Origin of the sequence: Acinetobacter sp. P1(2023), assembly GCF_028367635.1 — a bacterium.
GTDB lineage: Bacteria > Pseudomonadota > Gammaproteobacteria > Pseudomonadales > Moraxellaceae > Acinetobacter > Acinetobacter pittii_E.
The window spans coordinates 402940-518282 of sequence record NZ_JAQNDD010000001.1; the positions used below are offsets into that span (position 1 = coordinate 402940).

The following is a 115343-nucleotide window of genomic DNA, read 5'->3' on the forward strand; positions in this document are numbered from 1 at the left end:
AATCATCATGCTGCTTGTTCATCCTTTTGAATTTCTACAAAGCGAGCAAGCGCACGTTCAAAGCGTTTTAGACCTTCATCAATATCAGCAAATGGAATAATTAAAGATGGCGTAAAACGGATAACATTTGGGCCAGCAATCAAACTCAATAAACCTTCTTCGCCCGCAAGATTATTAATATCTTTTGCTTTACCAGCAAATTCGGCTTTTAAAGCACAGCCAATCAGCAAGCCTTCACCACGAATCATTTCAAAAATTTCATATTTTTCATTTAATTTATTTAAAGCGTTTTTATAGTAGTCATGACGCTCTTTAACACCCTCAAGTACTTCAGGCGTATTAATAAATTCAAATACTGCACCCGCGACCGCACTTGCCAACGGGTTACCACCATAAGTCGTGCCATGTGTACCTACTGAAAAATGTGGGGCAAACTTATCGGTTGTTAACATTGCACCGACTGGAAAACCGCCGCCCAATGCTTTTGCAGTGGTTAACACATCTGGAATAACACCAGAGTTCATGTAGGCATAAAGTGCACCGGTACGGCCAACACCTGTTTGTACTTCATCAAAAATCAGTAAAGCACCGAACTCATCACACAGCGCGCGTAAACCTTTTAAAAATTCAATGTCAGCAGGAATAACGCCGCCTTCACCTTGGATTGGCTCAACAATAACAGCACATGTTTGCTCATTGATCACTGCTTTTGCAGCTTCTAAATCATTAAAGGCAACATGGTTGATACCATTTGGAAGTGGTGCAAAGTCTTGTGAATATTTAGGTTGACCACCCGCTGAAACGGTAAATAAGGTACGACCGTGGAACGCATTATTAAATGCAACGATGCCGCTTTTACCCTCAACACCACTGTCTAAACCAACTTTACGAGCTAGTTTTAGTGCTGCTTCATTGGCTTCTGCACCTGAGTTACAGAAGAATACTTTATCTGCAAATGTATTTTCGGTGAGTTGTTTTGCAAGACGTAGAACAGGTTCATTGGTATAACCGTTACCAACGTGCCAAAGTTTTGTTGCTTGTTCTGTTAAAGCATTTACTGCCACTGGATGCGCATGACCTAATGCGTTTACTGCAATCCCGCCTGCAAAATCGATATATTCTTTATTTTCTTGATCCCAAATACGTGAACCCTCACCACGTACCGGAATGAAATTTGCCGGTGCAAAAACTGGAACCATCCACTCATTAAAATTATTTCTAGAAACTGTAAAATTATTCATCTTATCTAATCCATTAAATTGAATTATTGGGCTTAACTGATGTCCCTATTATTCAAAATCAAATTGATTCAAAAAATTTGTATTTTAGTAAATAATGAATTATTTTTTACCAATTTGATAATTGACAATTACAATATGGATAACATTGATCAAATTATTTTAGGTTTACTTAAAGATAACGCACGGATGTCCGTTACCGAGTTAGCCGAAAAAGTTCACGTTTCACGCGCAACGGTTAAGAAGAGAATCGAATATTTAGAGTCCTCGGGCATCATTACCGGATATACGGTACGGTTTAAACCCAATGCAGAACGCAACGTTATCCGTGCATGGATGAGTATTATGGTTGAAGGTACTAAAGCACAGTCTGTGATTAAAGAATTACGCCTCGAAAGTGCGGTGGAATGTCTGCATAAAACCAATGGCAAATGGGACATTCTGGTCGAGCTACGTTCTGACACCTTAGAAAACTTCGACAAAGTTCTAGAAAGAATTAGAAATATTTCAGGTATTTATAACAGTGAAACCAGTATTCTGCTTGCGAGTCATAAGACCTAATCATTTACTTTAATTTCAAATCATAAAAACGAAATTGATGAGCTAAGCATATGGTTTAGTTCATCAAGTGGCTTTTGATTAGAAAAATTCTGCTCTTGCCTTTTCTCAAAACTATTGAACTATGATGACAATCAACATCTCCTAAAAATTCTCAATAAATTTTTAATTTTTTTTAAATAATCAAATCAAAAACTTAAAATCTAATCTGATTTAAATTCCAACTTTTTTCATCCACTCCCCTTATCAAAGCATTTGACAGAAAATTTAAAACATAATACATATAGTATTATATGTTATATGTTAAAACCTAAGGACAAGGTATAAAAAATGGCTAAAACTCAACTACAACACTTTATTAACGGCGAATATGTTGCTAGCAAAGGATCTGATTACTTCGATTTGGTAAGTCCCGTGACTGGTGAAGTTTATGCACAATCACCGAATGCAACTGAGGCAGAAGTTGATGCAGCTTATGCTGCTGCAAAAGAAGCATTTAAAATTTGGGGACGCACTACACCTTCGACTCGTCAAAAAGCATTATTAAATTTGGCAGATGCTATTGAAGCAAATGCAGAACGTTTAATTGAGGCGCAAAGTCGTAATACAGGTCAGTTAAAACACTTAATTGCATCTGAAGAAGTGGGTGCCTCAGCAGATCAGGTTCGTTTCTTTGCAGGCGCTGCCCGCTTACTCAATGGCACAGCTTCAGGTGAATATTTAGAAGGTTTAACCTCTTCTATTCGCCGTGAACCTGTTGGAGTGGTGGGCCAAGTTACGCCTTGGAACTATCCACTCATGATGGCTGTTTGGAAAATTGCACCAGCTTTGGCTGCAGGTAACACAGTGGTACTTAAGCCAAGCGATACGACGCCTGAAAGTACACTTTTACTTGCAGAAATTGCTGCGCCATTTTTCCCTAAAGGCGCATTTAACGTAGTATTAGGTCAGGCTCAAGTGGGTTCAAAAGTTGTATCACATAAAACCCCTGCTCTTGTTTCTATTACAGGTTCGGTTCGTGCTGGATTACAAGTTGCAGCTTCTGCCGCAGCAAATTTAGCGAAAGCTCATCTTGAGCTTGGTGGTAAAGCGCCTGTGGTCGTTTTTGAAGATGCTGATCTTGATAAAGCAGTTGAAATGATTGCTTTAACGGGCTATTTCAACGCAGGGCAAGACTGTACTGCAGCAACACGTGTGATTGTGGCTGAATCTGTTCATGATGAATTTTTAGCTAAGCTCGTTGAAGCTGCAAAAAATACCCGTTTCGGTGAACCTGATGATCAAGATGCACTTTATGGTCCGCTTAACAATGCCAATCAATTAAAAAATGTTAAAGCCTTCATTGACAACTTACCTGCTCACGCCAAAGTTGAAACAGGCGGTAAACAAGCAGACCGTCCAGGCTTTTATTTTGAACCCACTGTTATTAGTGGCTTAAAACAACACGATGAAGCCATTCAAAATGAAATTTTCGGACCAGTCATTACTGTTCAGAAATTTACAGATGAAAATGATGCGATTGAAAAAGCCAACGACGTTGAATATGGCCTAGCTTCAAGTGTTTGGACCACAGATCATGCCCGTGCAACTCGTCTGTCTCGTGAACTCGATTTCGGTACAGTTTGGATTAACACTCATATTCCTTTAACCGCAGAAATGCCACACGGTGGTTTCAAAAAATCAGGTTATGGTAAAGATTTATCTGGCTACGGTTTTGAAGAATATACCCGTATTAAACATGTGATGAGTTCAAACGAATAATAACAATGAACTTTGAAAGGAGATCAAAATGAATAAACAAGAAATGAAAGACTTGGTGACTAAAGCCCATCACGAGCTATTTAATTTGCACGACACCACTGCTCTGGACCGTTATTTTTCTGAAGACTTTATAGAGCACTCACCACTGGTTGCAAATGGTCTTTCAGGCCTTCGCCAACTGGTAGAAGACTGCCCCGACATGCAACATGAAGCTGTACGTGTATTGGCAGACGGTGACTTGGTCGCAATTCATGGCCGCTTTCAAGGTCTAGATGAAAACCCTTTAGTCGGTTTTGATATTTATCGAGTGAAAAACGGCAAAATTGTTGAACACTGGGATGGACTTGTGGCAGAAGCTGCACCGAATGTAAGTGGTAGAACGCAGTTAGATGGACCAACTGAAATCGTCACTCATCATGATGCAGAGAAAAATCGTGAGATTGTGACCTCTTTCTTTAAAAAGTCATTAATTGATGGCAATTATGAAGCTTTTAAAGAATACACCCACGACGATCAGTTCATTCAACACAGCCCAGATATTGGCGATGGTGTTAAAGCAGTAATTGATTTTTTGAACAATATCCGTAATGAAGGACAAGGTTTGGTATACTCCAAAACGCATCGCTCCATTGCTGATGGTCAATTTGTCTTGACACATTCTGAAGGAAGTATTGCCGGAAATCGACATGCCTATTTTGAATTATGGCGTGTAGATAATGGCAAAATTGTTGAACTTTGGGATGCAATACCAGCTGTGCCTGAAGATGAACAGGCAGTCCATCAATATGGCGTGTTTTAATCATTTATCCGTTTCATTAAGCTAAGTCTCTGACTTAGCTTTTAGAGAATTCGCCATGTCAGCATATACGATAATTTTTGCACCTATCGCTCAGGCAACTCGATCGGAACAAGTTGTAGAACGCTTGGAAAATGCAATTATCTCTGGATTGCTCAAAAGCAATGAACAGCTTCCTAACGAGGCGGATCTAGCCCGCTTAATGGGAGTGTCACCTATTACAGTACGTGAAGCGTTAAATACTTTACGCGTAAAAGGTCTGATTGATACACGACGCGGGCGAAACGGCGGAAGCTTTGTTTGTGAGTTACCTTCCGATTTACTCTTAAACAAACACCCTCTTCGCCAAGCGTCCAATGAGTATCTAGCTGATTTAGGCGAGTTTCATAGTGCAATTTTAAGCCATGGTGCATATTTGGCAGCACAAAGAACCACTGAATATGAACTAGGCAAAATCAAAGAACTTATTGATCAATTTGAACAGGCCGTTGAAGCAGACACACGTGCCCAACTTGATTTACGTTGCTTGTTAACACTCACCTCTTTTGCTCAATCAGCTCGACTGGCAAATCAAGAGTTAACCATACAAGCCGAATGGGCACCACTCATTGCTGTGCTTTACCAAGATGATCAGTTTCATCAATCGGTCGTCGCTCAATACCACCAACTTTTATCATCTTTTGTTCAAGGCAATGAAGATGATGCTGTTATTCAGGCACGAAAAATTATTTCGATGCTAACAGACCAAATGCTTCGATATAAGTTATCTATCGAATAAAAACAATAAAGTAGAGCGCTTATAAAGTATCAAGTGAGAAATACGGAATTTTAGGAGTTATAGGAATGACCCAACATTTAGATATAGAAGAGCTTCAAAATTTGTTAAAGACGGTGGTTGAGGAAACAACAGCCATTACAGAAAAGCTGGCGACCAAAGCAAGTAAAATTCTCTCAAAACATGAACCTGAAAAAACGAAAGACGTTAAGCTTTCAGGTTCAGAGCGTTCAGCTTTGCAAAAAGAAATTAAAAAAGCCTTACAGGAAAGCCATTACAGTCAAGGTATCGGCTTTGCAAGTTATAGCCCTGCAACGCAAGAAGAACAAGATTATTGGACACTCGAATGGTGGTATAAAAAAGAAGATCAATTGCAACAAGCTAAGCTTGAAAACTATCAGAATGCTCAGCGCTTTTTAGATTTTCGCTCTTTTGAATGGTTCCATAAACCTGCTCAAAATAAGAGTCCGTGCATTCATGGGCCTTATGTTGACTACATTTGCAATGGCGCATACACCATCACCCTTGCCCATCCGGTCATGATTCGTGATCAATTTATCGGCGTAATTGCTACCGATATTTTAGTTTCCGCACTCGAAAAAATTCTTATGCCGAAGCTTAAAAACATAAAACAAAAAGCAATTGTGATTAACGACTCTTCTCGAGTGATTACTTCAAATGACATCACAATCAGAACAGGCACATTATTTAAAGGCCAAAGCCCTGAGCAGGTTTTGTCACGGCCGTGTCAATCTTTTCAACTGGTCGTGATCTAGAGTGAAGTCAAAAAGTATAAATATTTGACTTTGCTTTAGGGCATTACCAAGGTAAAACAGCCACCCACTTTTGTACAAACTTTCTTCAAATAGACGTGTTTATTCAGGTCTAGGGGAAGTTTTGGCTCAAAAATAGCATCGCTTTTCCGGATGAAAAGCAAAACAACGAATTTGAGGTTGAAATGACATGGAAAATAAAACGTCTTCCTTAAAAAAACTGTCTCTTTGGCAAGTCACCATTATTGGTATTGCCTATATGACTCCTATGACGGTGTTCGATACTTTCGGTATTGTCTCTGGAATTACCAATGGACACGTACCACTGGCCTATTTACTTGCACTTGGTGCCATGCTACTCACCGCTTGGAGCTATGCAAGATTCAGTAAAAATTCAGAAAAATCAGGCTCGGCATACAGTTATACAGCTGAAAGTTTAGGGCCAAAAAGCGGTTTTTTTGTGGGTTGGTGTTCCTTACTCGACTATTTATTACTGCCCCTCATTAATGTTTTACTTGCTGCAATTTATCTCACAGCACTAATTCCAAGTCTGCCTTACTGGTTTTGGGTCCTTGTATCGGCGGGCCTAGTCACTTTAGTGAATTGTTTCCGCATTCGGTTACTCGCCAATTTGAGTCTATTGTTTGTATTTGCACCCATCATCCTCATGGTCATTTTTGTTTATTTGGTGATTAAGGGTATTGGCTCTACTCAAGGTTATGAGCATGTGCTTACTTTGGCTCCACTCTGGCATGAGCACCAATCTATACTACCGCTCGTTGCAGGTGCCTCAGTTTTGTGCTTTTCATTTCTAGGTTTTGATGCGGTTACTACGCTTTCAAATGAAACCAAACAACCTACCAAAAATATCCCCCGTGCGGTCATGTTAACGACTCTCGCTGGCGGACTTATTTTTTTCACAGCCGCTTGGTTTATTCAGCTTTATTTTCCAAATAATCTACGCTTTCAACATCCATCAGAAGCGCTGCCTGAAATTGTGCTTTACGTCGGTGGCGCTTTTTTCCAATCCGTATTCTTATGCGGACAAATTATGAACACTGTCGCCTCTGGTCTCGCTTCTCATGCCAGTGCGTCACGTTTACTGTATATAATGGGCACCGATAATATTTTTCCTAAAAAGTATTTTGGGACAATTCACATCTCCTTAGGTACACCGTTTTTTTCGGTTTTATTTGTTGGTCTTATTTCGATGTCCGCGGTTTTTCTAGACTTAGCCCAAGTCGTCAGTCTGATTAGCTTTGGTGCGCTAGTCGCTTTTACAGCCGTAAATTTCTCAGTTTTTATGAAGTTTTATATTAAAGATAAACAGCGCTTAGGGTTTAAAAATAAATTTCTAAACCTCTTTCTACCGCTTATCTCTGTGATCAGCATTATTTGCCTCTGGCTTAATCTTGACTCATCTTCACTGATTTTTGGATGTTTCTGGTTAGCTTTAGGTATTCTCCTATTTATCTATAAAACGATTAAAAAACAAAGCATTGCTATTAGTAACGCTTATTAATTTTTAAGGAACTTTTGTCATGAAAATTATTTCTAAACCTCAACTTTTAAAAGACGTGGAATATAAACCAAGTAAATCTCTACAAGTGGGCAAAGAGTGGAGCTGGTTAAATCCAAAACATGCAAAATTTGACGCAACCACTGTAGAAGGCACATCGGTAGATAATCCAGCGAACTACTATGAAAGCTCACTTTCTGATTGGCATACCTTTGACAGTTTAAAAGCTGATATTGAATGCGATGTGGTGGTTATTGGCGGTGGTTTATTAGGTTCATCTACGGCCTTACATTTAGCTGAACAAGGTGTAGAGACTGTTTTATTAGAAAAAAACTGTGTAGGTAGCGCAGCTTCTGGTCGAAATGGTGGACAACTCACCCCTGGTTTAGCTCGTTGGGAAGCCCAAGAAATGGCCGATCGCTTAAGCTACGAAGATGCCAAAAAACTCTGGCATTTTACCTCTACGGAAGCCATGCAACTCATCGATGACATCTCGGAAAAATACCAACTCAACTTTGACCGTAAATACGGTCACATTACTGCTGCTGTTCATGAAGGACATTTGGTTGGTTTAACACAAGGCGCCGATGCACGAAAATATTTAGGTGAAGACCATACCCGCATTGTGGGTAAACACGAACTTATGGACTTTCTTAAGTCTGATTATTACACAGGTGGTTTAATTGATGAGTTGGGTGGACAAATCCATCCTTTAGCTTTAAACCGCGGTTTAATTTATGGCTTTTGCAAAAATGGCGGTACTGTTTATGAACAAACAGAAGTCCTTTCAATAGAAGAAAAATCAGATGGTATTTATGTTCAAACAGCAAATGCTGTTGTAAAAGCTAAAAAGTCTGTGGTTTTGGCCGTACATCATGCTTCATTTAAACTTTTGTCAGAGCAAAACAATACCACTATCCCTTTCTATACTTATGTTGCAACGACTGCCCCGCTAGAGCTTGATACAAAAGAGCTTTTGCCATTTGGGCATCCAGTTTACGACACCCAGTTCCAGATTGATTACTACCGTCCCGTGTTTAATAACCGCTTATTATTTGGAGGCCAAGGCACAGGAACATGCTGGGGTCCAGAGAAAACTTTAAATTATCTAGAGCATCGCATTCATAGCGTGTTCCCGCAAATTAAAAATCTAGAAATGGATTTTGTCTGGAGTGGCACAACCGATTTAACCGTAAATGGTGCTGTCGACAGTCGTAAGTTTGGCAATAAATTTCCAATTTATGCTGTTCATGGCTGGAGTGGTCACGGCGTTGCACAGACTGTACGTATTGGTAAAGCCATTGCGAATGACTTTGTTGGGCAATCTAACGATTTTGAAATGCTATCTAAAATTGATCATCAAAATATTATGTTTGGTCGTACCCTTGCACCCGTTGTTATTCCGCTCGCAAAAAGTATGTATGGCATCGGTGCAATGATTAATCCGGGCAAAATGGTATCTTTCTAATTTATAAGATAACCAATTTTCAAAAAGGGATTCGTATAGTTTGTACGGATCCCTTTTATTTAGCTGAGTAAAATCCTTTTCAAACTAGGTTATCCCTAACCAATCTATTACAATAGCGCCAGCTTTTTTATTCAGCGCATATATTTTGAGCAATTCATCTTCCCAATTAAAACGCGGACTTAAAAATCGCCATATCCAGTTAATTGCCATGGGTGGTGCTGTCGGGACAGGTTTATTTTTAGGCTCTGCACAAGTCATCCAGTCTGCTGGTCCTTCTATTATTTTAGGTTATGCCATTGTCGGTTTGGTCGCATTTCTAATTATGCGCCAAATGGGTGAAATGATCGTAGAAGAACCTGTGGTTGGTTCCTTTAGTTACTTTGCACAAAAATATTGGGGCAAGTTCCCTGGTTTTTTATCGGGCTGGAACTATTGGGTGGTTTATATTTTGGTCGCGATGACCGAGCTGACAGCCGTTGCTAAATATGTGCATTACTGGTGGCCCCACATTCCTGCTTGGATATCAGCCTTATTTTTCTTTGTTTTAGTCACGTGTTTAAACTTAGGCAATGTTAAGTTTTATGGTGAATCTGAGTTTTGGTTAGCCATTATTAAAGTTGCAGCAGTCATTGCCATGATCGTGTTTGGCTTATATTTATTGTTCACCGCAGGTAATGATTCTATCGCTAGCTTTGCAAACCTATGGCAGCATGGCGGATTTTTCCCGCATGGGTTCTCGGGCCTATTTTATATGCTCGCCTTTTTAATGTTTGCCTTTGGCGGTATTGAACTGATCGGGATGACTGCAGCTGAAGCCGAAAATCCTGAAAAAAGCATTCCACAAGCCATTAATCAAGTCATCTTTCGAATCTTAGTTTTCTATGTGGCTTCGCTTGCCATCATTATGTCGCTCATTCCTTGGAATCAGCTTGATCTCGGTGGTTTAGATAAAAGCCCATTTGTGATGATTTTTAGCCAGCTTGGTATTGGCTGGGCAGCGCATTTGCTCAACTTTATTATTTTGACGGCTGCACTATCAGTGTATAACAGCGGTATGTACGCAAACAGCCGTATGTTATATGGCCTAGCAGTACAAGGTCACGCATCCAAAATTTTTACAAAAGTCAGCAAACAAGGGGTTCCAACACCTGCTGTTATCTTTTCTTCTATTCTGATTTTTGGTTGTGTATTACTGAACTATTTTATCCCAGAACAAGCTTTAAGCTATCTCATGTACATGGCTGTAGCTGCACTGGTTTTAAACTGGGCAATTATTAGCTTTACTCATTTAAAGTTTAAACACGCCATGAAGCTTGAAAATAAAGTTGCCAAATTCCCCGCTCTATTTTCACCTTTAAGTAACTATATCGTTTTGATTTTTATTGGCATGATTTTATACATCATGTGGACTCAAGGCTTTGAAAAATCGGTGATTTTAATTCCAATCTGGATTACCTTCATGTTTGGATTATATAAATTTTTAAGTTGGAAAAAATCAATCTAATCTTTAAAGAAGGCTTATTCAAACTGAATAAGCCTTTTATCATTTTACAGCTCATTACCCTAAATAACTTCAGAAAATTTACTAAAAAATCCCTTCACATTCTATTCATCATTATTGAAATGTTCTTTGATAGACACACTGATATGTCAGCCTTAGTCATTCTAAACATTAGTATTTAATGAGATAATTATTAAAGTACAAGTGTTTACATGATCTATAAATATTTGTGTCAATGTTCAGCTAAAATCAAAGCAGACCAGTTATCGTTGCAATCACTCAACAGGCAAAAGATACTCCATCGTAAGACAAGTTCTTTACCCACTTAAATGATTTAGCACCGTACTGTGTCTCTCAATGATGAAAGACAGGAAATTTTATGGAAAAAGCTCTGCAATGTCCTAAGTGTGGTTCTACAGAAATCGAAGCACGTGACCATGACAAATTACTTAGAACAACTGGCGGTGTTTTACTGACAGCTGCTGGCACAACAGCAGGTACGGTAGGTGGTGCAGCAACTGGCGCGACTGTTGGAGCAGCTATTGGTACTGTGGCTGGCCCTTTAGGTGTGATTGTTGGTGGAACTGTAGGGACTTTTGTTGGTGCCATTAGTGCAGGAATTACTGGTGGTGTCGTTGGTAATATTTTTGGTAAAAAAGCAGGCGTGATGATCGATAAAAATATTTTTCAAGACTATCGCTGTTTGAAATGTAAGTATCGTTTTAAGCAAAAGAAGTAAAACGAATTAAGCAGGAGAACTAGTTGCTCTAGCTCTCCTGTCTAACCAAAAAATTTAATAAACCATCTGGAATAATAATTTTTTATATAGCGCTCCATATAATTAATATATGAAGCAGCCTATTGTTAATAAAGTAACACTTTAGCTAAGACTTTAATTTACTTAGCTACTACTCCATCTTGTTGATACTTTGGTGAACGTGGACCATATAACAACCCCATACCTGGATTATAATTATTCGGGGTAAAAAGTTGAGTATTTACCATACTCGCTAATGGATAAGCGCGATCAGTTAAGCTGCCAGCAATCTGTTCCACTAAAGCACCAACGACCATTCCGATTAAACCCGCATTACCATCATTACTTGCTTGAACAAGTTTTTTCTCACCTGTCCAAATCACATCTCCAGTTTTTAAATCAACAAGCTTTGCATCAGCACTTACTGTCGCGACACTTTGAATTACTTGGTATTTAGAACCATATTCTTTAATTCGAATATATAAAGCTGCATCTGCACCAAAAATCTCTTGTAATTTCTGAGGTGCAATAGACTGAGCATCACTGCCATTAGTTACACCATTCTCTTTAAACATATTGTCTACGACAGAGATGGGGAAAACGTAATAACCAGCTTCTGCAACAGGTGCCACTACAGTAGGCCAATAACTATAAGTCGCTTTTACATCAGGCGAATCATTGACTGGCGGTAATACCAAAATCGATTTTGGCATATGAGCTTTATAAGCCGTAATATCTTTATTAGGCGGTGGAGTAACAGCACATCCCGTAAATGCAAGGCTAGAAATAACCAAACCAGCAATTAGAAATTTCTTCATCATGATTTTGTATACCCACCATTAGCATTCATTTTTTGCAATAAACGATCCATTAAAACTGTAGATTCCGGATATACTTGTCGTTCAAGTTGGAAATACTCGATTGCTTTTTGAGAGTTATTTTCTTGCAAATACAATAATCCTAAATGAGCATATAAACCTGGTGGAACAGCTAAGCCCTTACCTTTAGTTTTTTCAATTTCAGCTTCTAATTTTGTGATTTGCGTACTAGGTGTCGCTTTCTCAGGTGCGCTATACATCAAATAAGTTTGATGAGTATAAGTTCCCCAATTATATAAAGGTTGAGGACCAGCGGCACAACCAACCAATCCCATAGCAAGAAAACTGCTTAAAAGAATTTTTTTCATTTAACACATATCCAAAATTATTGAACTGACCAACGGTTATTTTGAATATCTGCCACAAGATTATTAACTGCTTCACGAACAGCTAAATCTAGTACCTTGCCATTTAAAGTAGAATCATAAGAAGCTGTAGAACCAAAACCTAATACTTCACGAGCACCTAATGCATATTCACCCGCACCTTGTACTGAATGCACAACTTCTGATGTTTTTACATCAACAATATTTAAATTAACTTTTGCATAAGCAACTTGCTGTTTACCGCGACCTAAAATACCAAATAATTGCTGATCACCGACTTCTTTACGACCAAACTCAGATACGTCACCAGTAATAACATAACGAGCGCCTTTAATAGATTGGTTTGTATTGCTATAACCAACTTCTTGTTTAATCTCAGATAAGTTGTCGCGATTTAAAACTGTAAAATAACCAGTTTGCTGTAAATGTGTCTCAAGAATAGTTTTCGCCTGTCCGCCTAGACGGTCTACATTATCAGAGAAAACACCTCTCATATAACTAGAGCGATTATCAAATTTACCAATCGAAACTGGAGCTTTTACTCCCGTATATTTAATTTGTGATGTAGCTACAGTTACTTGTGGGCTTTGTATTGTTCTTGAAGTTTCAGTAGTTGAACAAGCAATTAAACTGAAAGAACTCAAAGTAGTAATGATTAATATTTTTTTCATATTTACTCTATAATGATTAAAAAATATAAAGAATACATATTATATACAAAAAGACTATCAATTAATCTAACAATTTAACCATCGAGTAAAAAAATACTCCAACAACTTCTCCCTTTCCCCTACCTTATTTGGGTCTAAAAGCTGGATAAGTGCCCCATCAATCATAAATAAAATGATATTGGCATCAGGTTTTAAGGCACGACTTTCTAGACTAAATATCAGATCAAAAAGCTCTCGTAGCAGCCATTTTCTATAGTCAATCGCCATTTGATAGGCTCTCGGATAAAGCAGTTTTATTTCAAAAATGGCTTTAAATAGCAAAAAGTAAAAGCTATTTAAATCGACATGTAAAAGAAAAATTTCTTTGAGTTTATCGTGGGAATTTGGGTAGCGATGAGAATAAATAATTGCCAGCACTTCTTCTTTTAGCCGACTTTTTTGAAAGGCTATACATCTTTCAATGAGTCGCTCTTTGGACTGAAAATAGTTATAAAAAGTCGCTTTTTGAATTTTGCATTTTTTGATAAGAAGGTTTACCCCTGTATTGTGAAATCCGTAAAGATTAAATAGCTGAATTGAAGTACAAATAACTTGTAATTTTTTGGCAGATATTTCTGAATGAGGCATATTTTACCGTTTTAAAATAAGTTCTTGTTGTAAGTGAGATACTTTTTTGGGAGAAAAAAGGCATAGCAAAGCCGTAAAGACTGTGCTTGGCACATCTCAAGTTTTATTGTTGCTAATTTTTAGTCGTGACGATTTAAAGCCTGAAAACCATTAGGTGTTCAAACCGCTTTAACGTTTAAGTTGTGTCGATATAGACTTTGGCAAAGGCTGCCAAGAAATAATGAATGTGCAAAGCCAACTCCTTTTTATTGGGAGTTCTGCCAAGTCATTAAAATTATGGTGGCAGAACGAAAGGGGGTTCGCAGACTGGAAACAAAGGAACCAGCACACCCGAGGGTGTCCCCCTTCCGCCCTACCGTAGAGAAAAAGGGGGCGAACGAGTTCCCGACACACAAAATAAGAATTTTGCATATCGACTTTGTTTTCACGGTCTGCGACAACCGACTGGCAATGTGGCCAGCAGGCAAAGAATAGTGCTCTACCCTTTTACAGTCAAGCACACAAAATGACATTTGCTTTAAATTAGATCATTAAAAAGTAAGGATAAATAATGAATGAGTTATTGTTAAAATGGGGTTTATAAAGGGAAATCATTAGAGTTGAAACCAAGGTTTTTTTGGCTTAGCTCCAGTATATGCTGGGCTAACTTTAATTGGCCCCTGACCTTTTTCACATTCTTGCACACCCCACTCACTCGGGCGAAAACGCGCATTAGCTCCATCGGGTTCAGGTTTACCAAATTCTTTTGCAATATCATAATGAATGACTGGAATTTCAAATAACACGACGTCCCCACGAGAACAAGCGATAGTAGGATGCTTTGTGTCGTAAACCCATTTACCGTAACCATTTTCCTCATTAGGGTCAAAGCGCATAACTGGACCTATTTGCTGATCCCACGCCAATTCCATTCGAGGAGGCTCCATCGCGGTTACCCACATTCCTGCGACTTTTACAGGATGAGGGAAACGTACAGCCTGTAATCCCCGTAAACTAAAGGGTACTTGTGGCTCACCGTTGTCAAAAGCATCATAACGACTGATTAAGCTTCCTTTAGGAATCAACAGTTCTCCGTATTGCGCATCTTGAGATAAAATGAAATGACTACGACTTTCTTTATAATGCTCTTCAAGTGCAAACTCATACCCTACCGATGCAGTCATATAAAATAGATAACCTGCCCACAGATCACATATCAATGCCAACAGCGTAATGAATAAGATCTTTCGAGAAAAAAACCTTACAGGATTTTGAGCCTTATTTCGCCAAAAGAGAATTACTTTCACCAACAAGCCTAGTGTTAGAACAACACCAATTAATGGAGTAATAAACAATAGAAAAATTGCGAAAAAAGAGAATGGCTGTACTGGTATCATAATTTTTAAATCTTTAACTTCATATTTTTCTAAGGCGGACCGCTAAGAAAATTATATATATGTATATTAAAAAATAGGCATTGCTATTTAGTACTTACATACAAAATAAGAATAGTTACTTCCATTTTTACTTATGATTTTTTAAAAATATACATCTTTTCTCAATTTAATATGATTAGCCTGATATAAAGTATAAAAATTAAACGAATCCCATAACGCTAATCTAAATAAAAAAGCTAAGCCCCATCACCAAGGCTTAGCTTTTAAAATAACTTTTAAATTAAAAAAATTACTTATTTAATGTCTGTGAATTCAGAAACAGGTTTGTTCACTTCAACTTTAGTGCCACCGAATTTTTCGCTCACAAATTTTTGAACTTTAGGTAAGTGGTAAAGCTCACCAAGTTTCGTATAGATTGGGTCATTTTTATTTGCTTCAGCAACACCCAATAGGTTCACATAAAGCTTAGTAGACTGATCAATAGGCTCACGGAAGATTGCATCTTTCATTACATTTAAGCCACCTTCAAGCGCCAATGTATTACCAAGTACAATCGCATCTACATCATTTTTAACACGAACTGCCGTAGTCATTTGAATTGGTTTTAATTTCAAATTCTTAGGGTTTTCAGCGATGTCGTTCGTAGTTCCTTTTACAGGGTCAAAGTTCGGTTTAAGTTTAATCAGTTTAGCAGACTGTAATAATGTTAAAGCACGCGCTTCGTTGGCAGTATCGTTTGGAATAGCAATGGTCGCGCCTTGTGGGAATTCTTCAACAGATTTAACTTTATTTGCATAAATACCCATTGGTTCTAAGTAAGTTGTCGCAACAGCCGCAACTTTAGCAGTATTTGAAGAATTATAAGCTGCCAAATAGTTGAATGACTGGAACGCATTTACGTCTTGTTCGCCACTTGCTACAGATGTATTAAGCACAACGTAGTCAGTCAAGTTAGTCACTTCAAGTTTAATGCCCGCTTGAGCAGTTTCAGGAAGCGTTGCAACGTATTTCCATACGTCAGTATCTGAACCTGTTGAAACCAATTTAATTGTGCGTACTGATTCAGTTTTGTCTTTAGCTGGAGCTGTATTTTCAGTTTGTGCAGGTTGTTTGTTACATGCAGACAGTGTTAGTACAGATGCGCTGAACAGGACACTAAATAATTTTTTCATAGATATATCCTAAACTAGGAAATGCCTACTCTACAAAAGAGTGAGACATTACCAACCATTGGGTCAAATGCAATTTTTGGGTGGAAATAATATCCAGATATAGGGTTTAGAAGACTGAATTCAGCATTATTCCTTCCTTGAACTTACTCGCTGAACGATAGAATTATGTTTTGAATCAGTTTCTAAATATGGCCTCATCATATATCAATAAATGAATATTCTACAAATAACTTGTTTGATTCTGATATATAGGCTTGTTATTGCTAAGATATTGAAAACATAAAACATATTATATAAAGATAGTAATTTTGATTAAAATATACACTCGATTGATTTATATGAAATTTTCGGCATTTATTAGCAATATTTAAGCTAAATAGCATTGTAATTTTTATTTTAGGCATAAAAAAAGCCCCTGTTTTCACAGGGGCTTTTCGAATTTGGCGGAAGCGGTGTCCGTCAAATTAAAATAACAAAACACTGAAAAATAATGATAAAAAAATAAATATTAAGTTTTTTACTACTATTTTTACTACATCAAAACTCTACTAACTCATTTGCTCAATTCTTGTTCTTTCTAAACCAATACGAATATTCTGTACCATTATATTCTAGTCGGTAATGATTACAATAAATGTAGTTGTGGAATGATATCTGAAACTGTGAGAACCGAATATTCCACCTACATTTTATTTTACTAATTTTTAAGAGAAATATTAAATTTTTATGATTTTTGATATGCTTAACTTTGCAAGCTTCTCCCATTCAACTTTAAAAATTTGAAAAAGTATGGAATTAAAAAGTAAAATAGAATCACATCTAGCACAGCATAGTCCGTTTGAGACTATCAGTGAGTTCACTCAAAAAAAGTATCGTGATAAAGATACGGTAGAAGCATTTGTCCAATTACATAATGAAGGTAAATTAGACCTAATCGGAATATTTTCAAAAATAAAAAATGATAAATCAATTGATTTTTTTACGGTTCGATATTTATTTTCAGATGCTTTACCACACCTTAAAGATAGAAATATTCCAAGGTTATTAAATACTATCGAAATAATAATTATTGAAGCAGGTGATGATATAGCTTCACACTACCCATTAGAAGATTTTGAAAAATTATTAAATACAGATTTAGAGTTTAGCTGTCAAATAATTGAACATTTAAAAACCAATCAATACACTACTCGATTTCTTACAAAAGCCCTAATCTCTATTTCAAAGAAAGATTTAAAATTAACACTTGATAAAGCCGAAGAAATTATATCATTAGAAAACGAAAATCTTAGTGCAGATGTAATGTTAGCACTGGGTCAAATAAATTACTCATCAAATATATCACTTTTGGAAAGAAGCATCGAAATTATTTGTTCAACTTCCTATCAATCATCTAACGAAATACTAATTTCATCAATCTTACATTCACTAATTCAGATTTCAACAAATCATCTCAGTTCTTACGATATCATCCAACGTAACATATCTAGTATTATTAATCTTACCAATCACAGTATAAGAACTGTGCATGTATGCATGGTTCAACTTTTTTATCATATTGAAAAACTACCTAGAATTATAAAAGCATTGCTACTAGAGACTATACCTTTTATAGAATCATCTTCAACTGGAACGATTAAATATTTAGATATGCTATTACCAAAACTATTTAAGGAGAACTGCAATCAAGCTCTTACTTTATTAGAGAATTTTCTTACTCATACGGAATATAAAACTAGCCTCGATAATTTCAATACTTTTACTTCATACTTATTTAAAAATGAAAATCAAGATAAGCTTTCATTAATTTTTACACGATGGTTTCTTTCAAGAAAGATATCACTTAATTATTTTGCATCTGAGTTACTAAATAATCATGAGTTAGAAGCTCAATTTGATACAACTCAATTAATTAATCAATTTTCTCAAGATCACTTTTTTTTAGCAAAAAAAGCATGTGGTTGGTGCTTTATGAATCCAACTACTGCAATTTCATTAATATTTTCTGTTTTTAAAGTCTGTCCTGATAATCAGAATGAAAAAATAGCTGAAATAGTTTTTAATCCTCTTTGTATTAGCTATCCAAGTAAAGTGACTGAATATTTAAATAAATATAAAGAACTGTTGTCTACTGAGAAGCTACTATGTGTAGAGAAAATTTTAGAAAAACTGGAAAAATACCATCAAGGGCTTAAAGCTTCATATAGCTTGAAAGAGCTAAGGATAAGTCCATCAGAACATTTTGAGTACAGAAGACATCACCAACAAAGCATGAACAAAGCCTATGCTGAAGCAAGAAAAAAATCATTCTTTGCTGGTCTTTTTACGGAAAATACACTTCTATATGGTAAAAGCACAGCTTTCATAATTCAGACCTCAGAAGGAAGTCAAAGACAAACTATGCCATTACAGTCTTTTAGTCAAAAAATTGATTTTCCGTCTATGGAAATTTTGGATTCAACCTCACTACATCATTGTTTATTAAGTTTTAAAGTCGAAGGTTATTCAAAATGAAATTAATTATTAAAGACTATCTGGCTAGTTTAAAAGAAAGAAATGAATTAGATGTACTTTTACCTACCTTATTATCACAAATGGGTTTAACCATTCTTTCTGAACCAAGCATAGGAAATCGTCAATTTGGTGTTGATATCTCTGCTGTTGGATCAATCAATGGTGAACCTGAGAAAATCTATTTATTTTCAATTAAGGCAGGGAATTTAGGTCGTTCTGATTGGAATAGTGGTAATCCTCAAGATTTGAGACCATCTTTAGATGAAATCCTTGATGTCTATATCCCGACACATCTGCCTACTCAATACAAAGAATATCCTATTGTAATTTGCCTTACTTTTGGTGGTGATTTAAAACAAGAACTAGAAATTAATTTAAGCCAATATACACAAGCTAAGGAAAATGATCAGATTAAATTTGAAGTATGGAATGGTGATAGAATAGCTGGACTTTTAGAAAAATATTTGATTAATGAGCAATTATTTTTACAAGATGACTTAAAATCCCTATTAAGAAAGTCATTGGCAATGGTTGACCAACCTGAAGTTTCTTTCAAAAATTTTTCTTTACTAATTCACAAACTTTTTGAAAATATTGAAAGTAGCAGTATAAAAAATCAACTAACAACAATACGCCAAAGCTATCTAGCATTAGGAATTCTTAACTCTTGGTGTAACTCTGAAGATAACATAGAAAGTGCATATTTATCTGCTGAAAGGTTAATCCTTTATAGTTGGGAAATTGTGAAATTAAATATCTCAAAAAGATCAGCAGATGCAAAAAAAATTAAAGATATATTTAAATCATTAATTTTACTATACCTTTCAATTTCAGAATCTTACTACAATAAGATATTACCTCACCTGAACTCTTTACATGCTATTTCAAATGCAGTTAGAGGAAATTGTGATGTAGATATAAATTTGAAATTATTTGATATCATCGGAAGAATTTCTCTTTTTGGAATTTGGTTAGAATGGTGTTTTACTAGAATGAATGCGCACTCTCCCTCTGATAAAATATTAAATGATTCTTTTAAAACTTATAGTGAAATTTGTGATTCAATCAAGAAGTTAATTATAAATAACCCATTACTATTCCACCCATTCAAAGATGAACAAGCAATAGATATAGGACTGACCTCATACTACTTACTACAACAAGATGGTAATGATGGTGACCTATCTGGTTGGTTATCAAGAATAACACAAACTATAAATGGAGCTTTTGCCCACAATTGGAAATATCCAACTAATATTCATGATTATTTAGAATTAGTCCTTCATCCTGAAGATGATAGTGATAATTACAGGCAGAGTGTTACTAAAGGTTCTATACTTTATCCACTATTAGCTTTTTTTGCATTTGTCTTTAAAAATGATGAAATGAATGTAACAATTAAGGGAATAGTAGAAAAATATATTCCTAAATGTACTTCACAAATCTGGCATCCTGATGCAGATTCAGAAACACATTTTTATAAGAATTCTGATACTCATGGATTATGTCTTACGGGCATCACTTATGAAAATATTGACTCTGCCTTTAACCAAATTAAGGCTAATTGCAAAATAGATAAAGATATCACTGAACTATCTGCAATCAAATATGAACATTTCCCAATCATTCTTACCGCATGCCGTCATTATAGATTACCGATTCCTTATCATTTCTTTTTTCAGACATTAGGAATAGATATTTTTGCTGATATACAAGAAGATACTTTCCAAAAGGAAGGATAAAAATATTAGATACTCTAAAATTTGCCTTTATGTTTGTTTAAATGAAATATGCTAATTCTAGATAGGCACTTCGTATTAACATTCATTGAATGCTTGTCATATTTACTGATTGATTTATTGAACTATAAAACTATTACTTCCTTGCTTAACCTCTGGCATTGAATGACTTAACCAATGCAAGTGTCGAGCCAGTATGTTCCGAATCTATGCCATCTAAGTCTCTCTCAGCTAAGAATGACGTAAACTCTTCAAATGTTGTAGGTTCTGTCATGGGTCACCTGATGAAGGATGTTTAGTGTCCATTGGGACACCTAAAAGAACTCTTTCAGGGCTATGTAACTGCTCCATTAGTTTAAGATATTCATTAAATTCAAGTGATATGCCTTCACCACTCAAATAAAATCTAGCGTCACTACAATAAGTTTCATACAAGTAAAGCTCGGACATTAAATCCAAGAACAAAAAGAGTCTTACACAATTTTCTCTAGTAGCAAATTGTGAATCACAAGGCGTTTAATACTTTTTCATCATTAAAGATATCAAAGGCATCACTACTTCCCCACCTCGAATGATCACAATAACATCGTGGTCAACACATGGACTTATTATATTTGATAAGGCATCCACATTGCTCAAGCCGACGAGTTTCTCATCAAAATTGAACTCATCATGATATTTATTGAGATAGTTATAAAAGTCCTTTTGCACATCAACTTTACTTGCTAATGAATAAATCACAGCGACTGAAATGCTTGTATTTTTCCATCTTCTTCATTAATACGTAAAGCTTTAATAATGAAGATAAAGATACCACTTTATTCACAGAAATAATCAGAAAAAATAAGATTAAGCAATTAATGATTTCACAGATTCACTCCCTCTAAGTAGAGTACTGACATGCCTAGCGATAGACAATGCCGATGTCAAACCAGGAGAATCTATACCGAAAAGGTTAATTAACCCCTGTACACCATGTATTTTTTCATCATCTATTTGAAAATCATTCATATTTCCCAATTTAGGTCGAATTCCTGCATATGCTGGATATAGCGAGCCATCTGGCAAACTAGGCCAATATCTTCTAATTTGTGAATAAAATGAATCTATTCTAGTACTATCTACATCATAATTTTCATCTAATACCCATTCGACATCAGGCCCAAATCTACAAGTTCCCGCCATATCAAATGTCAAATGTACTCCTAATCCTGAACTCTCAGGAACTGGATAAATTAAATGTGAAAAATTGGATAAACCTTTATAGGCGAAATAATTACCTTTACCATAAAATAATTTAGGAATAAATTGAGATGGAAAGCCAACTAAAGATTTTGCGACCTTGGTTGCGTTGAGACCTGCAGCATTAATTAAATGATTGGCAATAATAATCTCATTCTCACAGCCCTTAATATGCAACTGAAATCCATTAGATAAAATTTCTGCTGATATTAACGGAGACTTAAATACGAATACAGCCCCTGCCTTCTCTGCATCCCATTTAAAGGATTGCATTAAAGCATGGCTATTTACAATACCTGTTCTCGGCGATAATAACGCAGCATGACAAAATACTTCAGGTTCAATATGATTTACTCGTTCAGCTGAAAGCCAATGTAAATTTTCAACACCACATTGTTCTGCATTTTGTTTAATCCTTTCTAATGCTGTAGTTTGCTTTTCATCAGTCGCAACAATAAGCTTGCCACATTGTCTATAAGGAATGTTATTGGTTGAACAATATGCATATATTTCTGTACTCCCTTCTAAGCAAAATTTTGCTTTTAATGAATTAGGCGGATAGTAAAGACCAGCATGTATAACCTCACTATTGCGAGAACTGATTCCCTCACCAAAATTATTAGCGGATTCCAGTACAACGACTTCATGCCCTTTAAGCGCAAGTTCTCGCGCAATTGCCAGACCAATAATACCAGCGCCTATGACAACGTAATCAATTCTCTGCATAGTGAGTCCTTTCACAAATTTTAGTTAAAGTTAGTCTAGACTGCGATTAGAGCCATGGAGCAATTTTGACATCAGTCATATTGGGTGTTTCATGTAAACACACAATATGGGGATCTTCATTCCATCGTAGAAATCTTTGTGTTACTAAGGGATCATGTCCTGGAATGATATGATCTGGACCATCCGACAACTCCTCAATCGTTTGATATGCTTCAAGTGTTTTTGACAAATTATCAAGAATTGGAAATGGGCTGCGTAACCGAATATTCGCCCATAAATGTGCGGAATCTGATGCAAGAACAATCCATCCACGTTTAGTTAAAACACGGACTACCTGACTACCCGGTGTATGTCCCCCTACTGGATAAATCTGAATATTGGGAAATAGCTCAGCAATACCAGAATGTAAGCAAAGCCGTCCTTTATACAAATGCTTGATGGCAGTTAAGACATCATCTACTTCGTAAGTTTTATTAATCGCGTGATGGGCCATATCAGGACCTGTACAGAATTTTAATTCTTCCGCTTGTAAATGTACTCTTGCATTAGGAAATAACGGTAAGTTACCTGCATGATCCCAATGTAAATGAGTGATGATGACATCTGTAACATCTTCAGGATTAATACCCATTAAATGTAAAGATTCCTGCGGATGTCTAAACATTTCGCGATTTCGTTTAGATGCTGTCTCTGGTTGGAAACAAGTATCAACCACCACAACAAAATCATCTTTTTTTATAACCCAAAAACAGTAATCTAAGGGCATTGAAGCATTTGGGTCACCACAACAGGCATCATACATAAAGCTTTCACGTACAGTACGATTCCCATTTGCCCCAACACGTAAGGCATATACTTCATATATATTGGTTTTGTCTTTTGATTCTATATTCATTTGTGACATATTTATATCTCTTTATGACTTGAGTAACCGTCAAAATTAAACTTGATTTCATCGAGTACATTTAAAGCTGAAGCAAACTTTTTTAGGCCACTATAATCACGCATAATTACACTATTTTCTGAATTACGACGTGTATCAGCTATAATGAGATCTACATCTGGGATATTGAAATACTGAAGAATAACTTTCCACATTGAATAATCCTGAGCAATATATGCATTTAAGGCCTCAGGTAACATAGATATGAAAAATGATTTATGTTCTTCTGGCATATTTCCATACATTTTTTTTACGATCTCGGCTATCGTTTTACTATGGGCATATTCATCCCGATTATGTAATTCAGCAACTTGCCGATTTTGTGGTTGAATATCTTGATTATCTGCCAATATATCTAGATAAGCATTAACACTTATTTCAGCAACTACTGCAAAAGCTATTGCCGCTAAATCTTTTTGCCACTGATGAGAAAGTGAGTCTTGCAGTTTTTTGAGTGATAAATAGGTAACGGATTCTGGTAAATCAATGTCATAATTTATCTCTCTTTGATTTTTTGTCCTATTAACCGCTTCTAAATGCATTAATGTGTGATAATGCTCGTCAATAAGGACATGTTGTAATGCCTCACGGCATAAAAAATCATCTTTAGCCAAGTATCTATCAGCAATAATTGAAAGAGCAGGATTAACAACTTTTTCTTCAGCCGTAATAGTTCTTAGATTGTAGCCAATCCATCCCCATGTAATAACTTTACTCTTAACTTCATCAGATAAGCTTGAAAATTTTGGATGGTTTATGAATGGAACCATCTCTAATGGATAATCAGGTCGATCTGCTTCATATACAGTATCAACTTGGAACTTATTAATTGAGCATACGGTGGCTCGTTTAGGCCAGTTTCGATTCAAACTACTTACTAACTGATAATTTATATTAATGAGGTTTTCCATTAGTTAGCCTCCAGAACTTCATTACTGCTACAACTTAACCAGTATCTTGTTAAATGTCTGGATGTATCTGTATAACGAACTCGAGCATGCATTAGTCGTTGATTATCCCAAATTAAAATGCTTTTCTCAGGGATCAAAATTGAGATTGAGTTATCATTAAAGAAAGTTTCCCCTAATTTTGCTATGCGTCTTAAACATGCTTCATCATCTGTTTTCGGGATTACTGTAGTAGTACAATCTGAAGGATTAACATCGCCATAATAAAATTGATTGTAACTAAATCTAAAAATAGGCTTTTTTTCAACATTACTTATAATACAAGTACTATGTTCTAACTTCCCTGAATATCCCGGTTGCGCTGTAGCACTAAAAGAAATAGATTTTTCACACGCTATCTTTTTTAGCTCTTCATCTAATGAATTATAAAATTCAAAACCATCAGCTAGTTGCGTCTGTCCACCCCCACATTTGGCTTGAACATGACAATGAAGTGCTAAAAAACGAGGTGGTGGGTCATATACTGGGGCTTCTGTATGAGGACCTATACCATTCTTACTCTGCGAATATGGTAAATTATCAAAACCAGGCCTATACTGAACTTCAAAAGTTTTTTTGCCATTAAATTGTAAAAGTGTTTGCCCAAAACCAGATAAAGCACGTTCTGGGTCATCTTTTACAAACTCTGGGGACAAAATAACCCATCCCTGTTTTTCAAGAAGTAATTTATAACCATCCAAATCAAGCGTTTTTTCTGTTTCGATTAACGTATCAGTCATTTTTATTTTCCATATTTTGTGTCAATGATTGATAAGAAAGAAGCATGTCCTGACATATCTTATCTGGGGTAAATTCATAGTTACTAATACTGCGGACTGGCGTAATTTCAGCTGCTGTACCTGTTAAAAAGCATTCTTCAAATTTATCCAACTCTTCAGGTAAAATAACGCGTTCTACAACGTCATATCCTTTCGATTGCGCAAGTGCAATAATAGTTTGTCTTGTAATACCATTCAGAAAACAGTCAGGAATAGGTGTATGTAAGGTATTGCCTTGCGTAAAAAATATGTTAGCACTTGTTGCTTCAGCAACTTGTCCCCGCCAATCCAACATTAACGCATCATGAAACCCGTTGTTCTCAGCTTGGTGCTTTGATAGCGTAGCAATCATATAGTGACCCGAGGATTTTGCTTCAAAGGGGCTACTTGAAGGCGGTGGTCTGCGCCAATCTGCAATAGTTAATTTTATGCCCTTACTTGCTGAAGAATCAAAATACTTCCCCCAATGCCAGCAGGCGATTGCCATATGTATCTTACTATTTCTAGCGGATGTAGACATTTGTTCGGGACCTCGCCATACAACAGGTCTAACATATCCATCTACTAATCCATTTTTTAGGAGTAACTCCTTCGTCGCTGCTTCAATTTCAGCAATAGAAAATGGGATTTTAAAATCCATTATTGCAGCAGAGCGATAAAGTCTTTCAGTATGTTCACGTAGTTTAAAAACTTTTCCAGAATAGGCTCGCTGACCTTCATATACACAACTACCATAATGCAGTCCGTGGGTAAGAACATGAATTTTGGCGTCTTTCCAGTCCACGAACTGGCCATCTAACCAGATAAATCCATCTCTACAGTCGAAAGGGATTAATTTATTTTCGCTCATAGTGGAGACTCGCTAATTGATAGTGACTCAGATGGCATATCTATTCCTAGTTTTTGTCCTTCTTTCAGAAGTTCGTTAAATTCTTCTTCATTTAAAGGAATACCTTCTTTCAATCTTTTTATGCGCGAAACCTCTTGTAAATCGCCAGCAACAAAGATTTGTTGACCAGATCGAGCAGGACTGTTTTTCACAACTTTCATTAACTCACTTACAGCATTCTGAAATTGATCTAGATCTGTAAATGCTGAAATATCAATTGCTATTAAAAAATGACCAATGTTTCTTCCGTTGACAAAGCTACCCGTGTCAAAATGTTCGAGCTCATGATCTAGCGGCATTGTTGATAACAAACAACTTAATATTTGGACCATCATGGCAAGGCCTTGCCCTTTATATCCACCAAGTGGGGCTAAAGAAACAACTTGTGCAGGATCAGACGTAAATTCCCCACTAGCACTTAATGCCCAACCAGATGGTAACGGCTTATTATTTTTACGATAATATTTAATTTGAGAATATGATATCTGGCTTGTAGCCATATCAAGTAAGTAGTGATTGCCATTGGTACCAGGTGCAGCAAAACAAATAGGGTTTGTCCCAAACATTGCAGCCAGCCCATTAAAAGGTGCCATGCGTGCTGCTGCACTTGTAGTTACTAAGCCTAACATTCCTTTGTTAGCGATCACTTTTCCATAAGTTGATGCCGCTCCAAAATGGTTTGAATTCCGTACAGATACTGCACCGATACCATATTCAGATGCTAAATCACATGCTAAGTGAGCGGCATATGTACCTGCCACAGTCCCTAATGCTGAATCAGCATCCAATGCAACTGCTCCACCCTTTTGTTTAATAATTTTAAAGGATGGCAAGGGATTGCTTCGGCCTTCATCTAACTCTCGTAAATAGGTTGTAAGCAATCGGATACCATGAGTATCTATTCCCATTAAAGAGGTCTCGACTAGAGCATGTGCGAACCATTCCGCTTGTTCTACGGAGACACCTCGACGAATTGCAGCTAACTTACATATATTTTTAGCAACAGTTGAATTAACGAGTTTCATGTAACATATCCTTAGCCATTGAACCATCTACAGAAACATTAAAATCAGAGGGAATTGACATCACTGATATAAGTTTGGAGGTAATTTCTATTTGATTATCTTCAGTTTCAAAAAAGAACTTTTTTTCGCCAAATGCTGGTTTTAAATCATCTAGCCAAACTGCATTTGGATCGAATTTTGCAAAAAATGGTCTTCGTACCCAATCAGGATTTCGCGCTTGTAAGAATTGCAGAACAAATACTTCTTCTCCAGCTATATTGACCACACCATCAATCAAGACTTTCCCCATAAGCGTACTCATGACCGGCCCACGAACTGTTCGTGCAAGGCCAGAAACTTCTTTATATGCCGCACGGAAGATTTCATAAGCTTTAACTAAAGGGATATGAAAATAACTACTAGGTCCCGTATCACGTTCAACAAACATGTAATATGGAATAGCACCAAGCTGAACTGCTAGAGTCCATAACTTAGACCAGTCTTTTGGATTTTCATTGATATGTCGAATTAACGGCGCCTGAATACGCAATGTTGCACCTGATGCAATAATTCTTTTTACAGCTTGTTGTGCTATTTCATTATTGAGCTCAGTTGGGTGGTTATAGTGCCCCATGATAGATAAGCTTTTACCAACTCCAACTATTTTTTCAAAAAGTTGAATAAGGTCATCTGCATCTTTATCTGATACGAAACGTTGAGGCCAATAAGAAACAGATTTAGTACCAATACGAATATTTTTAATGTGTGATAGTTCAGGAGCTAGTAAGGGTTCTATATATGCGGCAAGCGACTTAGTATTCATAATCAAAGGATCACCACCCGTAATGAGTATGTCCGTCACTTCATTATGTTGTTTTAAATATTCAACTAATTCACTACTTTCGCGAGCATTAAATTTTAGTTCCTCTAACCCAATAAACTGAGCCCATCGAAAGCAGAAGGAACAATATGCGTGACATGTTTGACCTGAGCTAGGAAAAAATAATACTGTCTCTTTATACTTATGCTGAATACCCTTGACTGGTTTACCATCTAACAATGGTACATTATGTGATAATTGGCCAGCAGGATGAGGGTTCATCCTATTTCTTATATCATTAACATATCCATCAACTTGAAAGGAGTCATTCTTTTCGATAGCTTCTTTAAGTTGCGAATATTCTTCAGTTGACAACATGTCCTTATGAGGAAATGTCATTCTAAAAATTGGGTCATCAGGAATATTATTCCAATCAATGAGTTCTCTTAACACATATTCATTTACTCGAAATGGTAATACGTGTGAGACCACAATAATTGCTTCCCGTATATCAGATGGAATCTTGTCCCAATACACAGTTTCACGAATACTTTTAGCATTGTAAGCTTTAAATTTTTCTTCTTGCATCTGGATTTCCAATCGTTATAAATCATTATAAGTAATAAAAATTATTGCTGATTTGTTGTATTTCTACTTAGTCTGAATGCGCTTAAAAGAAGTAAAACAATGATCAATCCCCAAGCCATCCCATACCCCCACATATCAACAATAAAGCCAAAAATAGGAGGCAAAGCACATATCGCAATTAGATTGAGTGTCATTGCAAAACTTACTGTTGATGCGATTGCAGTCTTAGGCGCCATCTCTGCCACTTGCAATAGCCATAGTGGATACCAACCAATACCGAATAGACCAAGGAAAACAAAAAGTGTAATGATGATCCAAATAGGCGGATGAACCGGAAGTAACAGAAGAGCACAAATCAAGCCACTACATGCAATCATTAACCAAACGAGAGAACGCATTCTTTTGCCGGGCCAAAGCTTGTCACTTACTCCTGCAAGTGAAATACGACCGGCTATACCAACACCTTGTGCTATAGCAAAAAAGAAAGCAGCAGTAACAAGAGGAATTTCCAATTGTTTAGAAAGGAAAAGTAATATATGTGTAGCAAATGTATACTGGAATGCAGCCATCGTGATACCGGCAAATAAGACCGCAAGACAAGTTGGCTGTTTCAGAAGAAGTTTGACTAACTCACTTATTGATGTTTTTACTTTATTATTACTATTCAGCTGTCCTATGTCATCTCTATGAAAAACACCAAACAAGATTCCTCCCAAGATTCCGATAACACCTTGTACATATAAAGCAATCTTCCAATCATAGGCTACTGCAAGCCATGGTAATGCAACCGCGGCCATAGCTGTTCCTAAGGGAAGCCCAGCCTGACGTACACCCGTTGCAACACCTCTTAAATGTGGGGGAAACCACCGCATGATGGCCTGAGTCCCTCCTGGTTGTACAGAGGCATACCATACGCCAATCATGACCAAGAAGAACATTAATGAATAATAACTAGTACTAAATGTTGCGGCCAAGATAGCTGTTAACCCCATTGCTATCATGGTAATTGTTACAACCCCCCTTTCACCATAACGATCCATTGCAATGCCCAATAGCACCATTGACAGTATCTGTCCTCCATTCATGGCAGTGATGGTCAATCCAGCCTGCGCCTGAGTCAGGTTAAAAGCAGACTTAAAGAACGGTACTAATGTATACATACCTTGAGAAACAACAGATGCAAGTGTCTGAGCTGTGACCGCCACACCTAATACAATCCATCGATATGATTCTGAATATTTTTGACTTTCTTCTATTGATATATTATTGGGAGATACTGACATGATGACCTCCAAATTCTTGATTTATTTCAATAGTTGATTCACTTTCAAATAAACAACCCAATGCACTTTGCTGTGGTAAATTGGTTAGACTCATCAAGATAAGATTCTCTTCAGATGAATCATTTACAATCTGATGCAGGCACCAAGCTGGAACAAGTAGAACATCTTGTTGTTTAATTAAGAGTGTATTATTGCCATCTAAAATCATGCTCCCTTTTCCTTGCTGAACAATAAATAAATGCCACCAAGAATGTTTATGAGGATTTGTTCGGCAAAGTGGTTTTACAACCTGTATGGAAATAGCTGAGCCTGGTAATATTTCACATCCCTCTTCATTATTTAATGTCGAGAATGTTAAAGAACCTCTCTGGGAATGATGTCTTTGAAATTCTTCCAATTGCCACAATAAATTTTTCCATGACCAATGGATAGGTGTTAACTTTTTAGGCTTGAATTTTTCTCTATATGACAAATATGGCACAAGAGATCCAGATACTATTGACATGGTGATGATCTCTTATACTTTATTCACATTGAGTTAGTTGATGTTGACTAATTTTTGATTGTGTATAGTTCAGTTCAACCCATTTTTGTACGCTAGGGCGTTTCCATTGCTTGTGAACATATTCAATTAAATTTAGAGGAACGTCATCACCATTGCATATCAGCCTATTTAACATAATTGCCAGATCTGTATCTGCTATACACCACTCTCCAAATAGATTTTCTGACCCACCGTCCAAAAGCCTATCGGCAAAATAGAATAATCTACTTACAGCATCTGTAGCAGCTTGCGTGAGCGGAGGGTTTCTTTTATCTGAATAAATTAAATCTGCTGGTCGTTCCTGACGAATGATTAATAAATCGCTTCGTAACCAAGCCTGTAACTGTCGAGCACGGGCAAGATCATTAATATCTTTTGGGTAAATATTTTTATAATTTGGTGAAGGAAAACTACTCTCAATATATTCAGCAATAGCAGATGACTCTGAGAGTGCAAAATCATTGTGTACTAAAGTCGGAACTTTACAAGTCAGTGAGATATTTCTATATTGGGGTAAATAGTTCTTTTTGTTTTTAAGATCTATCAGTTCAAGATCAAAATTCAGTTCCTTTTCCTTTAATGCAACAAATGCTGACATTGCAAATGCACTAACAAAATCAGAACCTACATAAAGCGTTAAATTCGATTCATTCATTACAAACATCCTACTTTACTACCAAGACCATTAGCTTCTAAAGAACCACTTCTTTTATTAGAGGTACTTCATACTTGTCATTTATAGTCAGCTAGAACAGAATGAAAAAAAATGAACAGATCTTCCCTTTTTAATAGAACACAGAGTAAAAAAAAATTATCTGTACTGGTGCGTAAATATAAAATCTGTTTATACACTTGCAGAATGTAATATCACTATGGTAATTAAGAGCACATTAATAAAAATATTAAAAGGAATATTATGTCTGAAGGGCCTTTATATATTCAGTGGGCAAATTATTATTTAAAGCTCATCGAAAAAGGATCCATTAAAACTGGTGAGCGAATGCCATCTATTCGTACACTAGTCAAACAGCATAATATCAGTGTAACCACAGCTCTTCAGGTTTACCGACATTTAGAAGACTTAGGATGGTTACAAACTAAAAATCGCTCGGGCTATTTTTTGCAGACTCCTCCCGAGCAAATTATGAATCTCATTGAAGAACCAGATATTGTAGTTCCTGATCCCGCTCAATATATCGGGATTCATAAACGTGTATCGGAATTTATTGCCAAGACAAATCAGCATCCAGTTAAAGTCAACTTATCTGGCGCACATGCGGCACCCTCACTTTATCTCGCACAAGAGATGAAAATTAATGGCAGTAAAGCATTACGTGATCAACCAGATTTATTAGTTAAGCCACCGAGTTTCATCGGGAATCCACATTTTAGAAAAATACTTGCAAGACGAGCAATTTCATCTGGATTGGCAATTAATGCTGATGAAATATTAATTACTCAGGGCGGTACACAAGCATTAAATCTTGCACTAAAAGCTGTTACTCAACCTGGCGATACCGTTGCTATTGAATCCCCAACTTTCTATGGATTACTTCAAATATTAGAAAGCCTTGATTTACGCGCAGTAGAAATACCGACCAATACAAATACCGGCATCTCATTAGAAGCCTTTGAACTTGCATCACAGGTTTATAAAATTAAAGCCGTGGTTGTCATGCCAAATCTTCAGAATCCGCTGGGCAGTATCATGCCTGAAGTGAATAAGCGTAAATTGGCCTTTTTTTGTCAAGAACAAGGGATAGCAATTATAGAGGATGATACATTTGGATCGCTGATGGATAATGAAACTCCAATCAATGCACTAAAAGCATGGGATCATTCAGGTAATGTTATCTACTGTGCATCTCTTACAAAAACACTCGCTCCTGGTCTTCGTATTGGCTGGATGAGTGCTGGACGTTGGCATGCCCGTGTACAAATGCTGAGATTTACTCAGACTAGAAGTAATGAGGAATGGCCTCAAGTGATTGCAGCAGAGGTTATGGGAGCTTCAAAATATAATCGTCATCTACAGGCACTCAGAAAAAAAATTAAAAATCAGAAAAATAGAATTAAGTTAGCCGTTGCTACATATTTTCCGCTAGGAACGCGTTTAGCCTCTTCAGATGGCGGAATGACTTTATGGATAGAGTTACCTGAAAAAATATCGGCAGATATGATTCTTGAAATTGCTTTACAAGAGGGAATTTTATTCGCCCCAGGTTCTCTATTCTCAAATTCAAATCGTTTTAACCATTGCCTCCGGATTAATTGCGGTTACCCATATACAGATGAAATTGATAATGCTCTTAAACAATTGGGTTTAATCATTAAAACAGCAATGAAATAGAAATATATTCTTCATCAGACAATCTAAAAGGATAATATTAATGGATACATCAGTTGTAAAAGCAGAGTATAAAATTTTTAAAGAGTTGGGTTTAAAACTGGATATGTCTCGTGGAAAACCGTCTTCAGAGCAGTTAGAACTTTCCAATGCGATTCATAACCGATTAACTACATTCAAATCCAAAGAAGGCATTGATATCCGAAATTACGGTGGTGCTCATGGTTTATTAGAAGCACGATTACTATTTGAAAGCTTATTGGATGTTCCATACTCACAAATTTTCGTAGATAACAATTCCAGCCTAGCTTTAATGCATGATGCTATTGTTTTTGCGTTGATTCATGGTTTCCCTGATGGAGCACCATGGATCCGAAAACCAATATCAATTTTATGCCCAGTTCCTGGATATGACAGACATTTTTCTATTTGTGAAGCACTAGGCATAAATATGATCAATATCACTATGCATGAAAATGGGCCTGATATTGAAGAAATCAAAAGTATCGTTAAAGATAATCCTGACATTAAAGGAATATGGTGTGTACCAAAATACAGTAATCCTACTGGTGCTGTATATTCAGATGAAGTAGTCCATAGTTTAGCAACAATGGATACAGCTGCAGCTGATTTTAAAATATTTTGGGATGATGCGTATCGCTTTCATCACCTTACTGATGAAAAAATTTCAACCGCTAATATTCTCGATCAATGTACCAAAGCTGGTTACCCCAACAGACCTATTATTTTTTCATCAACTTCAAAGATCACTTTAGCGGGTGCAGGCATTTCAGCTCTTGCAGCATCACCAAGTAATATTGCATGGTGGGAAAAATGCACTGCAGTCCGAAGTATTGGACCAGATAAAGTAAATCAATTTCGTCACGTACAGTTCTTAAAAGATCGAGATAACGTTGAACAACTAATGGAACAACATAGTCGAATCCTCAAACCTAAATTTGACGCAGTTATTCAACAGTTTGAATATTATCTACAAGATAATCAAAATATTTCATGGACAAATCCTAAAGGAGGCTATTTCATTGATTTAAAAGTTCCACAGGGTCTTGCAAAAAGAACTATCGAATTAGCCAAAGATTTAGGAATTACATTAACACCTGCTGGCGCTGCTTTCCCCTATAGAATTGACCCAACAGATAGTCATATTCGTATTGCGCCGAGTTATCCTTCACTTTCAGAAATTACACAAGCTGCTAAGGGTATTTCGCTGTCCCTACTCCTAGCATTGAATGAGTGATCCACCCAAAAGGAACAGTGATTCAACTTATGAGCCTTTAATATCGCAAATGAGAATATCCAACATTCTAGTCACTGGTGATAATAGATAAATGACAAGTCTATACTCAGATATTTAGGTGCTCTCTTTCTAAATGCTGTCATTGATTTAGTGACAGCTTATTTCGATCTAGAAGATAAATAAAACATGTAACATCCATGAGAATCTGATTTCATCCAATCTAGATAAAATTGAAAATGGACTAAGAAAGGTCATGGTATTGCTGATGTTACAACACAACTAGGAATTATAACCCATAGTTTATATGTATGAATTAAATGATAAAGTGCCTCTTTATTTTGCGTACCTCCTTATCACCTCCTCTTAGTTAAATTGAATTTCAGGATTAAGAATCATCATTTAAATCCTTTTCATTATTTCGATTTTTATATAACCAATATAATTGTTTGATAAATATAAGATCATTATCTTTCAAGTTATCATATTGTTCAGGGAAGTTCTCAGAAAATATAGTCTCTGGTTCAATGTTCTGCTCAATAATATCTATTAATATATTAAGATTTATTTGTTTCTTAATTTGTTTATATTGTTCAATTTTTAAGTCACTTCTATGAGGTCCAGAACGACTCCCCCCTTCCGCTATTCCTAAATATGGCTTAATAATAGAGATTAAAAGCTCTGGTTTAGTAGGTAATATTTCTATGAGAAGTTCATTTACAAAATTAGGTTGTATATACTCATTAAGTAATTTGAATAAAATAGGTAAATTTCTTGGAACAGTTTCAATAATATTGATATTAGAGGAGAGATCTTTTTTTATTCGACTAACTACATATTTGCTTAACTCATCCATATCAAAGCTTGAAAAAACATCGGTTACTTCAGGTTTCTCTTCATCATATTTTTTCACCCATGATAAAAGATCAAATATAAAATCCAAATTAGTAACATGGTCTATAATTACTTGAATAACAGGTAACCGCTCTTCTTGCTTTATATTTTGAACTAAATCAGAAATTAACATCGCTCCTTGTATAACAGGCGTGAACCAATCAAAAAGCTTTAATGTATATGGAAGTTGATTACTTTTTTGGGCTATTGCTACACTCAATGAGAAAGAAATCTTTTCTGATAAATTAACTGCTCTTGTTCTTAATTTTGAGATTAGTCTTTCTGCATTTTCATTATTTAAAAATTCATTTAATGGATTTTTATTAAAATCAAAATTTTCCTGCCAAAGCTCACATTGATTAAGAATTTCTTTTATTGTGATATCTGAGATATCATCTTCTGATATGGAATAAGTAAAATACCTTAAATAATAATTTGGTGCACAAACTTTCTGTTTTTCATCCCAGATTGAATACCATTCAGAACCATAATACATATTTTGATAACAAGAATTGATTTTAGGAAATAAATCTCTTAATAAGCTAATAATTTTCTCTTTATCCACATTCAAACATAAATCTATTGCCTTATCTAATAGCTGCTTAATTTTCTCTTTATCAGAATCATTATTCGTAAATCTACTTTGAGAAAATGTTCCAGAAAACATCTCTTTGTTTATTCGCAACAAATCATAAATTGGTTGATAAAAGACTCTAATTGCTTCAATCAACATAAGCTCTACTACATCAACTTCACCTTTTAAAATAGGTAAAGAGAATAATAAGATATTTCCATAAAGCTTTGCTTTTCTAGGAGTCGTTACAGCAGAACCAAAATATCTTATAAATTTACTTGCATAATCATTTGCTTCATTTTGAGAAAGCTCTATATCAGCAACTTTGAGTGCTTCATCTACCCCTTGAAAGCAAAATTTAATTAATACAGATTGATCAATAAGTGGTAAATGTAAAGGAACTTGTATAATTTTCTCTAAAAAAGCCTCGCCAGCATTATTAGAAGAATTGGCATAACGATCCTGTAATGAAGAAGCGACTATATCCTTATCAAAAGCTAAAATATATGCGGTATGCTTAAAGTCAGCAGTAAGCTTTACGAGCCTAAAAAGAGCATGTATTTCGGATTTTTCTAATCTATCCACATCATCAATTAAAATTAAAACTCTCTTCTGCGCTTTCTCTAATTCACATTCAATTCGCTCTTTCAGCTTTTGTAACTCTAGACTTGGTATAAAACTACTGATTGCCTGCCCCACCTCAGCAGCTCCAAATATACTAGTAATAGCAGGTGCTAAAGATTTAACAGCATCTTTGGCTTTATCTGTTTTCGTGATAAGTTCGACTTCAATAGCATGAGCAATGTCTAGGAAGAAAGCCTTTAGCAGCTCTTCTTCTGTTCCAAAACGCCACGGATTAAATTTTATACATAGAACATCTTGATTATCAGTTAAAGACTCTTCAATGAAGTTTAAAACAGATGTTTTACCATTTCCCCAAGCTCCATATAGCCCTATTACTATACTAGAGGAGTCATTTCTATTTGCTATAACGTCCGCTATTCTCTTAGAAAATAGCCAACGATTAAATTTATCATCCTTATGTTTAAATACAGGAGAGTCAGATGTGTAATTATCGGTCATAAAGTGCTCTCATTTATTTTTAAAATGTATTATTAACAAGAAACTCCCATCTATACAAAGTTTTGTTCTATTGAAACCTCACATAAATGTTTATATCTACACCTAATCCATGAAATGAAGAAAGGAGGTGATAAACTGCCCCACATATGGACCAATCAACTGAGAAGAACTAAAAATGCTAATAAGAAAAAACTTTTGTATAGGGCAGCACGATTCCCTCATGCTATTTTTATATTCAACTCAATAATACCAAACTTCAGCATTCCAAATAACACATCTAGTTCTTTGATTTAAGGGCAAAACATTGCCCTCTAGGTCAAAAATTCTCATAATTTCATTGTTTTTGTCACGTTGACAATGTAAGACAATTTCCTTGTCTTCATTTTGTATTAAATGCACTACATCTTTATTCATATGACTAACCTCCTTCAATTAGGATTTTAATCAACCTCACTATAATTAAAAGATAAGTACGTCATCAAATGACGCTATATTAGCTTTAAAGAATCCAAACGATTAAGAAAGCTGCAATTCATGTGCTTCTATATAGGTTTTGAAAATTAATAAGTGAAGTTAGAAAATGCTTAAAGGAATCTAAACCTCAATCCAAAGCCATGTGAATTATTCTTATTTTAACTATTCTAATCCAAGTTTTAATGTGGGGTAGGTTGAGGGGTAAAATGACAGATAAAAAATAAGCCCTTGTAAAAACAAGGGCTTATTCAGAATTTTGGCGGAAGCGGTGAGATTCGAACTCACGGAGGACTCACACCCTCGTCGGTTTTCAAGACCGGTGCATTAAACCGCTCTGCCACGCTTCCATGTGCGTAAGAATACAAAGCTTATTCATTTTATTCAAGAAAAATATCATCGCTTTGTGTTCAAGTGCATATTGTTTCATCAATTTTACAGTTGAGCAGCCAATTCTGCTCCTTCTTTGATCGCACGCTTGGCATCTAGCTCTGCTGCGAGCTTTGCACCACCAATAATATGGTAGTTCGCGATCGTCGACTCACCTTCTTTTGGCATCAAGTCTTTTACCGACTCTTGCCCTGCACACACCACTACCGTGTCTACACGTAAAAGCTGATCTTGACCATTATGCTCAATCCAAAGCCCTTCGTCGGTGACTGCTTTATATTGCACACCACGTAACATACGGACACCATGCTTTTTAAGCTGTGCACGATGGACCCAACCCGAAGTTTTGCCAAGTCCAATACCGAGTGGTGTTGTTTTACGTTGCAATAAATAAATTTCACGGATTGCTGGTTCAACGACTGGCGGCTGCATCCCCCCTTCAGAAACATAGTTTGGATCTGGGTCCACACCCCATTCACGTTGCCACTCGGCTAAAGGTTGAGGTTGTGGTTGATGTGGCGGTTTAAGTAAAAACTCAGATACATCAAAACCAATACCGCCAGCACCAATCACTGCTACTTTTTGCCCAACTTCTGCACCTTTTAAAACTTGAGCATAAGAAAGAACTTGTGGTGCATTACTTCCTTCAATTTTTAATGCACGAGGAATTACACCCGTTGCAACAATCACTTCATCAAACCCTTCGCGTTCAAGCTGCTCACGGTTCACGCGAGTATTTAAACGTACATCCACCCCTGTTTTTTCGAGTTGGACTTTAAAGTAGCGAATTGTTTCGTGGAATTCTTCTTTGCCCGGTACGACCTTAGCAAAGTTAAATTGCCCGCCTACTTCCGCCGTTGCTTCAAATAAAGTAACCGCATGACCACGGCTTGCAGCAACAGTGGCCGCAGACATTCCCGCTACACCGCCACCTACAACAGCAATACGTTTAGGCTGTTTGGTTTTTAAATAGACCAGTTCAGTTTCATGACCTGCACGCGGATTCACTAAACATGACACACGCTTATTTTTAAAAGCATGGTCTAAACAAGCTTGGTTACAGGCAATACAGGTATTAATTTCATCAACGCGATTAGTCGCAGTTTTATTTACCCAAAATGCATCGGCCAATAAAGGACGTGCCATTTGAACCATATCCGCTTTGCCAGATGCCAAAATTTCTTCGGCAGTTTCAGGCATATTAATTCGGTTTGACGCAATAATCGGAATAGAAATATGCTGTTTTACATGAGCCGTGTAATCGACAAAAGCTGCACGAGGCACAGACGTGACAATGGTCGGAACACGAGCTTCATGCCAACCAATGCCGGTATTTAATAAAGTGACACCCGCTTTTTCTAAAGCTTTTGCAACAGTCACCACCTCTTGCATAGTGTTGCCGTCATGAACTAAATCGAGCAACGACAAACGGAAACAGATAATAAATTTTTCACCGACTTTGGCACGAATCGCCTTTACGACTTCCACCGGAAAGCGCATACGGTTTTCAATATCACCGCCCCAACGGTCAGTACGCTGGTTCACATGGCTGCTTAAAAACTGGTTAATGAGATAACCTTCCGAGCCCATAATTTCAACGCCGTCATAGCCTGCTTTTTTGGCAATGTCAGCACAATGTGCATAGTCATCAATCGTACTTAAAATATTTTTTTCAGAAAGTTGACGCGGTTTAAATGGGGAAATTGGCGATTTGATCGGACTAGAAGACACTGCAAAAGGTTGATAACCATAACGGCCAGCATGCAAAATTTGCATTAAAATTTTTGAACCATGCTTATGCACAGCATGTGTAACCAGACGGTGCTGCGGAATATCGGTTAAACCATTCATGGTTCCACCCATGGGTAGTAGCCAACCTTGACGGTTTGGAGAAATCCCCCCGGTCACAATCAGGCCAACCCCACCTTTTGCACGCTCTTCAAAATAAGCTGCCAGTTTTGGGTAATTGTAAAAACGGTCTTCAAGACCCGTATGCATGGATCCCATCACCACACGGTTTTTAATGGTGGTAAAGCCTAAATGTAATGGTTTTAATAAATTGGCGTAACTTGTCATGCTGCGTCCCAATAATTTTTTGCAACTTGTTGCATAGTACTTTAATACTTTTTTAATAATTTTGGATGACCATGCAAAGAAATTTATCGGAGCTTATGGTCAATCCAGTAAAACCACTCCTATTGCTTTTATTTAATGACGCTAATGAAATCTAGCTCTTTCTCCCATTTATATAATAAAAACAGCATAATCACGCCAAGAATGGTTCCAATAGGAAATGCAAAAAGTAAAAAGATCGTTAGAAAAAGAGAAATATATCTAGAATTTTTTGTGCCATCTAGAACTCTTTTAGCAGCGTATATATGGAGTCCAATAACTACCCCTTTTCCAATAATTCCACCAAGTAAATATGTAGGAATAGGGTCATTTAATGCCATGTAATGGTAAATCATATAAATCACGTCGAGTACCGTGATCGCAGCCACAACATAGTGTGCACGTGATAAGCCAATATTTTTCTTCATATTCATCCTATTTTCTTTTTAAGTTATTAAATTTCTTATTTGGACAACCATACTTCATTTAGCTCTTCTTATTCTATAAATAGCCTCATATTTTTTATCAAATTAAAACTTCAAATCAGATCAAGTGAATTAATGCTTTTTTTGCGAAAAAAAGCACCATGAATAGTGCTACAATAGCCGCCATTCAGAATTCTCAAGACCGCCTATATGGGGTCTTTTTCATAAATGTTAGGATTAGCAATGACTGATAATGCAACTATCTTGCAGCATGTACCAGTAGGCAAAAAAGTTGGGATTGCCTTCTCCGGAGGCTTAGACACTTCAGCAGCTTTATTGTGGATGAAACAAAAAGGCGCTGAGCCTTATGCATATACTGCAAACTTAGGCCAGCCAGATGAAGATGACTACGATGCAATTCCAAAGAAAGCAGAACAATACGGCGCTGTAAAAGCTCGCTTAATTGACTGCCGCTTACAATTGGCGCTTGAAGGTATTGCTGCAATTCAGTGTGGTGCATTCCATATCAGCACAGGTGGCGTTCCATATTTCAATACGACTCCTCTGGGTCGTGCAGTAACAGGTACTATGTTAGTTACTGCAATGAAAGAAGATGACGTAAACATCTGGGGTGACGGTTCAACTTATAAAGGTAACGATATTGAACGTTTCTATCGTTATGGTTTGTTGACCAACCCGAATCTTAAAATTTACAAGCCTTGGTTAGATCAAAACTTCATCGATGAACTCGGTGGCCGTGCTGAAATGTCACAGTTCCTGATCGACAATGGTTTTGACTATAAAATGTCAAAAGAAAAAGCGTACTCAACTGACTCAAACATGTTAGGCGCAACTCACGAAGCAAAAGATCTTGAATACCTAAACGCTGGTATCAAAATTGTTGACCCAATTATGGGCGTTGCTTTCTGGAAAGATGAAGTTGAAATTACGCCAGAAGAAGTAACTGTACGTTTTGAAGAGGGTGTACCTGTTGCATTAAACGGTCAAACTTTTGACAATCCGGTTGAGCTTATTCTTGAAGCAAACCGTATTGGTGGCCGTCATGGTTTAGGTATGTCTGACCAAATCGAAAACCGTATTATCGAAGCAAAATCTCGCGGTATTTATGAAGCACCGGGTATGGCCCTTCTTCATATTGCTTACGAGCGTTTGGTTACTGGTATTCATAACGAAGACACGATCGAACAATACCGTATTAACGGTTTACGTTTAGGTCGTCTGCTTTACCAAGGCCGCTGGTTCGACTCTCAAGCGCTTATGTTACGTGAAACTGCGCAGCGTTGGGTTGCTAAAGCTGTTACAGGTGAAGTTACTCTTGAACTTCGTCGTGGTAATGACTACACCATCATGAACACTGAATCTCCAAACTTAACGTACGAAGCTGAACGTTTAACAATGGAAAAAGGCGATTCAATGTTCTCGCCAATGGACCGTATTGGTCAGTTGACTATGCGTAACCTCGACATTACCGATACACGTGCAAAACTTGGTATCTATACAGATGCTGGTTTGCTTTCAATCGGTCAAGGTTCTGCTGTGCCACAACTCGATAGCAAGAAGAAATAATTTTCTTACTTAATAAAAAAGCCACCGACAAAGGTGGCTTTTTTATTAAGTGTCTGTTTAAGCAGGTTCCACTATTTCTAAAGGTTGATAATAAATCTGGTTACGACCAAGCTGTTTAGCCCGATACAAAGCTTGATCCGCAGCGTGAATTAACTTTTCCTGATTTACTTTAAAACCTTCTGTATAAACAGTAAAACCTAAACTAATGGTGACCTGCTTAGAAACTAAAGAGGCGGCATGAGGAATTGCTTGGCGCTCAATCGCTTTATAAATATTTGCAGCGACCGCATAGGCACCTTGAGCAGGTGTTTTCGGCAACAGCACCACAAACTCCTCTCCCCCATAACGGGCCACAAAATCAACATGGCGTATCGAATTTTTAATTGCAGAGGCAATAGATGAGATGACCTTATCCCCCATTTGGTGTCCATAAAAATCGTTATAATTTTTAAAAAAATCGATATCAATAAATAAAACAGCCAATGGACGCTTTTCTTGCTTTGCACGATAGTAAAAAAAGTCGAACATTTCATCAAAAGTACGTCGATTTGAGATGTTGGTCAGTGCATCCTGCTGACTTAAATGAAGCAACTCGGAAGCCTCAATTCGTAAAATCTGTTCGTTAAGTTCAGCAAGCTGGTTATTTAAAAAAAGGCTTCTTTCTCTAGAGATGAGCATCGTGCTAATTGAAAAACCTAAAATACAGCTTCCAAACAGCGCTCTTCCCAAAGCAATATAATCACAATTTGCTTGCAACAAAATCAGTAGAGAAAAAACACAAATCGCTGCGATCAACCCCACATAGAGCATATGTAGAGGCTTTATACCGCTTAGGATAAAACCTAGCATATATAAAAAAGAAAGTAGCAACATTGACTGGTTTTTAAGGGCGACATTTTCTACGCTAAGAAGCAGCATTGCATTGATAATAATGGTCAAAAATACAATGCCACAGGCAGCGATATAAAAATATTCACTGAGGCCTTTAAACTTTGCAAAAACCCAAAATAATAGCAGCGCACAAGCAATATTAATTGCACTTAGTAAGCAATAAATGAAGTCCCAAGTAATATTGGGCACCCCGATTACCAAGTAGTCAGTTGGTAAAGCCAGTAAAATAAAAATAAGGTAGGTTAAAATGCCACTTGCTAAAAATTTTGAGATATTTTGTTTAGTTCGCTCAAGGTTTAGGCACCAGAATTTTTTTTCTAATTGATGTGGCAAAGGCGTATTGGCATAACGATGGGTATGTAGAGTTACCAAATATTCTATTTCTTCTTTTGCTTTGAGTAATTCATGTACATTTCCCCTATTCGCCACTACTTGATTCCTGCTTCTTACACATTAACAAAATATAACATTATTTTTTAATGCGTCTGGCGCTTTATTTTGCCATTTGTCCGTAATTCTCGTTACCATTTTCACACTTTATCGATTATCATTTGTTTTATTTCGAAGTTTGAACTGCCTTGGACTCTATTACCCTGCTCCAGCCAGATGATTGGCATGCACATTTACGTGATGGTTTAGCATTAAAACGTACTGTACCTGATTTGGCCAAACAATTTGCTCGTGCGATCTGTATGCCAAACCTTGTTCCACCTGTAAAAACTGTGGAAGAAGCATTGGCTTACCGTGAACGTATTCTTGCTCATGTTCCAGAAGGTCTTCATTTTGACCCGCGTATGGTGCTTTATTTTACTGATTTCACCTCACCAGACGAAGTTCGTAAAATTAAAGAGTCTGGACATGTAAATGCTATTAAACTTTACCCAGCAGGCGCGACCACTAACTCTGATAACGGTGTAAGTGACATTCGTAAAGTTTATGCAGTCATTGAGCAATTAGAAGAACACCAAGTTCCGTTATTACTTCATGGTGAAGTAACTCATAACCACGTTGATATTTTTGACCGTGAAAAACGCTTCTTAGATGAAGTTTTATCACCGTTATTAAAGCAATTTCCAAAACTTAAAGTGGTACTTGAGCACATCACAACAAGCGATGCCGCACACTTTGTTTTAGAACAAGACCGCAATGTTGCTGCAACAATCACGCCTCAACATTTATTATTTAACCGTAATGATATGTTGGTGGGTGGTATTAAACCGCATTTCTATTGTTTACCAATTTTAAAGCGTCAAACTCACCAGACCACTTTGCTTGAAGTTGCAACTAGCGGTAACCCTAAATTTTTCTTGGGTACAGATAGCGCACCTCACTCGCAAAATGCAAAAGAAAATGCGTGTGGCTGTGCGGGCTGTTATAGTGCGCCTAATGCAATTGAACTTTATGCTCAAGCATTTGATCAAGTGGGTAAATTAGAGCGCCTAGAAGGCTTTGCTAGCCACTTTGGTGCAGACTTCTACGGTCTACCACGTAATACTTCTACCATTACTTTGGTAAAAGAAGATAACCTCGTTCCAGAATCTTTTGATTATTTAGATGATCAAAAAATTATCCCGCTGCATGCCGGGAAAACGCTGCAATGGAGAAAAGTGTGACACAAGAAACCTCTGTCCCGGTCATTGGCCAACGTTTTCGTGGCTTCTTACCTGTTGTTGTTGACGTTGAAACGGCAGGTTTTAATGCCCAGACAGATGCATTGCTAGAAATTGCGTGCATTCCAATTGTGTATGATGCTCAGGGACAATTTGTCCCTGGTCCAGCATTTCATGCGCATATTAACCCGTTTGAAGGGGCTAATCTCGACCGCCGTTCGTTAGATTTTATTGGTATTGATCCATTCAATCCGATGCGTATGGCAATGGCTGAAGATGAGCGCACCGCATTACGCCGTATTTTTAAATCGGTGAATGAAGTCCGTAAACAGCAACATTGTACCCATGCAGTGCTAGTTGGTCACAATGCGCATTTTGATCTTGGTTTTTTACAAGCAGCAATTGCACGTACAAGCACAAAAAATCAGAACCCATTCCATAGCTTTTCAGTGATGGATACGGTTACTTTAAGTGCTGTAATGTTTGGACAAACTGTGCTTGCTAAAGCCTGTATTCAAGCTGGAATTGATTTTGACGGTAAAGAAGCTCATTCTGCTTTGTACGATACTCAGAAGACTGCTGAACTGTTTTGCTATATTTTGAACAAACTGTCACCTTACCTCCTTGACAGTTTGGTGGCGGCTTCTTAAGATACCGCCATCCTCAACGTCCCTATCGTCTAGAGGCCTAGGACATCGCCCTTTCACGGCGGTAACCGGGGTTCGAATCCCCGTAGGGACGCCATATTCTTTCTTTTAAGATTCCTTTTTATTTTTAAACGTTCTGTTTATATTTCTAATTTCTGTATTCCCCCATAAAATACACTTGTGCAAATATATTACCGATCCAGTATTTCCTTTACATAGATTTACAATATAATAATTCTTATTTCTATACTGATATTTATTATCAACAAGGTTTTAAATGGATCTTAAGCTTCGCCTTCTCTCCCTGAGCATCGCTCAACTATGCTGTATTTCAAGTGCTTTCGCAGAAACCAATAGTTCCTCAACGACGCTTGCTACGATTAAGATTAAAGCCCAACAAGCTGCCGACCAAGCTTATAAAGTCGATAGCTCAAGTAGCGCAACACGTAGCGAAGTCGCATTAAAAGATACGCCACAATCTGTCAGTGTGGTGACTCAAAAAGTAATTGAAGATATTGGCGCGACACGTTTAATCGAAGCGCTTGATTTGGCTGGCGGCGTTACACGCGCTAATAACTTTGGTGGCCAAGGCTTAACAGGGTTTAATCTCCGTGGTTTCACTAGCGGTGAGTTTTACCGTAATGGATTCCCGATTAACCGTGGTTATCCAAATGCCCCCGATAGCAATACAATTGAACGTTTAGACGTTTTACGTGGTCCCTCTTCTAGCTTATATGGCCGTGGTGATCCAGGTGGTACGTTTAATCTAATCTCTAAAACACCGAAGTCTGAGCAACAAACTACTTTAGGTGCCCAGCTAAACAGTGAAGGTTTATATCACACTACTATAGACACGACAGGCACTATTCCAAATGCAGAAAATATTGGCTATCGCCTCAATGTGATTGCAGAAGGCGGTGATAGTTATCGTGATCATGTCGAGTCCAAACGCTATGGAATTGCACCAGTCATCCAATGGCAAGCTTCTGATGCAACCAAAGTTACTTTTGAAGCAGATATCTTACGAAATCAGCATCCACTTGATCGTGGGCATACGCGCTATGCAGGTCAGAAATCATTTAACAGTTCCCCCGAAACCTATTTGTGGGAAACAGGTAAATACAATAATCGACTCTACAATGATAATGACATGACTCAATTACGAGTTGAGCATGACTTGGGAAATGACTGGAAACTTAATGCGGGTGTGCAATATCTACATGGCAAATTATATGGCTATGCGGTAGAGGCAAATGGCATACAGGCCGATGGAGAAACTTTAGACCGAAATTACAACTATCGCGAATTAAAATGGCAAGATACCGATGCCCAAATTAATCTAACAGGTAAATTCCAACTTTTAGGTCTAGCTCATACTCTTGTAACTGGGCTTGAATATGAAAACTACGATTACAAGTCATATATTATTCGTTCGGATCCTAAGTCGAATAACTATCCAATCAATATTTATGATCCAGTTTTAGGCCAACCTCTACCCGAGCTTAAAAATATTACGACCCATGACCGCGAAAATTTAAAAACAACTGCCGTTTTTGCACAAGACCAAATCGATTTAAATGAGCGTTTAAGTGCGCTACTGGGTTTACGTTTTGAGCACTACGAACATGATTACAAAAACCTATTACCAAATACTGCAAACTGGAATACCAGTCATGACGCATTTATTCCACGTTTAGGTTTAGTTTTTAAAGCCCGTGATGATCTTTCAATCTATAGCAATGCTGCAAAATCGTTTAAACCAAATACAGGGGCTAGCCGTAATGGAGAGGGATTTGACCCAGAAGAAGGCATGGCTTACGAGTTAGGCTTTAAATGGCAAGCACTCGACAATATGCTATCGGTTGACTCCGCTATTTTCTATGCAAAAAAAGAAAATGTCTTAACCTTCGATCCTGTAGATTCAGCCTATAAAGTTGCTGCTGGTGAAGTCCGTAGCCAAGGTATTGAGCTAAATATTGCAGGGCAAATCACTCCAGCTTGGAAAATTATTGGTGGATATGCCTATACAGATGCAGAAGTCAGCAAAGATAATACTTTGAAAAAAGGAACAGCACTGGCCAACATTCCAAAGAATAGTTTTAATCTTTTAAATATCTATGAATTTCAGGATGGCCCTTTACAAGGCTTAGGTCTAGGAATTAATCAAAAATATATTGATAAGCGTGCAGGACAAACAGCCAATAGTACTTACACCATGAAAGGTTACGCAGTTACAGATTTAGTTTCTTATTATCAGGCAACGCCAAAACTTCGCCTTAACTTAGATGTGAAGAACATTTTTGACAAAGTATATGATGAAAGTGCCTTTAATTTATATGCTTATCCGGGTGAATCACGTACGGTTCAATTGGGTATGAGCTATACATTCTAAAAAAATGCGCCATTTCAGTTTTTGAAATGGCTCATCTGGTTTACGCAGACTTACGCGAATTCACTTGTCCTTGTATCACCGCCTTAATATTGCCTTTGGCATAGTTCAAAAACACCACAAGTGTTGAAAGTTTTGGATTTGGTTTTTTACCCTTGCCAATGGTTTTAAATTGAGCGGCATACCAAATAATTTCCATAATTGCCATTTTATCGACAAAAGGTAAACCTGTTTTAATCGGTTTCACGGCGTAACGTACATCTTGCCCTGCAATTAAACGTTCTGTTAAATCCGTTTCCACGGCAAATGGACGAGCAATACCAATAAAGTCACATGCTCCACTTTCAAGTGCAGCGTTCATGCCTTCTACAGTACGGAAACCGCCTGTCACCATGAGTTTACATTTAACATACTGGCGGATTTTCTCTGCAAAATCTAAAAAGTATGCTTCACGTGCAATCGTGCTTGCTTTACGTTTATCCGCCTTAGCTCCAGCCATTGCTGGTGCCTCATAAGTACCACCTGAAATTTCAATTAAATCGATACCAGCTTCATCTACTGCTTTAAATACAGAAATTACATCTTCTTCGCTAATTCCGCCCCGTTGAAAGTCAGCCGAGTTAAGCTTCACTGAAATAATAAAATTATCTGAGGTCGCTTCACGTACCGCTTTATAAACCTCGAGTAAAAAACGAGTACGATTCTCAACTGAACCGCCCCATTGATCTGTACGCTTATTGGTTAATGGCGATAAAAACTGGCTAATTAAATATCCATGTGCACCATGTAATTGTACTCCTTCAAAACCTGCTTTTTCACAGATTTGAGCTGCTGTGGCAAAGCGTTTAATAATATCTAGAATTTCATCATGAGTAAGTTCACGTGGCGTTCCAAACATGGTTGCTAAAGCTGGGCTAAAAGGTACGGCTGAAGGCGCTACGGTTTCTTTATTTAAACCTTTTGGACACTGGCGACCCGGATGCGATAATTGAATCAACTGAACCATGCCATATTTTTTACCTAATGCCGCCCACTCTTTTAAGCGCTCTAAGTCACGTTCAGTTTCAATAACTACAACACCCGGTTCATTTTTTGCTCCGGCATTTACCATAACATTGCCCGTAATTGCACAGCCAAGCTCACCTTTTGCCCATGCGCCATATAGACCCAAATGTAAATCATTTGGTTGGCCTTCATAATTTGCAAGTGCTTCACTCATTGCGCCTTTAATAATTCGGTTTTTAAAGGTGGTATTGCGTATCGTGATGGGTTGAGCAATCTGGTTCATGGTTAACCTCTTTTTTTGATTTTTAGAGCAATTACTCTAATTTAAATGAGTTATTGGGCATGTCAAGGCATAATCGACAACTGACAATAGCACATGTCAATTTTAAAGAATATAAAAATATGCAACTTTTTGCATAAAATACAAATTTTAATTATTTTATTTAAAAACAAATAATTAAGATCTTTTTTTAAAGAGATGATCTAATTAATTGTCTGGTATATTCAGTTTGAGGCTTAGAAAATAGGTGTTCAGTTTCCTGATATTCAACAACTTTTGCATGACGTAATACCATCACTTTATGGCACAGTGCTTTCACTATATTGAGATCATGACTAATAAAAATATAACTTAACTGCTCGGTTTGCTGTAATTGTCTCAACAACTTGATCATAGCTTTTTGCGTGGTCCGATCTAAGGCAGAGGTAGGTTCATCCAAAATTAAAAGTTTAGGCTGAACCACCAAAGCTCTAGCTAAAGCCACGCGTTGACGTTGTCCACCTGAAAGTTCATGAGGATAACGATGTTGAAAATCTTCAGCCAATTCAACCTTTACCAATACAGATTCAACTTGCTGCTTTATCTCTTTTTCATTCACAGCTTTTAACTTTAACCCTTCAGCAATAATCTGCCCTACTGTCATACGCGGGTTTAAACTGCCAAATGGGTCTTGGAAAACAAGTTGAAAATCTGATCTCATCAACCGTAGCACTTTTGGCTGTAGCTGATTCAAATCTTGCCCTAAAAAAACAATCTGCCCTTTACTCTGAATAAGCTGAACCAAAGCGAAGGCTAAAGATGACTTACCAGCACCACTTTCACCAACCACCCCAAGCGATTCACCTAGAGCAAGGTCAAAACTCAAATCTTCTATTGCAGTGAAATATCCTTGAATACGATTTAAAATTCCTTTTCTTATTGGAAACTGTACGCTGAGGTGCTGTACTGATAAAATGTTTTGTTGAGCGGATTTAGGCTCTACACTTCCAAAATCATGATCTAATAACTGTGCTGTATAAGCTGTTTTAGGGTTTGTAAAAATTTGGCTCAGTTCACCTTGCTCTACTACATGCCCACTTTGCAATACAATAAGTTTCTCAGCATAGCGATGTACTAAATTGAGGTCATGGCTAATTAAAATAAGTGCCATTCCATATTTGCTTTGCAAAGATTTTAATAGCTCTAAAATCTGTATCTGTAAAACCACATCCAATGCAGTAGTAGGCTCATCAGCAATTAAAATTTTAGGCTGAAACGCCAATGTCATCGCAATCATGACACGTTGTCTTTGTCCACCAGAAAGCTCATGCGGATAACGTTTTAAAATTTGCTCTGGTTCAACAATTCCCACATCTTTAAGCAGTTCAACTATTTTTTGTCGAATTTCAAGTTTTGAGAAACCCGATAATAGAAGATTTTCCCCTATAATTTTTTCAACACGATGAAGCGGATTTAATGCAGTAGCAGGCTCCTGAAAAATCATAGCGATTTGGCGACCACGTAAATTTGATTGAGCTCTCTCATTTAACTCAAGCATGTTTTGTGAGCCAATCCAGACCTGACCTGTTATTTCTAATTTTTCTTGTAGCAACCCCATTATTGCTAAGCAGCTCATTGATTTACCTGAACCACTTTCACCCACAATAGCAAGTGTTTCCCCTTCATTTAAGTGGAAATTCAGGCCATCCAATAAAACCTTGTGAGCTTTGGTTTGAACTGCAAGATGCTTTACCTTTAATAATGTTGAAACGTTGTTTAAATTATTTTCTTGGGTCAAACGCATCACGGGCCGCCTCCCCAATATAAATTAAAAGTGAAAGAACAATTGCCAGACTAAAAAATCCTGAAATTGCTAGCCATGGTGCATCTAAGTTATTTTTACCTTGTAGCAATAACTCGCCTAATGAAGCTGCATCGGGTGGCAAACCATACCCTAAAAAATCAAGAGCAGTTAAAGCGCTAATATTAGTCGTTAAAATAAATGGTAATTGCGATAAACTCGAGCTTATCGCATTTGGCAAAATATGCCTAAAAATAATCGCGCGATCAGTCACTCCCAATACTTGGGCTGCGCGAACATAATCTAGCTGGCGAGCTTTCAAAAACTCTGCTCTAACGATGCCCACCAAAACGGTCCAGCCAAAAAACAACATAATGAAAAATAGCCAATATACGTTTGGCACAAACATACTGACTAAAATCATGACCATAAAAAGCATGGGTAAGCCATTCCAGACTTCAATCAATCGTTGTCCTAATAAATCGACCCAGCCACCGTAGTAACCTTGAATGGCGCCAACGGTAATTCCAAATAAAGCGGAACAAAAGGTTAAGGCTAAACCAAAAAGCAACGACACTCTTAAGCCATAAAGAATACGGGCAAAAACATCCCTGCCCTGATCATCTGTTCCTAACCAGTTTTGTTTGGAGGGTGGTGATGGCACCGGAACAGCCAAATCTAAATTGGGCGTTTGATATGAAAACTTAACGAGTGGCCAAACTGCCCAACCTTTAGCCTCAATAAGTGCTTGTACGGCGGGGTCTTTATAATCAGCTTCTGTTTCAAACACCCCACCAAACACAGTTTCTGGATATGTTTTTAGCACAGGCAAATAGTAAGAATCTTCATACTTCACTAACAGTGGTTTATCGTTAGCGATCAACTCCGCAGCTAATGACAAAACCAAAATCAGACTAAATAAAATAAAGCTGGCCCAGCCCAATTTATGCTGTCTAAAGCGCTGTAATCGAGTCCGCACAATCGAAGACATTATTTGTCCCCTTGTGCATCAAAGTGAATTCGAGGATCAATCCATTGATACAACACATCACAAACGAGACGTAAAATTAGGCTAAATAAAGTAAAGAAAAATAAGACACCAAAAATAACAGGATAATCGCGCTGAACAAGGGCTTCAAAGCCCAATAAACCCACCCCATCTAAATGAAAGATAATTTCTACAAACAGGTTACCTACAAAGAAAATACCCGCTAACGCTTCTGGTAACCCGGCCAGCACAACTAAAATGGCATTACGAAAGACATGTTTATATAGCACTTGTTGGCTATTTAGACCTTTTGCATAGGCTGCCAAAACGTAGGGCTTATTGAGTTCTTCTAAAAATGAGTATTTAGTTAAATAAGTTAAACTGGCAAAACCGCCTAATACCATGGTAATCAGTGGCAGAGTCATATGCCATAAGTAATCAGTAACTTTGCCCCAAAGACTCAGTTGATGAAAGTTATCTGATACTAAATTTTGTAATGGAAACCATTGAAAATAAGAGCCACCTGCAAAAAAAACAACTAACAAAATGGCAAATACAAAACTTGGTACAGCATATCCTACTACGAGGATTAATGAAGTGGAGCGATCAAACCAAGAGCCCTGCTGCCTTGCTTTTTTAACCCCCAACGGAATAGAAATGAGGTAAATGAGCAAAGTACTCACCAGCCCAAGTGAAATGGAAACAGGCATTTTTTCCCATAACAACTGCACAACAGGTTTATCTTTAAAGAAACTTTGTCCAAAATCTAAAGTTAAATAGCCTTTTAACATTAAGAAAAACCGTTCAGGAGCAGAACGATCAAAACCATATTGCGCCTTAATTTGTTCAACCATTTCAGGGCTTAGACCTTGGGCACCTTGATAATAAGTTTCTGCACCCAATGCGCGACCAATCCCCAAATCACTTTGTGCCTGATGTATTGCTTGCTCAACTGGCCCACCCGGTGCAATTTGCACAACCACAAAATTAATCAATAAAATGATGAATAATGTGGGAATCATTAAAAGAAGTCGCTTGAGAATATATGAACCCATATAACAGGATTTCCTTTATGGCAGGTGCTTTTTATTGTTGATGTAAATATTTGGCAACTGTTTTGGCTTTATTTGCATCACTCCACCAATATTCTATCCCAGAAGAAAGTGCTGGTTTAACTTTAGGTTGTTGATACATATTCCAATAAGCATACCAGTTTTCACCTTTACCATAAGTCGGGATTTGATAATATCCAGCTCTAAGCAATCGATCGAGAATGCGAGTATAAATAATCTGTTGTTCACGGCTCTTACTCGCAACGAGTTTTGAAATCACTTGATCAATTACTGGATTGCGGATTCCCGCATAATTGTAATTTCCATCCTGAGCTGCGGCTACACTTCCCCAAAATTGAATTTGTTCATTGCCTGGATTGAGAGATTGCGGCAGGTTCATCGTGGTCATGTCAAAATCGTAACGGCGAGTCCGTTCTAAATATTGCGGTGCATCAACCTGACGCAAATTAATAGCAATACCTAACTTTTTTAAGTTACGAATAAAAGGCATGAGTGTTCGTTGTTTACCATCTTGCTGAATCAAAAACTCAAGCTGAACTTTTTTCCCTTCAGGTGTAAATAGCTGCCCTTCTTTAACTTTGTAGCCAGCCTGTATCAGTAATTGCCGTGCAGTTAACAAATTCTGACGGTTAAACCCACTCGCATCTGAAACTGGGTATTTCCAGTTTGCTAAAACACCTTGCTGCATGAGTGGAGATAACTTAGGCAATAACGGTTTTAATAACTCTAATTCAGTTTTTGAAGGTCGACCCGTTGCTGCTAATTCACTATTTTCAAAATAACTTTGAAGGCGTTGATATTGTCCATAAAACAAAGCTTTATTCTGCCATTCAAAATCATAGGCATAGGTTAAGGCTTGTCTAAAACGAATATCATTTAAAGGTTTTCGTCGTGTATTAAACACATAGCTTTCAGTGGCAATGGGATTATGATGACGAAACTTATATTGAGTAACCAGCCCTGCTTTTACGGCTGGAAAACGATAATCTGTTACCCATTTTTTAGGATTAGTCTCTTCATGCAAAGTGTATTGCCCAGATTTAAATCCTTCAAAAGCAATATCCCAATTTCGATAATAAACATATTTTAATCGGTCAAAATTATAACGCCCCTTATTAATAGGCAAATCTTTTGCCCAATAATTTGGATTTCTTTTATAGCTAATGCTTCTACCCGGATCGATTCGTTCAACGACATACGGTCCCGAGCCAATAATCGGCTGTAGGGTAATTCGGCTAAAATCTCTTTTTTGCCAATCCGCTTTTGAATAAATGGGTAAGGTTGCCAAAATGAATGGCATTTTAGGGTTGTGCGTAGATTTAAAACTAAACTTTACTTGATGAGCATTTATTACTTCTGTTTTTGCCAAATCAGCAAGGTACATCTGTAAACCTAAATTGGACTTCTTCTGATAAGCATCAAAACTAAATTTAACATCTGCCGCAGTGACTGACTGTCCATTACTAAAGCGAGCCTTAGGGTTTAAATAGAAAGTAACAGACTGCGTTTTTTCTGGGTCATAACTTACTTTCTGTGCCAAAAGCGGATATAAAACCCCGACCTCATCTAACGACTGAGTCATTAAGGTATCAAAAAGATAATTAACACCTTCTGTTGCATTCCCCTTCCCATTCATACTATTGAGGTTATCAAAAGTTCCTTGGGCTGCCTGACTTAACAAACCACCTTTCGGAGCGTTAGGGTTTGCATATGGCATAGCCATCATTCCCAAATATTTAGGCTTGGAATGAATCGCTATATATGAGGTGGTTTGCTGTGCAGAAAAAACTGTATGAGAAAAAACACTGAGCCCGACTAGCAGGCTCAGTTGAAAAGATGATTTATGCATAAGTTGCTAATTATTTTATAAATTAGGCACTTTAATTACATCACCAATGCGAAGCTGAGTAGAAGGCGTTAAATTATTCAGCTCAGCCAACAAATTAGTTTCTAAACCATATTTACTTGCGAGGCCAATTAACGTATCCCCACGCTTCACTTTGTATTCCACAACAGTTTTTGGAATAATAATATTTTGACCGCGCTGTAAGTTAGCACTTGCTTTTAATGCATTCATTTCAGCAAGTTCACGCACTGAAATACCCGCACGACTCGCAATACTATTTAAAGACTCACCAGATTTAACAGTATATCTTTCAGTATTTTTACCCGCCGCAACTGCTTTAGTTGAAGTCTTGGTATCTACTTTAGCTGTTTCTACTGTAGGTACATCACCTGTTAGCTTTAAACGCTGCCCGACACGCACGCTACTGTTGCGTGAAAGACCATTTAATGAAGCAAGGTAGTCCAATTGTAAATGGTAGCGGTTAGCGATATTACCTAAGCTATCACCAGACTTAACAGTATAAGTTTCTGGAGTTTCTTCTTTCGTATTTTTAGAAGATTTAGTTGGAGCTTCTTCAACTGTACCTGTGAGTTTTAAGCGTTGACCAGCGCGTAAGCCAGCCGTACGAGACAAACCATTTAAGTCAGCCAAATAGCTAGTTTGCAAATTATATTTACTCGCAATCGCATTTAAGCTATCGCCAGACTGTACAACGTATTGTTCAGGAACACTTAAGCCTGCTGGTACTTTTAACGTTTGACCAAGCTGTACATGGCTATTTGCTTTTAAGTTATTTAACTCGGCTAACTCAGCTAGGCTAATTTTTGATTTGGTTGCAATACTCGATAAAGTATCACCACGTTGTACTTTATAGCCTTCTGTTTTATAAGACACATTTGCTGACGCTTTCTCAGTTTTAGTAGAGGTCTTAGTTTCAGCTACTTCATCTACAGTAATATCTTGTGTAGGCACATTAATTTTTTGGCCGACCAACAAATTACTACCTGCCGTTAAACCTGGGGTTAACTCAGCAAGTTCCTGATTCGAGAGCGCATAACGATCTGCAATTAATTTCAAGTATTCACCACGCTTCACAGTATAGCTCTTAGTTGCTATACGTTTTGCACTTGCCTGAACTGCTTTTGGCTCGGCTTTAGTACTTGAGCGGCTATTCTTTGGTTCTTTTAACTGTAGTTTTTGCCCTACAAATAAGCCATCTGTCACTGATAAATCGTTATATTCAGCCAATTGTCTTACTGACAAATTAAACTGGTTTGCGACACCACTTAAGCTATCGTTAGCCTGAACCACATATACATCAGGTTTAGCTGTGCTTTTCGAAGTCGTTTGAGTTTCTTGTGGCTTAGCGTCATAAAGATAAAGCGTTGAACCAACATATAACGTTTTTTCAGGGTCAATCTGGTTCCACTTCGCAACATCGCGCCAGTTTACGCCGTTTTTCATCGCAATAACGGCTAAAGTATCACCCGGTAAAACTGTATAGGTACTACGTTTGCCTTTAGGCTGCACAACCACTACATCTGTATCAGTTTTAATGTAAGGCTTGTCTTTATTGCGCTGGCCATCTTCAGAATTAGCTACACTCACGTCTTCAGCTAAAGTTTTTGGATATGCAAAACCTTTACTTACTTCTTTACCTTGTTGCTCTGCAACCGATTGGCTCGTTTGAATCGCAGTTAACTTAATTTTGCCGTCATAAGGATCAACAATTTCCGTTCCTTGTGGGGCAAGAGCTTTCAACTCAGCAACCACCTGATCTTTTTCAGCCTGTGTTGGTTGTGGCTCTAAAGCTTGCTGAACTGTTTCTTTCTCACCTTCAGCTCGAACTGCCGCTAAAATCTTCTCACGCTCTGCAGCCGAGATTGGTGGCTCCGTCTTCACTTGCTTAATGTTTGCCGCTGGTGTCACAGCGACAGGAATACGTGGAGCACTCGGTACATCAGCTGAAGCTGCAAACGCGGCTAAAGCATCAGACCCGCGAGGTGTTGAAGTTTTTACTGTGCTAGAGCTACTTGTTGTTTTAGTAGGTGTTGACGGTTTAACTGGTTGAACCTGATTTGCAGGTGTTGTCTTAATTGTTACCGAGGTTGAAGCACTTACATCTGGCTTAGATGGTGAAGTCACATTTGCCCACCAACCTGAACCGCCACCCGATTTAAGACGTTTTAATTTATTGTCAATTGAAGGACTTAAATCTGCTGGAATCAAGATACGCATTGGACTTGCAGGGTCTACCATTTCACCACGATATCCCGGGTTTAATGCATAGAGTTCCGAACGGCTTAATCCAGCTACAGAAGCAATTTCGCTTAAAGATAAAGGTGCAGATAAAGTCACTTCACGGAAATGGGGTCTATTTGCAATTGGTGGTAAAGAAATACCGTAAGCTTTTGGGTTTTTAATAATTTGGGCAACAGCCAAGAAACGTGGAACATAGTTCATGGTCTCTTGAGGTAATTTTAATGACCAATAATCTGTTGGTAGGCCAGCTGCCTGATTTCGGTTAATCGCCTGTTGAATACGTCCAGGACCTGCGTTATAGGCTGCTAAAGCGAGTTCCCAAGAGCCAAATTGGTTATATAAGCTTCCTAAAAACTCATACGCTGCACGGGTCGACTCAACAACATCTCGACGCCCGTCATACGTACCTGTCTGCTTTAAGCCATAAATACGACCAGTACTCGGAATAAACTGCCATAGACCTGCTGCAGCTGCACTACTTGTTGCAGCTGGGTCATATGAACTTTCAATTACAGGTAATAATGCAAGTTCTGTCGGCAATCCGCGGCGTTCAGCTTCTTTAACTGTATGATACAAATAACGACTTGCGCGGGCACTTAATCGATCAAGGTAAGGCTGACGAGAAATAAACCAACTACGCTGAGCTTCAATACGTGAATCCCAATGGTTTAGATCCATTTTGAAACCTACAGACATACGCTTCCAGACATCACCGTGCTTTAAAATAAGCAGACGGTCACCCTCTACAGCACGCATATCAGTTGCTGAAAGTAAGTCTTCCAACGAATCAAGACTACTCGCATCTAAATAACCTGCACCACTGACCTGTTTTGATTTTGAGGTTTTTGCAGATTGCGGAGTCGATGAACAGCCTGTTGTAATACCCAACGCAGCTAACGCAGAGCTAAGTACGGTAATTTTGAACAATGATGCTGCAGATGGCTGCCACACAAATGTGGTTGGTTTATACATAAAAACTTCCAAACAACTCGCGTAATATTTTTTTGGGGTCTGCCCACAAACCCTGGGTCTTCGATGCCATTGTAGTAAAGCATGCAAGATAGACAAGGCAATAATTTAATGTCATTTGCATGGAAATGTTACAAGAAATTAAAAAAACCTTGCTTTGATACGATGGAACCGAACTTTTTGCGTATACAATACACCATATTCAGTTCTTTTTCTTTTAGTTTAGGTTTCGATTTATGTCTCAAACAATCACACTGTATGTTGATGGTGCATGTCGTGGCAATCCGGGTTTAGGTGGTTGGGGCGCATATGTCATTACTGAACAGGGTGAACATAAATTATTTGGTGGTGAGCCGGATACGACCAATAACCGTATGGAACTCACTGCTGCCATTGAAGGTGTTTCATTTTGCCCAGCCGATGCTCACTTAATTATCTGGACAGATTCAAATTATGTGAAGCAAGGTATTACTGAGTGGATTCATGGCTGGAAAAAGAAAAACTGGAAAGATGTAAAAAATCCTGACCTTTGGCAGAAATTAGATGCTGTCTGTGCAGGTAGAAATATAGAGTGGAACTGGATTAAAGGCCATGCAGGACATCCGGGCAATGAAATGGCAGACCAGTTAGCTAATTTAGGTGCAGACAAAACTGCTAAAGAACTCAAGCAACCACAGCCTGCCACTGTACCGCAAGATATAAAAAAGCCTGAACAGGACTGGTTACTAGACGACCCTTTCGGATTTGATCTGGCAGAAGTAACTGAAGAGGAAAATATTCACCTTGAGGCAACTGAAGAAGTTGAGATGATTATTGAAGATGAAGAAGTTATCGAAGTTGAAACTGCCGAGCAAGAAAGTAAGCAGCTAACCAAAAATATTCATCCTCAAATCGTTGTGACCGAAGCCAAATTAAAATTACAAGGTCCTCGCCAACTGATTCTCGATACGGAAACCACTGGTTTTTATTTCCAAGATGGCGACCGTATTATCGAGGTGGGCGCGATTGAGATGATTAACCGTAAGCTTACCGGTAGCTCAATTCATATTTATATTAACCCACAAAAACCAGTGGGAGATTCAGAAAACGTCCACGGGATCAGTGATGATTTCTTAAAAGATAAACCGCTCTATGCGGATATTGCAGACACCTTGTTTGATTATCTCAAAGGTGCAGAGATTATTGCCCATAACGCAACCTTCGATATGAACTTCCTTGATATGGAGTTTAAACGCGCAGGACTTCCTGCGCTTTCTGAAGTGTGTGAGGTAACGGATACTTTAGCTTTAGCGAAGAACAAACATCCAGGGCAAAAAAACTCCCTTGATGCACTCGTAAGACGTTATGAAATTCCGGCACGTGACCGTACTTTCCACGGCGCATTACTCGATGCTGAAATTCTTGCTGATGTTTATTTAGCAATGACTGGTGGTCAGGTTTCTTTTGATATAGATGCCTTATCTCAGAGTGAAAATAGCCAGCAAACAACCAATAGAAGCAGAGTTCAAATTGACCTTCCTGTAATTTACCCTTCTGAGGAAGAGTTAAATACACATGAGACTTGGGTCAAAGAATATGAGGAAAAACACGGAGAACCTTGCCTTTTTGCAAAATAAATTTTTGATTCTTTAGTGTTTTTAGCTTTTCCCCTTTGCAAGTTAAGTTATATTAGTCGCATAGATTTTTAGCTCAATTTAATGAGCACTACGAATATAACAATTGATTTTTTTGCAAAGGGGAACGTTTATGTCTGAGCATACGTCGATTCATTTCGATCCAACAGCCTTACTCATCATTAAACATGAAATTGATCGTTCAATAAAACTGGTTGAAGGTGCTGTAAGTACCTTAATTGAAGAACAAACTCTCCCTTTTGGTATTGATGATGCATTAGAACAGTTTAAGCAATGCACTCAAGTACTACGCTTAATTGATATCCCCTATCTTGCAAAAATCACTCAATATTCAACTGAGTTGATGCAAAAAATTATTGCGAATCCAGCACAAATTAATACTGATGATGTCATTGCCTTAAGCGAAGGCACGACCATGGTAAAACGTTATATTGAATTTATCTGTTTGCGCGAAATACAAGTTCCACAGTTTCTTCTTACGACCTTAAATAATTTAGAATTAGCTTTAAATAAACCACTGACTACATCAGGACAGGCTCTTGTTCCCTTACTTGCAGATACTTCGCTCGAACTGCCTTCGCCTGAAATATTAATTAGTGAAAAAACTCAGTTCATCCATCAACTCTATAAATTATCTCTACATCAATTTTTAAAAAAGACAGCATCAGCTCAGAATTTTCAAGCCTTTAAACTTATTGCAACCTATTTGCTCAGCATGGCGAACACTCAGCCAAGCCAACAATATTGGCAGCTCGTCAATTATGCTTTTAACCATATTGATGACCTACCTTTAAATGATTCACGCCTACGTGTACTCATTAATATCGAAAATCAGATTGGTCAGTTCTTAGCAACTCCGGAAACTTTCAAGCCTGATTTAGCTGAACTTGCAGATATTTTAAGTATTGTCATTGCTCAAGAAGATGAGATTGCCCACCATATTCGCAACCAACTTCATATAGGTGAGGAAACACCAACAGATACTCAATTACTCGTTTTAAGTCGCCATCTTTTTGGTCCTGACTTTGACACGATGCACACCGTCAGCCAATTAATCTTGGATGAAATGAATAAAGTGCGTAATGATATTGAGTACAACTATCAAAATATGTCGTCTGAAAAAGCACAGCAACTCCAAGCGAGCCTTTTACAGCTGGCCTATACCTTTAAACTTCTTAATCTAGATGACGCCTCATCTGCACTTTCTCAGCAAGCTACTAGTTTAAGTCAACTTAACATTTTAAGTGATGAGAACTATGCGCAGCAGCTGATGAACAGTATTTTGTCGGCCATGAACTCAATTGGTATTTTAGTACGTCAATTCACCTCGAATCGTTTACAACTTAATGTGAACAATACGGATATTTCTTTAGATCGTCTTGATGAAGCACACCAAGCCTTGCTTATTGAGACAAAAAATTTAATTGATTTTATCTGTCAAAGTCTGACTTTGTATGCAAATGATCAAACACAAAATATTGAAGCAATTGCAGGTTCGTTAAAAGAGTTAGCGGGTGCAGCCGAATTTTTAGGAAGCACGATTCAACAACAAGCTTTACTCCAAACTGCTCAATTTGTTCAAGAGCAACTTGAACAAAAACAGCCTTTTAATACAGACCAAATTCACTGTATTTTTAACGTATTAGCAGGTATTGACATGTTAGTTGACAATTTAAAAAATAAACAACCTGTTCTACAATCCATGTTTAATGTAGCATTGTCGAGTAGTCAACAACTTCAAAAAAAGGCAGCTTAATGTCTGAATTATCACTTGCTTATATTTTCCATCATCAACAATTACTGGTTGACCAGAACCTTCAATTACCCAAAGTCGAAAAGTTAGCAAGTGATTTACTTTTCACTCATGATGAGCAGGTCATTGCGCGTGACTTGCTTGCTGAGGAACCTATTCCCGAAGGCTTACAACTTGTTCCAATTCGCCAGCTTATTACCAGTTGGTCGAAAGAACAGTTTTTGCAAGCGAGTCGAGCTGTTCAATTACTTGAATGGCGACGTAACCATAAATTTTGTAGCCACTGTGGACATCCGACAGAAGTTCATCCAACCGAATATGCAATGGTGTGCCCTTCTTGTCGCTATCACCAATACCCTCGTGTAAACCCTTGCATTATTACCGTCATTACTCGTGGTGATGATGAAATCTTACTCGCGAAGTCGGTTCACAATAAAACCAACATGTATGGTTTGATTGCAGGTTTTGTTGAGGTGGGTGAAACACTTGAAGAAGCAGTACAACGTGAAGCCTTCGAAGAAGTCGGTTTAAAACTCAAAAATATTCAATATATGTCAAGTCAGCCTTGGCCATTCCCAAGTAACCTTATGGTAGCTTTTCGGGCAGAATATGAGTCGGGTGAAATTAAGCTTCAAGAAGAAGAAATTGCAGATGCACAATTCTTCAAAATTGATCAATTACCTGAGATTCCATTTAAAGGAAGTATTGCTCATTCAATGATTATGCAGATTACCCAAGCTGGGTAATCTGCTGTGTTTTAAACGAGACTTTCGTTTAAAACACTTCTTCAAGAAAATGTAAGATCGTTCTTTTCGTTCTAAAATAATGGCTAATAAAACTAGAAAGACTAGCTAAAATTGTAATATGGCCAGTTTTAGGAATCACGGCGATATGGCTGTGATTTCCACTTTGTCTTAAAGCGCGATCCAAATCTAATGTATTTTCTTTACCGACAAGCTGATCATTTTCAGCCATGAGCAAGTAATGTTTAATACTATTTTGGTTGACGAAATAGTATGGCATCACCTCTTGATAAGAAATACTTTGATCAAAAGCATCTTCAGCTAGTGGGTCACCCTTATAATCAAAATGATAAGGTCCAGCTAAACCAAAAATTGCCTTAATATTGCCTAAACACTGAATAGGGTTTGGTTTTGGATGATAAACAGCAGACATGACATTAAATGCCCCTGCCGAATGCCCCATAAGTACAATATTTTCTGTAGAGATTTCCAGCTTTTCTTGGTTTTGATGTAAATAATTCAATGCCTGAGTCAAGTCATCAACAAAACTTGGAAAAATATTTTTAGGCGCTAATTGATAGTTAATAACTGCAACGTCATAACCTTCTTTAGCAAATGTTTCGCCAATAAAAAGATAATCTCGTTTATTACCATGCTGCCAAGCACCACCATGTACAAAAACGATAAGCGGCTGATGTGCTAGTTTTTTAACAGATCGGTAAATATCCAAACGGTGACGCGGTTTTAAACCATAACGGACATTGGCAACCTGTTCAAAACCATCTTTAGGCGTAAAACGGTTTAAAGCAAAACTCCCCAAATCATAAAGGCGGAACTCTTTATAAAGAGTTCGCGCCTGTTCAATTTTGCTTTGTAGTTGTTCAATCAGATTCATATATTACTGTGCATTCGAAGCTGGATCTGTTTGGTCAGGATCAATTGCAACAGGAGTTTGAACTGTTGGTTGAGCAATGACGTTATTAATAACCGGAGTAGCCGTTGCACTTGCAGTACTCGCTGCTGGTGCAGGCGCTAAATCAACGTTATCAATTAAAGTAACAATTTTAGTTACGTTACCCACATTTTGTAAGACGCTATTCAAATCATTAATTTCAGCAGTATTTAAACGTCCCATGACATAAAGTACGCCGTCTTCGGTATGTACGAGAACCTTACTATCAGAAACTACAGGTGCCTTCATTAAAAGCGCACGTGTATTGGCAGTTACACCCGCGTCTTGCATAATCGTGTTGTAGCTGACTTTATTACCAACGGTAATGTAGTTATGTACAGCTTTCACATCGCTCATGGCTTTAAGATTATCTTCTGCCAATTGTTTTAAATATGGGTCTGGCACTTGTCCTGTTAATAAAACAGTACTGTGGAAGCTTTCGATATTAATACGTGACTGCTTAAAGCGCTGATCAAGTTTATAAAGGTTGATATTTGCTGTACGTTTAATTGAAGAGTCAATGAACACTTGGCCCAAACTGCGGACACCGCTGTCTGTTCCGACTGGAGCTGTGCCTGTTCCACCAGAAATAAAACTTGCGCAACCCGATAAACTTGCGACACAAAGCATTGTTACAGCAATACGGTTTAACACTCCACCAGACTCCTATCAATCTTTTCTTGGCTTGATCATAAAGCATCAGACTTAAATTTGCTCAAAAGAGTAATGAACTCTTAATCCAAAGTAAATGCATTTTCGATCCATTGCAGATCATAATGGAATTTTGAAAAGTCTTGCTGTACTGTTTTTGCAATTTTCTGTGGAAAATCAAAACAAATCACATCAAAACGACAATAAAATTCCTGATAAGATGGATAGCACTGTAAAAAACGCATCGCAGTTTTGATAATTTTCTTCTGCTTTGTCCATGTCACCATTTCACAAGCTTGCCCATAATTTCCTATAGTACGTGCCTTTACCTCTACAAAAACCAGTTCTTGCCCTCTTTTAACAATCAAATCCACTTCACCACGGCGTGAATGATAATTGCTGGTTACCCACACATAGTTTTGTGCTTGTAACAGGCCTAACGCCGTTTGTTCTGCCCATTTACCCAACTGCTGTGCTAACAACATTTTTATCTTCCCCAAGTTAAAAGTAGCATCACATATTTTTATATTTAAGTTTTTGTTAAATCTATCTGTATTTTCTGGCTTAAATTGAACAAATGAAAATCAGTTCATTTTCCAAAAGCCAAGGTTCACAGACATTGTTCACGCCCAAATCATAATTTCGGGTAAACTACTCGATTAAAATTGTTTATCTGTACGGAGTAAAACCAAATGAGTGCTCAGTTATTCGTTGTAGCCACCCCAATCGGGCACTTAGATGATATGACTTTCCGTGCAATTGATATTTTAAAATCAGTTTCTATTGTCGCTGCCGAAGATACACGTCAATCAGCCCAACTATTTAAGCACTATAATATATCGACTCAACTTACTGCATGTCATGATCATAACGAAAGCAATAAAATTGAGCAGTTAGTTCAAAGATTACTTGCGGGTGACAATGTTGCTTTAATTAGTGATGCAGGTACGCCGCTTATTAGCGACCCTGGTTTTAAATTAGTTCGTGCTGCTCAAGAACATGGCATTAGAGTTGTGCCTGTGCCTGGTGCATGTGCGGCAATTGCTGCTTTAAGTGCAGTTGGTTTACCAAGTGACCGTTTTAGTTTTGAAGGCTTTTTACCATCAAAAGCTTCTCAACGTATCTCTCAATTAGAAAAACTCAAAAATGAAACTCAAACCTTAATTTTCTATGAAGCACCACACCGTATTTTAGAATGTGTAAAAAATATGGCAGAGGTATTTGGTGAAAATCGCCCAGTTGGTTTCGCACGTGAAATCACTAAAACCTTTGAAACGATCAAAAAAATGACCTTAAAAGATTTGGTCAGCTTTATTGAAAACGACCATAACCAAGAAAAAGGTGAAATTGTACTTGTAGTTGGCGGCGCACCAGAAAAAACAGATCTTGAACAAGAAAAACTAGATGAGCTTTTAAAACGCTTACTTCAAGACTTATCAGTTAAAGCGGCATCTCAACTTGCTGCCGATTTAACAGGTATTAAGAAAAAAGTTGCTTATCAACGTGCGCTTGAGTTAACCCAATCTTAAACTTATCTCAATATCTGTTTTGCTGACTGAACAATCGTTTCAGTCAGTGCATCAAGTTGCTTCGACTGCCTTTTCCAATGGTGCCAATATAAAGGAATATCAAGTTGAGCCTCAGGCATAATATCAACAAGTGTTCCATTTTCGAGTAATGATTGAACCTGTAGCTCGGGCACCATGCCATATCCCAAACCTAGTTGAATTGCTTTAACGAAAGCATCTGTCGCCGGAATAAAACTATAAGGATAACTCTGCATTGGTAAACCGTATTCTTTTAATAAAACTTCCGAATGCATTAAATCTTTATGGTTAAAAATTACAGCTGGTGCATTTCTTAAAACTTCTCGGTCAATTCCACCACTAAACCACCGTTTTACAAATTCGGCTGATGCCAGCATTTTATAACGCATTTTCCCAAGAGGCTGAGCTAAACAACCCGCCATAACTTGCTCTTCTGCCGAGATACAGGCATTGACCTGTCCCGTTTCAAGCAAAGTATGTGTGTGAGATTGATCGTCAATTTTTACTTCTAATACAATTTTTTCTTTAAAAAGCGTTTGCTGAATGCACGGTAAAAGCCAAGTGGCTAATGAGTCTGCATTTGAAGCCAAAGCAATTTTATAAAATTCAGATTCAGAAGATTTCCCCATTAAACCTTGTAATAAATTTTGCTCCATCAGTCTGGTATGACGTAAGTGCTGCAATAAAGTTTGCCCTGCTTGAGTGAGTACGCAGGGGCGTCCGCGTATGATTAGGACCTGCCCTAAATATTTTTCTAAGGCCTGTACACGTAACGACACTGCCGACGGAGTAATATATAAATGCTCACCTGCGGCATCAAAACTACCTACCTCTGCTACTGCCAGAAAGGCTTCACATTGTTTACTATCGAGCATATCAAACCTAAATTAATTTTAGCTAAACCTAAATATTCTTAATTTTACTTATTTCTTAATAAAAAGTCAGATAATTCCCACATCTGATTTTTTCAAACTTACTTATTGTCATGTTATCTCTCAGCATATTTTTTAAAGGTTTCGGTATTGGCAGCGGCCTGATTGTAGCGATTGGAGCCCAAAACGCTTTTGTTTTAAAGCAGGGTCTGAAACAACAATACGTATTTTGGCTATGTTTAATTTGTGCATTGTCTGATTCGATTCTAATCGCTTTGGGTGTATTAGGTTTTGCCGAAATCATGACTGCATCACCCATCTTAATTACTATTGCTAAATATTTAGGGGCAACGTTTTTATTCGTTTACGGTGCAAAGGCATTCTATGCTGCATTTAAAACCACTCAAAGTATGGAACTTGATAACGGTCAAAAACAGACGTTAACTCAAGCACTAGTGACCTGTCTTACCTTTACTTGGCTTAATCCACACGTCTATTTAGATACTATTGTTTTGATTGGTTCAGTAGCAACCCAGCTAGAAGATAAAATTAGTTTTGCTTTGGGCAGTATTCTTGCTTCTTGGATCTTCTTTTTCAGTCTAGGTTATGGTGCAAAATTATTGAAGCCGTTATTTACCAATCCTAAAGCTTGGAAAATTTTAGATTTCATTATTGGATGTATTATGTGGTGTATTGCCCTAACACTTTTGTTTTAATGGCTTAAAAGTAAAAAAGGATCATATAAAAGATCCTTTTTTATTGCTCTTTTATGATGCTTCACTGCCAAGCACAACTCTTGCCTGTTTTCTTTCTTGCTGTGACTGTTTTATAACAGCGTAGCCGGAGGATACTCCCAAGTAAGCAATGACAAAGGCAACCAATAAATCGGGAAATACACTGCCCGTTCCAAACACTCCAACCGCCGCTAAAATTACAGCAATATTGGCAATTGAGTCATTTCGACTACACAACCAAACAGAGCGCATATTGGCATCACCATCACGAAATGCATAAAGCATAAGGGCGACGGAAACATTAGCAATTAAGGCTATTACTCCAATTGCCCCCATGACCATTGGTTCCGGTGGAACTCCATAAAAATATGACCAAACCACTTTCGCAATGACAAAAACGCCGAAAGCTACCATCGTTATTCCTTTAAGTAGTGCCGCTGTCGCACGCCAATATAAACTCATCGAAAGGACGACTAAAGATAATGCATAGTTTGCTGCGTCTCCGGCAAAATCTAATGCATCTGCCCAAAGTGAAACGGATTGGGCTTTGTATCCCCCCAAGATTTCAACCACGAACATTAAGGCATTAATTACAAGCGCAATCCATAACGCTTTTCTAAAACGTGGACTGACTTTCTTGGTAGGAGAGCATGTTGAAGCACAACCACATCCAGCCATTTTATTTCCTCAAAAACTCTTTTATAGTGATTAAAAACCCTCGAGTAACTCCAGAGTCAAGTCTTATGAGTCTTTCTATTGGTCAATTATCAAAAAAAGCGGGTATTCCAATTGATACGATCCGTTATTACGAAAAAGTAGGTGTGCTGGAGCGTATTCAGCGTTCAGAAAATAATTATCGTGTTTATACGGAGCAAACTCTTGCGGACCTTTTATTTATTAAGCATTGCCGTGAATTAGATATTTCTCTCAACGATATTAAAACGTTAAAAGAAATGAAAGCTCAGCCGAAACAGGCTTGTACGGAAGTTGATAATTTGGTGAATAAATACTTGATTGAAGTATCTGAAAAAATCGAACGATTATTACTTTTAAAAGAATCTTTAATTGATTTAAAACAGCACTGCTCTACCAATCGAACAGTAGATGAGTGTGGGATTTTGAAAGAACTTCAAAACGCACCTTAAAAATAAAAAAGCATCACTCTTGTGATGCTTTTTAGAATTAATGGTCGCTATGTTCATCTGGAGGAACTTCGGTAATTCTTCCCCCTCGAGCTAGAAATGCGGCAACTTCATCTTCCAACGCTTGGCGCTGTTTTTGTTTAGCAGTCACAGTCAGCGTTTCTGCCTCAGCAATGTCAGTATCATTAATACTGCTTGCTTCTTCATCAGCTGCACCGCTTTCAGCTGCCTTTGCTTCATCTTCATCTACAGCAGAATCTTCTGCATCTTCATAATCATTGATATCTGACATTTTTCACTCCCCAGAATGATTTCTATTGCATCATCGCTATGGTCCCAAGACCTCAGAAATTTAGCAATCTCTTTGCATTTAGCAAAGAGCCAAATTGGTCAAATGTGTATCTTTTTCAACCCAATTGGTAATGATATATAAATGATTGCTTAAAAAATATCTACTGATATTTATTTAGACCAGTAGAGCATAAACTACGTCATTATTTTAACGACTATACTGGGTGTTTTGTAAAGACCCTAAACCGTTTGCTTGTTGCATAAAACGCTCTTTTAAGAAGGAAATTTGTTCAACTTGCTTGAGTCCAACATTCCGAGCCCAGATAAATGGAAATAGCTCACTACTTTCCAACCAGCCAATTGCCGACATGCTATGCATCATTGCATCATTTTGGCCTTTACGGCGATGCTCATAACGCAACAATGTCTGTTCATTTGCCCATACACCTCGTGCTAAGTCATGTAGTAGTGCATCACAGAGTACAGCTGCATCTAGACAGCCAATATTTACCCCTTGTCCAGCAAGTGGATGAATAACATGTGCTGCATCTCCAATTAAAGCTAAACCAGCTTTAACATATTGTTTTGCAGCGCGAGCTTTAAGCGGGAATTGTGCTCTTGAACGAACGTCTAACACTTCACCTAACATATGCTGACTTTCTCGAGTTAAAAGCTGCATAAACTCATGATCGGTTAAAGCGGAATATTCATCGGCATAATCATCAGGTAGTGTCCAGACAATGGATTGCCAGTATCCATTCTCACTTTCTTCAAGGCTAGCCATCGGCAAATATGCTAAAGGCCCGGTCGGTAAGAAAATTTGACGAGCTACATAATTGTGGGGTTTAGATGTTTTGATGGCACAACTAATCGCTGCTTGCTTGTAATCTAATACGTCTAGATCAATAAAAGCCTGTTCTCGTACAAATGAATTGGCGCCATCAGCACCAATAAGCAGCTTAGTTTTAAGTGTAGTACCATCTGCCAATTGAATATGCCAACACCCCACACCCTGCTCAATACGAGTCACACGAACCTGAGTGCGATAATCTGTTAGTTGCTCAAGCATTTTTTGTTGAATAGCAACATTCAATACACTTGGCTCAACCATAGAACCCAAGGACTGTTCCGGCATTGGTCTTTGTATGGACTCATGACCAAAATTAATTTCACCATAGCCATTCAGATTCCACACCTGCATGCCCGTATAAGGCATTTGACGTGCCAGATCATCCCAAACATTGACAGTTTTAAGTAAATGAATGGTCGCTTGGCTGAGGGCTAAAACACGCGGGTTCATCACACCCAGTGTCTTTTCAACATCCAGTACAGGAGCAGCATCAAGCACAGTAGGCTGTACACCGCCTTGGGCAAGCAATAAAGCAGTTAAACCACCAACCAGTCCACCACCAACAATGACAACATCTAATATTTCACTCATGCTTTTAGCCCCATTGCATAGTTCGCTACCAGTGGCTTAACCCCCGGAATGACATCAAATGCAATTAATCCCGTATTACGAATTAATTTTAATAATGGATTTTGGTTACTAAAACCACGAACGACAGTATCACAGAACTTAATCACTCGTTGTTGGTCTGACAAACGAGCTTGTTCATAGGCAAGTAAATTATCAGGGTTACCAATATCATCAGAAGCGGTTAGCTGGTTCACTAAATAACGCACCAAAACATCCGCATCACGTAAGCATAGGTTAAAGCCCTGTCCTGCAACAGGATGGATGGTATGCGCTGCATTACCCATTAAAATAACGCGACCTACAGCTTGTTTATGTGCAAGCACTTGCGAAAGTGGATAACTAAAACGTTTGCCGGTTTTTTCAAATTTACCCGCTCGGTCACCGTAAGTTTGTTGTAAAGCATTTAAAAAGTGCTGATCATTTTCATCGCCTAACCACTCACCTTCTGTGCCTTTTTTTACAGGCCATACAACCGAACGGCGATATTCACCCGGTAAAGGCAATAAAGCTAAAGGACCTAATGCACTAAAACGCTCAAATCCTACTTGGTCATGAGGTTTTGAGGTCTGAACAGTTGTAACAATTGCAACCTGATCATAATCATGAACATCAACACCGACGCCAATTGCCTGACGACAAAAAGAGTCACGTCCATCTGCTGCGATTAGTAGTTTTGACTCAAGTTTTAAGACTTCTTCTCCACGCTTGGCTTCAATATGTACTTGTTCAGCATCTTGAGTTAAAGCAGTCACCTGTACGCCATCAATCAGCTCAATCAAAGGCTGCTGACGTACTTGAGTCAATAAAACACGGCCAAGCCAAGCATTTTCAATCACTTGCCCAAAGCTTTCGACTTTTTCTTGTTCTGCAATTAAGCGCGCCTTACCAAAACTACCTTGTTCAGTAATGTGAACTTGTAGAATTGGAGTCGCATGTTGCTGTAATGCATCCCATAACCCCAGCTTTTGGTAAATCTGTACACTACGACGCGATAAAGCGGTATTACGCGCATCAAAACTAGAATGATAAGGAGCAACATTTTGATCATCATAGTTTGGGTATTTCACAGCCTCTAACAGCTTTACTGCAATATTAGCCTTCGCCAGCATGAGTGAAAGGCTAAGTCCAACCATTCCCCCACCTACAATAATCACTTGTTGTTGCATCGAGTTGTGCTCCTTTGGCGAATACGTTTAATTATGATTTAGCTTGTGCCATTAAATGTTCAATATCTGCAATATTTTTAACTACATCAGCAGTTAAAACTCGTGGACCTTTCGATGTTGCGACTACATCATCTTCAATACGAATACCAATACCACGCCATTTTTTATCTACAGTTTCATCGTCTGGTGCAATGTATATGCCTGGTTCAACGGTAACGACCATACCTTCTTCATATTGACGCCAGTCTTCACCTTTTTTGTAAGATCCGACATCATGTACATCCATACCTAACCAATGGCCTGTACCATGCATATAAAATTGACGGTATGCTTCGGTTTCGATGAGCTCGTTAACATCCCCGTTGAGCAGACCTAAATCCACTAAGCCTTTGGTTAAAATTTTAACTGCGACTTCATGAGGTTCACGGTATGAATTACCAATACGTACTGCATCAATTGCGGCATATTGAGAGGCTAATACAACTTCATATAATGCTTTTTGCTCAGCACTAAACTTACCATTTACCGGAAAAGTACGGGTAATATCTGACGCATAGAATTCATATTCACATGCAGCATCAATTAAGACCAAATCACCATCTTTGAGTGGTTGGTTATTTTCAATATAGTGCAAAATACAAGCATTGGCGCCGCCACCGACAATACTGTTATAAGACGGGACACAGCCATTTTGCCCAAAAATATAATTGAGTTCGGCTTCAAGTGCATATTCCATCATACCTGGACGCACCATTTGCATCGCACGGGTATGTGCCTTGGCACTAATTTTTGAAGCAATTTGCATCAGCTCAAGTTCTTGGGATGACTTGATTAAACGCATTTCATCCACAATACGGTCGAGCTGAATCAGTTGAGCCGGAGCACCTTGATGTCGGTGCTCAGCATCTGCTTTTTTAATCCACTGACTTACCCGTGCATCAAATGCAGCATTTTGCCCAATCCGATAATAAAGACGCTCTTTATTTAATAACTTTTCAATAATTTCTTCATCAAGCAGATCAATTGCATAGGCTTCATCTGCATCATATTCTTCAATCGCGCCATCAATTCCGGCACGGTAACCATTCCAGATTTCCATCTCGCGGTTACGTTCACGGCAGAAAAGACTATAACTATAGTCAGTTACATCCTCAAAGGTTTCAATAACTGCAACTGCTTCAGGCTCAGCAAAGCCCGTCAAATAGAAAAAACTACTATCGGCACGGAATTTATAATCCGCATCACGATTACGGTACATCTCCTCACGCGTTGCAATAATTGTAATACTGTTAGGACCCATTTTTTCTGCCAGACGGTCTCTACGATGTTGAAAATCAGCTTGAGGCAATTTCATAATGATCTACTTGATTTAGAATTTTAAAGTCAAAAAATAAAATACAACCAATAACACATCGCCTCAATTAGCTTGGGCGATGTGGTGTGAACATTTCTACAATATTCTGATCTGTACCTAGAGCAGCAGTTTTACTTTTTGCATGAAAGTTTTTCAATAAAGAACTTTCAGCTACAGTGATTTTTTTTCTGCCAATAGACAAGCTTACAGGGATTAAGCGTACAAATTCATACAATTCTTCGTAACTGCTTTCACCTTCCTCATCATTGTCAGAATCTTCAAATTCGACTGCTGCAACATCTTGAAGGTGTTCGATCAATTCCCGCTCATCACCGCGCACATGACCAGATGCTAAACCGAAACCTAATACAACACCCGCACACCAATCAGATAATGCCTGCACACGCTCTTGAAGTAGATGTTCATCGTCTGGAAGCATTGGTAGATAATCTAATTCGTCTTCCGATAAAGCATGAACTACATCTTCTGCTTCGTCAGTTAAAAGTGCTAAAGCATCTTCACTTAACTCTGGCACATTAAGGGTTGTTAAAATTTGTGACCATTCTTCACGCGTAGGCGCTTCTGTCACACAAACAATACCTGTTAACAGACCATGTAACTCACTAGGGCTTGAAATTTCTTCAATTCCTTCAAAATGAGCGTTCCAATCTGTCCAGCCTGAAATATCGTCTTGCATTCGTTTATCCAATCTCTATACTTTGTATATATTACCTTTGATTGCAATTCTGTGCGACCTCGTTATGTTAGAACAATTACAGCGGCTACAAGCGCATATTAGCGTTTTAAAAACACGCTTACATCATTTAGAGAGTGAACATGCGGCCCTCTCAGAAGCTAAAGAACTGGCTGAAACAGAGCATCACGCACAAGTTGTGCAAAAAAATAGTATTATCACTAAAAAACAAGAGGAAATTGAGTCGGTAACTGAGCAACTCACTCAGTTAAAAGGCCAATTTCAACAGTTGAATCAAGATGCTAACACACTTGCTGAACGTTATAGCCGATTAGAAAAGAGCACGACTGATTTAAAAAATCGTTTTCAGGAAATTCTTGCAGAACGCAATGAATTACGTGTTGCAAAAGAAAAGTTACAAGCCCACCAGCGTCAAACCCAGCAAGAGCTGCATGATTTACAACAAGATCGTGATCGTTTGTTACAAAAAAATGAGCTTGCCAAATCAAAAGTTGAAGCGATTATTCAACGTTTGGGAATTTTAGGCACCGCTCAAGATCAACATGCCCAAGAAATCCAGCAGCTTGCCCATCCTAATGCTGAAACTGGTGAGGAGACCCAATCATGAGTGAACAAGTCATGGTAGAGCTTAGGCTGATTGAGCAGACTTTTAGACTCGCTACTACCGCAGATAAAAAAGATGAACTTGAACGTGCAGCACAGCTACTCAATGAGAAGTTTAATGATATGCGCCGTAGTGCCCCACGTGTTGAGCACAACAAACTAGTCATTATGGTTGCCCTACAGTTAACTCAAGAAGTGCTGAGCCTTAATAAATCTTTGCAGGAATACACTCATTGCGAACGCCTCTTGCAAACAATTTTAGAAGAAGTTGAACAAGTCGTTTAATCAACTTCTATCAATACAAAAATGCCTTGTATTCTAAAACATAGATGCAAGGCATTTTTATTGAGAGTAAAACTCCAGTTGAATATTCTTTTCTGTACTCTAATGTACAAAGCTTCATCAAACGCAAACTAAGTTTACAGTTCCATAAACTCAAGTGATTGCCATCAGGGTCAGATCGGTTATACTTAAGCTATCTCTGGGATGTTCGCCAGCGGGTCTATTCCCCTGCCGATACTTAAACTTATGGATTGCGTTCTGTATATTTAGAGTGTATGCCTACCTTCGAGTAGGAAACCCAGCAAGTATACGTCGCGTCCACCTTGAACTCATCGGGTTCAGGGTAACGACACATGCAGCGGCATCTTCGGAGCATTTACTTTTCATTGTTGTTCAAGCACTGTTCATACCAAGCTGTCTGAAAATCTTCTATTGCTTTTCTTTTAAAGAAACCAGTTTTAAATATTTTCGCAGAATAAGCAGAATTAATTAAATCTTGATAAAGTTGTTTTGCTTCTGGATCTTTCAGGCTATTCGCTATTTGCTGCAAGTCTTCAGATGGAACTTTTTGTTGACGTGCCTCCATTACAGTATAAGCAACCTTTTTTACTACATTGCAAATTTGCGGATCACTTACCGTTTCATCCGCATAACAACCACAAGCCAAAAAACTAAGAAAAAATAATTTAAACTTCATACACCTACCTTATTTTTATAGCTTTAAACTAATTAAAAAATCTTATTAATAAAAAAGAAATAGTGATTTGATCACTATTTCTTTGAAAGAGTTTTACGCGGGATTAATTATATAAAAATAAATAACAAGACCCACTAAAATGGTTGATGCAATGGTTAAATAGGTTCCAACCGTATTAAAACTCTGTAAGAACTTTAAGATTTCCATATCTTGATCCCCAAACTATTACTTATTTAAGACAAAAGAAAATTTATCATAAGTCAATAATGCCAATCAATTCACACTTATCGGATTTTTTGAGATAAAACTCGCTTAAATTTATTGATTACATTTAATCCCGAAAGCATCCTTATAGTAGTCAGTTGCACTTTTCAGATCAGATAACAACTTTTCTTCAGTATAAGGTTTAGGCGAAATTTTTATTAAAGCGGGCATGTATTGAGTTTTATAAACCTCAGGATAGTCATGACATAAAATTTTGACCTTAACATCTTGAGGTGTATTTGGGTTATCTAACTGATCTAAAAACTCTCCGATTTTACGATCTGACTCTTCAAATTGGGCTTTATAATCAACTTCCGCTGCTTCAGGCTCTGCTTGTTTTGTACAGCCACCAAGTAGCATTAAAGTGCTGATAGTAAGGGTTAGAATTTTTAACTTCATAGGCTTAGTAATGATGCATCAATCTTTTAAATATACTTAACCTTATTAAATGTAAAGAAATACTGGTGATACGTAAAGAAATAGAAATTTTTACCTTTAAATAGGATGTGTCAGATTACTTTATGATTATTAATCCAATGAATTTAAGGTGCTTTTCTAATTACTCTTCTATTTCCATAAAGCTGTCAAAAAATAGGTATACTTTTGCACGACTGATCTCTAATTTCTTTAGATTTACCCCATGAATGAACTCAGCTTTATTAGAAAAAATTTAAGATCTAAAAGACGTTCTTTAACTTCATTTGAACAAAAACAAGCTCAGCTTGGTGTTCTTCATCATCTCAACACCCTTCCTATTTTTCATTCTTCAAAAAAAATTGGCCTATATTTACATGCCTTTGGTGAAGTTCATACAGAGCTTCTCATAGATCTATGTTTTAAAAAGAATAAACAAGTTTATTTACCGATGATTTGCTCTATGAATCAACGTTTAGTTTGGGTAAAAATATCTAAAAACCAATATATAAACCGACGGTTTTCACATCATCCATTGGGTATGAAAGAACCTATGGCAAGCAGAGCAAAACATGTGTCTTCTCTTGATTTATTACTCATGCCACTTTTAGCATGCGATCAATATGGTACGCGTATTGGTATGGGAGGTGGTTATTATGATCGTACCTTGGCTACTGCAAAACATCAGCCTTATCGCTTAGGAATAGCTCATCAATTTCAATTTATTGAATATACTCTAAAACGCCAAAGTTGGGACCAACCCTTAGATGCCTTACTTACCCCACAACGTGTTTATCATTTTAAAAGATAATATTTATATGAAAATTAAAATTAGTCTTAAATTTTTAATGTCCCTAAAATCATAAAAGTAACCACCCTAAGGATGGTTACTTCTACGTGACAGACCGATTTACCAACTTATAGTAACACGGCTATTTAATGTTCAATATTAAATAAGTTTTGCATTATTGTTAATTATACAATGCCGATAAATGACATAAGAAAATGGTTATTTTCCATCCAAACGTCTTTTCTACTATATGAATATTTCACAATTATTAAGCTAAATTACTTATCCTTTCTACAAGATTTTATTCTTCTTAAGAATTAATCCTTTGATTCATAATATTTTAATAAAAAAGTTGACTAAATTAGTCATTTTTTCCACATTTTCTCTAGTAAGGCCCTTGTAATTTTTAAAATACACATCACTATAAAAAACATGGCAACCTCGTTGTCACTCATTAGGAGTGCCCATGTCTGAACTTATTATGAATGAAAAAACTGACTTAGAGCCTCAGGTTCCAAGTGTATTACCACTTTTAGCGTTGCGCGATGTCGTGGTTTATCCACACATGCAAATTGCGTTATTCGTGGGTCGTGAAAAATCGATCAATGCAGTTGATGTGGCTCGTAACAGTGACAATTTAGTATTTGTAGTTGCGCAAAAAGATTCGCTTACAGAAGAAATTGATCACGATAACCTTTATCAGTACGGAACTGTCGCTAAGATTGTTCAAGTCGTAAATCATGAGAATGATGAAAACTGCATTAAAGTACTTATTGAAGGTTTACATCGCTCTAAACTTGAAAAGATTATCGATGAAGATAGTCATTTGACTGCTGAGCACAGCTTAAGTCCAATGACAATTAACGTAGATAAAGCTACTCAAGAAGCTCGTTTGCAAGAGTTACGTACTTTATTTGCTCAATATGCTGAAGCAAAATTACGTAATGCGCGTGAACTCGTTGCTGCGGCTAATAAAATTGAAGACTTGCTACAACTCATGTTCTTCGTAGCAACACGTGTACCTCTAAATATTGAAATTAAACAGAAGTTTTTAGAGTACGATGAGTTTGAAGCACATTTGCAAGAGCTGATGAACTACTTGGTAAATCAATCTGCAGAACAGCAAATTGAACAAACTTTGCATGACAGCGTAAAACGCCAAATGGAAAAAAACCAACGTGAATACTTTCTAAATGAAAAAATGAAAGTCATTCAACGTGAACTTTCCGACATGAATGGCGGTGCTGAAGATGACGTTGCCGAAATAGAGAAACGTCTTGCTGAAGCTGATTTACCTGAACACGTACGTAAAAAAGCTGAAGCTGAGTTCCGTAAGCTTAAAGCAATGCAGCCTGCCTCTAGTGAAGCTGCTGTTGTACGTAACTATCTAGAAGTAATTTTAGATACGCCGTGGAATAAAGCGAGCAAAGTAAGTATTAACCTTGCGAAAGCACAGGAAATTCTCGATACCGATCACTACGGCTTAGATGACGTTAAAGATCGTATTGTTGAATACTTAGCTGTTCAGTCACGTGTTAAAAAGCTCAAAGGTCCGATTCTATGTTTAGTAGGCCCTCCGGGTGTAGGTAAAACTTCACTTGGTGAATCTGTAGCGAAAGCAACAGGTCGTGAGTTTGTTCGCATGGCGCTTGGTGGCGTACGTGATGAAGCAGAAATTCGTGGACACCGTCGTACTTATATTGGTGCGATGCCAGGTAAAATTGTGCAGTCTTTAACAAAAGTCGGCGTGAAGAACCCATTGTTCTTACTCGATGAAATTGACAAGATGGCTCAAGACTACCGTGGTGACCCTGCTTCTGCATTGCTTGAAGTACTTGATCCATCACAAAACAGTAAGTTCAACGATCACTATTTAGATCTTGATCTTGACCTATCTGAAGTGATGTTTATCTGTACTGCAAACAGTATGAATATTCCAGAAGCATTGCTTGACCGTATGGAAGTGATTCGTCTACCGGGTTATACCGAAGATGAAAAAGTTAACATTGCTGAACGTTACCTTGTTCCAAAAGCAATTAAGAACAATGGACTACGTGCAAAAGAGTTAACAATCCATGAAGAAGCGATTCGTGACATTGTTCAACGCTACACACGTGAAGCTGGTGTACGTAATTTAGAACGTGAAGTATCTAAAATTGCACGTAAGGTAGTAAAAGAAGCCGTAAGTAAAAAGTCTAAAAACTTACAGCTTGATGTGACTTCTGCCAATCTTCCAGAATACTTAGGTCCACATAAGTTTGACTTTGGTATTGCAGAAGATGAAGCTCAAGTAGGACGCGTCAATGGTCTAGCTTGGACATCTGTAGGTGGTGAGTTACTTACTATTGAAGTTGCAGCTGTCAAAGGTAAAGGTAAATTTATTACGACCGGTTCACTCGGCGACGTTATGAAAGAATCTATTACTACCGCAATGACTTTAGTACGTACACGCGCTGATGAATTAGGTATTGAAGCTTCTCGTTTTGAAGAAACTGATGTACATGTTCACTTACCTGAAGGTGCAACACCAAAAGATGGTCCATCTGCTGGTTTAGCATTAACAACTGCGCTTGTATCAGCATTTACAGGTATTGCAATTCGTCCTGATATTGCAATGACTGGTGAAACAAGCTTAGGTGGTCGTGCAATGCGTATTGGTGGCTTAAAAGAAAAACTTCTTGCAGCACACCGCGGTGGAATCAAGCTTGTCTTTATTCCTCAAGATAACGTTCGTGACTTGGCAGAAATTCCTGCGAATGTTAAAGAAGGTTTGGAAATCAAAGCTGTGAAAAGTATTGATGACATCTTACCTTTAGCATTAGTTTCGATGCCAAAACCTTTGCCTAAAACACCGATTGTGAAACCGGTGGAAGGTTCAAAAGCAGCACGTCACTAATTAAAAATAAAAAAGAGAGAGCTTCGGCTCTCTTTTTTTTGTTACACAATTTGATTGAAAAATATCCAACCATCCTCATAATAGGTATTAAGAGTATTTAATTACTTTAAGTATTCTTCGTTATCTCTTCTTTTATAGATAACCTTGTTTTTATTCTCTATGATCATCTGAACTCCAGACAGATGATCATTTGATCGCAGTCCAACACAGTTTTTTGGACTGCGTTTTTTATGCCTGTCTTTTAAGATCATCAGTTGCTTTCATTCCTCAGGTATAATGCGCCAGCTGTTTTTGAATGAATAGATAATATGAAAATTCGTATTCTGACCATTGGTCAAAAAATGCCTGCTTGGGTTCTTACTGGTTTTGAAGATTATTTCAAACGCATCCAACCTTTTGTTCAAACCCAAGTCATTGAACTGCCTATGGCCAAACGTGGTAAGAATGATTCAGAAGCGGATATTTTAAAATATTGCCAAGTTGAAGGTGAAAGTATTTTAAATGCTTTAAAACCGAATGAAACTTTAATTGCACTAGAAGTTGGTGGTCGTGAACTCAGTACAGAAAAATTAGCTGAGACAATGAAACAGTGGATGCTGGAAGGTAATGATGTAGCTCTCGCAATTGGCGGCCCAGATGGTTTATCAGATCAAGTACGTAAAGCTGCCGCATGGCATTGGTCACTTTCAAAACTCACCATGCCTCACCCTTTGGTACGTGTTTTATTAATCGAGCAACTATATCGGGCGATGAGTATTAATCACAATCACCCTTATCATCGTGCATAAAAGGAACAAACGTTTCATTTTAAGAACAATCCGTTGAAATCTGGATACTTTTAACATGTCCTGATTTTGGCATAATAACTATTATTCTGCTTTTCAAATCAGGTGTAATGAAATGGAACTACAAACGCTTCCCGGATTGTTTATTTCCCATGGCTCGCCCATGCTTGCACTTGATCCGGAACAGGTGGGACCTGCTCTACACCGTTTAGGTATAAATCTGCCTATACCAAAAGCCATTATCGTGATGTCTGCGCACTGGGAAAGTAAAGCACTTGAAGTGAGCATTTCCACTCGTCCTGAAACGTGGCATGACTTCCGCGGATTTCCTAAAGAGTTATATGAAATTCGCTATAGTGCACCAGGCCAACCAGAACTTGCAGAAGAAATCTTAAAATTATTGGCAGATGCTCACTTTGTTGCACATGCCAATAGTACACGTCCTCGTGATCATGGTGTATGGATGCCTCTATTACATATGTATCCTGATGCAGACATTCCCGTGGTTGAAATTTCTTTGCCATCAAATTTAAGTGCGCAAGAAATTTATCGTATAGGACAAACACTGGCCCCTTTACGTGACAAACAAATTTTACTCATTGGTTCGGGAAGTATTACTCATAATCTTGCAGAGTTATCTTGGCAAGGAGACCACTCTAAAGTTCCTGAATGGGCATCGACGTTTAGAAATACAGTGGTTAATAAGCTTTCACATCAAGATTATGATGGTGTATTGGAATGGCAATCATTGCCTTATGTAAAACGCAATCACCCTAGCCTTGAACATTTTGCACCTTTGTTCTTTACTATGGGTACAGGCAATCGTTTTACGATTGTTCATAGTAGCTTCACAATGGGTTCATTAGGAATGGACATTTATCGTTTTGATTAATTATTAGCAAATACCCCGTTTTCCGGGGTATACCATTATTTTTGTTGAAATTTCGAATAATTTACAAACTTATACATTTTAAAAACCGAAACAATCAAATGTTTACATTTTCTTTTTTTAAGAATGTTTTAAGCTTATTACTGTTGTTTTTTTACTTGAAGTTTTTAAATGAAAATTAAATATTTAATTCTTGCGTTGTTACCTTTTTCTTTGATGGCATGTCAAACAGTTACTAATACTCCTGCTCCAATTGTATCTGAGCAACAACAAAACCTTGCAACCACTTTGAGTGAATATGCATGGACTTATCAAAATGTAAAAGCTTCTAAATCACTTATTCTTAACTTTAATGCAGATGGTAAATTAGCAATCAATACAGGTTGTAATGGCCAAGGCGGTACTTGGAAAGTTGAAGGTAACCAACTTGTTACTTCGAATCTTGTTTCAACGATGATGGCTTGCCAAGATGATTTAATGAAACAAGAGCAACTTTCTACTAGCATCTTTAATGAAGCAAAATTACCAATTGAAGTTAGCAACACTAATGGTCAGGTGATTTTAACGGTGACAGATAAAACTGGTCAAAAACATATTTTCCAAGGTCAAAAAGCAGTTAATACTCAAGCTTTAACAGATTACTCTTGGTCATATCAGCCTGAAAATACAAAAAAACCAATCGTTCTTAACTTTACAAATGATCGTCTATCTATCGCAACAGGTTGTAACCGCCAAGGAACAACTTGGAAAGTTGAAAATAATACGATTGTAACAGCTGACGTAATGTCGACGATGATGGCATGTGAACCTGCTTTAATGAAACAGGAACAGTTCTCTAGTAGCCTCTTCCAAAAACGTGCAATTCCATTTGAACTCAATACTACAAATGTTGATCAACCAACATTGACAGTGTCTGATGCTCAAGGCCAAAAATATACCTTTACTGGTAAAATGACACCTGAAGCAAAATATCAATCTGAAGGAAAAACAGTTTTCCTAGAAGTTGCTCCAGAAACTAAATCTTGTACGGGTGTTGCACCACAAACTTGTATGCAAGTTCGTGAAATTAAATATGATGACAAAGGCGTTAAAACTTACGCTGATAAAAACTGGTCATTATATTACGGTCAAATCGAAGGTTTTGAACATAAACCAGATCAACGCGTAATTTTGCGCGTAAAACGTTTTGAAGTGAAAAATCCAGCTGCAGACCAATCTAGTCAAGCAGATGTATTAGATATGGTTGTAGAACAAGAGTTAGTTAAAAAACCTAAAAAATAAGTTTTTAGACTAAAAAATCCGATGCTTATGCATCGGATTTTTTTATTTCTATATTTTAATAGATGCCTTGTGCAAGCATCGCATCAGCAACTTTTACAAAGCCAGCAATATTGGCACCATCGACATAGTTAACAGTACCGTCTTCTTTGGTACCATATCTTACACAGTTAGCATGAATACTTTTCATAATTGCATGTAGACGCTCATCGACTTCAGCATGTGTCCAGCTTAAACGAATTGCATTCTGAGACATTTCTAAACCAGATGTTGCTACACCACCCGCATTTGAAGCTTTTCCTGGTGCATACAAAATTTTAGCTTCGATAAAGCGTTCAACTGCTTCAAGTGTAGATGGCATATTAGCCCCTTCAGCTACACAAACTACACCATTTGCAATAAGCATTTTAGCATCTTCACCTGTTAATTCATTTTGTGTAGCACACGGTAAAGCAATATCAACAGGAATATGCCAAGGTGTTTTTCCTTCAAAATATTCAAAACCATGCTTAGAAGCAAACTCGGAAATACGACCACGTTTAATATTTTTCAGTTCCATGACTTCAGCAAGTAACTCATCTGTAAAACCATTTTTTACATAAACTGTGCCGTTAGAGTCAGATAAAGTAACCACTTTTGCCCCTAAGAACATGGCCTTCTCTGCTGCATATTGAGCAACGTTACCAGAACCTGAAACTGAAACAGTTTTACCGGCAAAAGATTGCCCACGTGCTTTTAGCATTTCTTCTGCAAAATAAACCGTACCATAGCCTGTAGCTTCTGGACGCATTAAGCTACCACCAAATGAAATGCCCTTACCAGTAAAAACACAAGCAGTGTCGTTACTCAGCTTTTTCATCATGCCCGCCATATAACCGACTTCACGTGCACCCACGCCAATGTCACCCGCAGGGATATCCGTATTTGATCCTAAATGACGATAAAGCTCAATCATGAGCGCCTGACAGAATCGCATAATTTCAGCATCAGATTTGCCTTTAGGATCGAAATCTGAACCACCTTTACCACCGCCCATTGGTAAGGTAGTAAGTGAATTTTTAAAAGTCTGCTCAAAACCTAAAAATTTTAAAATAGATAGGTTGACCGATGGATGGAAACGCATACCACCTTTGAATGGACCAATTGCTGAATTGTATTGAACGCGGAAAGCACGGTTAACTTGAGTCTGGCCTTGATCATCCATCCACGAAACGCGAAATTGAATCACACGTTCTGGCTCAACCAAACGTTCTAGCAATCCCTGCTCTGCATATTCTGGATTTTTTTCAATAAATGGCCACAAACTTGTCATCACTTCTTCGACAGCTTGCAAGAACTCAGGTTGATGCGGATCACGCGCTTGCACGTAATTCAGGAATTCATTCAGATTGTTGTATTTCAATGCACGGTCCTCAGCATAGTAATGAATTAAATTGGTGCAATACATTTTTAAATGCATCATTTAGCAGCAAAATATTAAATCCCTTTCCATCAATTTTAACAATACTTATTTTAAATTATTTTATTTACCTTAATTATCAAAAAGTTATTTTTAGAAAAACTACTTAAAAATAAGAAATATTAATTTATCTTTTCATTTTTATTGATCTATTATTGTGCAATATTGGCTACATTTTAGGTCAATCAAAAAGCCAATAAATTCGTTAAAATCCATTGACCTTACTTAGGTTTTTCTTCATTATCGCATCGTTTTAACCAAGCTATTTGCCCACTATGAATTCATCTATTTCTCTCATACGCGAGATTGATGCGTTATTACCACAGACTCAGTGTGGTTTATGTGGACATCGTGATGGATGTCTACCCTACGCAAAGTCGATTGCTGAAGGTGAAGAAGCAAATAAATGTGTTCCAGGTGGCCAACCTGTAGCCGATGCACTCGCAAATCTATTAAATCGCCCTGTGTTAACCGCTGAAACTAGCGTATGGCCTGTACAAGCCGATGGCCGCCCACAGCGAATGAAAGCAATTATTCGTGAGGATGAATGTATTGGTTGCACCAAGTGTATTAGTGCTTGCCCTGTAGATGCTATTATTGGAAGTGGTAAGCTGATGCATACCATTTTGACGGATTTATGTACGGGCTGTGAGTTATGCATTCCACCTTGTCCAGTCGATTGTATTGATCTGGTCGAAGACACCCAAGCATTACCAAATGAACAACAGCGTCTTGCTGAACAAAATGACTTAAGACAACGTTATTACGCACACATTCAACGAGAAGAAAAGCGTCGTACTCACCGTAAAGGGCCGGTAGTACGTGCTGAAATTGATACCCAATTATTTGCTCAGTTTTCTCAGGCACTTGATGAAGTACCATCAATTGAACTCATCGAGAAACCCAAAGAAGTTGTATCGACTGATGCGAAAACTACAATTGAGTTAGCGAAAATTCGTACACAAATTAAGAAACTGGAAAAACAGCTCAGTGTTCGTGAAGATGCCAAAAAGCGTCTTCAACTTGAAGAACTACAACAGCAACTCATGCAATTACAGGAGGTCTGAATGGCCGTCAAGAATATGACGAAAAAGCAGATTCAAATTTTCTTTGAACGTCTTCGCGAACAACGACCTTCACCTCAAACCGAATTAAAATATTCCTCTCCATTTGAGCTACTTATTGCAGTTATGTTGTCAGCTCAAGCGACCGACGTAAGTGTTAATAAAGCAACAGATAAGCTCTACCCTGTGGCGAATACCGCCGAAAAAATCTATAACTTAGGCGTAGATGGGTTAAAAGAATATATCAAGACAATTGGCCTCTATAACGCAAAAGCCGAAAATGTCATTAAGACCTGTAAGATTTTAATGGAGCAGTTTAACGGCGAAGTGCCAAGCAACAGAAAAGACTTAGAAGCTTTACCGGGCGTCGGGCGTAAAACGGCCAACGTGGTTTTAAATACGGCATTCGGACAACCAACTATGGCTGTCGACACCCATATTTTCCGTGTGGGGAATCGAACCGGTTTAGCAATAGGTAAAAATGTCCTTGAGGTTGAGCACCGTTTAGTAAAGGTCATTCCTAAAGAATTTATTATAGATGCACACCACTGGCTAATATTACATGGTCGTTACTGTTGTATTGCCCGTAAACCTAAATGTGCGGAATGTGTAGTTGCAGATGTCTGTAACTGGCCTGATCGCTTTGAATTTGGTGCACAAAAGCAAATTGCCATTAAAAATATTGAAGCTTAAAAATATGGTTGGGTATAGGGATCATACCCAATCAAACTTACTTTAGACGCTTTTTCTCATTGCGCTCTTCTTTTGCTTGTTTTTGTACCTGTCTTAGCATTTTGTAGCTTTGAAAAGCCAAAAATATTAATAGTGCTAGACTCAGCAATACCACCAAAATCAATATGACTTTCATATTGTTCTCCTGCACTTAAGGAAAGAAAAGAGCCCTCACAAAGAGGGCTCATTATCACAAACAATATTAAATTATTTGTCTAAGATGTTGAACAAATCTTTTTGTACATCTTCAATTGTACGCAAACCATCAAGCTTGTCATAAGTTGGCGCATTTTCACCAGAAGCAGCACGACCTTGGTAGAAACCAACCAATTGCTCTGTTTCAGTGTGATAAGACGCTAAACGCTTACGGATTGTTTCTTCTTGGTCATCTGGACGCTGAACAAGGTCTTCACCAGTTTCATCATCTTTACCTTCCACTTTAGGTGGATTGTATACAGTGTGATAAACACGACCAGAAGCTGGATGTTGACGACGACCAGAAAGACGCTTTACGATTTCTTCATCAGGAACATCAATTTCAATCACGTGATCGATGCTAATCCCTTCTTTTTCCAGAGCTTCAGCTTGTGGAATAGTACGTGGGAAACCATCGAAAATGCAGCCATTTGCACAGTCAGGTTGAGCAATACGTTCTTTTACTAAACCGATAATAAGTTCATCTGAAACCAAACCACCAGATTCCATTACACTTTTAGCTTTTAGACCTAATTCAGTACCTTCACGAATCGCAGCACGGAGCATATCACCGGTTGAAATTTGTGGGACATTGTAGCGCTTACAGATCAACTGAGCCTGAGTCCCTTTGCCTGCTCCAGGTGGTCCGAGTAAAATAATGCGCATAAAAAACATCCTCATTTAAAACAATGAATATGAAGTCCGGCAGAAAAAGTCTCGTTAATCTTCAATAGATCCTGCCTGACATCGAATTATAAGAAAGCCACAAACAAATGTATTGTACCAGCAATAAATCCGGTTACCCCACCTAGTACAATAAGAATCCATTCATCCTCCTGAAATGCAGGACGCAATAAATTCTGAAATTCTTTTGGTGTCAGTTCGCGAATACGCTCTTTAAACATTTGAAAAATCTTCTGTGCCCGGCTTGCGTTCAGTGCTGGGTCACATACGGGTCCCATCGTAATTTCAATTGAACGATCAATCAAGTCCGTCTTTAATCTTGCGTACTCTCTTGGCCCTAAAGAAAGCTGTAAAGAGGTGCGAACTAATGGTGTTTCCATGATTTCGTTAATATGACGCTTGACAATACGACGGGTTTTATCTTTACGCGGCCCATACATCATTTCGGTCATAATTGATTTTAACGTAATCAGATCTTCTGTAACCACGCTAGAAAACACATCTGAGACTTCCTCTTGACGCTTCATAAAAGCACCTTGGACATTATAGGTCCCAATTCGAAGAACTGGTACAATCCATGGAAACTTACGATCTTTTGTTAATCTAAAAATCTGCGGGTAACGAATATAATGCGGTTCAATTGGGTTAAATACCATCCAGATTGCGATCCAGTTAGTTAAAAAGCCCCAAATTGCAGCCCAAAATGGTACTGTCCAGTGCCATGGTACGACAAACCAAACCACCATTTGAAAAATACCAAAAAACATTCCAATTAGTGCACTAATATGCCAAATAAAGTTAATTTCTTTTTGACCAACCTTTAAGAACATACGTACCATTAAACGGCGATCACCTTCCATCTGGCTCACCACCATTTCACGCATGTTAACCAGTGACTCAACGTTCATGGTCAGCTCAGTCACTAATTCTTTTAACACACCCGGCAATTGTTTATGTGCTTGAGCATAAATACGGCGTTTAATTGAATAGGGTAAGTTTTCCCAAAGTACAGCATTACGGTCGATCATGACTTCATCAATCAGATGTTCAAGTTCAAAACCAACTTGTTCACCAATAATGCGTGCCATATCTTCAGGATCCATTGCTTCTAAAAATTCACGCAATGAACCTAATTTAGATAAAGTGTTATCGGTAATAATACCTGAGATACGTCCTGCTTTACGTGGCACGATACCTTGCCAACCTACTGGCAATGGCCCTAAATGGAATCCCCAAAATTTAATTGGGTAAAATACCATTTTTAAAGCCATCCACACATGTGCCCATGTGACAAAAGCCGTTACGGGAATAATACTCAAAACGGCCCAAAAATCAGGTCTGTGTAAAAAGATCTGCCACAATCCACTGACGTACTCTAACATGTAAGACTCTCGTATTTATTTGTGCTCTGCTTATGGCGAGTTAACGATAAACTGCTTTGTTTTATAAACCAAAACTTAGAGAATAAGAAAATTGAATTTGTGGTTTAGTATCTGCGGCAACATTTCCGTTCTGGTCAGTTAATTTTTCAGCCGCACCGATACCCACACTAAAAGTGCTAATTCTTTCCGAATTTAACCACACATAGGCTAAATCAACACCCGCACCTAAACGGGATTTAAAATCACCATCGACTTCTTTACTATCAAGATGCCCAGCATAGAAACCGATATAGTAACCATTTTTGTCTGTGCCAGTAAGATAATAAGGATATCTAAAACCGACTTGTCCACCGGCAGTTTTGTCACCATTCAAAAATGCACCGGCTTTTGCATAAGCAATCCCATACGGGTTTACCCATTCACCATTAAGATGTAATAATTTTTGAGTAACTCCGGCACCCACATTCCAAGTAGAGGCTTTATGATCTGCTAATTTTGCTTCTGGAAGAAACGAATAGTCTTGAGCATGGGCCCAATTACTTACCGTCAAAACTGCAAGTAAGGGATAAATTTTTCTCATTATTTTCTCCATTTTCCCTAATCGTATGGTGAGAACAACCCTATTCTATTGAATGAGAGACTTTAACAGAATTATTTTGCTTCTTATATACAAGTATCTAGAATTTTGTTGTCTGCAAAGTCAAAAAGTATCTTATTAAAATGCAATGAAACTTTGAAAATTATGCAATATTTTAAACGCTCTTGCGTTAGAATAAGCAGCTATTTTTCTTACCCTATGTCATTAAGTCGATCCTTATGAAGCAGCACTTTCCTTTAAAAGATATCCAGCAAGAAAAGCGCATTTATCGAGGTCGTATCTTTTTTGCCGTAGGGATTGTGACCATCTGCTTATTAGTCTTAATTAGCCGATACGCTTATCTGCAAATTTTCCACTACGACGAATTCTCAACTGCATCCGACAAAAACCGAATTCGCTTGCAGCCACTTCCACCTGCTCGTGGTTATATCTATGACAGAAATGGTGTCTTACTAGCAGATAACTACCCTGTTTTTACAGCGACTTTAAGTAAAACAGACGTAGAAGATGTTGATAGTGTGGTTGAACAACTACAACCTATTTTGGATTTAACACAAGAAGATATTGACCGTTTTAAAAGTCGTATAAAAACTGCCCGCAAAACTGAACGTGTGGCAATTAAACTTAATTTGACTGAAGCAAATATTGCCAAATTTAGTGAAGCTAAATATAAATTTCCGGGTGTAAGAATTGAGACACAAATGACCCGTTATTATCCACATGGTGAATTATTTGCTCATGTGATTGGTTATGTCGGGCGTATCAACGATAAAGAATTAAAAAGTATTGATAAAGACTTATATGCTGGAACCAACCTGATTGGAAAGATTGGTGTTGAAAGAAGCTATGAAGATTTACTGCATGGTACACCGGGTTATGAATCTGTTGAGGCAGATGCCCATAGCAACGTATTACGCCATTTAGGCCGTAAAGATCCTACTCGCGGTAATGACCTCTATTTATCTTTAGATTACGGTTTACAAGTTGTCGCATCTCAACAGCTTGCAGGTCGTCGTGGGGCTATTGTCGCCATTGACCCTCGTACAGGTGAAATTCTAGCATTAGTATCTAGCCCAAGCTTCAACCCTAATTTGTTTGTGACAGGAATTAGCCATACTGACTATAGTTCACTGCGTGATAATTTAGATCAACCGCTTTATAACCGAGCTGTACAGGGTGTATATCCGCCCGGCTCTACCATTAAGCCAATGGAAGCTATGGGTGGTTTACACTACGGCATAGTGGACTGGTCAACGGCAATTTCTGACCCCGGTTATTTCCATCTACCAGGTGATTCACATAAATTCCGTGACTGGAAAAAATCTGGTCATGGCATCGTGAACATGCATAAAGCCATTATTATGTCATGTGATACCTATTTTTATATTCTTGCCCATCAAATGGGTATTGATCAAATGAACCAATGGATGCGTCAATTCGGGTTTGGTCAAAAAACAGGTGTCGACTTACCAAGTGAAAGTGAAGGTCTTTATCCAAATCCTGAATGGAAAATGCGTACGCGTAAAGCGAAATGGATGAAGGGTGAAACTATTTCAGTCAGTATTGGTCAAGGTGCGTTTACAGCCACTCCGATACAACTTGCCATGGCAACTGCAATTACGGCAAACCATGGTTCCCATGTTACGCCTCATGTTTTACGCGCAACTCATGGTGCAAAACCATTTACTGTGCGTAATGCACCTGATGGGAAAATTAACTTTAACGGAACCGACGAAGATTGGATTCAAATGCGCGATGCCATGATTGATGTAATTCAGTCAGGTACTGGTAGAGGTATTCGCACTCCTCTATATCAAATTGCAGGAAAAACAGGAACAGCACAGGTTAAAAGTATTGCGCAAGGTAAACGTTATAACGAAGCAGCCTTGAGCGAACGTCAGCTTGACCATGGTTTATTTGTTGGATTTGCCCCTGCTGATAAACCTGAAATTGCGATTGCCGTGATTTGGGAGAACGGCCGTCATGGTGGTTCTGCTGCACAACTTGCACGACCTGTATTTGATTACTGGCTATTAACGCGTAAGAAAAACCCGATTCGTCCAGCAAATCATCAAGTCAATGGTGGACTAATGACAGCAGGAATTAAACCTGGTGAACTGCCAAGCGGTGGGGAAAGTTCTAGTCCAGCACCAGTGACTTCAAACAAGCCTGCAGCATCAACAGCACAAGCGACTCCTGCTCGTCCGGCTACCAATGAGGTCGATGAATAATGAAAAATCAATTACGCATTATTGGAGGCGAATGGAAAAGACGAGTACTTCCCTTCGCTAGCATTGATGGTTTACGTCCAACTCCGGATAGAGTACGTGAAACTCTGTTTAACTGGCTCATGTGGGATATCCAAAATGCTCAGGTTCTCGACATTTGTACAGGCTCTGGTGCATTAGGTTTTGAGGCATTGTCACGCGGGGCTGCTTCGGTTTATATGATTGAACCCGATAAGACGCAGGCAAAATTTTTAAAAGATAATATTGAACTCTTAAAAGCCCAAAACTGTCATTTGATTAATGCAACTGCTCAACAAGCTTTACCGCGTTTAAAAGAACAGTTTGATGTGGTTTTTTTAGATCCACCTTATAGCTTTGATTTATGGCAAGAGCTATCTAACTTGGCCGAGCCATATATTAAAAAAAATGGATATATTTATGTTGAAGCTGACCGAGATTTATCTCAGCTTCATCTTCCTACAACATGGCAACAGGTTAAAACAACAAAAGCTGGTACAGTTCACGCAGGGCTTTACCAAAAAATAAACCAATAAAAAGGTAGCGTTAAGCTACCTTTTTCGCTAAAAGCTTTAATTAACTCAAACCAATCACTGCAACAACTGCTGCACAGGCACCAACAATTTTTTTGCCATATGGCACATATCGTGTAAGCGCAGCACCCAATGCTAATCCCCCACAATAAATTAAAGCCATAGCTGAAATCATACCAATTACTAATGCAACGATATGGCCTGAGTGTGCTAACTCAACCCCATGAGCAATACCGTGAAAGCTTGCAAGTAATGCCGCCGCTACAGGTAAAACCTTATTCGATTTTGTCCATAATGCAATTGTTGTAACCACTAAAGAAGCCACAATACCGTATTCAGCAACATTTGCAGGTACTAAACCTTGAGCACCTACTAAGAACCCTACAATTAAGGTCACGCTTAAAGTAATAACTCCAGCAATTTTCCACTGCTTAGCTGCTGACCACAATAAGACACCGAAACCTAAGGCCATGACTAAATGATCTAAGCCAGTAAAGGGATGAATAAAGCCTGCCATGAATCCTGAATGTACGTGATCATGTCCTGGATGGGCCATTGCAAGTGCTGGCAATAAAGCAAGTAACCCTATGCCCCATTTTTTTATGAAGTTCATAATGTCTCCTTAAGCTTTAAACAGCCCTTGTTTCTCAATAAATTGGATAATTTCTTCAAGACCATCTTGTGTTTTCATGTTTGAAAATAAGAATGGCTTTTCTCCGCGCATGCGTTTTGCATCTTGATCCATCACATCAAGATTTGCACCTACCATTGGCGCAAGGTCAGTTTTATTAATAATGAGTAAATCTGACTTGGTAATACCCGGCCCACCTTTACGAGGAATTTTTTCACCACCAGCCACATCAATCACATATAAAGTTAAATCAGAAAGTTCAGGGCTAAATGTCGCTGCCAAATTATCACCACCACTTTCAATGATAATGAGCTCTAATCCTTCGAATTTTTCACACAAATCATCAATTGCAGCCAAGTTAATTGAAGCATCTTCACGAATAGCTGTGTGCGGGCAACCACCAGTTTCTACCCCCACAATACGATCTGGTGACATCGCCTCATTACGGGTTAAGAAGTTTGAATCTTCTTTGGTGTAAATATCATTTGTCACCACAGCCATATTGTATTTATTACGCAAGGCTAAACATAAATTAAGTGTAAGTGCTGTTTTACCCGAACCTACTGGTCCGCCAATTCCAACTCGTAATGGACTACGCTCTGTCATGATTTTATCCTTTTTTTCCTAAACTTAAGATCTGAATAACCGTGAATATTGTGTTTCGTGTTTCATGCTCAGCATGGCATAACGAGGTAAAGCACTGCTCAATTGCTCATCTTTGAGTTTCAAAGCTTTCTCTACCGCCTGCGGAACCAAACCATGCAAATGCCATAAAATTCTTTGTCCAGCCATTTGGCCCAATGGGACAGTTTTTACTGCTGCTAAAACCTGATTTTCTAACACAGTAAAGGTATAAGCCGTAAGTACATCCATGTCGTTGAGTTCGAGTCGGCCACAGAGCTGTGCATAGACAGGCACAAAACCAAACTGCTTTTTAACCTCAACTGTTTTCTTTAAAACATCTTTAATCCATGCATTTAAAGAAAATGCTAATTGCTGAGTTTCAGCGAGCAGCTCTTTACTTTCTCGGCTGGCCTTATACAAATTTGCCCAAACCAAGAACTCTTCTAAGTCATCATGATGCTGCATGAGACGCTTTAATGTAGGCAACTCAAACCTCACCAACAGCATCTCAAGTACTTCTTCAAAGTAAGCAATCGCCGAGGTTTCATCATGTATTAAGCCAATATCAATGGCTGTTTCTACACCTTGTGAATAGCAATACGCTCCAACTGGCAATGCCGTAGAAGACAGTGTCAGTAATTGAAGTAATTGTGCGGCACTATGAATGGACATGGTGCAAAGCTTTAATTGGGCTTAAACGATGGTCATGACTATGCTGTGCATAGGCACCGCTTTCAGGTTCAAACGGATAATCAGTTTCTGTCACCGTAAGTCCTAGACCTTCTACCATTTCTGCAAGCACATGATCAGGCTCAAAATACAAAGCTGTTGGTGTCAGCATTAATGGCACATGTCTATTACCTAAGTGATAGGCAGCTTTAAGCAAATCAAAATCGGTTTGAGCAGTGACTTGCATTAAACGCTCAGGCTTGGCATCAACACGCAATACATCACCTTCTTGCGTTGCAATATATGAGCCACTACGCAAAATACCAGTACGCGGTAAGTCAGCACCAATATCTACGCCACTTGTTAAAGCTGCCCGAAACCGTGATTTTTGACGTGTATCAAAAGTCAGTTCAACCGTTTCAAATGTCTGATCAGGGGAAATATCTTCAAGACGTTGGGTATAGATTTTCATTTAATTTCACTTTCCTTATTTGTTTCTTTCACATCTAAAGTCATGAGGAAAATTACCTCGATGAAACTCATCAAAATAAGAAATAGCGCTGAGCCATGGGTAACACATTAGCAGGTTCACACGTTAGTAATTCACCATCTGCCCGCACCTCGTAAGTCTCAGGATGAACCTGCATAACAGGACAATATGTGTTGTGTTTCATATCAGCTTTGCTAATGGCGCGGGTGTTTTTACATGGGCTAATTAACTTTTTAAGATTTAATTTTTCAGCAACTTTTTCATTGATTGCTGCTTGGGATAAAAAGGTAATACAGGTGTTATGTACACCACGAGGATAGGCGCCAAACATTGGACGATAATGCACAGGTTGAGGTGTCGGAATTGAAGCATTAATGTCACCCATCGGTGCCGCTGCAATCATGCCTCCTTTAATAATCATGGAAGGTTTCACGCCAAAAAAGGCAGGCTTCCATAACACCAAATCAGCAAGTTTCCCAACTTCAATCGAACCGATTTCATGACTTAAACCATGGGTAATGGCTGGGTTAATTGTATATTTGGCAATGTAGCGTTTAACGCGATTATTATCATGGAACTCATTGTCACCCTCTAAAGGGCCACGTTGAATTTTCATTTTATGAGCAGTTTGCCAAGTACGTATAATCACTTCACCCACACGGCCCATCGCCTGAGAGTCAGAGGACATCATGGCAATCGCGCCTAAATCTTGCAAAATATCTTCAGCAGCAATGGTTTCACGGCGAATACGGCTTTCCGCAAAAGCGATATCTTCAGCAATTGCCGGGTCTAAATGATGGCAAACCATGAGCATATCTAAATGCTCATCAATGGTATTAATCGTATAAGGGCGTGTTGGATTAGTAGAAGACGGTAATACATTACTTTGTCCAATCGCTTTTAAAATGTCAGGTGCATGTCCACCCCCAGCGCCTTCGGTATGGTATGTATGAATTGTACGATCTTTAAATGCAGCTAGAGTTTCTTCTAAAAAACCGCTTTCATTTAAAGTATCTGTATGAATTGCCACCTGCACATCAAACTCGTCTGCCACACTCAAGCAGTTATCAATAGCTGCTGGGGTTGAGCCCCAATCTTCATGTAGTTTTAACCCGATTACCCCAGCTTTAATTTGCTCACGAATTGGGTCTGGCAAACTCAAATTACCTTTGCCCAATAGGCCAATATTCATAGGTAAATCATCAATGGCTTGCAACATGGTTGCAATATGCCAAGGCCCAGGAGTTACTGTCGTTGCCGAAGTTCCTGCCGCAGGTCCCGTACCGCCACCGACCATTGTTGTTGTACCCGACATAAGTGCAGTTTCAACTTGCTGCGGGCAAATCCAGTGAATATGAGTATCAATACCACCCGCTGTTAAAATTTGCCCTTCACCTGCAATCACTTCTGTTGCAGCGCCTAAAGGGATGGTAATGTCAGGTTGAATATCGGGATTTCCAGCTTTTCCTATTTTCCAGATGCGACCATTTTTTAAACCAACATCCGCCTTTACAATCCCCCACCAATCCACAATTAAAGCATTGGTAATGACCGTGTCAGCAACTTCATCAGCTAAAAGTTGAGATTGTCCCATTCCATCACGAATGACTTTGCCACCGCCAAATTTAACTTCTTCACCATAGGTCGTTAAGTCTTGCTCAACCTCAATAAAAAGCTCTGTATCAGCCAAGCGAATACGATCACCAACCGTTGGACCAAACATCTCAGCATATGCACGACGTGACATTTTCATAACTTATTACTCATCTCTTTCATTATCATTGTTATGTCTAGTCCAGCTTGCCCATGACTCGGCCTGCAAAACCATATACTTCTCGTTTACCCGCTAAAGCAACAAGTTCTACTTCCCGACTTTGTCCCGGTTCAAAACGTATTGCTGTGCCTGCCGCGATATTTAATCGAAAGCCTTTCGCCATTTCGCGATCAAACTGTAATGCATCATTTGCTTCATAAAAATGAAAATGCGACCCTACCTGAATGGGCCGATCGCCAATGTTGGCAACTACAACTTTTAAAATTTGACGTCCAACATTCAATTCAATATCAGCATCTGGAGTAATGATTTCACCGGGAACCATAAACGCTCCTTTTATACGATTGGTTGATGAACAGTGACTAATTTTGAACCATCAGGAAAAGTTGCCTCGACCTGAACCTCGGCAATCATTTCTGGCACACCATCCATCACATCTTCACGCTTTAATAAAGTTGTTCCGTAATGCATTAAGTCACTCACCGTCATGCCATCCCGCGCGCCTTCCAGTAGAGCAGCAGAAATAAAAGCTATCGCTTCCGGATAATTCAGTTTCAAGCCACGAGCTTTACGACGCTCAGCCACTAAACCAGCGGTAAAAATAAGTAATTTATCTTTCTCTGTTGGATTGAGTTCCATATCTCTTTCCTAAATTGCATTTATATTCTTTAAGCAAAATGCATGCTCAAAAGCAGCATACATGTTTTAACTGTTTTTAAAATACGCAATTTAACGTAACTTAGGTTTTCCAAATCCTTGGAAATTCTTCATCTAAATCAAACCAATAACGTCTTAATCTCGCTCTTATAGCTGCAAAAGCATCATGACAATGACGAACATCATTTCCCAAGAAACGCGCACAAACCACATCGTCTAATAGTGTTGAAGTTACAGGTGCTTGCATACGCATCATTAATTCACGAATGAGTTCGAGCTGTTGTTCTAAATAAAATGAAGATCGATATTGCTCAGGTGGCACAGCCCAGAAGCTTCCCATCACGGCTTGATTATTCATACCTAAACATGAACGAAGCCAGCGATCTTCACCTTCAAAAAACAGTGTGTCCGCGACCAATAATTTTTGCTCTCGCCACAATTTAAATTGGTTGTGGTAGCTTCCCTGCACAAAACGCTCAGCACGTGCCTGCCGCCCTAGTACCAACATATCCCATCCAATAAAACTGGCAGCATGGTCAAGATGAATATGAGTTTCTGAGTGTGCTAGAGCCCCATCAAATAACATAGATTCCTGCGGAACCCACTCCAAAATAGACTGATCTCGTACATGAAGATGAATATGTTGAAAGGCTTGTTTTCCATTGGTTTTGTACCATTTTCCCGCACCTGGAGTCGTTACTACCGCATGAGCTTGATCTTTGGTTTCGATTTGAAAAGTAAGATGATCTCCCCCAGCAATGCCTGCGGGTGGATGTACAATAATGGCATGGCATATACCTGTTTTTTCAGGCCAGAGCATTTTTTGCACCCTTACAGGGCCATAATGCTTTCTATGATTCATTATGGTGCGTGAATTTTCAAAACAAAATCCGAGCTCTAATTGCGCATACCAAAATGGTGCTAAAGAGTTTTTTGAAAACGTTTGTACCTGATTCATTCTGGTTCATATGTTCAAAATAAGTGCTTAAACTTATAAGCAAAATACGCACCAAATATAAAAATAAGCCAAATGATAAAATTAGATACAATTTTTCAATTTTAATGAGTTAAAAAATCATCAATGTCTAACATAAAACCACAGTAACTCATGGAATTATTTATACAATAGCGCCCACCGTTGCTTCCATACTTGCTCTCCATGAAACTTTTTTTCGTGTTAACGCCACTTGTCTTTTTAACTGGGTGTATTTTTGGCCAATCTAGTGAGGTCAAACGTGCAGAGAAAATTCTGCATAATTTTGAATGTAAAAATGTTGAGACAAGCCAGATTGCAACAAGTTCTATTAATTCTTATTACCAACAATCTTTGGCGGTAAGCAAAGAAAAAGCGACCTCATATGTAGAGAGCTACAAGAATGGTGAAGAACTATTCGACATGCCATTAGATGAAGTTTTAAAACAACAATATCAACTTTATAAATCAGCTTGTGATTCTCTGGGGGGAGTTTCTTCTCAACCTTAATATATACGGGTATCCATTAATCTTTTTTGTGGATACCTTGTTTTTCTTTTTAATTACTATTTTTGATCAAAAATTACTCACCTTACCTTTTATTATAATTAAATTACATACTTAAACTTTTATTTAGCTCTTATATTTCATAGCCTGTTTACTTGTTTTTTATTTATTTTCCGAGGTTTAGATCATCATGAAAAAAACATTATTATCAGTAGCACTCTTAAGTATCCTTCTTGCAGCTTGTAGCAAAAATGAAAATAAAGCCGACACGACTCAAGCATCTGCTCCTGCACAAACGACCGAAGCAAATAACAATGCTGTAGATAGCGCACACACAGCGGAAAACTCACTCGATTGGGACGGTACATATAAAGGTACTCTTCCATGTGCAGACTGTGAAGGTATTAAAACTGAATTAGAACTTAAAGATGATAAAACCTATGAGCTGACTGAAACTTATATTGGTAAAGGTGATACGAACCCATTTGAAACCCATGGTACCTTTACTTTCGACAAAGATAATACGTCAATCATTACCTTAGATGATAAAGGTCAAAACCGTAAATTCTTTATTGGTGAAAATACTGCAACTGCTTTAGACATGGAAGGTAAGAAAGTTGAAGGCTCTTTAGCTGAACACTATGTTTTGAAAAAATAATTTTTAATAATTAAAAAACCCGCTCAAATGAGCGGGTTTTTTGATGAATCAATTCTTAGTGAGCAGCGAATTGGTTCATTGTGTTTTTAGCATCGTCATGCGCTTTAAGAGCGTTGTCACCAGAGAAGATTTCTTTGTGATCATCACCGATGTCAGAACCCGCCATTGCTTGGTGTTTAACACAAGCGATGCCACCGCGGATTTCTTTACGTTGTACGCCAGCAACATAAGCCAACATACCTTCAGAACCGAAGTAACCTTGTGCAAGCTCATGAGTAGAAAGAGCTGCAGTGTGGTAAGTCGGAAGTGTGATCAAGTGATGGAACACACCTGCTTCGCGAGAAGCATCTGCTTGGAAAGTACGGATCTTGTCATCAGCATCAGCAGCTAATTCAGTGTTGTCATATTCAGCACTCATTAATTTAGCGCGGTCATATGCAGAAACGTCTTTACCTTCAGCAACCCAACGGTCGTAAGCTTGTTGACGGAAGTTTAAAGTCCAGTTGAATGATGGGCTGTTGTTATAAACAAGCTTAGCATTTGGAACAACTTCTTTAACACGGTTAACCATGTGTGCGATTTCTTCTACGTTTGGAGTCGCAGTTTCGATCCAAAGAAGGTCAGCACCATTTTGAAGGCTAGATACACAGTCAAGTACAACACGGTCAATTTGAGTGTCAGCACGGAACTGATATAAACCAGAAGGTAAACGCTTAGGACGGTGTAATTTACCATCACGCTTGATTAAGATTTCATCTTCTTGAGCATCAGCGATGTCAATTTCTTGAGTATCTAAGTAGCTGATGTATTGAGAAGCAATGTCACCTGGCTCTTTAACCACTGGGATTTTTTGAGTCAAGTCAGCGCCTTCAGAGTCAGTACGTGCAACAATGATACCTTCTTCAAGACCCATTTCTAAGAATGCATAACGTAATGCATGGATCTTAGCGATGAAGTCTTCATGTGGAACAGTTACTTTACCAGCTTGGTGACCACATTGTTTAGCATCAGATACTTGGTTTTCGATTTGAAGCGCACAAGCACCAGCTTCGATCATTTTCTTAGCAAGTAAGTAAGTTGCTTCTTCGTTACCGAAACCAGCATCGATGTCCGCAATAATTGGCACAACGTGAGTTTCAAAGTTGTCAATTTGAGCTGTGATTTCAGCTGCTTTAGCAGTATCACCAGCTTCTTGTGCTTTTTTAAGTGCACGGAATAAATCGTTTAATTCTTTTGCGTCAGCTTGACGTAAGAAAGTATAGATTTCTTCGATCAATGCAGGAACAGAAGTTTTCTCGTGCATAGATTGGTCAGGAAGTGGACCAAATTCAGAACGAAGAGCAGCAACCATCCAACCAGAAAGGTAGATATAACGTTTGCTTGTAGTACCGAAATATTTTTTGTTCGCAATCATTTTTTGTTGTGCGATGAAACCATGCCAGCAACCTAATGATTGAGTGTATTTGCTTGAGTCAGCATCGTATTCAGCCATATCACGACGCATAATCGCAGCTGTATACTTAGCAATATCTAAACCAGTTTTGAAACGGTTTTGAAGTTGCATACGAGCAGCATCTTCTGGGCTAATGTCTGCCCAAGTGTTGCCGAATTTTGCTTTTAATTGACGTACTGCATCAATCGCTGTTTGATATGTAGTCATGATATTGTCCTGTATTCATTTTAGGATTTCATCGATCGAAGCCTAGAGTCACGTTACTTAAATTTCTTATGACACCAGCTGCTTCATCATGAGCACAGCTTAGACTTAGCCAATCAATTAATCCAATATCCTTTGTTAATCTTCAGTATTTATTTAAAAAATATACCAATAAATCGATATTATAGATAAAACTAAAAACCTTAACACTCTGTTTATAAAAATAAAATTATCCTAAAGGAGTATAGAGTTTTATTCTAAAAACTTAGTAAGTCTTATTTTTATACAATTTTTGGAGATTTTCCACTCATTTTTAAATCTAAAAGTCAATTGTAAATTAGGCTATTTTTGCCAATGTAAAAAGTCAATTGATATGCTAGAAATTGAAGATATCTTCATAAATAAAGTGAATTTATATTTACTCGTCTTGAAATAAGGCAAATACAATAAACATATGGCCTTAAAGCCCTTCTCTTTCCTACTTAATTCCTACAAAAAATGTCGCTTTTCTCATCATTTTTTCACACAATAGTTATTAAATATGGCATAATTTGAAACAATTTCAGGGTTTTATTTTCGGTATTTTTTTTATGAATCTGGAGCGAGTAGATCTTAATCTATTAATATATCTTGATGTACTTCTTCGTGAAAAAAATGTTACACGCGCAGCCGAACAGCTTGGGGTAACTCAGCCTGCAATGAGTAATATTTTACGTCGTTTACGTAATTTATTTAATGATCCGCTTCTTATTCGTTCTTCTGAAGGGATGACTCCAACAGAACGTGCACTTGAATTACAACCTCGTATTCGTGATGCCCTTTCTGATCTTTCCATGATTTTGGAACCCCGTACCGAATTCCGCCCTTATACAAGTAATCGCGTTTTCCGCATTATGACATCTGACTATGCCGAGGCAACTTTAGTTCCGCGCCTTGTCAAAGCTCTACGCTCTGAAGCTCCAAATGTTGTACTCGACTTTCTTACACCAAGTGATGTGTCTTACAGAGACATGGAACAAGGTAAAGTTGATCTTGCGATTAATAGATTTAATGAAATACCGCAAAGTTTCCACCAAGTTTTAGTTTGGCGTGATAGTTTCAGCTGTATTCTTAACGACAAACACCCTGCTGTAACTCATTTGAACCTAAAAAGTTATTTAGATGCACAACATATCTGGGTTTCTAAAACAGGTATGGGTGTAGGTTTTGGTGTAAATCCAGACAAACAAGGCGGTTTAGGCTGGATTGATCAGGCATTAGAACGTATTGGTCAACGTCGTAAAATTTCTGTATTTACCCGTCACTACCAAATGCCAGCATTACTTGCTCAAAATGTTGACTTGATTGCCACCCTTCCAACTCGGATGGCGCGCCTACAAACTCAAAATCCTAAACTGGTTATAAAGGATCCTCCTTTTTATATTCCAGAATTTGAACTCAAAATGGCTTGGTGTCCGTTATTACATCATCATCCTGCTCATCGCTGGTTGCGTCAACTTATTTTATTTGTTGCTCGTCAAATGATTGAAGAAGAAAACCGTGAATTTCTAACCAACAATTCACAATTTTCTCACTATTAAATAAATTTTAATTTAATTGTCGATTTTAGACATTATCTTCAAGCGCTGAGCAATCAATCTGATTACCTCAGCGCTTTTTTGTGTTAAAACATAGTCATAATAATGATGAACCTCGGGTGATTTGTGAGTCTCTTTCAAAATATCATTATCATCGCACTGCTCATCATCGCAGCAGGCTTTTTATCTTTAACTGAAATTGCCTTGGCTGGCGCCAGAAAAGTAAAGTTAAAAATTTTAGCCGAAGCTGGCGAAGAACGTGCCCAACAAGTACTTGATCTACAAGAACAATCTGCTGACTTTTTTGCAGCTTCTCAAATTGGCCTAAATGCTGTTGCAATTTTAGGCGGTATTTTAGGTGAAGCTGCTTTTCGTCCCTTTTTTGTCACATTAGTTGACCGTTTTTATGAAGGTCCTTGGACACAGACCATTGGTTTTGCCCTCTCCTTCACCTTAGTAACTTCTCTATTTATTTTATTCGCCGATCTCATGCCAAAGCGCCTGGCCATGATTGCACCTGAAAAAATTGCGATTAGCGTTATCAACCCAATTCAAGTTTTTATTAAGGTGTGTAAGCCCTTAGCTTGGGGAATAAATGCAATTGCTAACCTGCTATTTCGTTTATTTAAAGTGAATACAACACGAGAAGATAATATTACTTTTGATGATATTTCAGCAGTTATGGATGCAGGTGCACAAGCTGGCGTACTTCAAAAACAAGAACATCACTTTATTGAGAACGTTTTTGAACTAGAAGAACGTACTGTACCGTCAAGCATGACTACACGCGAAAACGTCGTTTATTTCACCTTAAATGAACATGAAGACAGTATTCGTCAAAAATTAGCAGAATATCCTTATTCAAAATTTTTAGTATGTAATGAAAATATTGATCAGGTCATTGGTTATGTTGATGCTAAAGATTTCTTGGTGCGCATTTTAAACAATCAATCTCCAACACAATTGAATGAAACAACCATTCGTAATGTCCTGATGATTCCTGACACCCTAACTCTCTCGGAATTACTTGATCGTTTCCGCTCTACAAAAGAGAAATTTGCGGTAGTCATAAATGAATATGCACTCGTTGTAGGAGTAATCACCTTGAGTGACATTATGATTACAGTTATGGGGGATTGGGTTACCCCTATCGAAGAAGAGCAACAAATCATTAAACGTGATAATAACTCTTGGTTAATTGATGGCAGCACACCGATTGATGACCTAAGACATGCACTTGAAATTGATGAAATGCCTGATGAAGAAAATTACGAGACGCTGGCAGGGTTCATGATGTATCGTTTACGCAAAATTCCACGCCCAGCAGATTTTGTGGAATTTGGTGGATATAAATTTGAAGTTGTCGATGTTGACCATTTTAAAATTGACCAACTCCTTGTTACTCGAATTTTAGAACAAGCCGAAGTACACTCATCAATTGATGAAAATTAAGTTATATTAATTTAAATACCCCATAATTTTAGATGGGGTATTTTTTCAATCTAAATAAATTTTTTAAATATATGTAATAATTATTTTAGATCCATCTATTCAGTTTGCTCTTTTAATTTAAAAGTATTATTATTTTATTTAACACTCTTATTAAAGCTTAAATACTGAAAAATAATAGAATAATCTATATATCTCAATGACTACAAAAAGATTAAGTCCCCTTTACATTGTAAATAAGCTTATATATCTTGACTTGAAGTCTAGTTTTAAATGGTTCTTCTTCTCATTTCACTCATCAAAACATATATAATTAAAAAAAATGCCATATAATTTTTATTTTTATATTACCTTTATATCATTTTATAATAGTATTTATTTATTATAGTACCACTATAACGTTAATATATATGTTCAGTATTTCGCCTATATATACCCTTTTAAATGAATATATATTAACCAAATAAACTAAATATATTATTTGTCTTTTTAATAAAAATTAATAAGAATAACCAAGGTCAGAGTTTTGAATAAACTTGTTCAGTAAAACTATAGGCAAAGGATTGATTGTATGCTGACATTACTTGGTGTTGGCATGATTTTGTGCTTCATGTACTTAATCATGTCCAAACGTTTAAGCCCTATTATTGCTTTAATTCTCATCCCATTTATTTTTTCTCTCATTGCCTGGGGCCTAGGTCATTATTTTGAAAGTTTGAGTCATATTGAACTCAAAGGCCTCAGTGAGATGATGCTCGATGGCATCAAAAAATTAGCGCCAACTGGCGTAATGCTTTTATTCGCAATTTTATATTTTGCCTTAATGATCGATGCAGGTCTCTTCGATCCACCAGTCAAATGGATTTTGAAAAAAGTTAAAGGTGATCCTTTAAAAATTACATTAGGAACCGTGTTCTTAACCACCATGGTTTCTTTAGATGGTGATGGTTCAACCACCTATATGATTTGTGTGGCAGCAATGCTTCCACTTTATCAACGTTTAGGCATGAACACCCTGATCATGACAGCTCTTATGCTACTCTGTAGTGGTGTGATGAACTTAACGCCATGGGGTGGTCCGACTGCTCGTGCTGCGAGTGCCCTTCAAGTTGATCCGAGTCATATTTTCGTGCCGATGATCCTTCCTATGGTCATTAGTATTGGCTGGTTATTCTTCTTGGCATACCTATATGGTCGCTATGAACAAAAACGTTTAGGTGTGATTGAGCTTGAAACTCATCATGGTGACAATATTACAGTATCTAAAGATCCTGAAGCGACGCGCCCGCATTTACGTAAAGTGAATATGGTGTTGACCATTATTCTCATGATTGCATTAATCAAAGGCATTTTGCCGATGTCAGTGTTATTCATGCTAGCGTTCTGTATTGCAATGCTCATTAACTACCCTAATGTTGATATGCAGAAAAAACGTATTGCAATGCATGCAGATAGCGTTTTAGCTGTGGTAGGCTTAATTTTCGCTGCAGGTATTTTCACAGGTATTTTATCTGGTACAGGTATGGTTGAGGCGATGTCTAAAGAGTTCGTCGCAATGATTCCTCCAAGCATGGGTCCATACCTTGCACCGATCACTGCTTTAGTCAGCATGCCATTGACCTTCTTTATGTCAAATGATGCATTCTTCTATGGTGTACTACCAATTCTTGCTGAAGCTGCTTCACATTATGGTATTAGTGCAGAAGCGATTGCTCGTGCATCAATTGTAGGTCAACCTGTACACTTGCTATCACCTCTTGTTCCATCAACCTATTTGTTATGTGGTCTTGCTAAAGTCGATTTTGCCGACCATCAAAAGTTCACTTTAAAGTGGGCATTCATAACTTGTATGGTATTAATGGGTACTGCTTTAGTGATTGGCGTTTTCCCACTCTTTAGTACGCTTTAATTATTCATATGCAATAAAAAGCCCCAAACGGGGCTTTTTTTATTTCTGTACATATTCAATTAAGTGATCTAACACAATGTGAAAATGCAAGGTAATGTCTTCTTCTAAAATTTTATAAGCATTATCAAACTGAACCATTGGCCAACCTTCTTTCCAAAATGGAAAAATATTGTGTAGACCTTCAGTCACGATCGCATCTTCACGACTAATCGCTTGAGCAACTTGAGCTAAAACCTGAGCAGTTTCTGCACCATCAATAGCTAAATAATCAATACCACGTGCTTTAAAAATACGGATACGGTCTTTTTTATAACGAATCTTTTTCGCCTGACCTGAATTCAAGCCTAATGCCAGCGTAGCAGCTTCTACAAACTTTTCTTCAAAGTTTGCATTCAATGCAACTAAAGCCTGTTTATGTGCTTCTTGACGCCCAGCTTTCCCCCCATTACGGATAATCTCATTTGCTTCCGTATCCAGCTTATCTTTTTTCATAGACTGTAAAATGTCTAAAATTTCGATATCGCTTAAAGATTCAGGAGATTGCTCAATCATGGGAGTCCTAATACACAAAAATAAAAAAACATTGTCTCATAAAAGCGATATCAAAGCAGAATAAAATTTTAAATAGCCTATTATCTTGACTATTTTTATAGTCCTAACTTCATAGACTACACTCATAAAATCAAATAATTCCTTGGTTATAATTTTAATTATTTGCCAAATTAATTTTACCCTGATAATATTATTTTACCCCGATAAAAACATACAGCTAAAATGAATACTAAAATCACCTATACTGCTTTCACTGGAAGCACGCTTATTGCGAGCGACTCCCTAGTTGAACTTGCAAAAAAACTTAAAGATCTTCCGAAAACAACGGAAAATATTCTGATTTTTAATGATCAAACAGGTCAACAAATTGATCTTGATCTTTCTGGTTCGGAACAAGAATTTCAGCAACGTTATAGTGAACCGGAAGAAATTAAAAAAGTTGGACGACCTAAACTCGGTGTAATTTCTCGTGAAATCACTTTACAGAAAAAACATTGGGATTGGTTAGATCAACAAAGTGCGAGTGCATCAGCAGTAATTCGCAAGTTAATTGATAAAGAATTAAATAACCCAAATTCTGAAGGCAATATCATGCTTGCTAAACAAGCCATCGATCGTTTTATGTCTGCCATGTTGGGTAATATGCCAAATTACGAAGAAGCAACACGCGCCTTATATCAAGGTGATCGAGATATATTTTTAAAGATGATTCAGAGCTATCCTAAAGATTTAAGGGAATATTTAACTTTAAAAACTCAAAGTATTTTCTAAACCCAATAAAAAAACCCGCTTACGCGGGTTTTTTTAAAATCAATTCAGCTTATTAAAGACGGACTAATTCCACAACTTTTTCAGCTGCCTCTTCAACGGTTTCAGCAGTAACTTCTGTATCTGTGCCATCCACCGCCGTAGTGATAACCACAACACCTGTCTCACGCAATAACGTGATTTGCTCAGCAGTTAAGTTGGCTTTTGCAATGGCAACTACACCTTGTTGGATCAATAAACTTTCTAAAACTTGAGCTTTCTCGATTAACTGTGCAGAAATCCCAATCACCGCAGGTTTTTGACCTAAACGCGCAGCACGATCTTCAGCTGTTACAGGATTGCTATGCGCAGTCCATTCAACAGCAGCTTCAACCATACCCGCACCAACCGTTACATTGCTTAAACGATCAATAAAGATGAATGAGCCTGTATAACGAGAATCTTGATATTGATCAAATACAACTGGTGCATCAAACTCAACAACAACATCTGCAATTGCATTTAACTCAAGCTCTTCAACGTGAGTATGCTCAAGCGTATTCACATTCACACGATAGTGAATATTAGTGACTTTAGCAGGAACAGTCTGAGTACCAATCTTAACGTTGTACAACTTACCTTTCACCAGCGGATGTTCATTCATCCATACTACTGAAGCGCGAACACTACGTGAAATTAATGGTTGCTCGCCAGCACGCACCAAAACGTTACCACGACTAATATCAATTTCATCATTTAATGTTAATGTAACCGCTTGACCTGCTACAGCTTGCTCAAGGTTTCCATCAAAAGTAACGATTTCTTTAACTGTTGAACGCTTACCTGATGGAAGTGCAACAATCTCATCACCAACGTTGATTTCACCTAAAGCAATCGTACCAGCAAAACCACGGAAATCGAGGTTTGGGCGATTCACATACTGAACCGGGAAACGGAATTCGTGTTTATTCGATTCACGACTAATTTCCACCGATTCAAGAATGCTCATCAAGGTTTGACCTTTGTACCAAGGCGTATGAGCTGATGGATTTACAATGTTATCGCCATTTAAAGCAGAAATTGGTACAAACTGAATATTGGCTGGACGGCGATCGCCCAACTGGCTTACGAAAGCATCATATTCAATCTGAATTTCAGTGAAACGTTCAGGTGAATATTCAACTAAGTCCATTTTATTAATGGCCACAACAATATTCTTAATACCTAGTAAACTTGCAATAAACGTATGGCGACGAGTTTGAGTTTGTACACCATAACGCGCATCAATCAAGATGATTGCCAAGTCCGCAGTTGACGCACCTGTTGCCATGTTACGGGTATATTGTTCATGCCCTGGCGTATCAGCAATAATAAACTTACGCTTTTCTGTTGAGAAATAACGGTAAGCTACGTCAATGGTAATACCTTGTTCACGTTCTGCTTGCAGGCCATCTACCAGTAATGCCAAATCTGGTGCATCACCTGTGGTTCCTACTTTTTTACTGTCACGTGTTACCGCTTGCAATTGATCTTCGTAAATCAATTTTGAATCGTAAAGTAAACGCCCAATAAGCGTACTTTTACCATCATCTACGTTACCGCAAGTCAAAAAGCGTAGAAGGTCTTTTTGTTCGTGTTGCTTTAAATAGGCCAAGATATCTTGACTGATTAATTCTGATTGATGAGACATTGCTCAAACTCCACAAATTTAGAAATTGTCTTAGAAATAGCCTTCTTGCTTTTTCTTTTCCATTGAGCCCGCTTCATCATGGTCAATCATACGACCTTGACGCTCAGAACTCGTGGCTAAAAGCATCTCTTGGATAATTTCAGGTAACGTATCTGCTTCAGACTCAACTGCACCAGTCAATGGATAACAGCCAAGCGTACGGAAACGTACAGACTTCATCTGTGGAACTTCGCCTTCTTTTAAACGCATACGTTCATCATCAACCATGATTAACGTACCGCTACGCTCTACTACTGGACGAACAGCAGAGAAATAAAGAGGAACGATTTGAATATTTTCTAAATAGATATATTGCCAGATATCTAACTCAGTCCAGTTAGATAAAGGGAATACACGAATACTTTCACCTTTATTCACTTTACCATTGTAAAGGTTCCAAAGTTCAGGACGCTGGTTTTTAGGGTCCCAACGGTGTTTACTATCACGGAATGAATACACACGCTCTTTCGCACGTGATTTTTCTTCATCACGGCGCGCACCACCAAAAGCAGCATCAAATTGATATTTATCCAAAGCCTGTTTTAAAGCTTGGGTTTTCATAATATCGGTATATTTTGAACTACCATGATCGAATGGATTAATTCCAGCTTCACGACCTTCTTTGTTCTGATGAACAATTAAGTCAAAACCATGAGTTTTTGCCATGTTATCGCGAAACGCGATCATGTCTTTAAACTTCCAGCCCGTATCTACATGTAATAATGGGAATGGAAGTTTAGCCGGATAAAATGCTTTTAAAGCAAGATGAAGCATAACAGCCGAGTCTTTACCAATCGAGTAAAGCATGACTGGGTTTTCAAATTCCGCAGCAACCTCACGAATAATGTGAATACTTTCAGCTTCAAGTTGCTTGAGATGTGTGAGTCTTGATTCAGTCATGAACACGTCCTTCTCTATCCATTTTGCCCATAAAATCTAGAAGCGGTATTAAACCACCACCTAGAAGACCATGTGGAGGAACGAGTGCCATAACAACTCCAATTTTTCGTGATAAATAATCCAACCACAAGCCTTTATATGGCTTATAGCATTAGTTATGCATTATAGTGATTTAAAACCGATTCCTTTTGCTTGTTTTTTCATATTGATATTCGATTTAATCATATACATATAATATGCTGATTCACTTGCATAACTTCACAATCGTAGCTTGCGTAATTAACTTAAGCAAATTATGTTCTAGGCTTTATTTTCTCTAAAAACCATAAAAAAAGAGAAGCATTAAAGCTTCTCTTTTTTTAATTTAATCTTAGAAACCAAACATTTTACGTTCTAATGGAATTTCAATACCGATAGAGGCACCTGCATCATTGCCCTCCAAATCAGAATCACTTACCCAACCATTAATTTTTAATGGAAGATCAGGTTTGATGAAATGTGTCCAAGTTAAATCAAGTGCTTTAATTTCATCATCTTTAGGAAATGCTTTATTGATTGCCAAATTAGATTGGTTAACTTTAACTACCATAGCACGACCACTTAAACGGTTCATGACATCAAAGCGGATATCACCACCCACTGAATACATTTGTCCGTCACCACCCATCGCATGTCCTAACGGGAAACCATGTTGATAATAACCATCTTTATAAATGTAATGATTATAAGAAATGCCTTTTACATCACCATTGGTTCGTGTGTCCGCCCATTCTGCATAAAGTTGATATGGCATATCATTGTAGCTTGACGAATAGTCCACACCAGCTAAGTACATTTTCTTAGAAGGAAGTAGTCCAGCTTCATCTTCACCTACATATTGACCATAAATGCCAACAGGGGTATTTATAAGAGATTGTAGATTTAAACGAGCATCAAAACCTGCGATTTGGTTAGATCTATCTTCAGCTGCGTCATAAACATTATCATTACCCTTGATCGCATTCCATAAAGAATCCCAACTTTCAGAGCGACCTTCACCACCCCATTGTAAAGTTCGAGAAGCACCTAGCTCTAAATAGGGTAATGGCTGTGCAGTTATGCGTAGACCTAATAATTTAGCATCTGGAATTGCTTTATAATCATCTAATTGACCAGCAAATGCTTGATATTGCCAAGGTCCAATCCAAGACAACCATTTTGTTTCAAAAGCATTTTGTACAGCACGTTGTGCAGTCACACCATAAACTGGGCGACTCGCATCACCACGAATTAAGCTGCCATCGTGTCCTGGTCCCCACCATGTTGGAATTTGACCTGCAACTACCCACTGATTCCAAAGTTTACCAGCGACATATGAACCTTCAACATTAACGTCTTGTCCATTATCAATTTGCGGATCTTTTTCTGCATTTACACGGATTTTTGCATCCCAGTTTTCGCCACCGGCATTAAACTCTAACGAACCTTGATATTGAGCTTTTTGATTATCACCAAATGCTTGAGGAATATTTTTTATATCAGTTTCAGCAAAAGCACCCACTTTAACTGTGCTGTTATCAGCTTTTAATGCATTAAGAACTGAGTTAATAACTTTTTGTTGAGCTGGATGAGATACTTTTGCCTGAGAAAGTGCTCGCTGTATTTCATCACCACTTAATGGCCAAGTTGAGGTGCTGATATTAATAACACCTTGTTGGTTCAACCAATTTAAGTCAGTACGTAAGTCTTCATTATTTAGCACTAAACCTTGTGCAAAAATAGCGGATGAAGCGGTTGCCAATATTGCGATCGAAAGTGTTCTTTTTAGAAACATGCCAGCACAATTCTCAAAGTTATTTATGAGCAACACCTTAAATTTTTTATCACAAATTTGCAATTGTTAAACTGTGCAATTACATTTTTTAACGCTATTTTAAGATTCGTATAAGTAGGTAAGTTTCTAGATATAAAAGGTAATAAAAAAGGCAGTATAAATACTGCCTTTTGTACCTTAGAAGATTAACCTTCTTTACGGCGCATATGTGGGAATAAAATTACATCGCGGATACTTGGGGCGTCAGCAAATAACATAACCAAACGGTCGATACCGATACCTTCACCTGCTGTTGGAGGTAAACCATATTCAAGCGCTTCTACAAACTCTGCATCATAATGCATTGCTTCATCATCACCTGCGTCTTTTTCCGCTACCTGAGCTTGGAAACGTTCAGCCTGATCAATCGGGTCATTTAACTCGCTAAAGCCATTTGCTAATTCACGACCACCAATGAAGAATTCAAAACGATCTGTAACATGTGGATTGTCATCATTACGGCGAGCCAATGGAGATGTTTCCGCTGGATAATCAGTAATAAATGTTGGTTGACGAAGTTTAGTCTCAACAGTTTCTTCAAATACGATCGTTTGAAGCTTACCTAAACCAAAACCAGGCTTAACTTCTTCTTTCAATTCTTCACGGATAAATTTTGCAAGAAACTCGCGATCACCTACATTTTCAGGCGTGAACTGCGGATTGTTCTCTAAAATCGCATCGAACATAGAGATTTTCTTGAATGGACCTTTAAAGCTAAACACTTCACCTTGGTAAGGAACATCAGTTGTACCTAGAATATCCAAAGCCAACTTTTCAAGCATATTTTCAGTCAATGCCATTAAGTCTTTATAATCAGCATATGCCTGATAAAACTCGATCATCGTAAATTCAGGGTTATGACGTGTTGATACCCCTTCATTACGGAAGTTACGGTTAATTTCAAAAACACGTTCGAAACCACCAACAACCAAACGCTTCAAATAAAGCTCAGGTGCAATACGCAAGAATAAAGGCATATCCAAAGCATTGTGATGTGTTTCGAATGGACGTGCAGAAGCACCACCCGGAATCACATGCATCATCGGCGTTTCAACTTCCATGAAACGTTCGTTGTTTAAAAATGCTCGAATACCTGCAACAACTTTGGCACGAATTTCAAAAGTTTTACGTGTTTCTTCATTCACAATTAAGTCAAGGTAACGTTTACGGTACTTAACTTCTGTGTCATTTAAGCCATGAAATTTATCTGGTAACGGACGAAGAGATTTTGTAAGCAGTTCAAAACCTTCAAGGTGAACATATAAGTCCCCTTTGCCTGAACGTCCGATATAACCTTCGGCAGCAATGATGTCACCAAGATCCAAACCTTTAATGGTCTCAAGAATATCTTTTGGTAAACCTTTACGGTCAACATATAACTGAATACGACCTGTCATATCTTGGATTACCATGAAAGAACCACGGTTTAACATGACACGACCAGCCACTTTTACATAGACATGCTCAGCGCTTTCAATTTGTTCTTTCGACTGATCTTTAAATTGTTCTTGTAGATCAGCAGCGTAATGTTCACGCTTAAAAGTGTTCGGCCAAGGGCTCTTTCCAGTTTCCTTCGCAACATCTTGGATTTGCTTTAATTTGGCATGACGCTGTGCAATTAAATCGTTTTCGGAAATAGTTGGTTCAGAAGTCGATTGAGCGTTTTGTTGCGTCATCTCTGCCTCGATTAAGTAAAAATGAAGTGGCATAGCTTAACAGATTGCAGGAGTTTTTCGAATGATTTCAATCAAACAAAAATGAAAAAAGACAATTTATGGAAACGAGCAGTACTTTTTAAATACAAAATAGACTTAGACCAATCGCTAAGATCATTTTTTAAAGCATTTAGTAAAATATAAAAAAATCCAAATAACCTCGATATTCAAAGGCCCTATTTGCCTTTTATTTTATCAATGAGATTGTGTCGTAAATAATGAAAATTCTATTTTTACATGGCTTGGATTCTTCTCGTGAATCGACAAAGTTCCACGCCATTTTGCATCCACATAAGTTTTGTATTGATGTTGACTACCGTAACTTAAGTTATGCGTCTGTTGAGTACTTTTATCATCAGGCTATTCAAACCATCAAACCGGATTTACTGGTTGGCCACAGCCTTGGAGGGTATTGGGCCTTAAAAACTGCCGCTCAACATAAATTAGCTGTGATTGTAGCGAATCCAAGTCTTACGCCGAGTTTTCGATCTGACTACCCTCAACTGTCAGAAGAAGAGCTCACCCTCTCTAATCCTAAAATGGCCTATTTAGAATTAGGAGATGAGCAACTTGATATGTATCAGGTTCAACAAAAACTTGCACCTTACATGAATATTGAAACGTTTGAGGGCGGACATCATCGTTTGGCTTACCCTTCTCGTATCAATGATTTGATTATGAAAATTTATAAAAAATATTTGGCTTAAATTAATGCAGATAGCTTACTTTTCTTCTGCTAATTTCTTGATTACCTCAAAACCTTGAACGAAGCCACTTTTCAACATACCCATATATTCAGGTAAGGTGGCTAATTCGACTTTTAAAGTAGTTACATTATCGTGCTGACTCAAAAAATATTTTTCTAATGAACCACTCCAGCCTTTGACTTCTTCACTTTCTAAATCTTCCTTACCGTCCTTAATCATTCCTAAATGTTTAAAAATCAAGATTTCCGGCTTTTTCAATTCTTCAATAGTGGAAACCATGCCATTGCCTTCGCCATCTAAGAAATAAGTTTTACCACCGATTTGCCAATCGGTACGCATTGAGGAATCCGGGGCAAAAAATTTTGTCCAAGCATTATATGTTTCGCTATTCCAAAGTAATTCCCATACTTTCTCTATAGGCGCTTCAATTTCTACTTCGTATTCTAAATTTTCCATATTTTACTTCCCTGATTTTTTCCGTTTTATGATATCGACTTTTAATTTTCGCGTTTAATAATGACATCTGTTGACTTTTTATTTGTTGTTATTTAGCGTTGTTATTATATAAATCTTTTAAATGATCAGGCACTTTTTATTTTTCAGCACGTCCATAAGTAAAAGCAAGTTTAAAATTAACGTTAAGAATGCATTACTTATTATTAGTTTATGTTGAAGTTTTGCCTAAATAACCGCTTATTTGTCCTAACCTGCCATTCATCTTTGCTTACGAATGATTAAACTCCCTTATTTGCTTTACATTAAATGTAGAACTGCGTAAAAATTTGATATCCGATCAAAGGCACATTGGTTATTATTGACCGGATCGTGGTTACATTATTAATAGATGGAATAGTTTTACTGAAAGGCAGCTTTAAGCAAACTTATCAGTGCGGAGAGTCTCATGAAAAAATATCAATGTATCGTTTGTGGATGGATTTACGATGAAGCAGAAGGTTGGCCACAAGACGGCATTGCAGCTGGAACAAAATGGGAAGATATCCCTGATGACTGGACTTGCCCTGATTGCGGCGTTTCAAAAGCTGACTTCGAAATGATCGAAATCTAATGATTTAAATTAAAAGGCCATGATTGACATGGTCTTTTTTACGAATATTACCAATCACCGTATTAAATAAACAATTCTAACTCTGGAGAGAAAAATGCATCCTATCGTCATTATCGGATCAGGCATGGCGGGTTATACCTTAGCACGTGAGTTTCGTAAGCTTAGCCCAGAGCAAGAACTTGTGATGATTTGTGCGGATGATGCAGTGAATTATGCAAAACCAACATTATCAAATGCATTTGCAGGTAAAAAGGCACCCGAACAAATTGCTTTAGGTGATGCTGCTAAAATGGGTACTCAACTCAATATGCGTATTGAGCCTTTCACTTTTGTAAAAGAAATTTTAGCTGAACGTCATGAGCTTGTTCTTGAGAAAGATGGAGTAACTTCAAATCAACCTTATTCAAAACTGATTTTAGCGGTTGGTGCTAACCCAATTCGACTTGCAATTGCGGGTGATGGTAGTGATGACATCCATGTTGTTAACTCACTCATTGATTACCGTGCTTTCCGTGAAAATCTAGCTCAACGTAAAGACAAACGTGTTGTTATTTTAGGTGCCGGTTTAATTGGTTGTGAATTTGCCAATGACTTACTTCACAGTGAATATGACATTACTGTTATTGATTTAGCACCTCAACCATTAGGTCGCTTGTTGCCAAGTCATGTTGCTTCTGCATTCCAGCAAAACCTCGAAGAAGCTGGTGTTAAATTTGCGTTGGGTACAACCGTTGAAAAAGTCAGCAAAATTAATAATGGCGAAGATTATGCAGTTACACTCGCGAACGGCCAAACTTTAGTTGCTGACATCGTTCTTTCAGCCATTGGGTTACAGCCAAATATTTCACTTGCTAAAAGCGCAGATATTCAAACAAGCCGTGGCATTATTACCAATAGTTTGCTTGAAACAAATCAAGCCGACATTTATGCGATTGGGGATTGTGCAGAAGTAAATGGCACCCTACTTCCATATGTAATGCCGATTATGCAGCAGGCTCGTGCTCTTGCTAAAACCCTCAGTGGACAACAAACTGCCGTGCATTACCCTGCTATGCCAGTAGCAGTAAAAACTCCAGCCGCTCCACTTACCGTTTTACCGGCACCAGTTGATGTAGAAGTAAACTGGGAAACAGAAGAGTTCGACGATGGTATGCTTGCTAAAGCAATTGACAATGAAGGAACATTGCGTGGTTTCGTATTGTTAGGTGCAACAGCAGGTAAACAACGCTTAACATTAACAAAGCTTGTTCCAGATCTTATTCCAGCCCAAGCATAAGGTTTGAATCAGGGATACTCTTTTGTGAGTATTCCTTTAAGGAATGAATAACATGAATAGCGCCTTACAGTTTAACGTTTCGCCGTACACATCTTTCATGCAAGAGACCAAAGTCAATTTAGGCAATGGTATTGAGCTACATGTAGAAGTGGGTGGAAAGCCGGAACATCCAACCATTTTGCTCATTATGGGTCTTGGGGCTCAAATGCTTTTTTGGCCGGATTTCTTCTGTAAATCACTCATTGACCAAGGTTTTCGTGTTATTCGTTTTGATAACCGTGATATCGGCCTTTCTTCAAAAGTACGTCATGAAGGTAAGCGATTAAATACGGTTAAGTTAATGGGCCGCTTTGCACTCGGGTTAAGTAATCAAGGCGCACCGTATACACTGCATGATATGGCAGATGACGTATCCATGCTCATTGATCGTTTAGGTGTGACTAAAACCCATGTCATTGGCGCATCGATGGGTGGGATGATTGCTCAAATTCTTGCAGCAAAATATCCTGAAAAGGTTGAAAAATTGGGGCTCATGTTTACCAGTAATAATCAGCCTTTTTTACCTCCCCCTTTTCCGAAACAACTTTTGAGTTTAATTGGCAAACCCGAGTCGCGTGACGAAGATGGTATTGTTAATCACAGTTTAAAATTATTTCAATTGATTGGTTCACCTGGTTACGTCAACCAGATTGAAGCAATGCAGACTGCACGTAAACTTTATCAACGTAGCTATTATCCTGCTGGTGTACTTCAACAGTTTTTAGCAATATTATGTACAGGCTCCTTACTTCAACTGGACCGTGAAATTAAGCAACCTGCGTTAGTCTTACATGGCTCTCGTGATCGCTTACTTCCACCTAGTCATGGTAAGGCTGTAGCAAAAGCAATTTCCGGTGCTAAGTTTGAATTAATTGATGGAATGGGGCATGATATCCCTGCACATTTTATTCCACAGCTTAGCGGTTTATTTGCGCATCATTTTAAATCATCATACTAGGACACTATGGCTGCATTACCCTCACTAAGACAGCTATCATATTTAGTTACGTTGTCGGAAACTTTGCATTTTACTGAAGCAGCGCGCCGCTCTTTTGTCACGCAATCGACGTTATCAGGCGGCATCATGGAGCTTGAACGATTGTTAGGTGGCGTTCTGGTAGAGCGTGACCGTCAGAATGTGCGTTTAACACCCTTGGGTGAACAAGTCGTTGCTCGTGCCCGTGTACTACTAGCAGATGCTCAAGATTTAATGCGTTTGAGCCGTGAAATGAGTGAACCGTTAACAGGTGATTTGCATTTGGGCGTTA

Annotated in this window: 108 protein-coding genes, 2 tRNA genes and 1 other RNA gene (2 of these 111 only partly in view); 47 read left to right on the forward strand and 64 right to left on the reverse strand. The window is 38.0% G+C overall.

All coding sequences use genetic code 11. The features are described 5' to 3' along the window. Both astA and POD11_RS01855 read right to left on the reverse strand, forming a co-directional pair. Nucleotides 1-9, reverse strand: the 5' portion of a protein-coding gene (gene astA, locus POD11_RS01850; RefSeq protein ID WP_224992417.1) for an arginine N-succinyltransferase. Its footprint begins 1086 nt before the window's first position; the window shows 9 of its 1095 coding nt (coding positions 1-9); it begins with the start codon at nucleotides 7-9; its stop codon lies beyond the left edge, outside the window. Then, nucleotides 6-1241 carry an aspartate aminotransferase family protein gene (locus POD11_RS01855; RefSeq protein ID WP_262456116.1) on the reverse strand — a complete coding sequence of 412 codons (1236 nt, stop codon included), beginning with the start codon at nucleotides 1239-1241 and terminating at the stop codon, nucleotides 6-8. Before POD11_RS01855 ends, astA begins: the two co-directional genes overlap by 4 nt. A gap of 135 nt (nucleotides 1242-1376) precedes the next feature. Here POD11_RS01855 and POD11_RS01860 point away from each other — a divergent pair, with 135 nt between their 5' ends. The 9 genes from POD11_RS01860 (at nucleotide 1377) to POD11_RS01900 (ending at nucleotide 11128) form a co-directional block, all read left to right on the forward strand. Continuing rightward, nucleotides 1377-1799, forward strand: coding sequence for an Lrp/AsnC family transcriptional regulator (locus tag POD11_RS01860; protein ID WP_002120489.1), 423 nt, complete (start codon nucleotides 1377-1379; stop codon nucleotides 1797-1799). A gap of 327 nt (nucleotides 1800-2126) precedes the next feature. Then, nucleotides 2127-3557, forward strand: a complete 1431-nt coding sequence (locus POD11_RS01865; RefSeq protein ID WP_262456117.1) for a gamma-aminobutyraldehyde dehydrogenase — start codon at nucleotides 2127-2129, stop codon at nucleotides 3555-3557. Nucleotides 3558-3585: 28 nt separating this feature from the next. Then, complete coding sequence (locus POD11_RS01870) at nucleotides 3586-4356, forward strand: nuclear transport factor 2 family protein (RefSeq protein ID WP_262456118.1); 771 nt, start codon at nucleotides 3586-3588, stop codon at nucleotides 4354-4356. 55 nt (nucleotides 4357-4411) lie between these two features. Next, nucleotides 4412-5131, forward strand: a complete 720-nt coding sequence (locus POD11_RS01875; RefSeq protein WP_002120532.1) for a FadR/GntR family transcriptional regulator — start codon at nucleotides 4412-4414, stop codon at nucleotides 5129-5131. 65 nt (nucleotides 5132-5196) lie between these two features. Next, nucleotides 5197-5904, forward strand: a complete 708-nt coding sequence (locus tag POD11_RS01880; protein WP_032054838.1) for a cache domain-containing protein — start codon at nucleotides 5197-5199, stop codon at nucleotides 5902-5904. Between the two features lie 187 nt (nucleotides 5905-6091). Next, complete coding sequence (locus POD11_RS01885; RefSeq protein WP_262456119.1) at nucleotides 6092-7423, forward strand: APC family permease; 1332 nt, start codon at nucleotides 6092-6094, stop codon at nucleotides 7421-7423. A gap of 19 nt (nucleotides 7424-7442) precedes the next feature. Further along, a complete protein-coding gene (locus tag POD11_RS01890) occupies nucleotides 7443-8888 on the forward strand; it encodes an NAD(P)/FAD-dependent oxidoreductase (RefSeq protein WP_262456120.1) in 1446 nt (481 codons plus the stop codon). A gap of 145 nt (nucleotides 8889-9033) precedes the next feature. Continuing rightward, nucleotides 9034-10392, forward strand: coding sequence for an amino acid permease (locus POD11_RS01895; RefSeq protein WP_262456121.1), 1359 nt, complete (start codon nucleotides 9034-9036; stop codon nucleotides 10390-10392). Nucleotides 10393-10768: 376 nt separating this feature from the next. Then, nucleotides 10769-11128, forward strand: a complete 360-nt coding sequence (locus POD11_RS01900; RefSeq protein WP_016141827.1) for a hypothetical protein — start codon at nucleotides 10769-10771, stop codon at nucleotides 11126-11128. A gap of 158 nt (nucleotides 11129-11286) precedes the next feature. Here the strand turns inward: POD11_RS01900 and POD11_RS01905 are convergent, their stop codons facing one another. The 6 genes from POD11_RS01905 to POD11_RS01930 all read right to left on the reverse strand — a co-directional run bounded on the left by POD11_RS01905 (nucleotide 11287) and on the right by POD11_RS01930 (nucleotide 16196). Then, on the reverse strand, nucleotides 11287-11967 hold the full coding sequence (locus POD11_RS01905; RefSeq protein WP_262456122.1) for a DUF799 domain-containing protein: 681 nt from the start codon (nucleotides 11965-11967) through the stop codon (nucleotides 11287-11289). Continuing rightward, nucleotides 11964-12332 (reverse strand): DUF4810 domain-containing protein, encoded by a 369-nt coding sequence (locus POD11_RS01910; RefSeq protein ID WP_031947715.1) that lies wholly within the window; start codon nucleotides 12330-12332, stop codon nucleotides 11964-11966. Before POD11_RS01910 ends, POD11_RS01905 begins: the two co-directional genes overlap by 4 nt. 17 nt (nucleotides 12333-12349) lie before the next feature. Beyond that, nucleotides 12350-13021 (reverse strand): CsgG/HfaB family protein, encoded by a 672-nt coding sequence (locus POD11_RS01915; RefSeq protein WP_262456123.1) that lies wholly within the window; start codon nucleotides 13019-13021, stop codon nucleotides 12350-12352. A gap of 66 nt (nucleotides 13022-13087) precedes the next feature. After that, nucleotides 13088-13648 (reverse strand): TetR/AcrR family transcriptional regulator, encoded by a 561-nt coding sequence (locus tag POD11_RS01920; RefSeq protein WP_262456124.1) that lies wholly within the window; start codon nucleotides 13646-13648, stop codon nucleotides 13088-13090. Nucleotides 13649-14241: 593 nt separating this feature from the next. Next, entirely contained in the window at nucleotides 14242-14982 is a 741-nt protein-coding gene (locus POD11_RS01925; RefSeq protein ID WP_239970402.1) for a hypothetical protein, read from the reverse strand. Between the two features lie 335 nt (nucleotides 14983-15317). Further along, on the reverse strand, nucleotides 15318-16196 hold the full coding sequence (locus POD11_RS01930) for a MetQ/NlpA family ABC transporter substrate-binding protein (protein ID WP_239969537.1): 879 nt from the start codon (nucleotides 16194-16196) through the stop codon (nucleotides 15318-15320). 789 nt (nucleotides 16197-16985) lie between these two features. On the opposite strand from POD11_RS01930, the gene POD11_RS01935 reads away from it, so the two are divergent. Both POD11_RS01935 and POD11_RS01940 read left to right on the forward strand, forming a co-directional pair. Further along, nucleotides 16986-18710, forward strand: coding sequence for a hypothetical protein (locus POD11_RS01935; RefSeq protein WP_262456125.1), 1725 nt, complete (start codon nucleotides 16986-16988; stop codon nucleotides 18708-18710). Further along, nucleotides 18707-20452 (forward strand): hypothetical protein, encoded by a 1746-nt coding sequence (locus tag POD11_RS01940; RefSeq protein WP_262456127.1) that lies wholly within the window; start codon nucleotides 18707-18709, stop codon nucleotides 20450-20452. Before POD11_RS01935 ends, POD11_RS01940 begins: the two co-directional genes overlap by 4 nt. 846 nt (nucleotides 20453-21298) lie before the next feature. Here the strand turns inward: POD11_RS01940 and POD11_RS01945 are convergent. From POD11_RS01945 to yfcF, 10 genes are read right to left on the reverse strand one after another with little or no spacing between them, the layout of a single operon-like run. Next, nucleotides 21299-22417 carry an NAD(P)/FAD-dependent oxidoreductase gene (locus POD11_RS01945; protein ID WP_262456129.1) on the reverse strand — a complete coding sequence of 373 codons (1119 nt, stop codon included), beginning with the start codon at nucleotides 22415-22417 and terminating at the stop codon, nucleotides 21299-21301. A 46-nt stretch (nucleotides 22418-22463) separates the two neighbouring features. Then, nucleotides 22464-23321, reverse strand: a complete 858-nt coding sequence (locus tag POD11_RS01950) for an N-acyl homoserine lactonase family protein (RefSeq protein ID WP_262456131.1) — start codon at nucleotides 23319-23321, stop codon at nucleotides 22464-22466. Between the two features lie 2 nt (nucleotides 23322-23323). Next, nucleotides 23324-24271 (reverse strand): diiron oxygenase, encoded by a 948-nt coding sequence (locus POD11_RS01955; RefSeq protein WP_198308309.1) that lies wholly within the window; start codon nucleotides 24269-24271, stop codon nucleotides 23324-23326. Further along, nucleotides 24271-25047, reverse strand: coding sequence for a TauD/TfdA family dioxygenase (locus tag POD11_RS01960; protein WP_200001649.1), 777 nt, complete (start codon nucleotides 25045-25047; stop codon nucleotides 24271-24273). Before POD11_RS01960 ends, POD11_RS01955 begins: the two co-directional genes overlap by 1 nt. Further along, nucleotides 25040-25936, reverse strand: coding sequence for a branched-chain amino acid aminotransferase (locus POD11_RS01965; RefSeq protein WP_262456134.1), 897 nt, complete (start codon nucleotides 25934-25936; stop codon nucleotides 25040-25042). Before POD11_RS01965 ends, POD11_RS01960 begins: the two co-directional genes overlap by 8 nt. After that, a complete protein-coding gene (locus POD11_RS01970) occupies nucleotides 25933-27000 on the reverse strand; it encodes an Ldh family oxidoreductase (RefSeq protein ID WP_262456135.1) in 1068 nt (355 codons plus the stop codon). Before POD11_RS01970 ends, POD11_RS01965 begins: the two co-directional genes overlap by 4 nt. Beyond that, a complete protein-coding gene (locus tag POD11_RS01975; RefSeq protein ID WP_262456136.1) occupies nucleotides 26987-28387 on the reverse strand; it encodes a KamA family radical SAM protein in 1401 nt (466 codons plus the stop codon). Before POD11_RS01975 ends, POD11_RS01970 begins: the two co-directional genes overlap by 14 nt. Nucleotides 28388-28428: 41 nt before the next feature. Then, complete coding sequence (locus POD11_RS01980) at nucleotides 28429-29670, reverse strand: MFS transporter (protein ID WP_227602596.1); 1242 nt, start codon at nucleotides 29668-29670, stop codon at nucleotides 28429-28431. Continuing rightward, nucleotides 29651-30175 (reverse strand): cupin domain-containing protein, encoded by a 525-nt coding sequence (locus tag POD11_RS01985; protein WP_198308315.1) that lies wholly within the window; start codon nucleotides 30173-30175, stop codon nucleotides 29651-29653. The genes POD11_RS01980 and POD11_RS01985 overlap by 20 nt, the downstream gene beginning before the upstream one ends. A 19-nt stretch (nucleotides 30176-30194) precedes the next feature. Beyond that, nucleotides 30195-30869 carry a glutathione transferase gene (gene yfcF / locus POD11_RS01990; RefSeq protein WP_262456137.1) on the reverse strand — a complete coding sequence of 225 codons (675 nt, stop codon included), beginning with the start codon at nucleotides 30867-30869 and terminating at the stop codon, nucleotides 30195-30197. 261 nt (nucleotides 30870-31130) lie between these two features. Here yfcF and POD11_RS01995 point away from each other — a divergent pair, with 261 nt between their 5' ends. Then, the gene (locus POD11_RS01995; RefSeq protein WP_198308317.1) at nucleotides 31131-32564 is read left to right on the forward strand and encodes an aminotransferase-like domain-containing protein; all 1434 of its coding nucleotides are present in this window, start codon (nucleotides 31131-31133) and stop codon (nucleotides 32562-32564) included. Nucleotides 32565-32604: 40 nt separating this feature from the next. After that, nucleotides 32605-33819 (forward strand): aminotransferase class I/II-fold pyridoxal phosphate-dependent enzyme, encoded by a 1215-nt coding sequence (locus POD11_RS02000; RefSeq protein WP_262456138.1) that lies wholly within the window; start codon nucleotides 32605-32607, stop codon nucleotides 33817-33819. Nucleotides 33820-34204: 385 nt separating this feature from the next. Here POD11_RS02000 and POD11_RS02005 read toward each other — a convergent pair whose 3' ends face one another. The 5 genes from POD11_RS02005 to POD11_RS02025 all read right to left on the reverse strand — a co-directional run bounded on the left by POD11_RS02005 (nucleotide 34205) and on the right by POD11_RS02025 (nucleotide 39774). Next, on the reverse strand, nucleotides 34205-36367 hold the full coding sequence (locus POD11_RS02005) for a KAP family P-loop NTPase fold protein (protein ID WP_262456139.1): 2163 nt from the start codon (nucleotides 36365-36367) through the stop codon (nucleotides 34205-34207). A gap of 240 nt (nucleotides 36368-36607) precedes the next feature. Then, nucleotides 36608-36781, reverse strand: coding sequence for a hypothetical protein (locus tag POD11_RS02010; RefSeq protein WP_262456140.1), 174 nt, complete (start codon nucleotides 36779-36781; stop codon nucleotides 36608-36610). Nucleotides 36782-37098: 317 nt separating this feature from the next. Continuing rightward, a tRNA-Ser gene (locus POD11_RS02015) sits at nucleotides 37099-37188 on the reverse strand. Nucleotides 37189-37273: 85 nt separating this feature from the next. Beyond that, nucleotides 37274-39304 (reverse strand): NADPH-dependent 2,4-dienoyl-CoA reductase, encoded by a 2031-nt coding sequence (locus POD11_RS02020; protein ID WP_262456142.1) that lies wholly within the window; start codon nucleotides 39302-39304, stop codon nucleotides 37274-37276. A 128-nt stretch (nucleotides 39305-39432) separates the two neighbouring features. Next, nucleotides 39433-39774 carry a hypothetical protein gene (locus tag POD11_RS02025; RefSeq protein WP_239976366.1) on the reverse strand — a complete coding sequence of 114 codons (342 nt, stop codon included), beginning with the start codon at nucleotides 39772-39774 and terminating at the stop codon, nucleotides 39433-39435. Between the two features lie 219 nt (nucleotides 39775-39993). On the opposite strand from POD11_RS02025, the gene argG reads away from it, so the two are divergent. Continuing rightward, complete coding sequence (gene argG / locus POD11_RS02030; protein ID WP_224993188.1) at nucleotides 39994-41352, forward strand: argininosuccinate synthase; 1359 nt, start codon at nucleotides 39994-39996, stop codon at nucleotides 41350-41352. Between the two features lie 57 nt (nucleotides 41353-41409). Here argG and POD11_RS02035 read toward each other — a convergent pair whose 3' ends face one another. Then, nucleotides 41410-42672 (reverse strand): GGDEF domain-containing protein, encoded by a 1263-nt coding sequence (locus POD11_RS02035; RefSeq protein WP_262456143.1) that lies wholly within the window; start codon nucleotides 42670-42672, stop codon nucleotides 41410-41412. A 149-nt stretch (nucleotides 42673-42821) separates the two neighbouring features. Here POD11_RS02035 and pyrC point away from each other — a divergent pair, with 149 nt between their 5' ends. The 4 genes from pyrC (at nucleotide 42822) to POD11_RS02055 (ending at nucleotide 46892) form a co-directional block, all read left to right on the forward strand. Continuing rightward, nucleotides 42822-43856, forward strand: a complete 1035-nt coding sequence (gene pyrC / locus POD11_RS02040) for a dihydroorotase (protein ID WP_174749128.1) — start codon at nucleotides 42822-42824, stop codon at nucleotides 43854-43856. Next, a complete protein-coding gene (rnt, locus tag POD11_RS02045) occupies nucleotides 43841-44503 on the forward strand; it encodes a ribonuclease T (protein ID WP_016141841.1) in 663 nt (220 codons plus the stop codon). The genes pyrC and rnt overlap by 16 nt, the downstream gene beginning before the upstream one ends. An 18-nt stretch (nucleotides 44504-44521) precedes the next feature. Next, nucleotides 44522-44597 (forward strand) — tRNA-Glu (locus tag POD11_RS02050). Nucleotides 44598-44777: 180 nt separating this feature from the next. Then, complete coding sequence (locus tag POD11_RS02055) at nucleotides 44778-46892, forward strand: TonB-dependent siderophore receptor (protein ID WP_262456145.1); 2115 nt, start codon at nucleotides 44778-44780, stop codon at nucleotides 46890-46892. 40 nt (nucleotides 46893-46932) lie between these two features. Here POD11_RS02055 and POD11_RS02060 read toward each other — a convergent pair whose 3' ends face one another. The 6 genes from POD11_RS02060 to POD11_RS02085 all read right to left on the reverse strand — a co-directional run bounded on the left by POD11_RS02060 (nucleotide 46933) and on the right by POD11_RS02085 (nucleotide 57095). Beyond that, entirely contained in the window at nucleotides 46933-48177 is a 1245-nt protein-coding gene (locus POD11_RS02060; RefSeq protein ID WP_262456146.1) for an NADH:flavin oxidoreductase/NADH oxidase family protein, read from the reverse strand. A 187-nt stretch (nucleotides 48178-48364) separates the two neighbouring features. Beyond that, nucleotides 48365-49960 (reverse strand): ABC transporter ATP-binding protein, encoded by a 1596-nt coding sequence (locus POD11_RS02065; protein WP_262456147.1) that lies wholly within the window; start codon nucleotides 49958-49960, stop codon nucleotides 48365-48367. Further along, a complete protein-coding gene (locus POD11_RS02070) occupies nucleotides 49935-50945 on the reverse strand; it encodes an ABC transporter permease (protein ID WP_262456148.1) in 1011 nt (336 codons plus the stop codon). Before POD11_RS02070 ends, POD11_RS02065 begins: the two co-directional genes overlap by 26 nt. Continuing rightward, the gene (locus POD11_RS02075; RefSeq protein WP_262456149.1) at nucleotides 50945-51997 is read right to left on the reverse strand and encodes a microcin C ABC transporter permease YejB; all 1053 of its coding nucleotides are present in this window, start codon (nucleotides 51995-51997) and stop codon (nucleotides 50945-50947) included. The genes POD11_RS02070 and POD11_RS02075 overlap by 1 nt, the downstream gene beginning before the upstream one ends. A 31-nt stretch (nucleotides 51998-52028) precedes the next feature. After that, complete coding sequence (locus POD11_RS02080) at nucleotides 52029-53864, reverse strand: extracellular solute-binding protein (RefSeq protein WP_262456150.1); 1836 nt, start codon at nucleotides 53862-53864, stop codon at nucleotides 52029-52031. 15 nt (nucleotides 53865-53879) lie between these two features. Beyond that, on the reverse strand, nucleotides 53880-57095 hold the full coding sequence (locus tag POD11_RS02085; protein WP_262456151.1) for a LysM peptidoglycan-binding domain-containing protein: 3216 nt from the start codon (nucleotides 57093-57095) through the stop codon (nucleotides 53880-53882). A 233-nt stretch (nucleotides 57096-57328) separates the two neighbouring features. On the opposite strand from POD11_RS02085, the gene dnaQ reads away from it, so the two are divergent. The 3 genes from dnaQ (at nucleotide 57329) to nudC (ending at nucleotide 61225) form a co-directional block, all read left to right on the forward strand. Further along, nucleotides 57329-58708, forward strand: coding sequence for a DNA polymerase III subunit epsilon (gene dnaQ / locus POD11_RS02090; protein WP_262456152.1), 1380 nt, complete (start codon nucleotides 57329-57331; stop codon nucleotides 58706-58708). A gap of 130 nt (nucleotides 58709-58838) precedes the next feature. Then, nucleotides 58839-60482, forward strand: a complete 1644-nt coding sequence (locus POD11_RS02095) for a chemotaxis protein (protein ID WP_224993172.1) — start codon at nucleotides 58839-58841, stop codon at nucleotides 60480-60482. After that, nucleotides 60482-61225 carry an NAD(+) diphosphatase gene (gene nudC / locus POD11_RS02100; protein ID WP_005070517.1) on the forward strand — a complete coding sequence of 248 codons (744 nt, stop codon included), beginning with the start codon at nucleotides 60482-60484 and terminating at the stop codon, nucleotides 61223-61225. Before POD11_RS02095 ends, nudC begins: the two co-directional genes overlap by 1 nt. A 28-nt stretch (nucleotides 61226-61253) precedes the next feature. Here the strand turns inward: nudC and POD11_RS02105 are convergent, their stop codons facing one another. The 3 genes from POD11_RS02105 to POD11_RS02115 all read right to left on the reverse strand — a co-directional run bounded on the left by POD11_RS02105 (nucleotide 61254) and on the right by POD11_RS02115 (nucleotide 63310). Further along, entirely contained in the window at nucleotides 61254-62117 is an 864-nt protein-coding gene (locus POD11_RS02105) for an alpha/beta hydrolase (RefSeq protein WP_016141851.1), read from the reverse strand. A gap of 3 nt (nucleotides 62118-62120) precedes the next feature. After that, entirely contained in the window at nucleotides 62121-62828 is a 708-nt protein-coding gene (locus POD11_RS02110; RefSeq protein ID WP_016141852.1) for a BON domain-containing protein, read from the reverse strand. 80 nt (nucleotides 62829-62908) lie between these two features. After that, complete coding sequence (locus POD11_RS02115; RefSeq protein ID WP_262456153.1) at nucleotides 62909-63310, reverse strand: YraN family protein; 402 nt, start codon at nucleotides 63308-63310, stop codon at nucleotides 62909-62911. Nucleotides 63311-63517: 207 nt separating this feature from the next. Between POD11_RS02115 and rsmI the strand changes: the two genes are divergently transcribed. Continuing rightward, the gene (gene rsmI, locus POD11_RS02120; protein ID WP_262456154.1) at nucleotides 63518-64354 is read left to right on the forward strand and encodes a 16S rRNA (cytidine(1402)-2'-O)-methyltransferase; all 837 of its coding nucleotides are present in this window, start codon (nucleotides 63518-63520) and stop codon (nucleotides 64352-64354) included. A 2-nt stretch (nucleotides 64355-64356) separates the two neighbouring features. Here rsmI and POD11_RS02125 read toward each other — a convergent pair whose 3' ends face one another. Then, nucleotides 64357-65247, reverse strand: coding sequence for a LysR family transcriptional regulator ArgP (locus POD11_RS02125; RefSeq protein WP_262456155.1), 891 nt, complete (start codon nucleotides 65245-65247; stop codon nucleotides 64357-64359). Nucleotides 65248-65357: 110 nt separating this feature from the next. Between POD11_RS02125 and POD11_RS02130 the strand changes: the two genes are divergently transcribed. Next, nucleotides 65358-65960 carry a LysE/ArgO family amino acid transporter gene (locus POD11_RS02130; protein WP_262456156.1) on the forward strand — a complete coding sequence of 201 codons (603 nt, stop codon included), beginning with the start codon at nucleotides 65358-65360 and terminating at the stop codon, nucleotides 65958-65960. A 51-nt stretch (nucleotides 65961-66011) separates the two neighbouring features. Here POD11_RS02130 and POD11_RS02135 read toward each other — a convergent pair whose 3' ends face one another. Next, on the reverse strand, nucleotides 66012-66656 hold the full coding sequence (locus POD11_RS02135) for a cation transporter (protein ID WP_262456157.1): 645 nt from the start codon (nucleotides 66654-66656) through the stop codon (nucleotides 66012-66014). A gap of 65 nt (nucleotides 66657-66721) precedes the next feature. Here POD11_RS02135 and POD11_RS02140 point away from each other — a divergent pair, with 65 nt between their 5' ends. Beyond that, entirely contained in the window at nucleotides 66722-67123 is a 402-nt protein-coding gene (locus tag POD11_RS02140; protein WP_262456158.1) for a Cd(II)/Pb(II)-responsive transcriptional regulator, read from the forward strand. Nucleotides 67124-67160: 37 nt separating this feature from the next. On the opposite strand, the gene POD11_RS02145 is transcribed toward POD11_RS02140, so the two are convergent. The 5 genes from POD11_RS02145 to POD11_RS02165 form a co-directional block, all read right to left on the reverse strand. Continuing rightward, the gene (locus POD11_RS02145) at nucleotides 67161-67412 is read right to left on the reverse strand and encodes a hypothetical protein (RefSeq protein WP_002117665.1); all 252 of its coding nucleotides are present in this window, start codon (nucleotides 67410-67412) and stop codon (nucleotides 67161-67163) included. Between the two features lie 207 nt (nucleotides 67413-67619). Continuing rightward, nucleotides 67620-68852 carry an FAD-dependent monooxygenase gene (locus tag POD11_RS02150; RefSeq protein ID WP_262456159.1) on the reverse strand — a complete coding sequence of 411 codons (1233 nt, stop codon included), beginning with the start codon at nucleotides 68850-68852 and terminating at the stop codon, nucleotides 67620-67622. Further along, nucleotides 68849-70057 carry a 2-octaprenyl-6-methoxyphenyl hydroxylase gene (gene ubiH, locus POD11_RS02155; RefSeq protein ID WP_239976351.1) on the reverse strand — a complete coding sequence of 403 codons (1209 nt, stop codon included), beginning with the start codon at nucleotides 70055-70057 and terminating at the stop codon, nucleotides 68849-68851. Before ubiH ends, POD11_RS02150 begins: the two co-directional genes overlap by 4 nt. 31 nt (nucleotides 70058-70088) lie before the next feature. After that, nucleotides 70089-71411, reverse strand: a complete 1323-nt coding sequence (gene pepP, locus POD11_RS02160) for a Xaa-Pro aminopeptidase (protein WP_262456160.1) — start codon at nucleotides 71409-71411, stop codon at nucleotides 70089-70091. Nucleotides 71412-71478: 67 nt separating this feature from the next. Then, nucleotides 71479-72108, reverse strand: coding sequence for a UPF0149 family protein (locus tag POD11_RS02165; RefSeq protein WP_005802891.1), 630 nt, complete (start codon nucleotides 72106-72108; stop codon nucleotides 71479-71481). 64 nt (nucleotides 72109-72172) lie between these two features. Here POD11_RS02165 and POD11_RS02170 point away from each other — a divergent pair, with 64 nt between their 5' ends. The 3 genes from POD11_RS02170 to ssrS all read left to right on the forward strand — a co-directional run bounded on the left by POD11_RS02170 (nucleotide 72173) and on the right by ssrS (nucleotide 73389). Then, nucleotides 72173-72733, forward strand: coding sequence for a hypothetical protein (locus tag POD11_RS02170; RefSeq protein WP_016141862.1), 561 nt, complete (start codon nucleotides 72173-72175; stop codon nucleotides 72731-72733). After that, complete coding sequence (locus POD11_RS02175; RefSeq protein WP_016141863.1) at nucleotides 72730-73014, forward strand: cell division protein ZapA; 285 nt, start codon at nucleotides 72730-72732, stop codon at nucleotides 73012-73014. The genes POD11_RS02170 and POD11_RS02175 overlap by 4 nt, the downstream gene beginning before the upstream one ends. Nucleotides 73015-73204: 190 nt before the next feature. Next, nucleotides 73205-73389: non-coding RNA, 6S RNA (gene ssrS, locus POD11_RS02180), on the forward strand. On the opposite strand, the gene POD11_RS02185 is transcribed toward ssrS, so the two are convergent. The 3 genes from POD11_RS02185 to POD11_RS02195 form a co-directional block, all read right to left on the reverse strand. Beyond that, the gene (locus POD11_RS02185) at nucleotides 73388-73708 is read right to left on the reverse strand and encodes a hypothetical protein (protein WP_239968456.1); all 321 of its coding nucleotides are present in this window, start codon (nucleotides 73706-73708) and stop codon (nucleotides 73388-73390) included. The genes ssrS and POD11_RS02185 overlap by 2 nt on opposite strands. 93 nt (nucleotides 73709-73801) lie before the next feature. Beyond that, nucleotides 73802-73915 (reverse strand): hypothetical protein, encoded by a 114-nt coding sequence (locus tag POD11_RS02190; RefSeq protein ID WP_239976348.1) that lies wholly within the window; start codon nucleotides 73913-73915, stop codon nucleotides 73802-73804. 111 nt (nucleotides 73916-74026) lie between these two features. Further along, nucleotides 74027-74371 (reverse strand): hypothetical protein, encoded by a 345-nt coding sequence (locus tag POD11_RS02195; protein WP_016141866.1) that lies wholly within the window; start codon nucleotides 74369-74371, stop codon nucleotides 74027-74029. 241 nt (nucleotides 74372-74612) lie between these two features. On the opposite strand from POD11_RS02195, the gene POD11_RS02200 reads away from it, so the two are divergent. The 5 genes from POD11_RS02200 (at nucleotide 74613) to POD11_RS02220 (ending at nucleotide 81027) form a co-directional block, all read left to right on the forward strand. Beyond that, complete coding sequence (locus POD11_RS02200; RefSeq protein WP_262456162.1) at nucleotides 74613-75197, forward strand: 5-formyltetrahydrofolate cyclo-ligase; 585 nt, start codon at nucleotides 74613-74615, stop codon at nucleotides 75195-75197. 445 nt (nucleotides 75198-75642) lie between these two features. Then, nucleotides 75643-78072: an endopeptidase La gene (gene lon, locus POD11_RS02205; RefSeq protein ID WP_262456163.1), complete on the forward strand. Its 2430-nt coding sequence runs from the start codon at nucleotides 75643-75645 to the stop codon at nucleotides 78070-78072. Between the two features lie 308 nt (nucleotides 78073-78380). Further along, nucleotides 78381-78860, forward strand: coding sequence for a 23S rRNA (pseudouridine(1915)-N(3))-methyltransferase RlmH (gene rlmH, locus POD11_RS02210; RefSeq protein ID WP_224993159.1), 480 nt, complete (start codon nucleotides 78381-78383; stop codon nucleotides 78858-78860). 112 nt (nucleotides 78861-78972) lie between these two features. Next, nucleotides 78973-79749: a DODA-type extradiol aromatic ring-opening family dioxygenase gene (locus tag POD11_RS02215; RefSeq protein ID WP_262456164.1), complete on the forward strand. Its 777-nt coding sequence runs from the start codon at nucleotides 78973-78975 to the stop codon at nucleotides 79747-79749. A gap of 168 nt (nucleotides 79750-79917) precedes the next feature. Next, nucleotides 79918-81027 carry an META and DUF4377 domain-containing protein gene (locus tag POD11_RS02220; protein WP_262456166.1) on the forward strand — a complete coding sequence of 370 codons (1110 nt, stop codon included), beginning with the start codon at nucleotides 79918-79920 and terminating at the stop codon, nucleotides 81025-81027. 55 nt (nucleotides 81028-81082) lie between these two features. Here the strand turns inward: POD11_RS02220 and gdhA are convergent, their stop codons facing one another. Next, nucleotides 81083-82486, reverse strand: coding sequence for an NADP-specific glutamate dehydrogenase (gene gdhA, locus POD11_RS02225; protein WP_262456167.1), 1404 nt, complete (start codon nucleotides 82484-82486; stop codon nucleotides 81083-81085). Nucleotides 82487-82758: 272 nt separating this feature from the next. Between gdhA and POD11_RS02230 the strand changes: the two genes are divergently transcribed. Both POD11_RS02230 and nth read left to right on the forward strand, forming a co-directional pair. Beyond that, the gene (locus POD11_RS02230; RefSeq protein WP_262456169.1) at nucleotides 82759-83550 is read left to right on the forward strand and encodes an RnfABCDGE type electron transport complex subunit B; all 792 of its coding nucleotides are present in this window, start codon (nucleotides 82759-82761) and stop codon (nucleotides 83548-83550) included. Further along, the gene (gene nth, locus POD11_RS02235) at nucleotides 83551-84240 is read left to right on the forward strand and encodes an endonuclease III (RefSeq protein ID WP_016141877.1); all 690 of its coding nucleotides are present in this window, start codon (nucleotides 83551-83553) and stop codon (nucleotides 84238-84240) included. A gap of 37 nt (nucleotides 84241-84277) precedes the next feature. On the opposite strand, the gene POD11_RS02240 is transcribed toward nth, so the two are convergent. The 4 genes from POD11_RS02240 to POD11_RS02255 all read right to left on the reverse strand — a co-directional run bounded on the left by POD11_RS02240 (nucleotide 84278) and on the right by POD11_RS02255 (nucleotide 87120). Continuing rightward, nucleotides 84278-84415, reverse strand: a complete 138-nt coding sequence (locus POD11_RS02240) for a hypothetical protein (protein WP_334311806.1) — start codon at nucleotides 84413-84415, stop codon at nucleotides 84278-84280. Between the two features lie 71 nt (nucleotides 84416-84486). Beyond that, nucleotides 84487-85140: an adenylate kinase gene (adk, locus tag POD11_RS02245; RefSeq protein ID WP_002117671.1), complete on the reverse strand. Its 654-nt coding sequence runs from the start codon at nucleotides 85138-85140 to the stop codon at nucleotides 84487-84489. Between the two features lie 86 nt (nucleotides 85141-85226). Next, a complete protein-coding gene (locus POD11_RS02250; RefSeq protein WP_016141879.1) occupies nucleotides 85227-86540 on the reverse strand; it encodes a hypothetical protein in 1314 nt (437 codons plus the stop codon). Nucleotides 86541-86601: 61 nt separating this feature from the next. Further along, nucleotides 86602-87120: a hypothetical protein gene (locus POD11_RS02255; RefSeq protein WP_032054884.1), complete on the reverse strand. Its 519-nt coding sequence runs from the start codon at nucleotides 87118-87120 to the stop codon at nucleotides 86602-86604. Nucleotides 87121-87356: 236 nt separating this feature from the next. Between POD11_RS02255 and mrdA the strand changes: the two genes are divergently transcribed. Both mrdA and rsmD read left to right on the forward strand, forming a co-directional pair. Next, entirely contained in the window at nucleotides 87357-89369 is a 2013-nt protein-coding gene (gene mrdA / locus POD11_RS02260) for a penicillin-binding protein 2 (protein WP_262456171.1), read from the forward strand. Next, nucleotides 89369-89920, forward strand: coding sequence for a 16S rRNA (guanine(966)-N(2))-methyltransferase RsmD (rsmD, locus tag POD11_RS02265; RefSeq protein WP_262456172.1), 552 nt, complete (start codon nucleotides 89369-89371; stop codon nucleotides 89918-89920). Before mrdA ends, rsmD begins: the two co-directional genes overlap by 1 nt. 40 nt (nucleotides 89921-89960) lie before the next feature. Here rsmD and POD11_RS02270 read toward each other — a convergent pair whose 3' ends face one another. The 8 genes from POD11_RS02270 to POD11_RS02305 form a co-directional block, all read right to left on the reverse strand. After that, entirely contained in the window at nucleotides 89961-90530 is a 570-nt protein-coding gene (locus tag POD11_RS02270) for a HupE/UreJ family protein (protein WP_262456173.1), read from the reverse strand. A gap of 9 nt (nucleotides 90531-90539) precedes the next feature. Then, nucleotides 90540-91154: an urease accessory protein UreG gene (ureG, locus tag POD11_RS02275; RefSeq protein WP_002117800.1), complete on the reverse strand. Its 615-nt coding sequence runs from the start codon at nucleotides 91152-91154 to the stop codon at nucleotides 90540-90542. Between the two features lie 24 nt (nucleotides 91155-91178). Further along, complete coding sequence (locus POD11_RS02280) at nucleotides 91179-91844, reverse strand: urease accessory protein UreF (protein WP_262456174.1); 666 nt, start codon at nucleotides 91842-91844, stop codon at nucleotides 91179-91181. Further along, complete coding sequence (gene ureE, locus POD11_RS02285; protein WP_016141885.1) at nucleotides 91831-92313, reverse strand: urease accessory protein UreE; 483 nt, start codon at nucleotides 92311-92313, stop codon at nucleotides 91831-91833. Before ureE ends, POD11_RS02280 begins: the two co-directional genes overlap by 14 nt. Before the next feature lie 70 nt (nucleotides 92314-92383). Beyond that, nucleotides 92384-94084 carry an urease subunit alpha gene (gene ureC / locus POD11_RS02290; RefSeq protein WP_262456176.1) on the reverse strand — a complete coding sequence of 567 codons (1701 nt, stop codon included), beginning with the start codon at nucleotides 94082-94084 and terminating at the stop codon, nucleotides 92384-92386. A 37-nt stretch (nucleotides 94085-94121) separates the two neighbouring features. Further along, a complete protein-coding gene (locus POD11_RS02295) occupies nucleotides 94122-94430 on the reverse strand; it encodes an urease subunit beta (protein ID WP_239975568.1) in 309 nt (102 codons plus the stop codon). Between the two features lie 11 nt (nucleotides 94431-94441). After that, entirely contained in the window at nucleotides 94442-94744 is a 303-nt protein-coding gene (ureA, locus tag POD11_RS02300) for an urease subunit gamma (protein WP_002117495.1), read from the reverse strand. Nucleotides 94745-94844: 100 nt separating this feature from the next. Beyond that, complete coding sequence (locus POD11_RS02305; protein WP_262456179.1) at nucleotides 94845-95720, reverse strand: urease accessory protein UreD; 876 nt, start codon at nucleotides 95718-95720, stop codon at nucleotides 94845-94847. 201 nt (nucleotides 95721-95921) lie between these two features. Between POD11_RS02305 and POD11_RS02310 the strand changes: the two genes are divergently transcribed. Together POD11_RS02310 and POD11_RS02315 are read left to right on the forward strand one after the other, a co-directional pair. Further along, entirely contained in the window at nucleotides 95922-96245 is a 324-nt protein-coding gene (locus POD11_RS02310; RefSeq protein ID WP_005070594.1) for a hypothetical protein, read from the forward strand. A gap of 187 nt (nucleotides 96246-96432) precedes the next feature. After that, a complete protein-coding gene (locus tag POD11_RS02315) occupies nucleotides 96433-96900 on the forward strand; it encodes a copper resistance protein NlpE (RefSeq protein ID WP_239968435.1) in 468 nt (155 codons plus the stop codon). 55 nt (nucleotides 96901-96955) lie between these two features. Here the strand turns inward: POD11_RS02315 and POD11_RS02320 are convergent, their stop codons facing one another. Continuing rightward, nucleotides 96956-98560 (reverse strand): isocitrate lyase, encoded by a 1605-nt coding sequence (locus POD11_RS02320; protein ID WP_002117581.1) that lies wholly within the window; start codon nucleotides 98558-98560, stop codon nucleotides 96956-96958. A gap of 587 nt (nucleotides 98561-99147) precedes the next feature. On the opposite strand from POD11_RS02320, the gene POD11_RS02325 reads away from it, so the two are divergent. The 3 genes from POD11_RS02325 (at nucleotide 99148) to POD11_RS02335 (ending at nucleotide 103492) form a co-directional block, all read left to right on the forward strand. Then, a complete protein-coding gene (locus tag POD11_RS02325; protein ID WP_004703082.1) occupies nucleotides 99148-100137 on the forward strand; it encodes a LysR family transcriptional regulator in 990 nt (329 codons plus the stop codon). Between the two features lie 123 nt (nucleotides 100138-100260). Beyond that, complete coding sequence (locus POD11_RS02330) at nucleotides 100261-101586, forward strand: hemolysin family protein (RefSeq protein WP_239968434.1); 1326 nt, start codon at nucleotides 100261-100263, stop codon at nucleotides 101584-101586. Between the two features lie 568 nt (nucleotides 101587-102154). Next, complete coding sequence (locus POD11_RS02335) at nucleotides 102155-103492, forward strand: CitMHS family transporter (RefSeq protein WP_016141893.1); 1338 nt, start codon at nucleotides 102155-102157, stop codon at nucleotides 103490-103492. Nucleotides 103493-103531: 39 nt separating this feature from the next. Here POD11_RS02335 and POD11_RS02340 read toward each other — a convergent pair whose 3' ends face one another. Beyond that, complete coding sequence (locus POD11_RS02340) at nucleotides 103532-104044, reverse strand: hypothetical protein (protein ID WP_016141894.1); 513 nt, start codon at nucleotides 104042-104044, stop codon at nucleotides 103532-103534. 222 nt (nucleotides 104045-104266) lie between these two features. On the opposite strand from POD11_RS02340, the gene POD11_RS02345 reads away from it, so the two are divergent. Then, nucleotides 104267-104815, forward strand: a complete 549-nt coding sequence (locus tag POD11_RS02345) for a DUF2239 family protein (RefSeq protein WP_239967545.1) — start codon at nucleotides 104267-104269, stop codon at nucleotides 104813-104815. Nucleotides 104816-104867: 52 nt separating this feature from the next. Here POD11_RS02345 and cysN read toward each other — a convergent pair whose 3' ends face one another. The 5 genes from cysN to lysS all read right to left on the reverse strand — a co-directional run bounded on the left by cysN (nucleotide 104868) and on the right by lysS (nucleotide 110948). Then, nucleotides 104868-106481: a sulfate adenylyltransferase subunit CysN gene (gene cysN, locus POD11_RS02350; protein ID WP_262456183.1), complete on the reverse strand. Its 1614-nt coding sequence runs from the start codon at nucleotides 106479-106481 to the stop codon at nucleotides 104868-104870. A 30-nt stretch (nucleotides 106482-106511) separates the two neighbouring features. Continuing rightward, a complete protein-coding gene (cysD, locus tag POD11_RS02355; RefSeq protein WP_000140408.1) occupies nucleotides 106512-107420 on the reverse strand; it encodes a sulfate adenylyltransferase subunit CysD in 909 nt (302 codons plus the stop codon). After that, entirely contained in the window at nucleotides 107413-107544 is a 132-nt protein-coding gene (locus POD11_RS02360; protein WP_080649498.1) for a hypothetical protein, read from the reverse strand. Before POD11_RS02360 ends, cysD begins: the two co-directional genes overlap by 8 nt. A 246-nt stretch (nucleotides 107545-107790) precedes the next feature. After that, nucleotides 107791-109233 (reverse strand): capsule assembly Wzi family protein, encoded by a 1443-nt coding sequence (locus POD11_RS02365; protein WP_239975565.1) that lies wholly within the window; start codon nucleotides 109231-109233, stop codon nucleotides 107791-107793. 185 nt (nucleotides 109234-109418) lie between these two features. Beyond that, nucleotides 109419-110948 carry a lysine--tRNA ligase gene (gene lysS / locus POD11_RS02370; RefSeq protein WP_002117806.1) on the reverse strand — a complete coding sequence of 510 codons (1530 nt, stop codon included), beginning with the start codon at nucleotides 110946-110948 and terminating at the stop codon, nucleotides 109419-109421. 257 nt (nucleotides 110949-111205) lie between these two features. On the opposite strand from lysS, the gene POD11_RS02375 reads away from it, so the two are divergent. Next, on the forward strand, nucleotides 111206-111694 hold the full coding sequence (locus tag POD11_RS02375) for a YqiA/YcfP family alpha/beta fold hydrolase (protein WP_016141899.1): 489 nt from the start codon (nucleotides 111206-111208) through the stop codon (nucleotides 111692-111694). 15 nt (nucleotides 111695-111709) lie between these two features. Here the strand turns inward: POD11_RS02375 and POD11_RS02380 are convergent, their stop codons facing one another. Continuing rightward, complete coding sequence (locus POD11_RS02380) at nucleotides 111710-112150, reverse strand: SRPBCC family protein (protein ID WP_224993134.1); 441 nt, start codon at nucleotides 112148-112150, stop codon at nucleotides 111710-111712. 445 nt (nucleotides 112151-112595) lie between these two features. Here POD11_RS02380 and rubA point away from each other — a divergent pair, with 445 nt between their 5' ends. The 4 genes from rubA to oxyR all read left to right on the forward strand — a co-directional run. Further along, nucleotides 112596-112760, forward strand: coding sequence for a rubredoxin RubA (gene rubA / locus POD11_RS02385; RefSeq protein WP_000760495.1), 165 nt, complete (start codon nucleotides 112596-112598; stop codon nucleotides 112758-112760). Between the two features lie 94 nt (nucleotides 112761-112854). Beyond that, nucleotides 112855-114036: a rubredoxin reductase RubB gene (gene rubB / locus POD11_RS02390; protein WP_016141901.1), complete on the forward strand. Its 1182-nt coding sequence runs from the start codon at nucleotides 112855-112857 to the stop codon at nucleotides 114034-114036. Nucleotides 114037-114088: 52 nt separating this feature from the next. Next, the gene (estB, locus tag POD11_RS02395; RefSeq protein WP_016141902.1) at nucleotides 114089-115033 is read left to right on the forward strand and encodes an esterase EstB; all 945 of its coding nucleotides are present in this window, start codon (nucleotides 114089-114091) and stop codon (nucleotides 115031-115033) included. A 6-nt stretch (nucleotides 115034-115039) separates the two neighbouring features. Further along, on the forward strand, nucleotides 115040-115343 hold the 5' end (the start) of the coding sequence (gene oxyR / locus POD11_RS02400; protein ID WP_016144631.1) for a LysR family transcriptional regulator OxyR. 605 nt of this gene lie beyond the right edge of the window; only the first 304 of its 909 coding nucleotides appear in the window; its start codon is at nucleotides 115040-115042; the stop codon falls past the right edge of the window.

Excerpts from the sequence above, each read along its gene's own strand:
- POD11_RS01855 (WP_262456116.1), bottom strand. The coding sequence starts at position 1,241 with ATGAATAATTTTACAGTTTCTAGAAATAATTTTAATGAGTGGATGGTT.
- POD11_RS01860 (WP_002120489.1), top strand. The coding sequence starts at position 1,377 with ATGGATAACATTGATCAAATTATTTTAGGTTTACTTAAAGATAACGCA.
- POD11_RS01865 (WP_262456117.1), top strand. The coding sequence starts at position 2,127 with ATGGCTAAAACTCAACTACAACACTTTATTAACGGCGAATATGTTGCT.
- POD11_RS01870 (WP_262456118.1), top strand. The coding sequence starts at position 3,586 with ATGAATAAACAAGAAATGAAAGACTTGGTGACTAAAGCCCATCACGAG.
- POD11_RS01875 (WP_002120532.1), top strand. The coding sequence starts at position 4,412 with ATGTCAGCATATACGATAATTTTTGCACCTATCGCTCAGGCAACTCGA.
- POD11_RS01880 (WP_032054838.1), top strand. The coding sequence starts at position 5,197 with ATGACCCAACATTTAGATATAGAAGAGCTTCAAAATTTGTTAAAGACG.
- POD11_RS01885 (WP_262456119.1), top strand. The coding sequence starts at position 6,092 with ATGGAAAATAAAACGTCTTCCTTAAAAAAACTGTCTCTTTGGCAAGTC.
- POD11_RS01890 (WP_262456120.1), top strand. The coding sequence starts at position 7,443 with ATGAAAATTATTTCTAAACCTCAACTTTTAAAAGACGTGGAATATAAA.
- POD11_RS01900 (WP_016141827.1), top strand. The coding sequence starts at position 10,769 with ATGGAAAAAGCTCTGCAATGTCCTAAGTGTGGTTCTACAGAAATCGAA.
- POD11_RS01905 (WP_262456122.1), bottom strand. The coding sequence starts at position 11,967 with ATGATGAAGAAATTTCTAATTGCTGGTTTGGTTATTTCTAGCCTTGCA.
- POD11_RS01910 (WP_031947715.1), bottom strand. The coding sequence starts at position 12,332 with ATGAAAAAAATTCTTTTAAGCAGTTTTCTTGCTATGGGATTGGTTGGT.
- POD11_RS01915 (WP_262456123.1), bottom strand. The coding sequence starts at position 13,021 with ATGAAAAAAATATTAATCATTACTACTTTGAGTTCTTTCAGTTTAATT.
- POD11_RS01920 (WP_262456124.1), bottom strand. The coding sequence starts at position 13,648 with ATGCCTCATTCAGAAATATCTGCCAAAAAATTACAAGTTATTTGTACT.
- POD11_RS01930 (WP_239969537.1), bottom strand. The coding sequence starts at position 16,196 with ATGAAAAAATTATTTAGTGTCCTGTTCAGCGCATCTGTACTAACACTG.
- POD11_RS01935 (WP_262456125.1), top strand. The coding sequence starts at position 16,986 with ATGGAATTAAAAAGTAAAATAGAATCACATCTAGCACAGCATAGTCCG.
- POD11_RS01940 (WP_262456127.1), top strand. The coding sequence starts at position 18,707 with ATGAAATTAATTATTAAAGACTATCTGGCTAGTTTAAAAGAAAGAAAT.
- POD11_RS01945 (WP_262456129.1), bottom strand. The coding sequence starts at position 22,417 with ATGCAGAGAATTGATTACGTTGTCATAGGCGCTGGTATTATTGGTCTG.
- POD11_RS01950 (WP_262456131.1), bottom strand. The coding sequence starts at position 23,321 with ATGTCACAAATGAATATAGAATCAAAAGACAAAACCAATATATATGAA.
- POD11_RS01955 (WP_198308309.1), bottom strand. The coding sequence starts at position 24,271 with ATGGAAAACCTCATTAATATAAATTATCAGTTAGTAAGTAGTTTGAAT.
- POD11_RS01960 (WP_200001649.1), bottom strand. The coding sequence starts at position 25,047 with ATGACTGATACGTTAATCGAAACAGAAAAAACGCTTGATTTGGATGGT.
- POD11_RS01965 (WP_262456134.1), bottom strand. The coding sequence starts at position 25,936 with ATGAGCGAAAATAAATTAATCCCTTTCGACTGTAGAGATGGATTTATC.
- POD11_RS01970 (WP_262456135.1), bottom strand. The coding sequence starts at position 27,000 with ATGAAACTCGTTAATTCAACTGTTGCTAAAAATATATGTAAGTTAGCT.
- POD11_RS01975 (WP_262456136.1), bottom strand. The coding sequence starts at position 28,387 with ATGCAAGAAGAAAAATTTAAAGCTTACAATGCTAAAAGTATTCGTGAA.
- POD11_RS01980 (WP_227602596.1), bottom strand. The coding sequence starts at position 29,670 with ATGTCAGTATCTCCCAATAATATATCAATAGAAGAAAGTCAAAAATAT.
- POD11_RS01985 (WP_198308315.1), bottom strand. The coding sequence starts at position 30,175 with ATGTCAATAGTATCTGGATCTCTTGTGCCATATTTGTCATATAGAGAA.
- yfcF (WP_262456137.1), bottom strand. The coding sequence starts at position 30,869 with ATGAATGAATCGAATTTAACGCTTTATGTAGGTTCTGATTTTGTTAGT.
- POD11_RS01995 (WP_198308317.1), top strand. The coding sequence starts at position 31,131 with ATGTCTGAAGGGCCTTTATATATTCAGTGGGCAAATTATTATTTAAAG.
- POD11_RS02000 (WP_262456138.1), top strand. The coding sequence starts at position 32,605 with ATGGATACATCAGTTGTAAAAGCAGAGTATAAAATTTTTAAAGAGTTG.
- POD11_RS02005 (WP_262456139.1), bottom strand. The coding sequence starts at position 36,367 with ATGACCGATAATTACACATCTGACTCTCCTGTATTTAAACATAAGGAT.
- POD11_RS02010 (WP_262456140.1), bottom strand. The coding sequence starts at position 36,781 with ATGAATAAAGATGTAGTGCATTTAATACAAAATGAAGACAAGGAAATT.
- POD11_RS02020 (WP_262456142.1), bottom strand. The coding sequence starts at position 39,304 with ATGACAAGTTACGCCAATTTATTAAAACCATTACATTTAGGCTTTACC.
- POD11_RS02025 (WP_239976366.1), bottom strand. The coding sequence starts at position 39,774 with ATGAATATGAAGAAAAATATTGGCTTATCACGTGCACACTATGTTGTG.
- argG (WP_224993188.1), top strand. The coding sequence starts at position 39,994 with ATGTTAGGATTAGCAATGACTGATAATGCAACTATCTTGCAGCATGTA.
- rnt (WP_016141841.1), top strand. The coding sequence starts at position 43,841 with ATGGAGAAAAGTGTGACACAAGAAACCTCTGTCCCGGTCATTGGCCAA.
- POD11_RS02055 (WP_262456145.1), top strand. The coding sequence starts at position 44,778 with ATGGATCTTAAGCTTCGCCTTCTCTCCCTGAGCATCGCTCAACTATGC.
- POD11_RS02060 (WP_262456146.1), bottom strand. The coding sequence starts at position 48,177 with ATGAACCAGATTGCTCAACCCATCACGATACGCAATACCACCTTTAAA.
- POD11_RS02070 (WP_262456148.1), bottom strand. The coding sequence starts at position 50,945 with ATGTCTTCGATTGTGCGGACTCGATTACAGCGCTTTAGACAGCATAAA.
- POD11_RS02075 (WP_262456149.1), bottom strand. The coding sequence starts at position 51,997 with ATGGGTTCATATATTCTCAAGCGACTTCTTTTAATGATTCCCACATTA.
- POD11_RS02080 (WP_262456150.1), bottom strand. The coding sequence starts at position 53,864 with ATGCATAAATCATCTTTTCAACTGAGCCTGCTAGTCGGGCTCAGTGTT.
- POD11_RS02085 (WP_262456151.1), bottom strand. The coding sequence starts at position 57,095 with ATGTATAAACCAACCACATTTGTGTGGCAGCCATCTGCAGCATCATTG.
- dnaQ (WP_262456152.1), top strand. The coding sequence starts at position 57,329 with ATGTCTCAAACAATCACACTGTATGTTGATGGTGCATGTCGTGGCAAT.
- POD11_RS02095 (WP_224993172.1), top strand. The coding sequence starts at position 58,839 with ATGTCTGAGCATACGTCGATTCATTTCGATCCAACAGCCTTACTCATC.
- nudC (WP_005070517.1), top strand. The coding sequence starts at position 60,482 with ATGTCTGAATTATCACTTGCTTATATTTTCCATCATCAACAATTACTG.
- POD11_RS02105 (WP_016141851.1), bottom strand. The coding sequence starts at position 62,117 with ATGAATCTGATTGAACAACTACAAAGCAAAATTGAACAGGCGCGAACT.
- POD11_RS02115 (WP_262456153.1), bottom strand. The coding sequence starts at position 63,310 with ATGTTGTTAGCACAGCAGTTGGGTAAATGGGCAGAACAAACGGCGTTA.
- rsmI (WP_262456154.1), top strand. The coding sequence starts at position 63,518 with ATGAGTGCTCAGTTATTCGTTGTAGCCACCCCAATCGGGCACTTAGAT.
- POD11_RS02125 (WP_262456155.1), bottom strand. The coding sequence starts at position 65,247 with ATGCTCGATAGTAAACAATGTGAAGCCTTTCTGGCAGTAGCAGAGGTA.
- POD11_RS02130 (WP_262456156.1), top strand. The coding sequence starts at position 65,358 with ATGTTATCTCTCAGCATATTTTTTAAAGGTTTCGGTATTGGCAGCGGC.
- POD11_RS02135 (WP_262456157.1), bottom strand. The coding sequence starts at position 66,656 with ATGGCTGGATGTGGTTGTGCTTCAACATGCTCTCCTACCAAGAAAGTC.
- POD11_RS02140 (WP_262456158.1), top strand. The coding sequence starts at position 66,722 with ATGAGTCTTTCTATTGGTCAATTATCAAAAAAAGCGGGTATTCCAATT.
- POD11_RS02145 (WP_002117665.1), bottom strand. The coding sequence starts at position 67,412 with ATGTCAGATATCAATGATTATGAAGATGCAGAAGATTCTGCTGTAGAT.
- POD11_RS02150 (WP_262456159.1), bottom strand. The coding sequence starts at position 68,852 with ATGAGTGAAATATTAGATGTTGTCATTGTTGGTGGTGGACTGGTTGGT.
- ubiH (WP_239976351.1), bottom strand. The coding sequence starts at position 70,057 with ATGCAACAACAAGTGATTATTGTAGGTGGGGGAATGGTTGGACTTAGC.
- pepP (WP_262456160.1), bottom strand. The coding sequence starts at position 71,411 with ATGAAATTGCCTCAAGCTGATTTTCAACATCGTAGAGACCGTCTGGCA.
- POD11_RS02165 (WP_005802891.1), bottom strand. The coding sequence starts at position 72,108 with ATGCAAGACGATATTTCAGGCTGGACAGATTGGAACGCTCATTTTGAA.
- POD11_RS02170 (WP_016141862.1), top strand. The coding sequence starts at position 72,173 with ATGTTAGAACAATTACAGCGGCTACAAGCGCATATTAGCGTTTTAAAA.
- POD11_RS02175 (WP_016141863.1), top strand. The coding sequence starts at position 72,730 with ATGAGTGAACAAGTCATGGTAGAGCTTAGGCTGATTGAGCAGACTTTT.
- POD11_RS02185 (WP_239968456.1), bottom strand. The coding sequence starts at position 73,708 with ATGAAGTTTAAATTATTTTTTCTTAGTTTTTTGGCTTGTGGTTGTTAT.
- POD11_RS02190 (WP_239976348.1), bottom strand. The coding sequence starts at position 73,915 with ATGGAAATCTTAAAGTTCTTACAGAGTTTTAATACGGTTGGAACCTAT.
- POD11_RS02195 (WP_016141866.1), bottom strand. The coding sequence starts at position 74,371 with ATGAAGTTAAAAATTCTAACCCTTACTATCAGCACTTTAATGCTACTT.
- POD11_RS02200 (WP_262456162.1), top strand. The coding sequence starts at position 74,613 with ATGAATGAACTCAGCTTTATTAGAAAAAATTTAAGATCTAAAAGACGT.
- lon (WP_262456163.1), top strand. The coding sequence starts at position 75,643 with ATGTCTGAACTTATTATGAATGAAAAAACTGACTTAGAGCCTCAGGTT.
- rlmH (WP_224993159.1), top strand. The coding sequence starts at position 78,381 with ATGAAAATTCGTATTCTGACCATTGGTCAAAAAATGCCTGCTTGGGTT.
- POD11_RS02215 (WP_262456164.1), top strand. The coding sequence starts at position 78,973 with ATGGAACTACAAACGCTTCCCGGATTGTTTATTTCCCATGGCTCGCCC.
- POD11_RS02220 (WP_262456166.1), top strand. The coding sequence starts at position 79,918 with ATGAAAATTAAATATTTAATTCTTGCGTTGTTACCTTTTTCTTTGATG.
- gdhA (WP_262456167.1), bottom strand. The coding sequence starts at position 82,486 with ATGATGCATTTAAAAATGTATTGCACCAATTTAATTCATTACTATGCT.
- POD11_RS02230 (WP_262456169.1), top strand. The coding sequence starts at position 82,759 with ATGAATTCATCTATTTCTCTCATACGCGAGATTGATGCGTTATTACCA.
- nth (WP_016141877.1), top strand. The coding sequence starts at position 83,551 with ATGGCCGTCAAGAATATGACGAAAAAGCAGATTCAAATTTTCTTTGAA.
- POD11_RS02240 (WP_334311806.1), bottom strand. The coding sequence starts at position 84,415 with ATGAAAGTCATATTGATTTTGGTGGTATTGCTGAGTCTAGCACTATTA.
- adk (WP_002117671.1), bottom strand. The coding sequence starts at position 85,140 with ATGCGCATTATTTTACTCGGACCACCTGGAGCAGGCAAAGGGACTCAG.
- POD11_RS02250 (WP_016141879.1), bottom strand. The coding sequence starts at position 86,540 with ATGTTAGAGTACGTCAGTGGATTGTGGCAGATCTTTTTACACAGACCT.
- POD11_RS02255 (WP_032054884.1), bottom strand. The coding sequence starts at position 87,120 with ATGAGAAAAATTTATCCCTTACTTGCAGTTTTGACGGTAAGTAATTGG.
- mrdA (WP_262456171.1), top strand. The coding sequence starts at position 87,357 with ATGAAGCAGCACTTTCCTTTAAAAGATATCCAGCAAGAAAAGCGCATT.
- rsmD (WP_262456172.1), top strand. The coding sequence starts at position 89,369 with ATGAAAAATCAATTACGCATTATTGGAGGCGAATGGAAAAGACGAGTA.
- POD11_RS02270 (WP_262456173.1), bottom strand. The coding sequence starts at position 90,530 with ATGAACTTCATAAAAAAATGGGGCATAGGGTTACTTGCTTTATTGCCA.
- ureG (WP_002117800.1), bottom strand. The coding sequence starts at position 91,154 with ATGACAGAGCGTAGTCCATTACGAGTTGGAATTGGCGGACCAGTAGGT.
- POD11_RS02280 (WP_262456174.1), bottom strand. The coding sequence starts at position 91,844 with ATGTCCATTCATAGTGCCGCACAATTACTTCAATTACTGACACTGTCT.
- ureE (WP_016141885.1), bottom strand. The coding sequence starts at position 92,313 with ATGAAAATCTATACCCAACGTCTTGAAGATATTTCCCCTGATCAGACA.
- ureC (WP_262456176.1), bottom strand. The coding sequence starts at position 94,084 with ATGAAAATGTCACGTCGTGCATATGCTGAGATGTTTGGTCCAACGGTT.
- POD11_RS02295 (WP_239975568.1), bottom strand. The coding sequence starts at position 94,430 with ATGGTTCCCGGTGAAATCATTACTCCAGATGCTGATATTGAATTGAAT.
- ureA (WP_002117495.1), bottom strand. The coding sequence starts at position 94,744 with ATGGAACTCAATCCAACAGAGAAAGATAAATTACTTATTTTTACCGCT.
- POD11_RS02305 (WP_262456179.1), bottom strand. The coding sequence starts at position 95,720 with ATGAATCAGGTACAAACGTTTTCAAAAAACTCTTTAGCACCATTTTGG.
- POD11_RS02310 (WP_005070594.1), top strand. The coding sequence starts at position 95,922 with ATGAAACTTTTTTTCGTGTTAACGCCACTTGTCTTTTTAACTGGGTGT.
- POD11_RS02315 (WP_239968435.1), top strand. The coding sequence starts at position 96,433 with ATGAAAAAAACATTATTATCAGTAGCACTCTTAAGTATCCTTCTTGCA.
- POD11_RS02320 (WP_002117581.1), bottom strand. The coding sequence starts at position 98,560 with ATGACTACATATCAAACAGCGATTGATGCAGTACGTCAATTAAAAGCA.
- POD11_RS02325 (WP_004703082.1), top strand. The coding sequence starts at position 99,148 with ATGAATCTGGAGCGAGTAGATCTTAATCTATTAATATATCTTGATGTA.
- POD11_RS02335 (WP_016141893.1), top strand. The coding sequence starts at position 102,155 with ATGCTGACATTACTTGGTGTTGGCATGATTTTGTGCTTCATGTACTTA.
- POD11_RS02340 (WP_016141894.1), bottom strand. The coding sequence starts at position 104,044 with ATGATTGAGCAATCTCCTGAATCTTTAAGCGATATCGAAATTTTAGAC.
- POD11_RS02345 (WP_239967545.1), top strand. The coding sequence starts at position 104,267 with ATGAATACTAAAATCACCTATACTGCTTTCACTGGAAGCACGCTTATT.
- cysN (WP_262456183.1), bottom strand. The coding sequence starts at position 106,481 with ATGTCTCATCAATCAGAATTAATCAGTCAAGATATCTTGGCCTATTTA.
- cysD (WP_000140408.1), bottom strand. The coding sequence starts at position 107,420 with ATGACTGAATCAAGACTCACACATCTCAAGCAACTTGAAGCTGAAAGT.
- POD11_RS02365 (WP_239975565.1), bottom strand. The coding sequence starts at position 109,233 with ATGTTTCTAAAAAGAACACTTTCGATCGCAATATTGGCAACCGCTTCA.
- lysS (WP_002117806.1), bottom strand. The coding sequence starts at position 110,948 with ATGACGCAACAAAACGCTCAATCGACTTCTGAACCAACTATTTCCGAA.
- POD11_RS02375 (WP_016141899.1), top strand. The coding sequence starts at position 111,206 with ATGAAAATTCTATTTTTACATGGCTTGGATTCTTCTCGTGAATCGACA.
- POD11_RS02380 (WP_224993134.1), bottom strand. The coding sequence starts at position 112,150 with ATGGAAAATTTAGAATACGAAGTAGAAATTGAAGCGCCTATAGAGAAA.
- rubA (WP_000760495.1), top strand. The coding sequence starts at position 112,596 with ATGAAAAAATATCAATGTATCGTTTGTGGATGGATTTACGATGAAGCA.
- rubB (WP_016141901.1), top strand. The coding sequence starts at position 112,855 with ATGCATCCTATCGTCATTATCGGATCAGGCATGGCGGGTTATACCTTA.
- estB (WP_016141902.1), top strand. The coding sequence starts at position 114,089 with ATGAATAGCGCCTTACAGTTTAACGTTTCGCCGTACACATCTTTCATG.